The sequence below is a fragment of the Glycomyces tritici genome, from assembly GCF_030403505.1.
Genome location: NZ_JAUEMJ010000007.1, coordinates 173,015 through 287,609, shown reverse-complemented (window position 1 = coordinate 287,609; position 114,595 = coordinate 173,015). Strand labels below are relative to the sequence as shown.

99 protein-coding genes (2 of these 99 cut by a window edge) are annotated in these 114,595 nt (G+C 71.0%); 45 read left to right on the top strand and 54 right to left on the bottom strand.

The window, feature by feature from the left end; all coding sequences use genetic code 11:
- Positions 1–625 carry the 5' portion of a phytoene desaturase family protein gene (locus QWI33_RS21655; protein ID WP_289958462.1) on the bottom strand. 950 nt of this gene lie to the left of the window's left edge, so 625 of the gene's 1,575 nt are visible here — the first part of the coding sequence; the start codon lies at positions 623–625; the stop codon falls past the left edge of the window.
- A 164-nt stretch (positions 626–789) separates the two neighbouring features.
- On the opposite strand from QWI33_RS21655, the gene QWI33_RS21650 reads away from it, so the two are divergent.
- The 7 genes from QWI33_RS21650 to QWI33_RS21620 all read left to right on the top strand — a co-directional run bounded on the left by QWI33_RS21650 (position 790) and on the right by QWI33_RS21620 (position 8,549).
- Positions 790–1,809 (top strand): LacI family DNA-binding transcriptional regulator, encoded by a 1,020-nt coding sequence (locus tag QWI33_RS21650; RefSeq protein ID WP_289958461.1) that lies wholly within the window; start codon positions 790–792, stop codon positions 1,807–1,809.
- Between the two features lie 43 nt (positions 1,810–1,852).
- A complete protein-coding gene (locus tag QWI33_RS21645) occupies positions 1,853–3,130 on the top strand; it encodes an extracellular solute-binding protein (protein ID WP_289958460.1) in 1,278 nt (425 codons plus the stop codon).
- A 3-nt stretch (positions 3,131–3,133) separates the two neighbouring features.
- Positions 3,134–4,087 (top strand): carbohydrate ABC transporter permease, encoded by a 954-nt coding sequence (locus QWI33_RS21640; protein WP_289958459.1) that lies wholly within the window; start codon positions 3,134–3,136, stop codon positions 4,085–4,087.
- Complete coding sequence (locus tag QWI33_RS21635) at positions 4,087–4,971, top strand: carbohydrate ABC transporter permease (protein WP_289958458.1); 885 nt, start codon at positions 4,087–4,089, stop codon at positions 4,969–4,971. Before QWI33_RS21640 ends, QWI33_RS21635 begins: the two co-directional genes overlap by 1 nt.
- A 27-nt stretch (positions 4,972–4,998) precedes the next feature.
- Positions 4,999–5,955, top strand: a complete 957-nt coding sequence (locus tag QWI33_RS21630; RefSeq protein ID WP_289958457.1) for a glycoside hydrolase family protein — start codon at positions 4,999–5,001, stop codon at positions 5,953–5,955.
- Complete coding sequence (locus QWI33_RS21625; protein WP_289958456.1) at positions 5,952–6,866, top strand: carbohydrate kinase family protein; 915 nt, start codon at positions 5,952–5,954, stop codon at positions 6,864–6,866. Before QWI33_RS21630 ends, QWI33_RS21625 begins: the two co-directional genes overlap by 4 nt.
- Before the next feature lie 153 nt (positions 6,867–7,019).
- Positions 7,020–8,549 carry a glycoside hydrolase family 32 protein gene (locus QWI33_RS21620; RefSeq protein WP_289958455.1) on the top strand — a complete coding sequence of 510 codons (1,530 nt, stop codon included), beginning with the start codon at positions 7,020–7,022 and terminating at the stop codon, positions 8,547–8,549.
- Positions 8,550–8,657: 108 nt separating this feature from the next.
- Here QWI33_RS21620 and QWI33_RS21615 read toward each other — a convergent pair whose 3' ends face one another.
- The 7 genes from QWI33_RS21615 to QWI33_RS21585 form a co-directional block, all read right to left on the bottom strand.
- Complete coding sequence (locus tag QWI33_RS21615; RefSeq protein WP_289958454.1) at positions 8,658–9,239, bottom strand: suppressor of fused domain protein; 582 nt, start codon at positions 9,237–9,239, stop codon at positions 8,658–8,660.
- Positions 9,240–9,306: 67 nt separating this feature from the next.
- A complete protein-coding gene (locus QWI33_RS21610; RefSeq protein ID WP_289958453.1) occupies positions 9,307–9,831 on the bottom strand; it encodes a GH-E family nuclease in 525 nt (174 codons plus the stop codon).
- Complete coding sequence (locus tag QWI33_RS21605; RefSeq protein WP_353895509.1) at positions 9,818–10,312, bottom strand: WXG100-like domain-containing protein; 495 nt, start codon at positions 10,310–10,312, stop codon at positions 9,818–9,820. The genes QWI33_RS21610 and QWI33_RS21605 overlap by 14 nt, the downstream gene beginning before the upstream one ends.
- Before the next feature lie 18 nt (positions 10,313–10,330).
- A complete protein-coding gene (locus QWI33_RS21600) occupies positions 10,331–10,672 on the bottom strand; it encodes a type VII secretion target (RefSeq protein WP_289958451.1) in 342 nt (113 codons plus the stop codon).
- Between the two features lie 254 nt (positions 10,673–10,926).
- Positions 10,927–11,337, bottom strand: a complete 411-nt coding sequence (locus QWI33_RS21595; RefSeq protein WP_289958450.1) for an SHOCT-like domain-containing protein — start codon at positions 11,335–11,337, stop codon at positions 10,927–10,929.
- A 13-nt stretch (positions 11,338–11,350) separates the two neighbouring features.
- Positions 11,351–11,611: a hypothetical protein gene (locus QWI33_RS21590; RefSeq protein WP_289958449.1), complete on the bottom strand. Its 261-nt coding sequence runs from the start codon at positions 11,609–11,611 to the stop codon at positions 11,351–11,353.
- Positions 11,608–11,985 carry a DUF2089 domain-containing protein gene (locus tag QWI33_RS21585; protein ID WP_289958448.1) on the bottom strand — a complete coding sequence of 126 codons (378 nt, stop codon included), beginning with the start codon at positions 11,983–11,985 and terminating at the stop codon, positions 11,608–11,610. The genes QWI33_RS21590 and QWI33_RS21585 overlap by 4 nt, the downstream gene beginning before the upstream one ends.
- 221 nt (positions 11,986–12,206) lie before the next feature.
- Between QWI33_RS21585 and QWI33_RS21580 the strand changes: the two genes are divergently transcribed.
- Positions 12,207–12,908 carry a GDSL-type esterase/lipase family protein gene (locus QWI33_RS21580; protein ID WP_289958447.1) on the top strand — a complete coding sequence of 234 codons (702 nt, stop codon included), beginning with the start codon at positions 12,207–12,209 and terminating at the stop codon, positions 12,906–12,908.
- 139 nt (positions 12,909–13,047) lie between these two features.
- Here QWI33_RS21580 and QWI33_RS21575 read toward each other — a convergent pair whose 3' ends face one another.
- Both QWI33_RS21575 and QWI33_RS21570 read right to left on the bottom strand, forming a co-directional pair.
- On the bottom strand, positions 13,048–13,875 hold the full coding sequence (locus QWI33_RS21575) for a phosphotransferase (RefSeq protein ID WP_289958446.1): 828 nt from the start codon (positions 13,873–13,875) through the stop codon (positions 13,048–13,050).
- A gap of 161 nt (positions 13,876–14,036) precedes the next feature.
- The gene (locus tag QWI33_RS21570; protein ID WP_289958445.1) at positions 14,037–14,600 is read right to left on the bottom strand and encodes a M15 family metallopeptidase; all 564 of its coding nucleotides are present in this window, start codon (positions 14,598–14,600) and stop codon (positions 14,037–14,039) included.
- 117 nt (positions 14,601–14,717) lie between these two features.
- Between QWI33_RS21570 and QWI33_RS21565 the strand changes: the two genes are divergently transcribed.
- Together QWI33_RS21565 and QWI33_RS21560 are read left to right on the top strand one after the other, a co-directional pair.
- Entirely contained in the window at positions 14,718–15,392 is a 675-nt protein-coding gene (locus tag QWI33_RS21565; protein WP_289958444.1) for a response regulator transcription factor, read from the top strand.
- Positions 15,385–16,506: a sensor histidine kinase gene (locus QWI33_RS21560; protein WP_289958443.1), complete on the top strand. Its 1,122-nt coding sequence runs from the start codon at positions 15,385–15,387 to the stop codon at positions 16,504–16,506. Before QWI33_RS21565 ends, QWI33_RS21560 begins: the two co-directional genes overlap by 8 nt.
- Here QWI33_RS21560 and vanX read toward each other — a convergent pair.
- From vanX to QWI33_RS21545, 3 genes are read right to left on the bottom strand one after another with little or no spacing between them, the layout of a single operon-like run.
- Positions 16,503–17,111: a D-Ala-D-Ala dipeptidase VanX gene (gene vanX, locus QWI33_RS21555; RefSeq protein WP_289958442.1), complete on the bottom strand. Its 609-nt coding sequence runs from the start codon at positions 17,109–17,111 to the stop codon at positions 16,503–16,505. The two genes, QWI33_RS21560 and vanX, sit on opposite strands and share 4 nt — an antisense overlap.
- Entirely contained in the window at positions 17,101–18,156 is a 1,056-nt protein-coding gene (gene vanA, locus QWI33_RS21550) for a D-alanine--(R)-lactate ligase (protein ID WP_289958441.1), read from the bottom strand. The genes vanX and vanA overlap by 11 nt, the downstream gene beginning before the upstream one ends.
- Positions 18,149–19,126: a D-isomer specific 2-hydroxyacid dehydrogenase family protein gene (locus QWI33_RS21545; RefSeq protein ID WP_289958440.1), complete on the bottom strand. Its 978-nt coding sequence runs from the start codon at positions 19,124–19,126 to the stop codon at positions 18,149–18,151. Before QWI33_RS21545 ends, vanA begins: the two co-directional genes overlap by 8 nt.
- 210 nt (positions 19,127–19,336) lie before the next feature.
- Here QWI33_RS21545 and QWI33_RS21540 point away from each other — a divergent pair, with 210 nt between their 5' ends.
- The gene (locus QWI33_RS21540) at positions 19,337–20,692 is read left to right on the top strand and encodes a UDP-N-acetylmuramoyl-tripeptide--D-alanyl-D-alanine ligase (RefSeq protein WP_289958439.1); all 1,356 of its coding nucleotides are present in this window, start codon (positions 19,337–19,339) and stop codon (positions 20,690–20,692) included.
- On the opposite strand, the gene QWI33_RS21535 is transcribed toward QWI33_RS21540, so the two are convergent.
- Together QWI33_RS21535 and QWI33_RS21530 are read right to left on the bottom strand one after the other, a co-directional pair.
- Entirely contained in the window at positions 20,573–21,490 is a 918-nt protein-coding gene (locus QWI33_RS21535) for a hypothetical protein (RefSeq protein WP_289958438.1), read from the bottom strand. The two genes, QWI33_RS21540 and QWI33_RS21535, sit on opposite strands and share 120 nt — an antisense overlap.
- Before the next feature lie 72 nt (positions 21,491–21,562).
- A complete protein-coding gene (locus QWI33_RS21530) occupies positions 21,563–22,495 on the bottom strand; it encodes an aldo/keto reductase (protein WP_289958437.1) in 933 nt (310 codons plus the stop codon).
- A gap of 126 nt (positions 22,496–22,621) precedes the next feature.
- On the opposite strand from QWI33_RS21530, the gene QWI33_RS21525 reads away from it, so the two are divergent.
- The gene (locus QWI33_RS21525; protein WP_289958436.1) at positions 22,622–23,506 is read left to right on the top strand and encodes a LysR family transcriptional regulator; all 885 of its coding nucleotides are present in this window, start codon (positions 22,622–22,624) and stop codon (positions 23,504–23,506) included.
- A gap of 16 nt (positions 23,507–23,522) precedes the next feature.
- On the opposite strand, the gene QWI33_RS21520 is transcribed toward QWI33_RS21525, so the two are convergent.
- The 4 genes from QWI33_RS21520 to QWI33_RS21505 form a co-directional block, all read right to left on the bottom strand.
- On the bottom strand, positions 23,523–24,212 hold the full coding sequence (locus QWI33_RS21520; protein ID WP_289958435.1) for a YesL family protein: 690 nt from the start codon (positions 24,210–24,212) through the stop codon (positions 23,523–23,525).
- Between the two features lie 25 nt (positions 24,213–24,237).
- Positions 24,238–25,161: a carbohydrate ABC transporter permease gene (locus QWI33_RS21515; protein WP_289958434.1), complete on the bottom strand. Its 924-nt coding sequence runs from the start codon at positions 25,159–25,161 to the stop codon at positions 24,238–24,240.
- Positions 25,158–26,177 (bottom strand): ABC transporter permease, encoded by a 1,020-nt coding sequence (locus QWI33_RS21510; protein ID WP_289958433.1) that lies wholly within the window; start codon positions 26,175–26,177, stop codon positions 25,158–25,160. Before QWI33_RS21510 ends, QWI33_RS21515 begins: the two co-directional genes overlap by 4 nt.
- A gap of 89 nt (positions 26,178–26,266) precedes the next feature.
- Complete coding sequence (locus QWI33_RS21505) at positions 26,267–27,949, bottom strand: ABC transporter substrate-binding protein (protein WP_289958432.1); 1,683 nt, start codon at positions 27,947–27,949, stop codon at positions 26,267–26,269.
- Positions 27,950–28,554: 605 nt separating this feature from the next.
- Here QWI33_RS21505 and QWI33_RS21500 point away from each other — a divergent pair.
- Positions 28,555–29,658 (top strand): PQQ-dependent sugar dehydrogenase, encoded by a 1,104-nt coding sequence (locus QWI33_RS21500; RefSeq protein WP_289958431.1) that lies wholly within the window; start codon positions 28,555–28,557, stop codon positions 29,656–29,658.
- A gap of 3 nt (positions 29,659–29,661) precedes the next feature.
- Here the strand turns inward: QWI33_RS21500 and QWI33_RS21495 are convergent, their stop codons facing one another.
- From QWI33_RS21495 to QWI33_RS21485, 3 genes are all read right to left on the bottom strand, one after another.
- Positions 29,662–30,084: a hypothetical protein gene (locus tag QWI33_RS21495; RefSeq protein ID WP_289958430.1), complete on the bottom strand. Its 423-nt coding sequence runs from the start codon at positions 30,082–30,084 to the stop codon at positions 29,662–29,664.
- A 153-nt stretch (positions 30,085–30,237) separates the two neighbouring features.
- Positions 30,238–30,993, bottom strand: coding sequence for an SDR family oxidoreductase (locus tag QWI33_RS21490; protein WP_289958708.1), 756 nt, complete (start codon positions 30,991–30,993; stop codon positions 30,238–30,240).
- Between the two features lie 2 nt (positions 30,994–30,995).
- A complete protein-coding gene (locus QWI33_RS21485; protein WP_289958429.1) occupies positions 30,996–32,033 on the bottom strand; it encodes a zinc-dependent alcohol dehydrogenase in 1,038 nt (345 codons plus the stop codon).
- 112 nt (positions 32,034–32,145) lie between these two features.
- On the opposite strand from QWI33_RS21485, the gene QWI33_RS21480 reads away from it, so the two are divergent.
- Both QWI33_RS21480 and QWI33_RS21475 read left to right on the top strand, forming a co-directional pair.
- Positions 32,146–33,156: a LacI family DNA-binding transcriptional regulator gene (locus QWI33_RS21480; RefSeq protein ID WP_289958428.1), complete on the top strand. Its 1,011-nt coding sequence runs from the start codon at positions 32,146–32,148 to the stop codon at positions 33,154–33,156.
- Positions 33,157–33,309: 153 nt separating this feature from the next.
- Complete coding sequence (locus tag QWI33_RS21475) at positions 33,310–34,629, top strand: L-fuconate dehydratase (RefSeq protein WP_289958427.1); 1,320 nt, start codon at positions 33,310–33,312, stop codon at positions 34,627–34,629.
- 60 nt (positions 34,630–34,689) lie between these two features.
- Here QWI33_RS21475 and QWI33_RS21470 read toward each other — a convergent pair whose 3' ends face one another.
- From QWI33_RS21470 to QWI33_RS21445, 6 genes are all read right to left on the bottom strand, one after another.
- Entirely contained in the window at positions 34,690–36,954 is a 2,265-nt protein-coding gene (locus QWI33_RS21470) for a glycoside hydrolase family 127 protein (RefSeq protein ID WP_289958426.1), read from the bottom strand.
- A 96-nt stretch (positions 36,955–37,050) separates the two neighbouring features.
- Positions 37,051–38,058, bottom strand: coding sequence for a LacI family DNA-binding transcriptional regulator (locus QWI33_RS21465; RefSeq protein ID WP_289958425.1), 1,008 nt, complete (start codon positions 38,056–38,058; stop codon positions 37,051–37,053).
- 30 nt (positions 38,059–38,088) lie between these two features.
- Positions 38,089–39,081, bottom strand: a complete 993-nt coding sequence (locus tag QWI33_RS21460; protein ID WP_289958424.1) for a glycoside hydrolase family 43 protein — start codon at positions 39,079–39,081, stop codon at positions 38,089–38,091.
- A 96-nt stretch (positions 39,082–39,177) separates the two neighbouring features.
- On the bottom strand, positions 39,178–40,830 hold the full coding sequence (locus tag QWI33_RS21455; RefSeq protein WP_289958423.1) for a type 2 periplasmic-binding domain-containing protein: 1,653 nt from the start codon (positions 40,828–40,830) through the stop codon (positions 39,178–39,180).
- Between the two features lie 118 nt (positions 40,831–40,948).
- Positions 40,949–41,908: a carbohydrate ABC transporter permease gene (locus QWI33_RS21450; protein ID WP_289958422.1), complete on the bottom strand. Its 960-nt coding sequence runs from the start codon at positions 41,906–41,908 to the stop codon at positions 40,949–40,951.
- Between the two features lie 14 nt (positions 41,909–41,922).
- On the bottom strand, positions 41,923–42,816 hold the full coding sequence (locus QWI33_RS21445; protein ID WP_353895507.1) for an ABC transporter permease: 894 nt from the start codon (positions 42,814–42,816) through the stop codon (positions 41,923–41,925).
- Between the two features lie 529 nt (positions 42,817–43,345).
- Here QWI33_RS21445 and QWI33_RS21440 point away from each other — a divergent pair.
- Positions 43,346–44,746, top strand: coding sequence for a glycoside hydrolase family 43 protein (locus QWI33_RS21440; RefSeq protein WP_289958420.1), 1,401 nt, complete (start codon positions 43,346–43,348; stop codon positions 44,744–44,746).
- A gap of 76 nt (positions 44,747–44,822) precedes the next feature.
- Here the strand turns inward: QWI33_RS21440 and QWI33_RS21435 are convergent, their stop codons facing one another.
- Positions 44,823–46,136, bottom strand: coding sequence for an RICIN domain-containing protein (locus QWI33_RS21435; protein ID WP_289958419.1), 1,314 nt, complete (start codon positions 46,134–46,136; stop codon positions 44,823–44,825).
- Between the two features lie 261 nt (positions 46,137–46,397).
- Entirely contained in the window at positions 46,398–47,168 is a 771-nt protein-coding gene (locus QWI33_RS21430) for a FadR/GntR family transcriptional regulator (protein WP_289958418.1), read from the bottom strand.
- Positions 47,169–47,307: 139 nt separating this feature from the next.
- Between QWI33_RS21430 and QWI33_RS21425 the strand changes: the two genes are divergently transcribed.
- The 6 genes from QWI33_RS21425 to QWI33_RS21400 all read left to right on the top strand — a co-directional run bounded on the left by QWI33_RS21425 (position 47,308) and on the right by QWI33_RS21400 (position 54,669).
- On the top strand, positions 47,308–48,576 hold the full coding sequence (locus tag QWI33_RS21425) for an ABC transporter substrate-binding protein (RefSeq protein WP_289958417.1): 1,269 nt from the start codon (positions 47,308–47,310) through the stop codon (positions 48,574–48,576).
- Positions 48,577–48,578: 2 nt separating this feature from the next.
- Positions 48,579–49,535 carry a carbohydrate ABC transporter permease gene (locus QWI33_RS21420; RefSeq protein ID WP_435367593.1) on the top strand — a complete coding sequence of 319 codons (957 nt, stop codon included), beginning with the start codon at positions 48,579–48,581 and terminating at the stop codon, positions 49,533–49,535.
- Positions 49,535–50,362, top strand: a complete 828-nt coding sequence (locus QWI33_RS21415; protein ID WP_289958415.1) for a carbohydrate ABC transporter permease — start codon at positions 49,535–49,537, stop codon at positions 50,360–50,362. Before QWI33_RS21420 ends, QWI33_RS21415 begins: the two co-directional genes overlap by 1 nt.
- Position 50,363: 1 nt before the next feature.
- On the top strand, positions 50,364–51,602 hold the full coding sequence (locus tag QWI33_RS21410) for a mandelate racemase/muconate lactonizing enzyme family protein (protein WP_289958414.1): 1,239 nt from the start codon (positions 50,364–50,366) through the stop codon (positions 51,600–51,602).
- Between the two features lie 37 nt (positions 51,603–51,639).
- Complete coding sequence (locus QWI33_RS21405) at positions 51,640–54,042, top strand: RICIN domain-containing protein (protein ID WP_289958413.1); 2,403 nt, start codon at positions 51,640–51,642, stop codon at positions 54,040–54,042.
- 192 nt (positions 54,043–54,234) lie between these two features.
- Positions 54,235–54,669, top strand: a complete 435-nt coding sequence (locus QWI33_RS21400; RefSeq protein WP_289958412.1) for an RbsD/FucU family protein — start codon at positions 54,235–54,237, stop codon at positions 54,667–54,669.
- Between the two features lie 63 nt (positions 54,670–54,732).
- Here QWI33_RS21400 and QWI33_RS21395 read toward each other — a convergent pair whose 3' ends face one another.
- Positions 54,733–56,280: a hypothetical protein gene (locus tag QWI33_RS21395; RefSeq protein ID WP_289958411.1), complete on the bottom strand. Its 1,548-nt coding sequence runs from the start codon at positions 56,278–56,280 to the stop codon at positions 54,733–54,735.
- Between the two features lie 190 nt (positions 56,281–56,470).
- Between QWI33_RS21395 and QWI33_RS21390 the strand changes: the two genes are divergently transcribed.
- The gene (locus tag QWI33_RS21390) at positions 56,471–57,154 is read left to right on the top strand and encodes an EF-hand domain-containing protein (protein ID WP_289958410.1); all 684 of its coding nucleotides are present in this window, start codon (positions 56,471–56,473) and stop codon (positions 57,152–57,154) included.
- 41 nt (positions 57,155–57,195) lie between these two features.
- On the opposite strand, the gene QWI33_RS21385 is transcribed toward QWI33_RS21390, so the two are convergent.
- Genes QWI33_RS21385 through QWI33_RS21350 form a run of 8 tightly spaced genes read right to left on the bottom strand, consistent with a single transcriptional unit; the run spans position 57,196 to position 65,910 of the window.
- Positions 57,196–58,206 (bottom strand): glycosyltransferase family 2 protein, encoded by a 1,011-nt coding sequence (locus tag QWI33_RS21385; RefSeq protein WP_289958409.1) that lies wholly within the window; start codon positions 58,204–58,206, stop codon positions 57,196–57,198.
- Entirely contained in the window at positions 58,200–59,618 is a 1,419-nt protein-coding gene (locus QWI33_RS21380; protein ID WP_289958408.1) for a cytochrome P450, read from the bottom strand. Before QWI33_RS21380 ends, QWI33_RS21385 begins: the two co-directional genes overlap by 7 nt.
- Positions 59,615–60,709, bottom strand: a complete 1,095-nt coding sequence (locus QWI33_RS21375) for a hypothetical protein (protein ID WP_289958407.1) — start codon at positions 60,707–60,709, stop codon at positions 59,615–59,617. Before QWI33_RS21375 ends, QWI33_RS21380 begins: the two co-directional genes overlap by 4 nt.
- A complete protein-coding gene (locus tag QWI33_RS21370; RefSeq protein ID WP_289958406.1) occupies positions 60,699–61,931 on the bottom strand; it encodes a glycosyltransferase in 1,233 nt (410 codons plus the stop codon). Before QWI33_RS21370 ends, QWI33_RS21375 begins: the two co-directional genes overlap by 11 nt.
- Positions 61,928–63,163, bottom strand: coding sequence for an MFS transporter (locus QWI33_RS21365; protein ID WP_289958405.1), 1,236 nt, complete (start codon positions 63,161–63,163; stop codon positions 61,928–61,930). Before QWI33_RS21365 ends, QWI33_RS21370 begins: the two co-directional genes overlap by 4 nt.
- A 4-nt stretch (positions 63,164–63,167) precedes the next feature.
- A complete protein-coding gene (locus QWI33_RS21360) occupies positions 63,168–63,791 on the bottom strand; it encodes a flavodoxin family protein (RefSeq protein WP_289958404.1) in 624 nt (207 codons plus the stop codon).
- Positions 63,788–64,384, bottom strand: coding sequence for an anthranilate synthase component II (locus tag QWI33_RS21355; protein ID WP_289958403.1), 597 nt, complete (start codon positions 64,382–64,384; stop codon positions 63,788–63,790). The genes QWI33_RS21360 and QWI33_RS21355 overlap by 4 nt, the downstream gene beginning before the upstream one ends.
- Positions 64,381–65,910, bottom strand: a complete 1,530-nt coding sequence (locus QWI33_RS21350) for an anthranilate synthase component I family protein (RefSeq protein WP_289958402.1) — start codon at positions 65,908–65,910, stop codon at positions 64,381–64,383. Before QWI33_RS21350 ends, QWI33_RS21355 begins: the two co-directional genes overlap by 4 nt.
- A gap of 675 nt (positions 65,911–66,585) precedes the next feature.
- Between QWI33_RS21350 and QWI33_RS21345 the strand changes: the two genes are divergently transcribed.
- The 6 genes from QWI33_RS21345 to QWI33_RS21320 are packed head-to-tail and all read left to right on the top strand — an operon-like array spanning position 66,586 to position 74,698.
- Positions 66,586–67,821: an ATP-grasp domain-containing protein gene (locus QWI33_RS21345; RefSeq protein ID WP_289958401.1), complete on the top strand. Its 1,236-nt coding sequence runs from the start codon at positions 66,586–66,588 to the stop codon at positions 67,819–67,821.
- Positions 67,818–69,527, top strand: a complete 1,710-nt coding sequence (locus tag QWI33_RS21340; protein WP_289958400.1) for a carbamoyltransferase N-terminal domain-containing protein — start codon at positions 67,818–67,820, stop codon at positions 69,525–69,527. Before QWI33_RS21345 ends, QWI33_RS21340 begins: the two co-directional genes overlap by 4 nt.
- 33 nt (positions 69,528–69,560) lie before the next feature.
- The gene (locus tag QWI33_RS21335; protein ID WP_289958399.1) at positions 69,561–71,300 is read left to right on the top strand and encodes a carbamoyltransferase family protein; all 1,740 of its coding nucleotides are present in this window, start codon (positions 69,561–69,563) and stop codon (positions 71,298–71,300) included.
- 2 nt (positions 71,301–71,302) lie between these two features.
- Positions 71,303–72,250, top strand: a complete 948-nt coding sequence (locus QWI33_RS21330; RefSeq protein ID WP_289958398.1) for a diiron oxygenase — start codon at positions 71,303–71,305, stop codon at positions 72,248–72,250.
- Between the two features lie 19 nt (positions 72,251–72,269).
- Positions 72,270–73,493: an ATP-grasp domain-containing protein gene (locus QWI33_RS21325; protein WP_289958397.1), complete on the top strand. Its 1,224-nt coding sequence runs from the start codon at positions 72,270–72,272 to the stop codon at positions 73,491–73,493.
- A complete protein-coding gene (locus QWI33_RS21320) occupies positions 73,490–74,698 on the top strand; it encodes an MFS transporter (RefSeq protein ID WP_289958396.1) in 1,209 nt (402 codons plus the stop codon). Before QWI33_RS21325 ends, QWI33_RS21320 begins: the two co-directional genes overlap by 4 nt.
- A 91-nt stretch (positions 74,699–74,789) precedes the next feature.
- Here QWI33_RS21320 and QWI33_RS21315 read toward each other — a convergent pair whose 3' ends face one another.
- The 3 genes from QWI33_RS21315 to QWI33_RS21305 form a co-directional block, all read right to left on the bottom strand.
- Positions 74,790–76,115: an ABC transporter substrate-binding protein gene (locus tag QWI33_RS21315; RefSeq protein ID WP_289958395.1), complete on the bottom strand. Its 1,326-nt coding sequence runs from the start codon at positions 76,113–76,115 to the stop codon at positions 74,790–74,792.
- 88 nt (positions 76,116–76,203) lie between these two features.
- Positions 76,204–77,115 (bottom strand): carbohydrate ABC transporter permease, encoded by a 912-nt coding sequence (locus QWI33_RS21310; RefSeq protein ID WP_289958394.1) that lies wholly within the window; start codon positions 77,113–77,115, stop codon positions 76,204–76,206.
- Positions 77,115–78,002 carry a carbohydrate ABC transporter permease gene (locus QWI33_RS21305; RefSeq protein ID WP_289958393.1) on the bottom strand — a complete coding sequence of 296 codons (888 nt, stop codon included), beginning with the start codon at positions 78,000–78,002 and terminating at the stop codon, positions 77,115–77,117. The genes QWI33_RS21310 and QWI33_RS21305 overlap by 1 nt, the downstream gene beginning before the upstream one ends.
- Positions 78,003–78,186: 184 nt before the next feature.
- On the opposite strand from QWI33_RS21305, the gene QWI33_RS21300 reads away from it, so the two are divergent.
- Positions 78,187–79,260: a LacI family DNA-binding transcriptional regulator gene (locus QWI33_RS21300; RefSeq protein WP_289958392.1), complete on the top strand. Its 1,074-nt coding sequence runs from the start codon at positions 78,187–78,189 to the stop codon at positions 79,258–79,260.
- Here QWI33_RS21300 and QWI33_RS21295 read toward each other — a convergent pair whose 3' ends face one another.
- A complete protein-coding gene (locus QWI33_RS21295; protein ID WP_353895505.1) occupies positions 79,261–81,492 on the bottom strand; it encodes an RICIN domain-containing protein in 2,232 nt (743 codons plus the stop codon). It lies immediately after the preceding gene.
- A 158-nt stretch (positions 81,493–81,650) separates the two neighbouring features.
- Positions 81,651–82,499, bottom strand: a complete 849-nt coding sequence (locus QWI33_RS21290; protein WP_289958390.1) for a deoxyribonuclease IV — start codon at positions 82,497–82,499, stop codon at positions 81,651–81,653.
- A gap of 100 nt (positions 82,500–82,599) precedes the next feature.
- Here QWI33_RS21290 and QWI33_RS21285 point away from each other — a divergent pair, with 100 nt between their 5' ends.
- The gene (locus QWI33_RS21285) at positions 82,600–82,872 is read left to right on the top strand and encodes a glutaredoxin family protein (RefSeq protein ID WP_289958389.1); all 273 of its coding nucleotides are present in this window, start codon (positions 82,600–82,602) and stop codon (positions 82,870–82,872) included.
- 94 nt (positions 82,873–82,966) lie between these two features.
- On the top strand, positions 82,967–87,559 hold the full coding sequence (locus QWI33_RS21280) for an ATP-dependent helicase (RefSeq protein WP_289958388.1): 4,593 nt from the start codon (positions 82,967–82,969) through the stop codon (positions 87,557–87,559).
- Between the two features lie 213 nt (positions 87,560–87,772).
- Here QWI33_RS21280 and QWI33_RS21275 read toward each other — a convergent pair whose 3' ends face one another.
- Both QWI33_RS21275 and QWI33_RS21270 read right to left on the bottom strand, forming a co-directional pair.
- A complete protein-coding gene (locus QWI33_RS21275; protein WP_289958387.1) occupies positions 87,773–89,047 on the bottom strand; it encodes a cellulase-like family protein in 1,275 nt (424 codons plus the stop codon).
- A gap of 312 nt (positions 89,048–89,359) precedes the next feature.
- The gene (locus QWI33_RS21270) at positions 89,360–92,836 is read right to left on the bottom strand and encodes a DUF5107 domain-containing protein (protein WP_289958386.1); all 3,477 of its coding nucleotides are present in this window, start codon (positions 92,834–92,836) and stop codon (positions 89,360–89,362) included.
- A 55-nt stretch (positions 92,837–92,891) separates the two neighbouring features.
- Here QWI33_RS21270 and QWI33_RS21265 point away from each other — a divergent pair, with 55 nt between their 5' ends.
- Entirely contained in the window at positions 92,892–93,794 is a 903-nt protein-coding gene (locus tag QWI33_RS21265; RefSeq protein WP_289958385.1) for an AraC family transcriptional regulator, read from the top strand.
- 9 nt (positions 93,795–93,803) lie between these two features.
- Here the strand turns inward: QWI33_RS21265 and QWI33_RS21260 are convergent, their stop codons facing one another.
- Positions 93,804–94,199, bottom strand: a complete 396-nt coding sequence (locus QWI33_RS21260) for a hypothetical protein (RefSeq protein WP_289958384.1) — start codon at positions 94,197–94,199, stop codon at positions 93,804–93,806.
- An 11-nt stretch (positions 94,200–94,210) separates the two neighbouring features.
- The gene (ku, locus tag QWI33_RS21255; RefSeq protein WP_289958383.1) at positions 94,211–95,101 is read right to left on the bottom strand and encodes a non-homologous end joining protein Ku; all 891 of its coding nucleotides are present in this window, start codon (positions 95,099–95,101) and stop codon (positions 94,211–94,213) included.
- A 176-nt stretch (positions 95,102–95,277) separates the two neighbouring features.
- Between ku and QWI33_RS21250 the strand changes: the two genes are divergently transcribed.
- The 5 genes from QWI33_RS21250 (at position 95,278) to QWI33_RS21230 (ending at position 99,905) form a co-directional block, all read left to right on the top strand.
- Positions 95,278–95,850: a DNA polymerase ligase N-terminal domain-containing protein gene (locus tag QWI33_RS21250; protein ID WP_289958382.1), complete on the top strand. Its 573-nt coding sequence runs from the start codon at positions 95,278–95,280 to the stop codon at positions 95,848–95,850.
- Entirely contained in the window at positions 95,847–96,788 is a 942-nt protein-coding gene (ligD, locus tag QWI33_RS21245; RefSeq protein ID WP_289958381.1) for a non-homologous end-joining DNA ligase, read from the top strand. The genes QWI33_RS21250 and ligD (QWI33_RS21245) overlap by 4 nt, the downstream gene beginning before the upstream one ends.
- Entirely contained in the window at positions 96,788–97,711 is a 924-nt protein-coding gene (gene ligD, locus QWI33_RS21240) for a non-homologous end-joining DNA ligase (RefSeq protein WP_289958380.1), read from the top strand. Before ligD (QWI33_RS21245) ends, ligD (QWI33_RS21240) begins: the two co-directional genes overlap by 1 nt.
- A 147-nt stretch (positions 97,712–97,858) precedes the next feature.
- The gene (locus QWI33_RS21235; protein ID WP_289958379.1) at positions 97,859–98,374 is read left to right on the top strand and encodes a SigE family RNA polymerase sigma factor; all 516 of its coding nucleotides are present in this window, start codon (positions 97,859–97,861) and stop codon (positions 98,372–98,374) included.
- Between the two features lie 16 nt (positions 98,375–98,390).
- Positions 98,391–99,905, top strand: a complete 1,515-nt coding sequence (locus tag QWI33_RS21230; protein ID WP_289958378.1) for a hypothetical protein — start codon at positions 98,391–98,393, stop codon at positions 99,903–99,905.
- Between the two features lie 117 nt (positions 99,906–100,022).
- Here the strand turns inward: QWI33_RS21230 and QWI33_RS21225 are convergent, their stop codons facing one another.
- A complete protein-coding gene (locus QWI33_RS21225; RefSeq protein ID WP_289958377.1) occupies positions 100,023–101,654 on the bottom strand; it encodes a GH39 family glycosyl hydrolase in 1,632 nt (543 codons plus the stop codon).
- 187 nt (positions 101,655–101,841) lie between these two features.
- Between QWI33_RS21225 and QWI33_RS21220 the strand changes: the two genes are divergently transcribed.
- The gene (locus QWI33_RS21220; protein ID WP_289958376.1) at positions 101,842–102,885 is read left to right on the top strand and encodes a LacI family DNA-binding transcriptional regulator; all 1,044 of its coding nucleotides are present in this window, start codon (positions 101,842–101,844) and stop codon (positions 102,883–102,885) included.
- A gap of 64 nt (positions 102,886–102,949) precedes the next feature.
- Here QWI33_RS21220 and QWI33_RS21215 read toward each other — a convergent pair whose 3' ends face one another.
- Positions 102,950–104,371 carry an endo-1,4-beta-xylanase gene (locus QWI33_RS21215; RefSeq protein ID WP_289958375.1) on the bottom strand — a complete coding sequence of 474 codons (1,422 nt, stop codon included), beginning with the start codon at positions 104,369–104,371 and terminating at the stop codon, positions 102,950–102,952.
- Positions 104,372–104,690: 319 nt separating this feature from the next.
- On the opposite strand from QWI33_RS21215, the gene QWI33_RS21210 reads away from it, so the two are divergent.
- The 3 genes from QWI33_RS21210 to QWI33_RS21200 all read left to right on the top strand — a co-directional run bounded on the left by QWI33_RS21210 (position 104,691) and on the right by QWI33_RS21200 (position 107,828).
- Positions 104,691–106,181 (top strand): non-reducing end alpha-L-arabinofuranosidase family hydrolase, encoded by a 1,491-nt coding sequence (locus QWI33_RS21210; protein WP_289958374.1) that lies wholly within the window; start codon positions 104,691–104,693, stop codon positions 106,179–106,181.
- Between the two features lie 217 nt (positions 106,182–106,398).
- Positions 106,399–106,815, top strand: coding sequence for a hypothetical protein (locus QWI33_RS21205; RefSeq protein WP_289958373.1), 417 nt, complete (start codon positions 106,399–106,401; stop codon positions 106,813–106,815).
- Between the two features lie 161 nt (positions 106,816–106,976).
- The gene (locus QWI33_RS21200) at positions 106,977–107,828 is read left to right on the top strand and encodes an SDR family oxidoreductase (protein WP_289958372.1); all 852 of its coding nucleotides are present in this window, start codon (positions 106,977–106,979) and stop codon (positions 107,826–107,828) included.
- Positions 107,829–107,884: 56 nt separating this feature from the next.
- Here QWI33_RS21200 and QWI33_RS21195 read toward each other — a convergent pair whose 3' ends face one another.
- Complete coding sequence (locus tag QWI33_RS21195) at positions 107,885–109,117, bottom strand: alginate lyase family protein (RefSeq protein WP_289958371.1); 1,233 nt, start codon at positions 109,115–109,117, stop codon at positions 107,885–107,887.
- Between the two features lie 234 nt (positions 109,118–109,351).
- Positions 109,352–109,993, bottom strand: coding sequence for a class I SAM-dependent DNA methyltransferase (locus tag QWI33_RS21190; RefSeq protein ID WP_289958370.1), 642 nt, complete (start codon positions 109,991–109,993; stop codon positions 109,352–109,354).
- A 183-nt stretch (positions 109,994–110,176) separates the two neighbouring features.
- On the opposite strand from QWI33_RS21190, the gene QWI33_RS21185 reads away from it, so the two are divergent.
- Entirely contained in the window at positions 110,177–111,154 is a 978-nt protein-coding gene (locus tag QWI33_RS21185; protein ID WP_289958369.1) for an aldo/keto reductase, read from the top strand.
- A gap of 48 nt (positions 111,155–111,202) precedes the next feature.
- On the opposite strand, the gene QWI33_RS21180 is transcribed toward QWI33_RS21185, so the two are convergent.
- Complete coding sequence (locus QWI33_RS21180; RefSeq protein WP_289958368.1) at positions 111,203–111,565, bottom strand: Imm51 family immunity protein; 363 nt, start codon at positions 111,563–111,565, stop codon at positions 111,203–111,205.
- Between the two features lie 98 nt (positions 111,566–111,663).
- Here QWI33_RS21180 and QWI33_RS21175 point away from each other — a divergent pair, with 98 nt between their 5' ends.
- Both QWI33_RS21175 and QWI33_RS21170 read left to right on the top strand, forming a co-directional pair.
- Positions 111,664–112,083 carry a hypothetical protein gene (locus tag QWI33_RS21175; RefSeq protein WP_289958367.1) on the top strand — a complete coding sequence of 140 codons (420 nt, stop codon included), beginning with the start codon at positions 111,664–111,666 and terminating at the stop codon, positions 112,081–112,083.
- Between the two features lie 258 nt (positions 112,084–112,341).
- The gene (locus QWI33_RS21170; protein WP_353895501.1) at positions 112,342–113,739 is read left to right on the top strand and encodes an FAD-binding oxidoreductase; all 1,398 of its coding nucleotides are present in this window, start codon (positions 112,342–112,344) and stop codon (positions 113,737–113,739) included.
- A 183-nt stretch (positions 113,740–113,922) separates the two neighbouring features.
- Here QWI33_RS21170 and QWI33_RS21165 read toward each other — a convergent pair whose 3' ends face one another.
- Positions 113,923–114,595, bottom strand: the final stretch of a protein-coding gene (locus QWI33_RS21165) for an MATE family efflux transporter (RefSeq protein WP_289958365.1). 701 nt of this gene lie beyond the right edge of the window; only the last 673 of its 1,374 coding nucleotides appear in the window; its start codon lies off the right edge, out of view — the gene reads right to left on this strand; the stop codon is at positions 113,923–113,925.

Sequence of the window (114,595 nt, the reverse complement as noted above, 5' to 3'; positions counted from 1 at the left end):
GCAGGTCCTCGGCCCAGGCGGAGGTGAAGGTGCCGATGAGGCCGTCGGTGAGCACGACACCGCGCACGAGGTCGTCGGTGAACGTCTGCTCGATCGTCTCGCCGAGGGGCCGCCGGAAGAACATGTCCCAGATCCGGTCGTCGCCCACCCGCCGGCGCAGTTCGTCCTCTGTGGGCAGTGGTTCGGTGAGGGTGGGGAAGACCCGGGCCGCCACGTGCGCGGCCTTGCCGTAGAACTCCTGCCAGGCCTCGAATTCGCGTTCGGAGCCGGTGAGCCTCGCGAAGGACTCCCTGGTCCGGGCCGAGTCGCGAGTGACGAGGAGCCCGGTGGAGCGGCCGTCGCGCTCGGTCGGCGTGTAGGAGGAGACGCCGCGCTTGCGCACGGTGAACCGCAGGCCGAGGTCGTCGACGATCATGCGCGGCAGGAGGCTCACCAGGTACGAGTACCGGGAGAGGCGGGCGTCGACGCCGGGGAACGCGGGTGCCGAGATGGCGGCGCCTCCGGTGCGGCCCAGGCGTTCCAGGACGAGGACGCGTCGTCCCGCACGGGCCAGGTAGGCGGCGGAGACGAGGCCGTTGTGGCCGCCGCCGACGATCACGGCGTCGTAGGACTGGTGCTGAGCCATGCCCATTCCTAACACGGGCCCGGCGCGTCGTGACCGAACCGTGACATCAGCGTGGCCGGGTTGTTTCCGAACGGTCGTAGATTCTCCGTTAATCGATTAACGAACTCATGCGGATGAGTTGCGGCACGTTAGTTAATCGATTAACCGATGAAGGGAAGTCAACGGTGACCAAGCAGCCCCGATTGGCCGATGTCGCACGGGCGGCCGGCGTCTCCACGGCCACGGCCTCCATGGCGCTCAACGACACCGGGGGCCGGCGCATCGGCCCCGAGACCCGCGAGCGGGTCCGGGCCGCCGCCGCCGAGCTGGGGTACCGGCCGAACACGGTGGCGCGGGGGCTGCGGACGCGGCGGACCCAGATGATCGGGTTCGTCGGCGACGACGTGGCGACCACGCCGTTCGCGGGCCAGATGATCCGCGGCGCCCACGACGCGGCCCGCGAGGCCGGGTTCCTGCTGCTCATGGTCGACACCTCGGGGGACCCCGCCGAGACCGAGGAGGCGATCGGCGCGCTCCAGGAGCGCCAGATCGACGGCATCCTCCTCGCCACCATGTACCACCAGGTGGTGGCGGTGCCGGACGCGATGGGCTCCACCCCTTGCGTACTGCTCGACGCCCGCACCGCCGACGGCTCGGCCTCCTCGGTCGTGCCCGACGAGCGCGGCGGCACCCTCGGGGTGCTCGCCGAGCTCACCGGCGCGGGGCACGTCAGGATCGGGCACGTCACCACCCGCGAGCAGGTCCAGGCCCGAGCCGTCCGGCTCGAGACCTGGCGCGAGCGGGTCGCCGAGTGCGGCGTCGACCCCGAGCCGCTGCTGGTGGAGGTCGAGCACGCCACCACCCAGCTCGGCTACGAAGGCGCGCTCGTACTGCTCGCCCGGCCCGACCGGCCCACCGCCGTCTTCTGCTTCAACGACCGGATGGCCATGGGCGTCTACCGCGCCGCCGCCGAACTCGGCCTCGCCATCCCCGCAGACCTGTCGGTCGTCTCCTACGACGACCAGGAGCTCATCGCACCGGCACTGCATCCCGGGCTCACCTCGGCCGCCCTCCCCCACTACGACATGGGGCGCTGGGCGGTCGTGGAGCTGCTGCGCCGCCTCGACGACCCCGAGGCCGCGCCCGTCCAGCACCGCATGCCCTGCCCGGTGGCCCGGCGGCAGTCCGTCGCCAAGCCGCGCTAGCCCTTCTCAGCCCTTCCGCCCGAATCACATTGGAGTGAGCACCATGCAACGACGCCACCTCATGAAACTCGCCGCCGCGTCCGGCGGCGCCGCCCTCGCCGGCCCCGCCCTGGCCGCCTGCACCGCCTCCGGCTCCGCCTCCGACGGCGAGCTGCTCCTCTGGAGCCACAACGCCGGCAGCCCGCTCGAAGTCGCGGTCACCGAGGACATCATCAAGGCCTTCAACGGGTCCCACGACAACCTCAAGGCCACCCTCGAACCGTTCCCGCAGGACGTCTACAACGACTCCGTGAACGCCGCCGCACTCTCCGGCGACCTTCCCGACCTGCTCACTGTGGACGGACCGAACGTCCCCAACTGGGCGTGGGCCGGGCACCTCCAGCCAATCGAAGTGCCCGAGGCGATCACCGCGAAGTTCCTGCCCTCGACCCTCGGGGTCTTCCAGGACCAGCTGTACGCCGTGGGCCACTGGGAGGCCGCCTGCTCGGTCTTCGCCCGCCAGTCGGTGCTGGAGACCGCGGGCGTCCGCATCCCCACGATCGAATCCCCCTGGAGCCGCGAGGAGTTCGACGACGCGCTCCTGGCCGTCACCGGCACGGCCGGCTACGAGTACGCGATCGACTTCTCCACCGCCGACACCGGCGAGTGGTACCCCTACGCATTCTCCCCGTTCCTGCAGAGCTTCGGCGGCGACCTCATCGACCGCGGGACCTACCTGAAGTCCGACGGCGTCCTCAACGGACCGGAGGCGCTGGCCTGGGGCGAGTGGTTCCAGGGCCTGTTCACCGCGGGGCTCTCCAACCCGGAGTCCCCCGGCGGTGCCGAGGACTTCATGCAGGGCAAGGCCGCCATGGCCTTCCACGGCAACTGGGGCGCTCTGCCCGCCATCGACCTCTACGACGACATGCTGTTCCTGCCCCCGCCCGACTTCGGCAACGGCCCCAAGATCGGCGGCGGCTCCTGGCAGTGGGCCGTCACCGCCACCGCGGACAAGGCCGGGGCGAACTCCTGGCTCGAGACCGCGCTCTCGGACGAGTACGTCGCCGAGTACGCCAACCAGACCGGCCTCATCCCCGCCACCGACGCCGCCGCCGAGCTCACCGAGCACTACGGCACCGACGGGAAGCTGCGCATGATGGTCGAGTACTCCAAGGCCTACGCGACGCTGCGCCCGGAGACCCCCGCGTACACCGTGATCGCCTCCGTGTTCACCCAGTACGCCGGGGACGTCATCCACGGCGGCGACGTCAAGACCGCCCTGGACGCGGCCGTCGCCGAGATCGACGCCGACATCGACGCGAACTCCGGGTACGGGTTCTAAGCGATGGCGACCGCAACCGCCGAGAGGGCCGCCGCTCCGGCGGCGGCCCCGCCCGGGCCGCCGCGCCGCCGCCGCCGCACCCACTCCCGCACCGAGCAGCGCGCGGGCACCGCCTTCGCGGTCCCCGGAGTCGTGCTCCTCCTCGTGTTCGTCATCGGACCGGCCGTCGTGTCGCTGGTCCTGGCGTTCACCAACGCCAGGCTCATCTCCCCGACCCCGCCCGAGTTCATCGGCCTCGAGAACTTCCGCCGGGCCTTCGCCGACGACGCCACGTTCCACCGCTCGCTGCTGAACACCCTGCTGTTCGCGTGCATCGTCGTCCCGCTCCAAGGCGGGCTCGGGCTCGTCCTCGCGCTCCTGGTCAACCAGAAGCTCGCCGGGCGGAACTTCTTCCGCACCGTGTTCTTCCTGCCCGTGATCACCTCCATGGTGGTCGTCAGCCTCCTGTGGCGCTTCCTCTACCAGGAGGACGGGCTCGTCAACTCGGCCCTGTCGATGCTCACCGGCGGCGCGTGGGCCGGGCAGGCCTGGCTCGCCGACCCCTCGACCGCCATGGGCGCCATCGTGGTCATGAGCGTCTGGCAGGGCGTCGGATTCCACATGATCATCTGGCTCGCGGGCCTCCAGACCATCCCCGAGGAGGTCTACGAGGCCGGCGCACTCGACGGCACCACGCCGTGGCAGCGGTTCCGGCACCTCACCCTGCCGCTCCTCAAGCCCACCTTCGTGTTCGTGCTCATCACCATCACGATCGCCGCGATGAGCCTGTTCGTGCAGGTCAACATCATGACCGGCGGCGGACCCGTCGGATCGACCAGCACCATCGTGCTCCAGATCGTCCAGAAGGGATTCCAGCAGCAGCAGATGGGCTACGGCGCCGCGCTCTCGCTCGTCTTCTTCTGCATCGTGCTCACCCTGGCGCTCGTCCAGCGCCGCCTGACGAGGGACAAGGACTGATGAACGCCGCCACCGCCCGCCGCGGGTGGACCTACCTGCCGATGACCGTGCTCGCGGCCTTCTTCCTCTTCCCCATCGTGTTCATGCTCGCCGCGAGCCTCAAGAGCGACCACCAGATCTTCGCGGACATGAACTCGCTCAAGGCGTTCCTGCCCGTCGGGGACCTCTCCTTCGCGAACTACGCGGCCGTGTTCGACCGGGTCCCGTTCTGGCGCTTCCTCGGGAACACCCTGTTCGTCACCTTCATGGTCACCGCCCTCGGCCTCGTCGTGAACTCCATGTGCGGCTACGCGCTCGCCCGGATGCGCTGGAAGGGCCGCGGCCTGGTCTTCGGACTCATCATCGCCACGCTCATCCTGCCGTTCGACACCACCATCGTGCCGATGGTGTACCTCGTGGCGAACCTGCCGTGGGTGGGCTTCGACGGCCTCACCCCGGTGCTGGAGTTCGGCTGGCTCAACACCTACCGGGTGCAGATCGTGCCGTTCATCGTGAACGCCTTCTCGATCTTCCTGTTCGCCCAGTACTTCAAGAGCCTCCCCAAAGGACTCGAAGAGGCCGCCGCGATCGACGGCGCCGGCTGGCTGCGCACGTACTGGCGCATCATCGTGCCCCTCTCCAAGCCCGTGTTCGCCACCGTCGCGATCCTCACCGTGGTCACCTCCCCCGCCACCTGGAACGCGTACCTCTGGCCCCTCATGACCGTGCAGAGCGAGGAGCTGCGCCCCGTCATGGTCGGCGTCCAGTACTTCTTCCAGCTCGACACCGCCTGGGGCGAAGTGATGGCCTACATCACCATGATCACCGTCCCGATGGTGATCGTGTTCCTCGTCTTCCAGCGCTCGTTCATCCAGTCCATCGCCTCAGCGGGCATGAAGGACTGAACTCCCCACCCACTAGTAAGGACACTCATGCTCAAGCTCGCCGACCACTGGGTCTGGGACTCCTGGTACGCGACCGACGATGACGGCCGCCACCACGTGTTCTTCCTGCGCGCCTCCCGGGCGCTCCAGGAGGAGGGCCGCCGCCACCACCGCGCCTCCATCGGGCACGCCGTCTCCGCCGATCTGCTGGACTGGACGCTCCTGCCCGACGCGCTGGTCTTCGCCGACGCCCCGGCCTGGGACGACCAGGCCACCTGGACCGGCTCCATCGTGCGGGAGGACTCGGGGCGGTGGCGCATGTTCTACACCGGCGTCTCCCGGGCCGAGGGCGGGAACGTGCAGCGGATCGGCTCGGCCGTCTCCGACGACCTCCTCGTCTGGCACCGCGAACCGGGCCCGCAGGTCGAAGCCGACCCGCGCCATTACGAGCGGTTCTCCCCCGCGTCGGACTGGTTCGACGAGGCCTGCCGCGACCCGTGGGTGTTCCGCGCCGAGGACGGCTGGCACATGCTGTTCACCGCCAGAGCCGAAGGGCCCGAACCGACCCGCGAACGCGGCGTCGTCGGCCACGCCCGCTCGGCGGACCTGGAGACCTGGGAGGTGCTGGCGCCCCTGAGCCGCCCCGACGCGCTCGGCTTCGGCCAGATCGAGGTCACCCAGCTGCACCGGGTGGACGGCCAGTGGCTGCTGCTGTTCTGCTGCGGCAAGGCCGAAGCGGGCGACGCGCGCCGGGAACTGGGCGAGACCGGGGACAACTACGTCGTCCCCGTCGACGACCCGACCGGAGGGCTCGACGGCGTCGCCTTCGACATCGCCAAGGCCCGCCCGTTCGCGCACGAGAGCCTGTACGCCGCGAGACTCCACGACGTGGACGGGCAGACGGTTATCATCGGCTTCCGCAACATCGAGGACGGCGAGTTCGTCGGCGAGCTCACCGACCCGATTCCGGTGCGATGGGACGGCGAAAGGCTGGTACGCGCGTGATCGGAGTCATCGGCGAGGCCCTCATCGACCTGAAGGTCGACCAGGAGGACGCCCGCCATCCGGTCGCCCACCCCGGCGGCAGCCCGATGAACGTGGCCGTGGCCCTGGGGCGCCTGGGCGCCGAGGTCGCCTTCCTCGGGCGGCTCTCCGGCGACGCCTTCGGGAAGCTGCTGCGCACGCACCTCGCCGAGTCCGATGTGCACCTGCAATGGATCGTGGACGCACCGGAGCCGACGAGTCTGGCCATCGTCTCGGTCGATCCGGGCGGGTCGGCGAGCTACGCGTTCCATGTCGAGGGCACCGCCGACTGGCAATGGGCCCCGACCGAACTGCCCCCGAACCCGGGCCTGGACGCGGTGCACGCCGGATCGCTCGCGCTCGCCGTCGACCCCGGCGGGCCGGTGATCGCGCGGTGGCTCGAGGAGCTGAGCGCGCGCACCACGATCAGCCTGGACCCGAACGTGCGCCCGGCGCTCCTCGGCGACCGCGAGGCCTACCGGGCGCGCCTGGAGCGCTGGCTCGGGTTCGCGGCGATCGTGAAGGTCTCCGACGAAGACCTGGCATGGATCTGGCCCGGGACCGACCCCGCCGATCACGCCGACGCCTGGATCGCCGAGGGCCGCAAGCTGGTCGTGATCACACGCGGCGGCGAGGGCTCACTCGTGCGGACCGGCGGCGCCTCGTTCGCCGTGCCCGCCGCGCCGGTCGACATGGTCGACACGGTCGGCGCGGGCGACTCGTTCAGCGGCGCGCTGCTGGACTGGCTGGGCCGCAACGGGCGCCTGCGCCCTGACGACCTCGCCCGCCTCACCGCATCCGAGGCACGCGAGGCGGTCGAATTCGCCGCGAAGGTCGCCGCCATCACCTGCTCCCGAGCGGGCGCGAACCCGCCGTACCGATCGGAAATGTGACCTCGAACCATTCGGAATGGCCGATTCACATAGGCGGATCGGCCATTCCGAATTAACCGATATTAACCTCTAATATCGATAGATTTAACTTCGCTTAACTATTTACGCTGTGGACGTCAAGTCCGATTGCAAAAGCACGAGTCTGGAGCGACGATGCTGCGAGCCTCAAGAAGGAACCTCCTGCGCGCCGCCGCCCTCGGCGGCACGGTGAGCCTGATGGGAAGCCCCTCCTGGGCGCAAGACGCGACCTATCGGCCCGTCTACCACTTCTCCGTCCCCGACCACTGGAAGAACGATCCCCAGCGGCCGATCCATGTGGACGGCAAGACGTACTACTACTACCTCTACAACAAGGACTACCCGAATCTCGGCACGGGCACCTCATGGCGGATCGCCGCCTCAGACGACAATGTCGCCTTCACCGACCTCGGCACCGCCATTCCGAAGGAGACGAACCCGAACGGCTCGATCTGGTCCGGCTGCCTCGTCGTCGACGAGGCCGACACCGCCGGGTTCGGCGCGGGGGCGATCATCGCCCTCGCCACCCAGGAGGACCGCTTCGCCCCGGCCCCCCACCGCCAGGCGCAGTTCCTCTTCTACTCCACCGACGGCGGCCGGACCTTCGGCCGCCATGAGCCCGCCGTGCTGCCGAACCCCGGCGTCGTCGACTTCCGCGACCCGAAGGTCGTCTGGGACGCCCAGCGCTCGCAGTGGGTGATGGCCCTCGCCGAGAACGACAAGATCGGGTTCTACCGCTCCGCCGACCTCAAGAGCTGGGCGTACACCGAGGGCTTCATCAAGCAGGGCATCGGCGTGCTCGAATGCCCCGACCTGTTCCGGCTCGAATCCGCCACCGGTCCCGCCCGCTGGGTGCTCGGCGCCAGCGCCAACGCCAAGGGCTCCGGCGGGCCCGCGACCTACGCGTACTGGACGGGCGAGTGGAACGGCACGACGTTCGTCCCGGACCACCCGGACCCGAAATGGCTGGACCACGGCTGGGACTGGTACGGCGCGGTCACCTGGGAGCGGCGCACCGGCGGCCAGGTCGACCCGAGGGTCCGGTACGCCATCGGGTGGATGAACCACTGGGACTACCCGAACAACACCCCCTCGTGGGACGCCGACGGCTTCAACGGCACGGACTCGATCGTCCGCGAGATCTCGCTGAAGTGGACGGGCACTGCATGCGCATTGGTCTCGACGCCGGTTCGCACGCTCGCGGACCGCGCGTCGCGCGTCGTGGAGTTCGGCGATGTGGCGGTGGAGGGCGTCTCGGCGCTCGACTACCGGGGGCGCGCCTACGAGGTCAGGGCCCGCGTCACCTGGGAGCAGCTGAACAACGTCGGCCTGCAACTGCGCCTGTCCTCGGACGGCGCGCGGCACGCCGATGCCGGGGTCTACCTCGCCGGCGGCTACGCGTACCTCAACCGGGCCTTCACCGGGAACCCGGACCCCACGGGTCGGTGGATGGAGAGCCGGACCCCGTTCGACACCGCCCGCAAGGAGGTGCACCTGCGGATCCTCGTGGACAACCTGTCCGTGGAGGTCTTCGTGGACGATGGCCGGTACGTGCACTCGAGTCTGGTGTACGCCCGGCCGGAGGACGACCGCCTGGCCCTGTTCACCGATGGGGGCCGAGCCGTCTTCCGCGGTCTCACCGTCACCGAGTTCCACCAGATCTGAGCACTGTCGAGCTGAGCGCACTTGAAGCGAGCGGCACCGGGGCCGGGCGCGTGATGCGCCCGGCCCCGGTGGCCGTGGATTCGGGGTCCCCTGCCCTGGTCGGGCGGGTCAGACGACGGAGGCGCGCGCCAGGTCGGTCGGTTCGGCGCCGCGGGCCATCATGAGGTCGGTCATCTCGTCGACGCTGGTGCGCATGGCGAGTTCGAGTTCGGCGTTCGAGATCGGCACGGCCTGGAGGAACGCGACCTGGCGGCCCGCCGCGTCGAACGACTGCAGCCGGTCGCCCCACAGGAACGGGCTCATGAAGAGCAGGTGCTTCATCTCCAGGTCCGGGTAGTACCCCTCCACGATGCCGCCGAGGATGCGGTCGGGGTAGACGAACTCGCCGTCGAGGACCTGGAACGCGGCGGAGGCGAGGATGTTCGGGAAGAGGTCGAAGCCGTCGTCCGCGGCGCCGCAGATCTCGACGCCGAAGGGCATCTGCGTGTCGCCGTCCATGAGCGGGGCGGCCGAGAGGCCGAGCGTCGAGTAGGAGGCGATGCCGGGACCCGGCGAGCCGCCGTACTCGGCGACGTCCACGAACGCCGACTCGTCCTCGGTCCAGAACCGGGCGACCCGGTCGAACTCGCCGCCGTCGAAGGCGTCAGCCACCTTGAATCCGACGCGCTGGTCGGCTTCGGAAATCGCCATGTCAGTTCCTTACTGGGAGACAGACTCACTCGGGGACCGGTCGAACCGTACCTTGGCTTCGCGCCCGCTAGGGGGGCGGCGTGCCGTACCGGTTCTTCAGGAGCTTCGCCCACTCGTCGCCCTTGCCCTCGCCCGCGTGGCTCTGGTTGGAGCTGGGCAGTTCGGGGATGACGTGGTCGGGGGTGTTGTAGTCCTTGACGAACTGGCTGCGGGGGTAGATGTTCGTCCCGTACTTCTCCGCTGCGGCCTTGTGCTTGCGGAACTCCCAGTCGGGGGCGTGGCCGCCGTCCCAGCGGTCCTTCTTGTCCATGACCTTGCCGGTGAGCGGGTCGCGGACCTTGCCGTCGGCGCTGGACTTCTCGGCGTTCTCCCAGATCTTGTCCTTGGTGGACTTGTTGAACTTGGGGCGCTGGTAGGGGTCGTTGGCGACGGGCTGGCGCGGCGGGCGCTTGCGCTTCTTGGGCGGCGCGGGCGCCGCCGGGCCTTTGGCGGTCTTGAAGGTGCTGGTGCTGTTGAGCACGCCCGAGAGGAGCTTTCCGCGGGTGGAGGTGGTCTTGCGCGGGGAGGCGCTGCGCGATCTACCGGTTCCCACTGAGCACCGCCTCGGTGGCCATGCCCACGAGCATGTCGATGATCTTGCCGGTGATGGTCTTGAAGATCGGGATCTGCAGCAGCGAGGCGCCGAACGTGATCGCAGCGGTGGCGATCGCGTAGGTGATCTGGACCATGAGGATCACCAGCTGCACGATCACCTGGACCTTCAGGGCGAGGGTCAGGCCCGCTGCCGCCGTGAGGCCGATGCCGATGATGTTCAGCGGGTCGGCGGTGTCGCCGATGTTCCGGTTGGAGGACTCCTCGTCGTCCCACTCCGCGCCGAAGGCGTCGATGTCCTTGCCGGAGTTGGCGTCCAGGACCGTACGCGCGGCCGCGTTCAGCTCCTCGACGGAGCCGGAGATGGTCCCGGCCATCCCGGTCCAGGTGCCGGCCAGCTCGAAGAGCTTCTCCTCGTCGGACTCCGGCCAGCTGTAGCCGAGCATCCCCAGGATCGATACGAGTTCCGACGGCAGTTGCATACCCACGGGCGCGTCTCCTTACTGGACCGGTTGCTGCGGCACGAGCCCGGCGAAGAGCGCGTCGAGCTCCGCGGCGGCGTCGTCGTCGGCGGCCTGGTAGTCGTCGGCGAAGCCGCGCAGGCACTCCGCGTAGTCCGCGAGGCCCTCGATGTTCGTCTCGAAGCACTCTCGGGCCGCTTCGAGGCAGGCGGTGTGGGCCTCGCCGAGGATCGAGCCGATGTCGTCGCCGCCGAACGCGTCGAAGAGGGCCTCGGCCTCGGTGCGGAACTGCTCGTACCGGGCCTGGACGGAGGCCTTGGCCTGGTCCAGCTGCTCGGCGCCCTTCCGCAGCGATTCGGGGTCGATGTCGATGGACTGCATGTCGGTTCCCGCCTTCCGGACCGGCCTCGCGCTGAGGAGGTGAGCTGCAGCCACCCTACAAGACCAGGTTTACGGCGGTTCGCGCAAGTCGCGCGGTCGGGGGCGAGACCATATGGGGCAGAGGCGGAGCGGGAGCTGTCCAACCTGGTCGGTGGGGTCAGGCCCAGCCGGCCCGGCGCAGGCGCCTGCGCCGGGTGGCGGCCCGCCAGCGCGCCCTCGTCACCTTGGCCGCCACTCGGAACCGCCACATCGGACTACTCGCTGAAGACGCGGACCTGGGCATCGGAGCTGTCGATGTCCACGATCACCTCGTCGAGGTGGTTCACGAGCTCTTCGAGCTGCTCGGGCTTGAGCTGGGTCAGGTCGAAGGGCACGCCGGCCTTGGCCATCTCGGTGTTGGCCTTCTCGAGCGCCTGGGGCGGGACGAGGGCCGTGAGCCGCACCCCGGCGCGCAGGAGGGCCAGCGGCACGCGGATGTTGACGCGGCCGGGCTCGCCGTTGTCGACGTATTCGACGGCGAGCCGGAGGTACTTCGCCTTGGGTCGGCCGGCGGCGCTCGGAGCGGGCTCGCCCGCTTCGAGGGCGACCAGCAGCCGTTCGGCGTCGGTCGCGGTGATGGTGCCTTCGGCCAGCATGTCCAGGATGGCTTTGCGCTGTTCGTTCATTGCGGGGCCTCTCTTAGCGGATGGTGACGAGGAAGGCGTTGCGGCCCTGCTCGATGTCGAAGCGGGAGCCGGGGAGCGCGGCGATGACGCGCCAGACGCCGGCGAAGGTCTGCCGTACTCGCATGTGGAAGATCAGGCAGGCGAGGACGCCGCCCAGGACCGCCAGCAGGAGGATCGGCGAAAGCAGGATCACCAGGAGGAGCACGGGTACCCAGAGCCGTATGGTGCGGTGGCCGGGGCGGGTGACCCGGACGGTGACGAGCTGCGGCATCATGCTGTTCCTTCCAGTTCGGACAGTGCCTGGTCGGCGGTGATCTCGCCGCGGCGCAGCCGTTCGATGACGTCGGCGCGGGAGGGCGCCGGGTCGGTCTCGACGAAGTCGAGGGCCTGTGTGATCCGGTTGAGCCGCGCCTTGATGGTGGGGTAGCTGACGCCGAAGGTCCGCTCCATCTCCTTGATGGAGCCGTGGCACCGCACGAACGCGGTGACGAAGACCTGGTCCTCGGCGCTGAGCTGCGCGAGCTGCGGGAGTTCGAACGCGCCCTCGACGGCGACGCCGGTCTCGTCGAGGCGCACCCGCTCGACGGTGAACGACTGCCCGCGGGTCAGGTTGGTGAGCTCCTGCCAGTCCAATGCTTCATCTGCCATACCTTAATTTTTACTCGCATAGATCTTAACTTTCAAGAGTCAAAGATTGATTTTCTTAATTTCTGCGGCGATCGGGCGGCGAGGCGGGCTCATTCGGGCCGAAACCGCGCCCTCCCCGGGGCTCGCGCTCGCGGCACTGGTGTCGCTACGATGCCGTTGGCCCGGCGCAACCGCTTTCCTCCAGGTCTGGGCGCGCGCCACCGCATCGTGAAAGGCAGATCATGATCCACCTCGCAGGCGACTCGACCGTCGCTCCGACCGACGACGGCGCCTCCTCCGGGCACGCCGAACTGCCGCTCCTGGGCTGGGGCGACGAGCTCGCCGCGTTCCTCACCGAGCCGGTGAGCAACCGCGCCTTCGGCGGCGCCACGACCGCGACCTTCCGGGAGCGCGGCAACTGGAAGCTGATCACGGACGAGCTCCAGGCGGGCGACACCGTGGTCTTCGGCTTCGGCCACAACGACCAGAAGGAGCCCGAGACCCTCGCCGCGGAAGGCGGCTACCGCGAGCGCCTCACCGCGTTCATCGAGGAGGTCCGCAGCGCCGGCGCGAAGCCGGTCCTCACCACCAGCGTCGAACGGCGGATGTTCACTCCCGAAGGGGCGCTGCGGTACTCGCACGGCCCGTACCCGGCGGAGGTCCGCCGCCTCGGGCACGAACTGGACGTGCCGGTCATCGACCTCAACGCCTTCACGCGCTGGCTCTACACGTGGCTCGGCGCGGAGGCCTCGGCCGCGCTCTTCGTGCACGGCGCCGCCGCCGAGCGCGGCATCGAGGTGAGCGCCGACCTCAAGAAGGACAACACGCACTACACGACCGCCGGCGCCGCCGCGGTGGCGCGGTTCGTGGCCGAAGCGCTCCGCGCCCTCGACGGCGAAGGCACCGACGCCGTGCCGGCCGGGCTGGAGATGGTCCGCAAGTAGTCGCGGTACGCGACGCGGCAGGATATCGCGGGGCGCGGCCACGGACCGGCAGGCCCGGCCCGGACCGGGCGGAGCAGGCGATGGCCGTGCCGCCGGTCGGCGGCCGCCCCGCAGGCCGGTCGCGCCCGTCGGCGAATCCTCAGCGGTCGAGGGCCGAACGTATGCGGCCCATCCACTCTTCGGCGAGGCGGCGGCCGTCCGGGAGCCGGTCGTCGCGGTCCCAGCGCCAGGTGGTGACCATGGCGAGCATCAGGATGCGGCACTGGCGCACCAGTTCCCGGTCGACGCCCGGGTAGTGGTCGGCCACCTCGTCGGGCGCGTGCGCGAGGTCGAATTCGACGGGCCCGCGGCAGCACGTCTCGAAGTCGATGAACAGCGGCCCTTGCGCGGTGGCGAGCAGGTTGCCCGGGTGCGGCTCGCCGTGCAGCAGCTGGTCCTCGCCGCGCCCGGCGATCGCGCCCCGCAGGTCGCGCAAGGTGTCGGCCAGGATCTTCCGGTCCGGTTCGGCGAGTTCGGGACTGACCTCCCGGTCGGCGAGGATCTGCTGCGCCTCTTCGACCCGGTCGGTGAAGTGCGGCGCGGGCAGGTCGATCGACCGCATGCCTGCGTGCAGCCGCGCGAGGGCGTCGGCGTACTCGGCCGGAGGCATCTCGCGGGCCGAGACGGGGGCGTAGTAGGTCCACAATGTGATGTCGAAGCCGTCGCGCGCGTGGGCGCGCGGCTCCACGCGCGGATCGAGCGCGGCCACGGGGGAACCGGACTCGGCGAGCCGCCGGGCGATGCCGATCTCGAACTGCGCGCTCTGATGCGCCGCGGGGACGACCCGGGCGAGCACGTCGCAGGGCAGGAGCCGCAGTGTGAGAATGTTCGAGTCGTTCAGGACGACCGCGTCGTCGGCCCGCAGGCCGAGGGATGCGGCGGTCGACTTCGCCGCCTTCACCGCCCGCGCGGCGCTCGGAACCTCCATCGTCTTCAGGTTCCTCTCCCCAGCTCGGCCCGCGCACCTTGAACGCGTCCGAAGCGCTGCCCGCATTGCCGTGCACGGGCCTGCCGACATCGTACGGGCGCAGCGGCTTCCGCTCGAACGCGTTTTTTCCGCAGACGTTCGCAGTGGTCCGGAGGCACTGGTCAGCGCCGGTTGCGGGGGTCGACGGAGGGGTTGTCGTACATGGGCGGCGGGCCGTGCACGACCGCTTCGGGGCGCAGTTCGTAGTGCCAGGGCTCGTTCCGGTAGATCTGGCACAGGCCGTAGGCGGCGCCGTGCCGGGCCAGCCACGCCGCGGCGGCGGGCGGGCCGATGTCGACCGCGTGCCCGGCGACGTGGGCCGAGGTCTCCGGTGTGGACACCCAGCGGGAGGCGGCCTCCTCGGAGCCGTACTGGGCGACCGCTTCGCGGCGCAGGTGCCGCTGGTACTCCGGCGAGCGCCAGCCGCTGTTGACGTAGCAGACGAGGCCGTCGCGGGCCGCGTCCGCCGCGGCCCGGCGCACGGCGGCCAGGAGCGCCGGGTCGAGGTTGGCCACGCCCGCGACCGCGTCGTCGAAGACCGTGGTCCGGTACGGGACGGCGCCGTCGGCCACGCCGAGCGCGCCGCGGTCGCGGATGCGGAGGAGCCGGTAGCCGAGCGCCTTGGCGATCGCCGCGAGGACGGCGACGCCGTGGGCGGCCAGCCCCCGGCGGAGCCGGCGGGTCATGGTTCGTGCGGAAAGGCTGTAGGACATGCTCTCCAGTACAGGAGGGGCGGTGTTGTCGGCACGTTAGCGGTTTTCGATATGCCCGCGATAGGTCCGGGCCCGTAGCATCGTGGAACTATGCGCGTGCTGATCGTCGAGGACGAACCCTATCTGGCAGAGGCCATCCGCGACGGACTGCGGCTGGAGGCCATCGCCGCTGACATCGCGGGCGACGGCGACGCCGCCCTGGAGATGCTGAGCGTCAACGCCTACGACATCGCGGTCCTGGACCGCGACATCCCCGGCCCCTCCGGCGACGAGGTCGCCGCGAGCATCGTCGACTCCGGCACCGGCATGCCGATCCTGATGCTCACCGCCGCGGACCGGCTCGACGACAAGGCCTCCGGGTTCGAGCTCGGGGCGGACGACTACCTCACGAAGCCGTTCGCGCTCAAGGAGCTGGTGCTGCGCCTCAGGGCGCTCGACCGCAGGCGGGCCCACCACCGCCCGCCCGTGCGCGAGATCGCGGGCCTGCGCCTGGACCCGTTCCGCCGCGAGGTCTTCCGCGACGGGAAGTACGTCGCGCTCACCCGCAAGCAGTTCGCGGTGCTCGAAGTGCTCGTCGCGGCCGAGGGCGGGGTGGTGAGCGCCGAGGACCTGCTGGAGCGGGCGTGGGACGAGAACGCCGACCCGTTCACGAACGCCGTGCGCATCACGGTCTCCGCGCTGCGCAAGCGCCTGGGCGAGCCGTGGGTGATCGCGACGGTGCCCGGCGTCGGCTACCGCATCGAGACGGGCGCGGACCGTGGATAGGCGGCCCGGCTCGAGCGTCCGCCTCAAACTGACGATCAGCTACGTCGCGCTCCTGCTGCTCGCCGGGGCGCTGCTGCTGGCCGTCATCTGGCTGTTCCTGCTGCGCTACGTGCCCCGCGAGGCGATCACCCTCGGCGAGCCCTGCGCACCGGGCACCGGGGGCCGGTGCCCGCCGACCTTCTTCATCCCGGGCCGCCTGGACCTCTGGCGCGCGTTCGCCCCGAAGGCGGCGCTGATGATGGGCCTCCTGCTCGTGTTCGGCCTCGTCGGCGGCTGGTTCCTCGCCGGCCGGATGCTCGCCCCGCTCAACCAGATCGCGGGCGCCACCCGCATCGCCGCGAAAGGCGCACTCGGGCACCGCATCCGGATGCCCGGCCGCAGCGACGAGTTCCGCGAGCTCGCGGACGCCTTCGACTCGATGCTCGAGCAGATCGAGGCGAACGTGGGCGAGCACCAGCGGTTCGCCGCCAACGCCTCCCATGAACTGCGCACGCCCCTGGCCACCATGCAGACGCTCCTCGATGTGGCGCAGCGCGACCCGGCCGGATGCACGCCGGAACTCGTCGACCGCCTGCACTTCGTGAACGCCAGGGCCATCGACCTCACCGAGGCGCTGCTCATGCTCAGCCGCACCGGTCAGCGCGCCTTCGCCCGCGAGCCCGTCGACCTGTCGCTCACCGCGGAGGAGGCCGCCGAGACGCTCCTGCCCCTCGCGGAGCGGCGCGGCGTGGACGTCCAGGTCTCCGGTGATCTCGCGTCGGCCGCGGGCTCGCCCGCGCTGCTGCTCCAGATGGTCGTGAACCTGCTGCACAACGCGATCGTCCACAATCTCGACGAGGGCGGGGCCGTGTGGGTCACGACCGCCGCCCAGGTGGACGCGGCGGTGCTCACGGTCGAGAACACCGGCGCGGAGATCAAGCCGCACCTGGTCGCGACGCTCACCGAGCCCTTCCAGCGCGGCACGCGCCGCGTCCACGCCGACCATGCGGGGGTCGGCCTCGGCCTGGCGATCGTCGAGAACATCGTCAAGGCCCACGAAGGGCGGCTCACCCTGTCCGCCCGCCCCGAGGGCGGCCTCCGAGTGGAAGTCCGGCTGCCCGCCGCCGCGACCTAGGCGACGGGGAAGTCGAAGTACGTGTCCGGGTACGGCTCGTTCTTGAGCGTGTAGTGCCACCACTCCCACTGGTACGGCAGGAAACCGCAATCCTCCATGATGGATCGCAGGAGTGCGCGGTTGGCGGTCTCGACGCGGGTGATGCCTGACGCGCCGTGGTGCGAGACCGGGTCCATCAGGTCGTGGTGGCCGCCCATGGGGACCGGTTCGCCGGTGTCGGGTCGGCAGAGCGTCAGGTCGACGGTGCTGCCGCGGCTGTGGCCCGACTTGGGGGCGACGTACTGCTTCGCGACCATCTCGGACCGCTCGATGTTCGGGTAGTGCCCCGCTTTCGTGCGGCCGTCCTCCGGCTGCGCCGCCCACCGCAGGAAGTGGTCGACGGCGCGCTGTGGCCGGTAGGCGTCCCAGACGAGCAGGCCGAGGCCGATCGACGCCGCCTTCCCCTGCGCCTCGGTGAGGGCCGCGCACAGCGCCCGCGTGCCGACGACGCGGTCCGTCAGGTAGCCGTCGACCGGTGCGCCGATGAAGTTCTCGGCGGTCGCGTAGGTCGCGTCCCAGCGGATGCCGGGCACCGCGTCGTCCACGTAGGCGAAGTCATCGCGCAACGGCCGTCCCCTCCATCGCCAGTGCGACCATCCGGTCGATCACCTCGGCGAGCGGCAGCCCCGAGGCCGCCATCATTCTCGGATAGCGGCTGTACGAGGTCAAGCCGGGCATGGTGTTCACCTCGTTGAGGACGACCGTCCCGTCCGCTTTCAGGAACAGGTCGACCCGCGCGAGCCCCCGGCAGCCCAGGGCGCGGTAGATCGCCTTGGCCGTCTCCTGGACGAGCGCGCGCGACTCGGCGGGGATGTCGGCGGGGACGATGAACTGCGCGTTCTCCGAGCCGGTCTCGGGCGCGTCCTCCTGGTGGATCCTGAAGAAGCCGTGGGAGAGCGCGACGCGGTCGACCTCGCCGGCGAACAGCTCGGCGCCGTTGCCGAGGACGGCGCAGCCGATCTCGCTCGCGTCGACGGCCTCCTCGATGAGGACCTTCGCGTCGTACCGCCTGGCGGTGTCCATCGCGTCCTCTAGGTCGGCCTCGCGGGTCACCTTGGTGACGCCGAAGGAGGAGCCGGATCGGGCCGGTTTGACGAAGACGGGGTACGGCAGGGCCGCGGCGTCGATCTTCTCGACGTCGCTCTTGTCGTCGGTGTCGACGGTCCAGAAGGCGGGCACGGCGATGCCGGCCTCGCGGACGACGAGGTAGGCGAGGGTCTTGTCCATGCACAGCGCGGAGCTCTGGACGTCGCAGCCCGCGTACGGGATGCCGGCGAGTTCGAGCAGGCCCTGGATCGCTCCGTCCTCGCCGAGCCTGCCGTGGAGCACGGGCACCACCGCGTCGAGCCGGATCGTCTCGTACCGGTCGCCGTCGAGGACGAGCAGTCCGGGCGCGGTGCGGTCGGGCGAGAGCACGGCCGGGCGGCCGTCCTCCCAACCGGGGCCGGGGTCGTCGCAGAGCCGCCACGCGCCGCTCTCGGTGATCCCGATGTAGTACGGCTCGAACCTGGCGAGGTCGAGGCTCCCGGCGACCTCGCGTGCGGATTTGACGGACACGGGGTGCTCCTCGGAGCAGCCGCCGAAGACGATGCCGATCTTCAACTCAGCCATGCTGTTTCCTCTTCTCGAATCGCAGGCAGTTCACAATGGAGTTCTCGACCGTGTCGCGGAGCGCGCGGTCGGTGTAGTAGGCGGTGTGCGGGCTGATGAGCGCATTGGGCAGTTGCTGGAGGCGCAGCAGCGGCTTGCTCTCGACCGGCGAGTCCCGGTGCGCGGTGTAGAAGACGCCCTCCTCGCCTTCGACCACGTCCAGGGCCGCGCCGCCCAGCCTGCCGCTCTCCAGGGCCGAGACCAGGGCCTCGGTGTCGATGAGTGCGCCGCGCCCGGTGTTGACGACATAGGCGTCCCGGCGCATCAGCGCGATGCGCCGGCGGTCGAGGAGGTGGTGGGTGCCCGGGTTGAGCGGGGTGTGGAGGGTGACGACGTCGCTGCGGCGCAGCAGCTCGTCGAGCGGCACGTACTCGGCGGCGGCCTTGGCGGTGTTGTCGTGGGCCAGGATGCGGCAGCCGAAGCCGCGCAGCCGGTCCACGACCGCCGCGCCGATGCGGCCCGTGCCGACCACGCCCACGGTGAGGTCCCGCAGGTCCCTCCCGCGCGACTCGTGGAGCCGGTAGTCGTGGACCTCGGCGCGCAGGACGGTGGACTTGGCGTGCCGTACCGCCATGAGCATGAGCATGAGCGTGTAGTCGGCGACGCTGTCGCTGGAGTACGCGACGTTCCCGACCTCGATGCCCAGGCTCTGCGCGTACTGCACGCTGATGTGGTTGAAGCCGATGCTGCGGGTGGAGATGTAGGCGACGCCGGCGCGGCCGAGCGCGCGCAGCGCGGCGCTGGTGACGCGGGTCTTGTGCCCGATGCTGATGCACCGGTCGCCCGCCGCGAGGTCGGCGTTGGCCTCGGACACCGGTTCGCCGGTGATCGTCGGCGCGACGCCGAAGCGCGGCGCCAGCGCGCGGAACAGCGCGGCCTCGTCCTCGTCGGCGCCGTAGACCGTGATGCCGGCCGGTTCTCTCTTGAGCATGCGCACAGTCAACGGGGCGAAGCGTTGTCGGAGCGTATGGCGTTTTCGATATGCCGACGATAGGCCGGGCGTATCGCGGGCGTATCGAAAAGCGCATACGCCCGTGCAACGGCGGACCGCCTTGACTGTCCCCATGAAACCTGCGCGCATGAAACCTCTGCGGATGACACCTGTGCCGATGCATGGAACCGAACGCAGCGGAGCGCGGTCATGATCGCGCTCCGCCTCAGTGCGATCGCCGCGATCACCGGCGGGACCGTCGCCGGTGAGGACGTGACGGTGACCGCCCCGGCCGTGCTCGACGGCCGCCTCGCCGAACCCGGCGGGCTCTTCGTCGCGTTCGACGGCGAGCACGTGGACGGCCACGACTTCGCCGGTCAGGCCGGCGAGGCCGGTGCGGTCGCGGTGCTCGGCTCGCGGCCCACGGCGCTGCCCACGGTCGTCGTCGCGGACGCGCAGGCGGCCCTGCAGGCGCTCGCCGCGCACGTCGTGGCGCGGCTGCGCAGCAGGCTGGTCGTCGTCGGCGTCACCGGCTCCCAGGGCAAGACCAGCACCAAGGACCTGGTCGGGGCCGTCTTGTCGGGCGCCGCGCCCACGGTCGCCACGGTCGGCTCGATGAACAACGAGCTCGGCGTGCCGATCACCATGCTCCGAGTGGACGCCGACACCCGCTGCCTCGCTCTGGAGATGGGCGCCCGCCGCGTCGGCGACATCGGCGCGCTCGCAGCGCTGGCGCCGCCGGACATCGGCGTCGTCCTCAACGTCGGCCAGGCGCATCTGAGCTACTTCGGAACGCGCGGCGCCATCGCGAAGGCCAAAGGCGAACTCGTGCAAGGCCTTGCGCCCGGCGGGACCGCCGTCCTCAACGCCGACGATCCGGCCGTGGCCGCGATGCGGGCGCTCACCGACGGCCCGGTCCTCACGTTCGGCCGGGCCGGGCACGCCGACGTGCGGGTCCTCGACCTGACGCTGGACCGGCGCGGCCGGCCCACGTTCACGCTCCAGACCGCCGACGCCGCAACGCGTCTCACGCTGCCGTTCGTCGGCGCCCACCAGGCGTGCAACGCGGCGGCCGCCGCGGCCGCGGGCCTCGCCGCCGGGATTGCGCTGGAGGCGTCCGCGAAGGCGCTGGCCGGCGCCGCGCTCTCCAAGTGGCGCATGGAACTGCGCGACCTCCCCGGCGGGGTCGTGCTGCTCGACGACTCCTACAACGCCAACCCGGACTCGGCCCGCGCCGCCCTGGACGCCCTCGCGGCGATCGAGGGGTCGCGCCGCATCGCCGTCCTCGGCGACATGGCCGAACTCGGCGACGCGAGCGAGAGCGAGCACCGCGCGATCGGACGGTACGCCGCGGCACGGGCCGACATCGTGATCGCGGTCGGCGCGACCGCGCGACTGATCGCCGAAGGCGCGGGCGCACGCGCTGTCGCTTTGCGCGACAACGGATCAGCGGTTGGCCGTCTCCGCGGACTCCTCGCCCCCGGCGACGTCGTCCTGGTCAAGGCCTCCCGCGAAGCCCGCCTCGACGAGGTGGTCGAGGCCGTAGCCGCCGAGGAGTCCGAGTGAGACCCGCAGAGGGGCCTGGGCCGCGTTGACCGCCTCGCGGATCTGGGCGGCGAGGGCCATGCGGCCGTCGTCGAAGAGGGCGGTGCGCATGAACGTGAAGGCGCGCAGGCGGCCGTACCGGTCCACGGTGGCGCGGCAGAGCCGGCCGGTGGAGTACGCCTCGCGCCGATAGGCGTCGCCCCTGCCCTTGCCCGATCCGATCTCGGGGAAGTCGTCGTACTGGCCGAGCTCCTTCGCGCGGCGCCAGCGCTGCTTCTCGGCCGCCACCCAGGCGCGGACGAGGCACATGCCGAGCGTCCGGCCGCCGATGCGCTCGACCCCGCGGAGGAGTTCGAGTTCGCGCAGCGTCCCGTCGAGGTTGATCGTCACCTTCACGGCGTGGTGCGGGTCGGTGCCGGTGAACTCGGCGGTCGGCTCCACGATCTCGTCGGCCCGGTCCAGGAAGGCCGGGTGGAGCTTGGCGATCTCGCGGATGACGAGGTGCTGCGCGGTGAGCACCTGGCGCACGCTCATGCCGCCGCTGGAGGTTCCTTCTGCAGTGGAGCGAACGACGCGTCTGACGCCGCCCGCGTACTGCGGGTGTCGGTCGCCGACGCGCTCGACCAGTTCGAGCACCTGCTCCCGGGACGGGTGCCTGCCGAAGTGGTGCGCGAGCGCGGTCTCGAACACGCGGCGCACCAGGGCGTGGTAGGCGAACCGCTCCTTCTCCGGCAGGTCGCGGTAGGCGATGCGGGCCTCGCGGCCGCCGGTGCGGATGTACGTTACGAGCGCCCTCGGGCCGGGCACTGGTGCGGTCATTGGCGTCCTTGTCCTGGGCGGGTCACCGAAACCCGCCCAGTCTACAAACCGGCCACAATTCCTAAATGGATGCTACGGGACGGTGTACCCGGCCGCGCGCACGAGTTCGTACCATTCGGGGCGGGTCAGCGGAATGTCCGAGCCCAGGGCCGAGGCGGCCACGCGCTCGGGGTTGGTGGTCCCGATGACGACCTGCATCTGCGCCGGGTGGCGGGTGATCCAGGCGACGGCGATCGCGATCGGCGGCACGTCGTACTTCGCGGCGAGCCGGTCGATCACGGCGTTCAGCTCCGGGTAGCGCTCCGAGCCGATGAACGGGCCGTCGAAGAAGCCGGCCTGGAACGGCGACCACGCCTGGATCGTGATGCCGTGCAGGCGGCAGTAGTCGACGATGCCGTCGTCGCGCGCCACCGACTGGTCGAGGCCCTGCATGTTCGCGGCCACGCCCTGGGCGATCAAGGGCGCGTGGGTGATCGAGAGCTGCACCTGGTTCGCCACGAGCGGCTGGTTCACGTACTTGCGCAGCAGGTCCATCTGGCGGGCCGTGTGGTTCGAGACGCCGAACGCGCGGACCTTCCCGGCGGCGGCGAGGTCGTCGAACGCGCGGGCGACCTCCTCGGGCTCCACGAGGGCGTCCGGGCGGTGCAGCAGCAGGATGTCGAGGTAGTCGGTGTCCAGCGCGGCCAGCGACTCGTCGACGGACTCGACGATGTGCTCGTACGAGAAGTCGAAGTACGGGCCGGGGTGCATGATGCCGGTCTTGGTCTGGATGACCAGGCGCTCGCGCTCGGCCGGGGTCAGCTTCATGGCCTCGGCGAAGCGGCGCTCGCAGCCGTGGCGGCCGCTGCCGTAGAGGTCGGCGTGGTCCAGGAAGGTGATCCCCGCGTCGATCGCGGTGCTCAGGAGGGTGCGCACCTCCTCGTCGGTCTTGTCCTGGATGCGCATCAGCCCGAGCACCACGTTCGGTGCGGTGATGTCGGTGCCTGGCATGGTGAAGGTCTTCATCGGTCTCTCCTCGCCGGAGCTGGAACGCGGCGCCCGAGGCGGGCCCGCCCCGCTCATGCTAGGGACCGGTAATCTAGAAGTCCAACAACTGTTGATCATGGGATTGAGAAGCGCGGGGCATCGTTCATGGAACTGCGGCAGATGGAGTACCTGGTCGCGCTAGCGGATGAGAGGCACTTCACTCGCGCCGCCGAGCTGACGGGCATCTCGCAGTCGGGCCTGTCGGCCGCGATCCGGGGGCTCGAGGAGGAGCTGGGCACGAGCCTGTTCATCCGGACCACCCGGCGGGTCGAGCCGACCGAGGCCGGGTTCGCGCTGCTGCCGTACGCGAGGGCGATGCTGGAGCAGGCGGCGGGCGCGCGCGACGCGGTCGTCAAGGCCAGCCGCGACCTCGCCGGGTCGCTGCGGATCGGCGCGGAGCAGTGCCTCGGGCTGGTCGACATCGCGGCCCTGCTCGACCGCTTCCACCGGCGCCACCCGCGGGTGGAGACGCACTTCGTGCAGTCCGGTTCGCACGACCTGCTGGGACTGCTGCGGGCCGGTGAGCTCGACGTCGCGTTCGTCGCGACGGAGCGGCACCTGAGCGGCCTGCCGCGCCTGGAGATCGGCCGGGAGCCGCTGCTGGCGCTGCTGCCGCCGGACCATCCGCTCGCGACCCGCGCCTCCGTGCGCTGGGAGGCGCTGGCGGAGGAGGCGTTCATCGACTTCGGGCCGGCGTGGGGGGTGCGGACGCTGAACGACGAGGCGTTCGCCGCGCGGGGCGTGCACCGGCGCGTGCGCTGCTCGGTCAACGACGTCCACACACTGCTGGACCTGGTGTGCAGGGGGCTGGGCATCGCGGTGGTGCCGCGGCATGTGGCCGCGAAGCCGCAGGCGAGCGGGTTGCGGGCCCTGCCGATCGCGGCGGAGGACGCTCCCGAATGGACGGTCTCGGCGGTGTCGTCGGGGCGGGACCGCGCGGACTCCCCCGCCGCGCACCTCCTCGAACTGGTCAAGGAGCCGCGCGGCTAGGGGTCGTCTCAGAGGGTCAGTCGTGCGCGGTGAAGCGCCTGGTGATGTCGGCGACGACCGGTCGCACCACGAGCCACATCAGGGCCGCGAAGGCCCAGCCGAGCACGAGCAGCAGTCCTTCGGAGCTCACGACCACCGCGGCGGTGGCCACGATGAGCAGCGAGAGGAAGCCGAGGGAGGACTTCCAGGAGAGGAAGAACTCCGCCGCCGCCACCCGCAGCACGTCGCGGAAGCGGAACGAGAAGAACGAGGTCACCACGAGCAGGTGCCCCGCCCACACGGCGAGCATCACCAGGAGCACGATGCACACCGGCCGCAGGATGCCGCCGCCGGCGACCTGCCCGGCGAACAGCACGTTCACCGAGAGCACCGTGGCGAGGGCGAGCACCGGCGCCCACCAGGCAAGCGTGTCCCGCAGGTTCATCTTGAGGCCGCGGAAGAGCGGCTTCGCGGGGCTGAGGTCCGGCTCGTCCGCCCACGCCCGCTGCGCGTAGAGCGCCGCCGAGAACGCGGGCGCCAGCGGCAGGAGCGCGGCGACGAACCAGATGACATTGCCGGGGGCAGGGGCGAGCAGCACCCACATCAGCAGCGTCGGCACCCCCGCGACCGCGAGGAACACCCCGAGGACGAGGAAGCGGTAGACCGCGGCGGTGAACCGGGAGAGCACTCCCGGTCCGATCTCGTCCGCCTGCTGCTGCGTGCTCATGCTGCCGCCCCTTCCCTTGCGCTCACTAGCCCTTGACCGATCCAAGCATGACGCCCGACACGAAGTACCGCTGGACGAAGGGGTAGATGGTCAGGATCGGGATGACGGTGAGGATCATCGTCACCGCCTGGATGTTCGCCGAGACCTGCGCGGTCGTGCTGCCCGCGGCCGCCGCCCCTTCGGACGCCGTGGTCGAAGCGCCCGCGATGAGGTTGCGCAGGTACAGCGTGATGGGGAACAGCTCGCTCTTGTCGAGGTACAGGAACGCGGCGAACCAGTCGTTCCAGAACGCGACCGAGTAGAACAGCACCATCGTGGCGATCACGGCCTTCGACAACGGCAGCACGATCCGGCCGAAGATGCCGTACCAGCCGAGCCCGTCGATCTGCGCGGCCTCCTCGAGCTCCTTCGGCAGGTTCTCGAAGAACGCCTTCATCACCAGCAGGTTGAACACCGAGATCGCGCCCGGGAGCACCAGCGCCCACATGGTGTTCTTCATGCCCAGCGCCGAGATCAGCACGTAGTTCGGCACAAGGCCGCCGTTGAAGAACATCGTGAACACCGCAATGCCGATGAGGACCTTGCGGCCCTTCAGGTGCGGCTTCGACAGCACGAACGCGTAGGTCGTGGTCAGGACCATCGCGATGATGGTGCCGACCACCGTGTACAGCACCGTGTTGCCGTAGTTGCGCCAGAAGATGCCGTCCGACATCACGATCGCATAGGTGTCCACATTGAAGTCGACAGGCAGGAAGTTCACCTGGCCGGCCTTGATCGCCCCGGAGGAGCTGAACGACTGCGCGAGCACCGTGATGAACGGGTACAGCATCCCCAGGCACAGCAGGATGAGGAAGGTCGCGTTGAACGCGCCGAAGACGCGCTCGCCCCTCGTCCGATGCGTCGTCCGCGGTTTCACCGACGCGAGGTCGGGCGTGCGAATATCGGTCACCACAGGCTCGTTCCCGTCGTCCGCCGCGAGATCAGGTTCGCGGAAAGCACCATCACGAGACCGATCAGCGCCTGGAACAGGCCGATGGCGGTCGCGTAACTGAGGTTGTTCGACACCAGGCCGACCCGGTAGAGGTAGGTCGAGATGACGTCGGCCGTCTCGTACGTCAGCGGGTTGTAGAGCAGGAAGACCTTCTCGAAGCCCACGTTGAGGAACATGCCGATGTTGAGGATCAGCAACGTGACCATCGTCGGCCGGATGCCCGGCAGCGTGACGTGCCAGGTCTGCCGCCACCGGCCCGCGCCGTCGATCTTCGCCGCCTCGTACAGGGAGTCGTCGATCGAGGTGAGCGCCGCCAGATAGAGGATCGTGCCCCAGCCGATGGTCTGCCACACTTCGGAGCCCACGTAGATGAAGCGGAACCACTCGGCGCGCTGCAGGAACGGGATCTCCTCGGCGCCGAAGGCGCGGACGATCTGGTTCGCCGTGCCCTCCAGCGACAGGATCTGCATGACCATGCCGACGATGATGACGATCGACAGGAAGTGCGGCAGATACGAGATCGACTGCACGAGCTTCTTGAAGTACTGCTGCCGCACCTCGTTCAGCAGGAGCGCCAGCACGATCGGGAGCGGGAAGCAGACCACCATGGTGAGAGCGCCCAGGATCACCGTGTTCGTGAAGACGTGCCAGAACGACGGGTCGTTGATGAACATCTCGATGTAGCGCACGCCGACCCATTCGTCGCCGAAGATGCTGCCGCCGGGGCGGAACCTCCGGAACGCGATGACGTTGCCGAGCATGGGGCCGTACTTGAAGATCACGAAGAAGATCAGCGGCACGATCGCCATGGTGTAGAGCTGCCAGTCGCGCTTGAACGCGGTCTTCCAGCTCAGCTTGCGCTTGCGGGGTCGCGCCTTCGGCTTCGCCGCAGGCGGGCGCGGCGGCGCCGGGGGCGCCGCGGCGCCCCCGCGGGCCTCGGCCCGCGGGGACTGCTCGTCTTGAGTGAGGGACATAGGCACTCCCTCCCGTCCGCACCGGGGTAGAGCGGCTGGTCTGCGAGCTCGGCGAAGCCGTGCTCACCGGCCGCACCCCGGCAGGCGGACTAGGAGTTCTCCTCCTCGAAGCGCTGGCGGGCGGTGTTGATGAGGTCGACGTAGGTCTGGAGACCGGCGGCCTCGAGCTCGCCGACGTAGGCGTCCCATTCGGCGATGTCGCGGTCGCCCAGGATGAACTGCAGCGTGGCGGTGTCCACGGTGTCCTTCAGCGGGGTGGCCTGGAGCGAGGCCTGCTCCAGCTCCATCTCGTCGAGCGGGGCCGGCGGGTTCGGGTCGCGAGGCGTGCGGGTGGAGAGCACGGAGTCGATGTACTCCACGAAGGTCGGGGAGTTGTAGGACTCCTTGAGCGCCCGGGACTCGGTCGAGTCGGCGAACACCGCGTTCGACCAGCCGAGGTCCTTCTGGATGTCGGTCGGCGCACCGGGGTTGATGCCGTAGGCGTCGAGGCGGAACTCGGGCTTGAGGGTGATCTTGCCGGAGGCGTCCTTGGTGTAGGTCTGGTCGAGCACGCCCCAGCGGAGCAGCTCGCGGGCCTCCTGGTTGTAGTACAACCAGTCGAGGAACTGCAGAATCGCGACGAAGTTCTCGGAGTCGGCGATCTCCGCGTTCAGCATGAAGCCGTTCCAGAAGTTGCGCGGCTCGCAGATCTGGCCGGCAGGACCGCCGGGAGGGGCGATCTGCAGGATCTCGTAGTTGCCCTCGCCCACGGTCTCGTTGAGGGCCGTCGCGAACTCGATGGCGGTGCCGGCCGAGCCGGAGGCCGCGAACACGAGGTTGGCCGCGACCTTCTCGGTGACGCTGCCGCCGCCGGTGCCGTCGTTCGCCGCGGTCATCGAGTCGGTGTCGAGCAGGCCGTCCTCGACGAGGCCGCGGAAGAACTCGACCATCTGCTTGTAGCCCTCGGTCGCGGCGGTGTACACCAGGTTGCCGGAGCCGTCGTCGATCATGCCGCTGCCGAAGCCCCAGCCGGCCTGCGCGCCGAACGCGTGCGCGGCGTAGTTGAGCATCGAGGCGCCCTCGAAGCCGTCCGCGAGCGGCTTGGAGTCGGGGTACTCGGCCTTGATCTTGACCAGGGCCTCGCGCATCTCGTCCCAGGTCTGGGGGATGCCGCCGGCGACGGTCTCGAAGACGTCCTTGCGGATGACGAGGGTGAACACGGGCACCGACACCTCCTGGAGGCCCGGCAGCATGTAGTACTTGCCGTCGGCCTGCTTGAGGTTGTCGATCATGTCCGCGAGGTCCCACTCCTCCACGTACTTCTGGAAGTTGGGCATGTGCTCGACGTAGTCGCTCATGGGCAGGATCGCGCCCGAGGAGACGAACGAGTTCTCCTCACCGGTGTAGACCAGCGGGATCACCGTGGGGGCGTCACCGGCGCTGATCAGGAGACTGCGCTTCTCGGTCGCGTCGCTGAACGGGATGTTCGTGACGTCGATCGTGACCTTGGTGCGCTTCTCGATCTCCTTGAAGAACTCCCACTTGTCGGTGATGGGAAGGTCGGGCCAATCCGTCCAGAGCACCGAGAGGTTGAAGGGCTCCGTAGCCGTGAACTGGGTGTCAGCGGCGAAATTCTCCATCGCGCCCTTGGACTGCGCCTCGACGTCGATCTCGTCGCTGCCGCCGTCGTCACTGCACGCCGCGAGCGCGGCCATGCTCGACGCGGCCAGCGAGAATCCGATGACTCCGCGGCGGGTGGCTCCGATGGGCGAACGCCCGAACACACCTGACATGACTCTCCTCCTTGAGATGGACCAAACAGTCCGCCCCTCCGTCCACTCCGGCGGGCAAGATTTCACTGCCGTAACGATCGAAACTTTCGGGGCTATTTCCGATAACTTCCAGAGCTTAGTGAGAACAAGCAGTGATGTCAATGAATCTCTTTTCGTGACCCATGCAACACGGTGTGTAACCAACGGGGAGGCTCGAGCAATGCGGAGGAACGGCTACAAACCGAGCGATCGGACGGACTTTTCCCAGGCAGGAATGGACACGGCGGCGATCCTCCCCCGCTTTTCCGGAACGCCCGCGTTTCGCGCCCGATCGTCGTTTCAGGGTCGAATGCGCCGCTGCCCGGCAAGCCTTCTCCATCGTCGAACACGCGTCGACGGGACCCCGAAACGACCGGAACTTTCAAAGGTCAGACGATTCCGCGGGCGTGCCGCCGCGCCCGCAGAGCCGCCGAGGCCGAGCGACCGGTCCCCGGCCCGGCGGCCATACGGGCCCTGCGGGGCCCGGGGAACCACCGCGCGGCCTGTCGGAACCGTTCGCGCGCACCTAGAGTGGAGACCTCCGAGACGACCGCGCCCGCACGGGCGACGAGAGCAAAGGACGGGCCATGGCCTCCAGACGTCAGACGCTGCGGTACGCGGGAGTCGCGCTCGCCGGGATACCGCTGGCCGCCTGCACGGCGGCACCGGACGAGGAGCCGGATCCGGACACGGGCTCGGCTTCGGCCAACGAGCCGGCGCCGACCACCGCCGCGACCGCGCTCGGTGCACCGGAGGTCGTCGCGAGCGGGCTTGAGGCGCCCTGGTCGATCGCGTTCCACGAGGGCACGCCGCTCGTCAGCGAGCGCGACAGCGGCCGCGTCCTGGAACTGGACGCCCAAGGCGCGACCCGCGAGGTCGCCGTCGTCGACGGCGTGGCCGGGGGCGGCGAGGGCGGGCTGCTCGGGCTCGCGGTGCGCGAGGGGTTCCTGTACGCGTACTTCACCGCCTCGGACGGGAACCGGATCGAGCGGTTCGCGCTCGAAGGCACCGCAGGCGCGCTGGCCCTCGGTGCACCGCAAGAGATACTGTCCGGCATCCCCTCGGCGGGCAACCACAACGGCGGGCGCATCGCGTTCGGACCCGACGGGATGCTCTACGCCACCGCCGGAGACGCCGGGGACCCCGGCAACGCCCAGGACCGCGAATCGCTGGCGGGCAAGATCCTGCGCATGACCCCTGACGGCGCCGTCCCGGACGACAACCCGTTCCCCGGCTCGCTCGTCTACACGTGGGGCCACCGCAACCCCCAGGGCATCGCGTGGGACGAGGACGGCACCATGTGGGCCGCCGAGTTCGGGCAGGACACCTGGGACGAGCTCAACACGATCGAGGCCGGCGCGAACTACGGCTGGCCCGAGGTCGAGGGCATCGCCGGCAACGGGGAGTACGCCGACCCAGTCCAGCAGTGGAGCCCGGACGACGCCAGCCCCTCGGGCATGGCGATCGCGGGCGGCACCGCCTACATCGCGAACCTCCGCGGACGGCGCCTGCGCGCCGTCCCCCTCGACGACCCCGGCACGTCGGTCGAACACTATGTAGAGGAGTACGGCCGCCTCCGGGACGTCGTGACCGCCCCCGACGGGGCGCTGTGGGTCCTGACCAACAACACGGACGGCCGCGGCGACCCCGGCCCCGACGACGACCGCATCCTGCGCATCGCCTTCGAGTAGCGCTCATCCCCCGGGGCAGGTGCGGTCCGAGCCGCTGATCGGGACGCAGTGGTCCGTGCCGGGGTCCTCGACCTCGACCGACGGCGGCACGAAGAGGTGCCGCACCCGCTCCTGGGACACGTTCGCGCACAAGAGGACGAGCGCGATCAGGATGTAGACCAAGGCGGTCCGGGGCCGCTCGACGACGACCGCGAACACGGCGATGAGGACGGGGCCGCCCGCGAACGCGATGATGCGCAGCCGCTCGCGGTTGTCGAGCGCGGCCTGCCGCTCGGGCGACACGGGATCGCCCGAGAAGTCGATGTCGAAACCCCACAGGAACAATGCCAGGCTCACGCCGAGCCACCCGACGGTGGCCGCGGTGATCGCCAGATTCAACCCGGCGTCGACACGTCGGGGCTTCGGTTTCCTTGCGCTGCTTTCCATACGGAGAGTCTCGCGCCCGTGTCAAACCCGTGATCGGGCGAATCGGGCGCGGATTGTCGGGTCCCCACAACGCGGCGGGGCGATTCGGGCGCCGTGCCGGAGTATTTCCTCGGTATCCGCTAAACGGCCGCCGCGAGGCGGCCGTCCGCGTCGCTAGCGGCCGAGCCAGCCGCCGTCCACTGGGATGACCGCGCCCGAGACGTAGTCGGAGGCGGCGCTGGCGAGGAACACCGTCACGCCCGCGAGGTCGCCCGGCCTGCCCCAGCGCCCGGCGGGGATGCGTTCGAGGATCGCCTTCGAGCGGTCCGGATCGTCTTGCAGCGCTTGGGTGTTGTCCGTGGCGATGTAGCCGGGGGCGATCGCGTTCACGGTGACGCCGCGGGCCGACCACTCGTTGGCCAGCGCGCGGGTGAGGCCGGCGATGCCGGATTTGGCCGCCGCGTAGCCGGGCACGTTGATGCCGCCCTGGAAGCTCAGCAGCGAGGCGGTGAAGACGACCTTTCCCCTACCGCGTTCGAGCATGGTGCGGCCGACGGCGCGGGTGAGCGCGAACTGGCTGGTGAGGTTGACCTGGAGGACCTCGTCCCAGTACGCGTCGGGGTGCTCGGCGGCGGGGGCGCGGCGGATCGTGCCGGCGTTGTTGACGAGGACGTCGACCGGTTCGGCGGCGAGGGTGTCGGCGAGTTCGGCGACCTGCTCGGGGTCGTTGAAGTCGGCGCGGATCGCGCGGAAGGTGCGGCCGAGCTCCTTGACCCGCGCTTCGATGGCGGAGCCTTCGGGTTCGATGGTGGCGCTGACGCCGATGACGTCCGCTCCGGCGGCGGCGAGGGCCTCGGCCATGGCGAAGCCGATGCCGCGCTTGGCGCCGGTGACGACGGCGAGGCGGCCGGTGAGGTCGAAGAGGGTCATGGTCACTCACTGTCCTTGGAGGCGCTGTCGGCTTGGACGTCGATGAGGATCTTCATGGCCTCGCCGCCGGTGAGGGCGTCGAAGGCGGCCTGGATGTCGCGCAGGGGGACGGTCTTGGTGATGAGGGCGTCGGCGGGGATCGCGCCGGTGTCCAGGAGCGCGACGGCGGTGTCGAAGTCGTCGCGCTGGTAGACGCGGGCGCCGAGGAGGCGCAGTTCGCGCCAGAAGACGCGCTGGAGGTTCACCGGGCGGGGTTCGGGGTGGATCGCGACGACGACGAGGGTGCCGCGCACTTTGGCGTAGTCGACGGCGCCGAGGACGGCGGCGGCCGCGCCGGAGACCTCGAAGACGACGTCGGCGCCCGCGCCGCCGGTCCACTCCTCGACCCAGGCCACGGTGTCGTCGCGGGGGTCGAGGACGGTGTGGCCGAGGTCGGCGATGGCCTTGCGGCGCTTCGGATCGAGTTCGATCACGACGACGTCGCCGCCGAAGGAGCGGGCGACGGCGGCGATGAGGACGCCGATGGGGCCGCCGCCGATGACGACGGCCTTCTGGCCGGCCTCGAGTTCGGAGCGGCGCACGTCGTGGACGGCGACGGCGGTGGGCTCGACGAGGGCCGCGTGCTGGAGCGAGAGGGTCGCGGGGAGGCGCACGAGCAGGCCGGCGTCGACGTTCCAGCTGGCCTGGAGGGCGCCGGGCGAGTCGATGCCGACGAAGTCGAGGTTCTGGCAGATGTGCGAGTTCCCGGCGAGGCAGGCGGGGCAGGTGCCGTCCCAGGCGAGGGGCATGACGGTGACGGGGTCGCCGGCGGCCCAGCCTTCGACGCCCTCGCCGAGGGCGGCGATGGTGCCGCTCATCTCGTGGCCGATGACGGCCGGGACGTCGACGCGGGCGTCCATGTGGCCGCTGAGGATGTGCAGGTCGGTGCCGCAGATGCCGTTGTAGGCGACGTTGATCTGGACTTGGCCCGGGCCCGGCGGAGCCGGTTCGGCGTCCACCACGGTCATGGTCCGGTTTCCTGCGTAGTGTGCGGCGGGCACGGCTGCCTCCTCGGGGGACGGGGTGCGGGTCGGTCGCCGATGAGGATCGCACACATCCCGCGAATGCGCAATCGTTTGCTCAGCCGCGGCGGGGATAGGCGATACTGGAGCCGTGGCGAAACTCAGCGATGTGGCGGCCCGGGCGGGCGTCTCGGTGTCGGCGGTCTCCAGGGTGCTCTCGGGCGACCCGACGGCCCGGGTCAGCGAGGCGACCCGGGAGCGGGTGCGCAAGGCGGCCGGGGAGGTCGGGTACCACCCGAACTTCGCGGGCCGCGCGCTCAAACTCGCGCGCACCGATGTCATCGCGCTCATCGTCCCCGACGTCACGAACTCGCTGTTCGCCGATCTGACCCGCGGCGTGGAGGACGAGGCGGTCGCGCGCGGCTGCGTCATGCTGCTGGCCCGCAGCGAGGACATGCACCCGGGCGGCGCCATGTTCGACCGGCTCGTGGGCGAGGGCCGGGTGGACGGCATCGTGCTCCAGCCGCGCGACGGCACCGACCCCGAGGAGCTGGCGCAGTCCGTGGGCGAGCGCGCGCCGCTGGTCACGATCCACCAGCGGCTCCCCGGGGCGAGCTCGGTGGTCGTGCCGGACGCGCTCGCGGCGCGCCGGGCCACCGAGCACCTGATCGCGCTGGGGCACCGCCGGATCGGCTTCGCCGGAGGGCTCGCCGGTTCGCCGACCGCGCAGCGCCGCGCGGCGGGGTACGCCGAGGCGCTGGAGGCGGCCGGGATCGCGCGGGACCCGGGCCTGGTCACCTGGCGCGGGTACCGGGAGCCGGACGGGCGGGCCTCCACCGCGGAGCTGCTCGCACTCCCGCAGCGGCCCACGGCGATCGTGGCCGCGAACGTCAACGCCGCGGTCGGGGTGCTCGCCCAGGCGCGGGCGCAGGGACTGGGCGTGCCCGCGGAGCTCTCGGTGGTCGCGGTCCACGACGCGTGGACGGCCGGGCACACGTGGCCGCCGCTCACCTGCGTGCAGCTGCCGCTCTACGAGCTCGGGCGCACCGCGGCCGCCGCCCTCGCGCGGGTCGTCGACGGCGGCCCCGTCGAGCACCTGTCCGTGGAGGACCCCGAGCCGGTGCTCATCACCCGCGAGTCGACCGCGCCGCCGCGCGCCTGACGCTCCTCCCCCTTGCGCCGGGCGGCGACCCCGGATAAGGTCAACGCCTGATCAATCGTTTGCGCAAACGGCGCGGGCCCGCCCCCCTCCGGCACGGCCGCGCCGCGCACCGCCCCGCCGCAGACCACCCGACCAGCACCTGAGGACCACCGCATGACCACCATCGAGGCCGTCGAGGCTCACGATGTCCGCTTCCCCACCTCGCAGACCCTCGACGGCTCGGACGCGATGAACAAGGACGGCGACTACTCCGCCGCCTACGTCATCGTCCGGACCGACGACCCCGATCTCACCGGGTACGGCTTCACCTTCACCATCGGACGCGGCAACGACATCGTCACCGCCGCCGCCCTCCACTGGGCCGTCAGGCTCATCGGCCGCGACCTGGAGACCGTGGTGAACGACCCCGGCGCGCTCTACCGCGAACTCCAGTCCGACTCGCAGTACCGCTGGCTCGGACCGGAGAAGGGCGTCGTCCACATCGCACTCGCCGCGGTCATGAACGCCGTATGGGACCTCACCGCCCGCGCCGCGGGCAAGCCGCTGTGGCGCCTGCTCGCCGACATGACCCCCGAGCAGCTCGTGGACGCCGCCGACCTGCGCTACCTCTCGGACGCCCTCACCCGCGAAGAGGCCCTGGAGCTCCTGCGCGACCAGTACGACACGCGCGGCCGGCGCATCGCCGAGCTCGAGGCCCGCGGCGGCTACCCGTGCTACACCACCAGCGCCGGCTGGCTCGGCTACAGCGACGACAAGCTGCGCCGGCTCCTCCAGGAGGCCGTCGACCAGGGCTACCGCCACGTCAAGCTCAAGGTCGGGGCCGACCTCGAGGAGGACCGCCGCCGCCTGCGGATCGCCCGCGAGGTCATCGGCTGGGACGCCAAGCTCATGATCGACGCCAACCAGGTGTGGGACGTGCCGGAGGCCATCGACTGGGTCAAGGCGCTGGCCGAGTTCGAGCCGCACTGGATCGAGGAGCCGACGAGCCCTGACGACGTGCTCGGGCACGCGGCCGTGCGCCGCGCGGTGGCGCCGATCGGCGTCGCGACCGGCGAGCACGGCATGAACCGGGTCCTGTTCAAGCAGATGCTGCAGGCCGAGGCGCTCGACTACCTGCAGCTCGACTCGGCGCGGCTGGCCAGCGTCAACGAGATCATCGCCGTGTACCTGATGGCCGCCAAGTTCGGCGTGCCGGTGTGCCCGCACGCGGGCGGCGTGGGCCTGTGCGAGCTGGTGCAGCACCTGTCGATCTTCGACTACGTGGCCGTCTCGGGCACGTTGGAGGACAGGGTGACCGAGTACGTGGACCACCTCCATGAGCACTTCACCGACCCGTGCCTGGTCGAGAACGGCAACTACCTGCTGCCGTCCCGGCCCGGTTACTCGGCCGAGATGTACACCGCCTCGATCGAGGAGTTCAGCTACCCCGACGGCGGCTACTGGTCGGGCCGGGACGAGGCCGCAGTGCGCTAGGAGAGGACTCAGGCCCGTCCGGTTCGACCGGACGGGCCTTCTGTCGTCAGTGGACTCGGGTCAGCGCAGCAGCCGCACCATGGTCACGCCCGGCGTCGAACCGCCTTCCGGGGCGGTGAACTCGAGTTCGCGGACCGCAGCGCCGGGCCCGGACTCCGCAGGCAGGGCGTAGTCGACCTCGAAGGCACCGTGCTCGCCCTCCCAGGACTCGGCGGCGACCAGCTCGCCGTCCAGTGTCACCGTGACGCCGGTGGCACCGCCCGCGTGGCGGTATCCGACGCGGAGGGTGCGGCCGGTGCGGCCGGGGTCGTTGAGCCCCACGGACATCCGGGCGGCGGTGGCGCGGGCGCGGCGGCCCTGCGCGTCCACGGCGACCTCGGTAGCCTCGCCGCGGAAGCCGTGGTCGCTCTCGGGCTGCTGCTCGCCGAACGCGACTTTGTCCACCGTCATGGCGTCGAGCGTGAGCGACTCGCTGTCGGCCGCGAGCAGTTCGGCGCGGCGCTCGGCCGTCCGGTCGGCGGCGGCCACGGGCCAGTAGACGGTGTAGCGGGTGTCGTGGACCTCGTGGAACGGCACCAGCTCGATCGAGCCCGCCGGATCGGCGAAGGCCAGCCGGTAGCGCAGGGGCGCTTCGCGGGTGAGCACGTCTTCGGCGGGCGCGTCCGCGATGACCGGGAGGTCGGCGAAGCCGAGCAGCGGGCCGTGCGCGACGTGCCCCATGCGGCTGTCGTCGGCCTCGAGCCCGTCGAGGTGGTGGGCGCCGTCGCGGGAGGCCAGCAGGACGGGCCCGGCGAAGTACGCCTGCCACGGCGAGCCGTCGGGCAGCCGCTCGGCGCGCAGGCGCAGCGGCAGGCGGAACGCCACCGTGTCGCCCGGCAGCCATTCCCGTTCCAGGACGACGGCACCGGGGACTGCGGCGGCCTCGACCGGGTCGCCGTTGACCGTGAGCCCTTCGAGGCCGTCGCTCCAGTCGGGGACGCGCAGCCGCAGCGCGAACGCGCGCGGCGCCTCGAGGTCGAGCGTGAGTCCGATGTGCTCGTCCGCCGGGAACGCGGTCTCCAGGCGGAACCGGCCGCCGAACTCGGGCGCGTCCAGTTCGGCCGGGAGGTACAGGTTGACCGCCAGGGCGCCCTCGTGCTCGCCGAAGACGAACTCGCCGTACTTGGCCTGGGCCTCGATGCCGGTGCCCACGCAGCACCACATGCCGAGGTCGGGCTGCGAGTAGACCCGGTAGTGGCGCGGGCGCATCGGGGTGAAGTACACGAAGCCGCCGCGCTCGGGGTGCTGGGAGGCCAGCTGGTGGTTGTAGACCGCGCGCTCGGTGAAGTCCAGAAGGGACGGTTCGAAGGCGGACTCGGCCAGGTGCTTGGCGAGCTTCAGCATGTTGTAGGTGTTGCAGGTCTCCGGGCCCTCGCGGTCCTCGATCATGGGCGTGAAGTCGCCGAGGGCGTGGAAGTGCTCGCGGACGCTGTTGCCGCCGATGGCCACCGTGCGGTGCCCGACGACCTCGCGCCAGAAGTACCGGGCCGCCTCCAGCAGGTCCTCGTCGCCGCGGACGGCGGCAGCCGCCGCGTACCCGACGGCCTTGGGGATCTGGGTGTTGGCGTGCAGGCCGGTGAGGCCATCGCGGCGCTCCAGGAGCGGGTCGAGGATCGCGCGGTGGGAGAAGCGCCGGGCCATGTCGGCGTAGTCGCCCCGGCCGGTGATCGCCGCCAGGTCGGCGAAGGCCTCGTTCATGCCGCCGAACTCGGTGTCGAGCATGGCTTCGAACGCCTCGTCGTCGAGGGTCGCCGCGACCCCGAGCCACCAGTCCGCCAGCCGCACGACCACGTCGAGCGCCTGCTTGCTGCCGAGCAGGCGGTGCGCGTCGATGAGGCCGGCGAAGGTCTTGTGCAGGTTGTACCAGGGCACCCAGTGCCCGCCGGTCCAGCCGATCGCGGTCGCCGCCGCGGCGCCGCCCCCGCGCAGGGTCTCGAACAGGGCCGCACCGCCCGGGACGCCGCCCACGTAGCCGGTGCCGAGGGCGTCCTGGGCCCGCGCCAGCTCGGCGACCATGTACTCGAGCCGCCGCTGCGGTTCGGCCTCGCCGGTCGCGGCGGCGAGCAGGGCCAGCGCGGAGAGGCAGTGGCCGCCGATGTGGCCGTCCAGGCCGCTGTCCTCCCAGTTGCCGTAGGAGGCCGCGCGTGGCTCCAGGCCCGCTTCGCGCAGGAACGGCGCGAGGAGCCGGTCCGGTTCCAGGGCGAGCACGTACTCGAGGTCGGTGCTCACGGCGCGTGCGAAGGGGCCCTCCAGCAGGGTGACCTGGCTGAGGGAGAAGGTCTTCATCGATGGCTCCTGAATTAGCGAGGTAGGTAGGGCGCCGGTCCCGAGAAATTTACCGGTAAAGATCCAGTCGGCGCAAGCCCTGGTGGCACCCGGGTCTCAGGCCGACTCGCGCCAGAGGATCGACGAGCCGGCCCTCCGGTGGATCGGGTCGAGCCGGGCGAAGTCGGCTTTGGCGACCAGTTCCGCGATGTCCATGGTGTGCGAGGCCAGCGCGCGCACGTCGAGGGCGATCGAGGTCAGCCTCGGGTGGACCGCCTCGCCGAGGGCCAGCCCGTCGATGCCGACGATGCGCACCCGGTCGGGGACGCTGACGCCGTGCGACTGCGCGTGCTGCACCGCGCCCAGCGCCATGAGGTCGTTGAACATCAGGACGGTGTCGACGTCCGGGTGCCGCTCCAGCAGCTCGCCGAAGGCCCGGCTCCCTTCGGGGATGCTCTCGTCCCCGATCGTGACGCCGGCGAGCTGGTCGCCCACGGCGCGCTCGTACCAGCGCCGCTTCGGCGAGGGCCCGTAGACGCCGGGGACCCCGTGGGCGCCGTGGGCCTGGAGCGAGGACGCCGAGTCGACCATGCCGAACCGCCGGGCCCCGCGCGCGCGGAGCTCGGCGACGACCGCATTGATGCCGGACTCGATGTCGAGCGCGACCGAGTGGACGCCGGGCAGGAGGCTCTCGGCCTCCAGGCGCACCACGGGCAGTCCGCCGGCGATCTCGTCCAGCTCGGCCCCGGTGCCGCCGAAGTGGAGGGCCACGACGTCCGCCTGGGAGGCGAGCATGCCGAGCACGGCCTCCGTGTCGTCCTGCGCGGCCGCCATCATCAGCTGCCAGCCGCGCTCGGCGGCGGCGGTGAGCATCTCGGCGGCGATGCTCGTGTAGTACGGGTTGTCGAAGGAGGCCACCACCAGGCCCAGCGCGTGCTGCTTGCGCCGGGTGACCAGGTTGCGGGCGAAGCGGCTCGGCCGGTAGCCGAGGCGCTCGACGGCTTCGAGGACCCGGACGCGGGTCGCCTCCTTGATGTCGTCCCTGTCGTTCATCGCCCGCGTCACGGTCTGGCGCGACACGCCGGCCTCGGCCGCCACATCGTGGATCGTCACCCGCTTGGCCACGGTTCCCCTCCTCCTTCGACCTGCTCGGTCTCACCCCCAGTTGGACTGGAGCCGTTCGTACTCCGCCGCGGTCACGGGCAGGACCACACCATGGCACGGGTCCGCGGGCAGCCGGAAGTCGGTCGAGGGGGTCCACTCGCCGCCGGCGAGGTCGTCGGTCTCGAACGGCACGTAGCGGCGGTCGGCCTTGAACTCGTCGATCCAGAGGTACCACTTGTCCTCGGTGTTCGACTTGTACACGAGCGGCCCTTCGCCCTGGCTGACCGGGCCGAGGCCGATGCCCTCCGCGAGGGGCGTCCATGCGGCGGCCGTGAGGCTCGGGGAAGTCTCGGAGAAGATCGTCTTGCCGTGGGGCACACCGTGGGTGCGGCTGCGCTCGTCTTTGAGGAAGCGGTGGTACAGGCCGTCGTGCTCGATGACGGTGGTGTCGATCGTGTGCCAGCCGCGGTCGATCCACACCTTCGGTGCGGAGAACTCGCGGAAGTCGCGGGTGGTCGCGCACATGATCCGGTTGTGGGTCTCGCCCACGTGGTCGGGGCCGTCGTAGAGCTTGGACGACCAGTGGACGAGGTAGGCCTCCTGCTCGGGGTCCCACACCGCTTCGGGCGCCCAGGTGTTGCCCGCCTCCGGCGGCGACACTTCGACGAGCCGCCCTTCGCCCCAGTCGACGAGGTCGCGCGATTCCCAGACCATGATGGATCGGCTGCCCCAGCGCTGGTGGTGGTCCCAGTCGAGGCTCTTGTAGAGGCAGAGGTCGGTGGCGACCAGGTAGAACCGGTCGCCTTCCGGGGCGCGGACGATGTGCGGGTCGCGGACCCCGCCGTCCCCCAGGGTGGAGCGCAGGACCGGCTCGCCGCCGTTGAGGTCGTCGAAGTGCAGCGGGTCGTTGCCCTCGCTCAGGGCGAAGTAGATCTGCTCGCCGTCGGCGTCCTCGCGTTTGAAGTGCGCGTAGAGGTAGCCGGCGTACGGCGCGGCGTCGTTCGAGGCGGCGTCGTTCGAAGCAGAGCCGGGTGCGGTGGACATGGGTCTCCTGTCGATGGATTGCTGCAGGTGTTCGCGGCGGTGGGCCGCCCCCGGTCTCGACCCCTGGGGCGGCCCACCTGGTGGGGAGGGAAAGGCCTACTTCGAGGCGTCCCATGCCTCTTGGTAGATCTGGACGTACCGCTCGGCGCCGAGGTCGGTGAGGTTCTGCTGGAACTCGGCCCAGTCCTCGTCGCTCTCGATGTCGCGGACGCCGCTCACGAACTCCGCGGCCGCCTGGACCACGAAGCTCTCCACATTGGTCTGGATCGTGGCGAGCTCCTTCGCGGTCTCGCCGGTCACCGCCGCCTCCCAGTAGGGGAACAGCTCGTCGGACTCGTGGCCGGCGTAGAGCTCCGTGGCTTCGAACAGGCGGCGCTCGTAGCCTTCGGGCGTGTCGACGTCGGTCGCGGTGACCTGGGAGTTGCGGAACTCCGCGTCGGTGAAGAACTGCGCGATCGGGCCCCAGGAGTTGTTCAGCCCCTCGCCCTCGGGCAGTGCGAGGACCTTGAAGTTCGGTTCGAGGGTCTCGTCCAGGGCCACGTCGCCCGCCTCGGGCCCGACCCAGTTGACGCCCTCGACGCCGAACTCGCCCTGCACGTGGCCGTCGTAGGAGACCATGAAGTCGACGATCTGCATGAGCTTCTTCTGCTTCGCCTCGCTGGAGCGGTTCGTGATGACGAACGTCGCGCCGGGCGCGGCTCCGGCGGCGCCGCCGGTGTAGGTGGCGTCGCTCCCGTTCGGCCCGGTCAGCGGCGCGACCGCGTCGTACTGCGTGTAGCGCCCGTCCTCGTGGTCGTCGGAGACGAACCACGGGTGCATCATGGCGGCCGATCCGACGATCACGCCCTCGGCGCTGTTGCCCTTCGCCATGATCGCCTCGCCGTTCTGCGTGAAGGCGGCCTCGTCGATCAGGCCGTCCGCGTACAGGGACGCCGCATAGGAGATGCCGTCGCGCCATTCGTCGCGGGTGGGCTGCATGGCGACCTCGCCGCCGACGACGCCGAGCGTGGCCGGGATGGTGCCCTCCGCACCCATCTCCGGGGTGTAGATGAACGGGTTCATCAGGTACGAGAGGAGGGAGCCGCCGCCGGTCGCGGAGAGCGGGATCTCGTCCGCCGCGCCGTTCCCGTTGGGGTCCTGGGTCTTGAAGGCCTCCAGGACCGCGCGCAGCTCCTCAGGCGTGGTGGGCTGCTCCAGGCCGAGCGTGTCGAGCCAGTCGGAGTTCATCCACAGCTTCGAGGGGTAGGAGCAGTGGAAGCAGTCGTTCCAGGCCGGGATGCCCCAGATCTTGCCGTCCGGGGAGGTCGCCAGCTCCTTGAAGCCGGGCTCCTTCTCGAAGGCGGCGACCAGGTTCGGGGTGTCCTCGCCGATGAGGTCGTCGAGCGGCATGAGCACGCCCTGGCCGCCGAGCTTCACCAGCTCGTCGCTGGAGAACTGGTCGATCCACGGGATGAGCATGTACGCGTCGGGGTAGTCGCCGCTGGCGAGGGAGATCTGCCGCTTCTCCCCTGCCGCGGTGCCGTCCCAGGTGGTGGTCTCGAACTGGAGGTCGACGTCGAACTTCGCTTCGAGCAACTTCGTGAACGCGTTCTCGTCCAGGTTCTGCTCTTGGGCGGCGTCCTGGGGGGCGAAGATCGTGATCACGTCGTCCGGAGTGGTCTCCGGTTCCGAGGAGCACGCGGCGAACGCGGTGGCCGATACGGCCAGTGCCGCTCCGGCCGCTGCCGCTCGGACGAATCTGCTGGTCATCGTTGACTGCCTTTCGATTGAGGAGTTGACGGGAATGGAGGGGACTCGCCGGCGAGCCGGTCACGGCGAAGATCGGGAGGCGGGTCAGCCGGCCACGGCGAAGTTTGCGAGCCGTGAATTAGCCCTTCACGGAGCCGAGCATCACGCCCTTGGTGAAGTGCCTGGCCACGAACGGGTAGACGAGGAGCACGGGCACGGTGGAGATGACGATGAGGGAGAACTTCATGAGGTCGGCCATCTGCTGGGCCGCGAGTTGATCGGCGATGTTCGTCCCGGCGCTGTTGTTGACGATCAGGATGTTCCGCAGCACGAGCTGGAGCGGGTACAGCTCTTCGCTTCTGAGGTAGATGAGGGCGCTGAAGTACGAGTTCCACTGGCCGATGCCGTACATGAGGGCGATGACCGCGAGCAGCGGTTTCGACAGCGGCAGCACGACCGACCACAGGAACCGCAGATCGCTGGCCCCGTCGAGCTGCGCCGCCTCGTAGAGCTCGCCGGGGATCGAGGAGCGGAAGAAGGTCATCGCGATGAGCACCTGCCAGGCGCCGACCGCTGCGGGGAGGATGATCGCCCACCGGGTGTCGAGCAGGCCGAGGGCCCGCACCACCATGTAGGTCGGGATCAGGCCGCCGGAGAACAGCATGGTGAACAGGACGCCGCCGATGAGGACCTTGCGGCCCACCAGTTCCGAGCGTGAGAGCGGGTAGGCGATCATCACCGTGAGGGCGACGCTGATGACCGTCCCGACGATCGCGTAGAACAGCGAGTTCCCGAAGCCGGTGAGGACGGCCTTGTTGCCGAGCACCGCTTCGTACCCGACGAGCGTGAAGTCGATCGGCCACAGGAACACCCGCCCGCCGGACACCGCCGCGGGGCTGGAGAACGAGCTGGCGAGGATGTTGACCAAGGGGATCAGGACGATGAGCAGGAAGGTCGTCAGCAGGATGTAGACGCCGACCATGAAGATCCGGTCCACCGGGGTGTCCTGGACCGGGGTGGGGCGGCGGCGCTTGGACTTGCGCGCCTTGGACTCCGGCTCGGTGCCGAGGGCCGCGCCGGTCGCGGTCTCAAGGGTCATTGCAGGGGCTCCCTTCACCACAGTCCGTTGCCGGTCACGCGCTTGGACACGGTGTTGACAACCAGGAGCAGGATGAGATTGATGACGGAGTTGAACAGCCCGACCGCCGTCGCGAGGCTGAAGTCGGCGTTGAGCAGGCCGATCTTGTAGGTGTAGGTCGCGATGATCTCCGAGGTCGAGAGGTTCAGGGGGTTCTGCAGCAGGAACGCCTTCTCGAAGCCGATCGCCATCACCGAGCCGACGCTCAGGACCATCACCACGACCACGGTGGGCGCGATGCCGGGCAGGTCGACGTGCCAGATCTTGCGCAGGCGGCTGGCCCCGTCGAGCCGGGCGGCCTCGTACAGGCTCGGGTCGATGCCCGCGAGCGCGGCCATGTAGATGATCGCGGAGTACCCGGCGGTCTGCCAGATGTCGCTCCAGACATAGACGCTGCGGAACGCGTCGGGCTGGGCGAGGAGGTTCGAGTCCATGCCGAAGAACCCGAGGAAGTCGGCCATGAACCCGATCCGGGGCGAGAAGATCAGGATGAGCATCGACACCACGATCACCGTCGAGATGAAGTGCGGTGCGTACGTGACCATCTGGACGGTGCGCTTGAAGAACCTGGCCCGGACCTCGTTGAGCGCCAAGGCGAGGATGATCGGGACCGGGAACCCCGCGAGGAACCCGTAGAGGCTCAGCATGAGCGTGTTGCGGATCAGGTCCCACGCAACGGGGTTGGCGAAGAACCGCTCGAAGTGGTCGAGCCCTGCCCAGGGGCTGCCCCAGATGCCCTGGACCACGTTGTAGTCCTTGAACGCGATCACGTTGTTGGCCATCGGGATGTATTGGAAGATCACGAAGTACGCCACGGGGAGCACCAGCAGCAGGTAGAGCTGCCAGTGGCGCTTGACGCGGTCCTTCACCGACTTCCGGCGCGGCTTCGGGACGGTCCGCGCCGCTCCCGCACGGCTCGCGACGCTGCCGACTCCGCCTTCGACTCCACCTTGGACCACGGCGCTCACCGCATCGCCGCCTTCGCTCCGCGCGCCTGCCGGGGGCGCTCTCCATTCGTCACTCGCACGCTCGCTCCTTTGCGACCTGGACTTCGTGAACGTTCACGATAGATACGAGGAATCAGATCCGTCAATACATCGAACGCCGAAAGATCTGATCTCTTCTATGGGAGCGATCTTCAATCTCGCCTTGTGTCCGGATTTGGGCGGTGCCTTCTGAATTGACGCGGTCATTGATCAGATCTCTCCGCCCGCATGATGAGACTCCCAGGTCGCGGGCACACGCAACCTCGAGTCAGATATCGACCTATTTACATATCTAGACACTATGGATACCCTGACCTGTAGCCCTTGTTTTCGACACATCAGTCGAAAGTTTCGAGGGCGTCCGAGATTCCTGCGTGACACCTGTGGCGCGCGAGCGCCGGAGAGGTTTCCCATGAAGACCCCGAATGCCACCCGGCGCCGGCCGGCCGCGATCGCAGCGGCCGTCGTCGCCGTGGTCGTCGCGGCCCTGCTGAGCACCGCCGCCGATCCGTCGCCCTCCCCCGCGCGGGCCGACAATCCGATCGTCCAGACCATCTACACCGCCGACCCCGCGCCCCTGGTCCACAACGGCCGCGTCTACCTCTACACCGGCCACGACGAGGACGGCTCGACCTGGTTCACCATGAAGGAGTGGCGGGTCTGGTCCTCCGACGACATGGTCAACTGGACCGACCACGGCTCGCCGCTCAACCTCGACACGTTCTCCTGGGCGCGCCAGGACGCGTGGGCCGGCCAGGCCGTGGAGCGCAACGGCAAGTTCTACTGGTACGTGCCGGTCATCAACGACGCCACCGGCAGGCCCGCCATCGGGGTGGCCGTGGCGGACAGCCCCACCGGGCCGTTCCGGGACGCCCTCGGGCGCCCGCTGGTCCAGAACGGCGAGATCGACCCCACGGTCTTCATCGACACCGACGGCCAGGCCTACCTGTACTGGGGCAACCCGAACCTCTGGTACGTGAAGCTCAACGCCGACATGATCTCCTACTCGGGCTCCCCCACGAAGATCCCGCTCACCACCCAGGGCTTCGGCACCCGCCCGGGGAGCACGGACCGGCCGACGCTGTACGAGGAGGGGCCGTGGGTCTACAAGCGAGGATCGCTGTACTACAACGTGTACGCGGCGCAGTGCTGCTCCGAGCACATCGCCTACTCGACCGCGCCGGGTCCGACCGGGCCGTGGACCTACCGGGGCACGGTGATGCCCACGCAGGGCTCGAGCTTCACCAACCACCCCGGGATCATCGACTTCAAGGGCTCGTCGTACTTCTTCTACCACAACGGCGCGCTGCCGGGCGGCGGCGGTTTCACCAGGTCGGTGGCCGTGGAGAAGTTCACGTACAACCCTGACGGGACGATTCCCCAGATCAACATGACCACGGCCGGGGCGCCGCAGGTGGGGACCCTCAATCCCTATGTGCGCCAGGAGGCCGAGACGATCGCCTGGGCCACGGGGGTCGAGACCGAGCGCTCGAGCGCGGGCGGCATGAACGTCGGCTGGATCGAGAACGGGGACTCGATCAAGGTCAAGGGCGCGGCCTTCGGGACCGGAGCGCGGCAGTTCACCGCGCGGGTGGCCTCGGCGACCGGCGGCGGCACGATCGAGCTGCGGGTCGACGGACCGAACGGCCCGGTCGTGGGCAGGTGCACCGTGTCGGGCACCGGCGGGTGGCAGAACTGGGCGGACGTCTCGTGCCCGGTCAGCGGCGCGACCGGCACCCGTGACCTGTACCTGAAGTTCACCGGCGGCAGCGGATACCTGTTCAATGTGGATCACTGGCGCTTCACCGTCTAAGGCGCGGCAGAACGGGCCTCCCGCGAGGGAGGCCCGTTCACTCATGCGCGGCGCTGAGAGTACGCCGTCGGTGGTGCTAGACGAAGGTCCACTTCTGGCCGTTCGAGCCGTTGCAGCTCGCCAGGACCACGCCGGTGCCGTTGGCGGTGCCGTTGTTCGCGGTCGCCAGGCACAGGCCCGACGCGACGCCGGTGACGGTGCCGTCGGCGTTCACGTTCCACTGCTGGTTCGTCCCGCTGTGGCAGTCCCAGATGATGACCCGGGTGCCGGGGGCCGTGCCCGCGCCTTCAGCGTCGAGGCACTTGTTGCCGTAGACGTTCAGCTGCTTGGCCGAGGTCCGCGTCCACTGCTGGTTCGCACCGGTGTGGCAGTCCCACAGCTGCGTCAGGGCGCCGTTCGAGGTCGACTGGGCCGCAACGTCGAGGCAGCGGTTCGCCGCGTTGTTGCGCACCTGGTCGGTCTCCGTGGGGGTGCTGGTGCCGAACTGGCTGATGAAGTTCCAGACCTCGTTCTTCACCCAGCTGCGGGCGCCGCTCTCGCAGCCCGTGCAGCCGTCCACCGGGCCCTGCTGGTGCCCGCCGTCGAAGGCGGCCCAGCGGACCGGCTCGCCTGCGCGGCAGGAGTAGTTGGAGGTGATGTGGGTGCCGCTGCCCGAGGCGGGCTCGCGCGGGCTCATCGCCGCGCAGCCGTTGTTGGCCACGAACCGGTCGCGCATCGACCGGGCGTTGGGCATGGAGTCGGTGACACCCTGGATGCCGAAGTACGCCACGGAACCCGTGCCGCCGCTGCAGCCGCTGACCGGGCCCGGGACGGCGATGGCGATGACCGCGCGGAACACGTCCGGCCGCGCGCAGGCGAGGGCGTAGCTGATCGCCCCGCCGTAGCTGAAGCCGAGGGAGAACCGCTGCGACTCGTCGACGCAGAGGTCGGCCTCGATGCGGCGGATCATGTCGTCGAAGAAGGTGATGTCGCGGCCATTGGGGTTGGCCCAGGCGTTGTCGAGGCCCTGCGGGGCGACGAAGATCGCCGAGCCGCCCGAGAGCGCGTCGAGCCCGTAGTGGGCGTAGACGGCGCCGTCCGAGCCGCCTCCGGCGACCTGCTGGGCGGTGCCGCCCCACCAGTGGTTGCCGAAGATCAGCTTGTGCGGCTTGTTGCGGTCGTAGTTGGCGGGGACCTTCAGGATGAAGCTGCGGTTCTGGCCGCTGCTCTGGATGGTGTGGGTGCCGCTGTTGAGGGTGGGGGCCTTGCCGCAGCCGGTGCTGGCCGCCGCGGAGACGTCGGCGGCGCCGACGGCCTGGGGCGCTTCGGCGGCCTGCGCCGACGCACCTCCGGCCGTTGCCACGACGATCGCGGCCGCGAGGCACGCGAGAGCGGTTCTGAATCTCGACATAGGACGGAACTCCTTGTGGTCAGGCTCGTTGAGACCTGCGGGGCGGCATCGCATGAGAGGTCCGCTGCTGCGGAGGGTGCGGCCGAGCGCCAGCTGGAATCGCTCCCAGTCGACGCAGGGAATCAGGCCGTGCAGTGCCTTGAATATCGACGATAGTCTATATAAATTGGATCTATGCGGTCAATACCCGGGAGGTTCCAGAAGTTTAGGGTCCAATGTCCTTGCCGCGGAGTGCGATACATCCGATCACTCCGCGGTGGTTCAGCGCGCCAGGCGGTCGGGGTCGCCCTGCGCGCTGCGGCGGACCAGCCAGGCCTCCGTGATGTGGGCGTACATCGCCTCGGCGGCGCCTTCGGGGTCGCGGGCGGTGATGCGCTCGCAGATGCGGCGGTGGCCGCGGTTCGAGGCCTCGCAGAGGGAGCGCTCGGTCCGTCCCATGTAGCTCGAGGTGTTGATGACCTGGCTCTCCAGGGAGCGCACGACGGCGCGCGCGATGCGGTTGCCCGAGGCGCGCATGACCGTGTCATGGAAGGCGCGGTCGTGCTCGTGGTAGGACTCCGGGTCGTCCACCAGCTCGTCCATGCGGTCGACGAGGTCGCGCATGCGGTCGAGGGCGCCCTGGTCCGCGGCGCGGGCGGCCACGTTCGCCATGTCGGACTCGAGGAGGCGCCGGGTGACGACGAGGTCGTCGAGGATGCCGAGGGTCGCGTCGTCGTCGATGGTCGCGGCGAGCACGAGTTCGTCGAGCAGGTTCCAGGAGGTCGAGGGCAGCACGGCGGTGCCCGAGCCCTGGCGGATCTGCACCAGGCCCTTCTCCTGGAGGACCTTCACGGCCTCGCGGACCACGGTGCGGCTCACGGAGAACGTGGCGCAGAGGGCGTGCTCGGCGGGGAGCGCGGACCCGGGCGGGTAGTCGCCGCGCACGACGCGGCGGACCAGCTCCTCGGTCACGGCCTTCGCCAGGTTCGCGGGCCGGCGCGACCAGGCGGGGGGCGCGGGCTCCTGCGCGGCGGGCCGCTGCAATGCCGTCATTCGGTCCTCCGTCCGGCGCTTTCGGGATCGCCGCCAGTATACGGCATGACTCCATTGACGTAAGACGTCATACAAGTTACGTTTACTGGCGACCCTGTGAGCCGGACCCCTCCGGCGCCCCTACAGAGAGTGACCTGCAATGAAGCGACGAGCACTGTGGTCGACCGCCCTGGTAGCGCCCCTCGCGCTCTACGGATGCGGCAGCGCGGCCGGACCGGACTCCTCCGAAGGCGGCGACAGCGGCACCCTCGTGGTCTGGGACTGGAAGTCCGGCGACGAGACCGCCAAGTCCTACATCGAGGAGGCGAAGGCCGACTTCGCCCGGAAGCACCCGGACGTCGAGGTCGAGTTCGTGGCCCAGCCGTTCGACCAGTACTACAACCTGCTGGGCACCGCGATCCAGTCCGGCGAAGGCCCTGACGTGATGCTCTTCAACGGCGGCGGCCAGCTGCGCGACCGCACCGATGCACTGCTGCCCCTTGAGGAGTACCTCGCCGACGACATGGACCGCCTGGCCGGCTGGGAGGCCTTCTCCGCAGACGGGCACGTCTACGCCGCGCCCGTGACCCTGCAGGGCCACCCGATCTACTACAACAAGGCGCTGTACGCCGAAGCCGGGCTCGACCCCGAGGCGCCCGCCGCCACCTGGGAGGAGTTCCTCGCGAACTGCGAGCAGCTCACGGAGGCCACCGGCGCTGACTGCTTCGCCATGGGCAACAAGGAGGGCTTCGGCATCCAGTTCTTCCTCTCGGGCCTCGGCTCGGGCGTGCTCACCCCCGACGAGTACGACGCGTGGATCGAGGGCGACCGCGACTGGACCTCACCGGGCGTGAAGCGGATCTTCGAGCTGTGGGCCGAGACCGACCAGGCCGGGCTCAACAACGACGGCGTGAACTCCACCGCGATGTTCAACGACGAGTTCGCGATCTTCGACGCCGGGGACGCCGCCCACGTCATCGGCCTCATGTCCGATGTGGGCCACTGGAAGGACTTCAGCGAGTTCCTCGGCGCCGAGAACGTCGGCGTCATGCCCGCACCGCTGGTCAATCCCGACGCCGCGCCGAACATGCCGTACGACGGCGGCATCGGGTACGGCGTCGCGGAGTGGACCGCGGACCCCGAGCTGGCGGCCGACCTGGTCCGCTCGCTCTCCTCCACCATGGCGCTCGAGGCGTTCTACGCCGACGCCGGGGCGATCGCCGCCGACACCACGATCGACGCCTCCAGCGCCGGTCCCGCCACGGCCGCCATCGTCGACGAGCTCCCCACGGGCAAGCCCGCACTGCACGTGGCCCTCTCCGCCGAGACCCTCGAACTGATGGGGCGGCTCTCGCAGCAGCTCCTCAGCGGATCGGTCACTGTGGACGACGCGCTCGCCCAGCTCGCCGAGAGCGACCAGGCGGCCTAGGCATGCCCCAGCTCGCCTCGCCGGTCCGGACCAGCGTCCGGACCGGCACCCCGACACCGCGGCGCCGCGTGAGATCCGGGCGCGGCGCCGCGGGCACGTCCCGGTCGGAGCGGCTCGCGCCCTACCTGCTCATCGCGCCCGCAGCGCTCATCATCGGCGTGTTCCGGCTCTACCCGCTGGCCCTCGGCGTGAACTTCTCGTTCACCGGGGACGGCGACCGCAACGGGCAGGCCGTCGGACTGGACAACTACACCGCGCTCTTCGACGACCCGCTGTTCCTGGCGTCCATGAAGAACGTGGGCCTGCTGGTCCTGCTCCTTCCCGTGGCCGTCCTGATCCCAGGGCTCCTCGCCACCTTCATCTACCTGCGGGTGCCCGGGCACCGGGTGTACCGGGGCGTCTACTTCTTCCCCGCGGTGCTCTCCCCGGTGATCATCGGCGCGATCTTCAACCTGCTGCTCGCCTTCGACGGCCCCGCCAACGCGCTGCTGGGCGCCCTGGGCCTGGGACCCGTCGACTGGCTCGGCGACCCGGACATCGCCATGTTCGCCGTCGTTGGCGTGCACATCTGGGCCACCTTCGGCATGGCGCTCGTGGTGTTCCTCGCCGGGTTCGCGACCTTGGACGCGTCGTTGATCGACGCGGCCCGCGTCGACGGCGCCTCCCTGCCGCGCGTGGTGCGGCACGTGATCGTCCCCGGTCTCTCGCGGACCATCCAGTTCGTCGTCGTCACCACCATGATCGGCATGCTCACCTCGATGTTCGGCCTGCTCTACGTCATGACCGGCGGCGGCCCCGAGGGCTCGACCTACCTGCCCGAGTACTACATCTGGTTCCAGCAGGGCCAGATGGGACGCCCGGCCATGGCCTCGGCCGCGTCCACAGTGCTCTTCGGCGTAATGCTCGTCGTCGGACTGGCCCAGATCGCCGTCCTGCGCCGAGCCGGGAGGGAGGACTGATGACACCGCTCCGCGCGGGCCGCTGGCTCGCCGCCGTCCCCATGGCCGCCTTGGCGATCGCCACCGTCTACCCGCTGGTGTTCACGGCCAACGTCGCCATGAAGACCCGGCACGAGTACGTGCTCGACCGCTTCGCCCCGGCCACGGGGCTGCGCTGGGACGCGTTCGCCACCGCCTGGGCCAGCGCCGACATGGGCCGCTACCTCGCCAACTCGCTCCTGGTCGTCACCGGCGCGGTCGCGCTCCTCCTGCTCTTCGGGTCCATGGCCGGATTCGCCTTGAGCCAGTTGCGATTCCGCGGCTCGCGGCTCCTCTTCCTCGCCATCCTCTCGGCGCTGTTCATCCCGTTCCAGGTCATCATGGTCCCGCTCGCCCGCACCATGGGACAGGTCGGTCTCATCGACACCTACCCCGGGCTGATCCTGGCCTACACCGCGCAGTTCCTGCCGTTCACGGTGTTCCTGATGACCAGCTACTACAGCGGCATCCCGCCCGAGATCATCGACGCCGCCCGCATCGACGGCAACTCCGTGTACGGGGTCTACGGCCGGATCATGCTGCCGCTGGGGCGGCCCGCGCTCCTCTCGGTGGGCATCCTCAACGCCCTGTTCTGCTGGAACGACGTGCTCATCGCGCTGCTCCTGATGCCCTCGGCCGAGCACCGCACGCTCATGGTCGGGGTCACCTCGCTGCGCGGCCAGTACTCGGCGGACATCCCCACGTTCGCCGGGGGCGTGCTCATCGCGGCCGTGCCGGTGCTCGCGCTCTACCTCTGCTTCCAGCGCCAGATCACCGCCGGCGTCACCGCCGGCGCCACGAAAGGATGACATGCGGATCACCGGTTACCGCACGCTGACGACGATCCAGGAGTGGGCGCGGCCCGTCGGCGACGCCAACGGCGTCTTCGCCGACGGCGTCACGACCATCCCGCTCGTCATGGTGGACACCGACGACGGCCTCACCGGCGTCGGGATCGGCTCGCATGTGGAGATCGCGACGGTCTTCGCCGCGATCGAGGGCGAGGACCCGCGGAGCGTCACCGCGCTGTACGACCGGATGCTGCGGCACACCTTCAAGGCCGGGCACGGCGGCGCCGTGTTCGCCACCATCGGCGCGCTCGACACGGCCCTGTGGGACCTCAAGGCCCAGGCCGCCGAGGAGCCGCTCTGGCGCTTCCTCGGCGGACGCGACCGGGTCGTGCCCGCCTACGCGTCCGGGCTCGACATCGGCCTCGACGACGAGGACCTGGCCGCGGCCTACCGCGTGTACGCCGAGCGCGGCCTGCGGGCGGCGAAGCTCAAAGGCGGCCTCGACGTCGAGGACGACCGGCGCCGACTCGCCCTGGTGCGGGAGGTCCTGGCCGACGCGGGCGCCGAACGGCCGGGCCTCATGCTCGACGCGAACGAGATGTGGTCGCGCAAGCAGGCCGTGCGCCACGTCGGCGAGCTCGAACGCACCATCGACCTCGCGTGGATCGAGGAACCGGTGCGGCGCTGGGACGCCGAGGGCCTCGCGGCCGTGCACCGAGGCGTGCGCGCCGCCGTGGCCACCGGCGAGAACCTCACCGGGCTGGAGCAGTTCCGGCCGCTCCTCAAAGCGGGCGGGGTCGACATCGTCCAGACCTCCGCGGTCGGCGGCGTCACGCACTTCCTGCGCACCGCCGCGCTGGCGCACGCGTTCGACCTGCCGGTGAGCCCGATCGGGAACGTGCCCGTCGGCCTGCTGCACGCCGCCACCGCGGTGCCGAACCACCTGGTCAGCGAGTTGCAGGACCTGCGCCCGCCCGTCGGCGTCACCGCCGACCTCGACATCGAGGACGGCGCGTTCGTCCTCGGCGACACTCCCGGCCTGGGCGTCCGCGTCCATGAGGGAGCCGTATCCGGACTCGGCCCGAGACCGCGCCACGCGGATCCCGCCGGTCCGGGCGTCCGGCCCGAGCGCGCCGGACTCCACCTGCTCGCGACCGCGCAGCAGGACGACACGACCGACCGATCCCCTACTCGCCGCGGGCAGGAGGACCCCGAGGCATCAGCCGCCGAGCTGCGAGTACCCGTCACCGACCTCTAGGACCACCGCCTCGCCAACGATGGAAAGGCAACACGCCATGCGGCACTCACCCCCGAAGCGACTCGCCCTTGCGGCGGCTCTGCTTCTCGCCGTCGCCGGAGCCCTCGCGGGCCTCGGCGCTTCCCCGGCACAAGCGCAGACCGCCTACGACTTCTACGTCTCCCCCACCGGCAGCGACACCGCCGCGGGCACCTCGAGCCAACCGCTCAAGACCCTGACCGAGGCCCAGAGGCGGGCCCGCCAGGCCGCCGGAGCGGGTGACGGCGACGTGTCGGTCAACCTCCTCAACGGCACCTACCGGCTCTCGAGCCCGCTGCGGTTCAACGCCGGCGACTCGGGCAGGAACGGCCACACCGTGACCTGGCGGGCCGCCGACGGCGCGAGCCCCGTGGTCACCGGCGCGCAAGCGGTCACCGGCTGGACCCTCGACGACGCCGCGACCGGGATCTACCGGGCCGACGTGGGCACCGGCTTCGACACCCGGCAGCTCTACGTGGACGGCGTCCTCGCCCAGCGGGCGCGCACCAGCATCGCGCCCTCGGACATGACGCTGAACGCCAGCGGGTTCACCCTGAACAACGGCAACTTCGACTACCTGGCGTCGCTGCCCGACAAGCAGCGCATCGAGCTCCAGGCCCTGCTCTCCTTCACCAACCGGTTCGCGCCCGTGCAGGGCATCAGCGGCCGGACCGTGACGATGCAGCAGCCCGCGTGGAACAACAACACCTACGGGTACGACGCGATCCAGAACCCGTTCCGCACGCCGAAGTTCTACCTGCTCAACTCCAAGCGCTTCCTCGACCAGGGCGGCGAGTGGTACCTCGACACGGCCGCCGGGCGGCTCTACTACAAGCCGCTGTCGGGCCAGAACATGGCGAACGCCAAGGTCGAGCTCCCGCGCCTGGAGACGCTCGTCGAAGTGGGCGGGACCTACGACCAGCCGGTGCGCGCGCTCGAGTTCGCCGGGCTCACCTTCACCGGCACCAGCTGGCTCGACGCCGGCTCGAACAACGGGTACGCGAACCAGCAGACCGGCACGTTCATCACCGGCGTCCAGCCCAACCGGCCCGCCGACGCGTTCACCTCGTGCCGCTCCGGCTGCAAGGGCTTCGAGGCCGCGCGCAACAGCTGGGCCCAGGTGCCCGCCGCGGTGCAGGTCTCGGCCGCCGACGGCATCACCTTCACCGGCAACACCTTCCGCAACCTCGGCTCCGTCGACCTCGGCATCGGCAACGACGCCAACGCGCACAGCACCGGAGTCGGCCTCGGCGCCAAGAACATCGAGGTCACCGGCAACACCTTCACCGCGGGCGCCGGCGGCGGCATCGTGGTCGGCGGGGTCCGCCCCGACGCCCACCACCCCGGCGACTCCCGGATGATCAACAGCGACATCATGATCAGCGACAACAGCATCCACGACACCGCGGTCGAGTACCTCGACCAGGTCGCGATCCTCGGCACCTACGCCACCCGCCTCACCATCGCCCACAACTACGTGTCCGACATGCCCTACAGCGGCATCAACGTCGGCTTCGGCTGGGGCGCCAACGATCCGGGCGGCAGCCCCGAGTACCTCAACCGGGGGCTCTACGACTTCCAGCCGATCTACCAGACGCCCACGACCTCCCAGTACGTGAACGTCACCGGCAACCACGTCCGCAACGTCGTGGAGACGCTGTTCGACGCCGGGTGCATCTACTCGCTGTCGGCACACCCGAACAGCGCCATCAGCGGGAACTTCTGCGAGAACAGCGGCCAGCTCGGCATGTACTTCGACGAGGGCTCGCGGTACTTCAGCTTGTCCGGCAACGTCTTCCGCAACACGTACGGGCAATGGGCGCACGCCAACAACCAGAGCGGCAACCTCACCGGCAACATGTCCGTCACCGGGAACTACACCACGAACTCGAGCATCACCGGGCTCGTGGACGGCCAGCGCGGCAACACCGTCAGGAACAACACCACGTTCAACGCCGGCTCGCCCCCGGCCGCGGCCTCGCAGATCATGGCGGCCGCCGGTCCGCGCGACGGCGGGAACCCCGGCGGGTCGGGCGCGCTGCGCTCGGCCAGCGCGAACCGGTGCCTGGACGTGCCGAACCAGTCCACGACCAACGGCACGCAGCTGCAGATCTACGACTGCTGGAGCGGCGCGAACCAGCAGTGGACCTTCACGGCCGCAGGCGAGTTCACGGTGTACGCGGACGGGAACCGGCGGTGCCTGGACGCGAGCGGCGGCGGCACGGCCAACGGCACGGCGGCCATCATCTGGTCGTGCCACGGCGGCACGAACCAGAAGTGGAACCGCAACGCGGACGGCTCGATCACCAACGCCGGGTCGGGGCTGTGCCTCGACGTCTCCGGCGCGGCGACCGCGAACGGCTCCAAAGTGGTGCTGTGGACCTGCAACGGCGGCGCGAACCAGCGCTGGACGCTCGGCTGACCACGGCTCGACCGGACACTGATGGCGCGGCCCTCGCGGGCCGCGCCATCGGCGTCGCGATCGAATGCCGATCGCTGTATCAGCGGTGTCCCGCGGCATTGCCGGGGCAATGATCGCTTCGATCGCTCGTATGGATCAGATGTACCTTGGTCAGGGTCGCGGCTCGGCCCGACCGGCTCCGGAAAGGCGAACATGCTCAGATACCCGCTCATCCACCCGCCGCTCCTGGCGGCGCTGGCCGCGGCCGGCCACGGCTCGCGGATCCTCATCGCGGACGGGCACTTCCCGTGCTCGACGCATGCCAATCCGGCGGCGGCGATGATCCACCTCAACCTCCGGGCGAACCTGCTCACCGGGGACCAGGTGCTCGAGACGCTGCTGGACGCGGTGGCGGTCGAGCACGCGGTCGTGATGGCGTCCGACGGGCCGTCCGTGCCCGCCCACGAGGGCTACCGGACGATGCTCGGTGACGTGGTGCCGTTCGAGGCGGTCGAGCGGTTCGCGTTCTACGACCTCGCGAAGGGCGCCGACACCGCCGTGGTCGTCGCCACGGGCGACCAGCGCCAGTACTCGAACCTGCTGCTCACGGTCGGCGTGGTCGGCGTGACGCCCCGAAAGGCCTCCTGAACCCGACGGAAGCGAGGAACGCGGTCGGCCTCGGCCTCGATCATCCACTATGGATGATCCGGTTCAATCCATGAGCGGGGCGAACATGTCGCGGAAGTCCTCGTCGGTGTACTCCGAGGCCATGGACAGGCTGGTGTCGGAGATCTGGACGAAGATGGTGGCGTAGGTGCCGTCGAGGGTGTCCGGGCACGGGTCGCCGATCTCGCGGGCGTACTCCTCGACGAGCTCGCCGGTCTGGAGCGCGTAGGCCTTGATGGTGAAGCGGTGCGCGAAGAAGTAGGCGTAGAAGGTGTCTCCGGAGGGCCTGCGGTACCGGCAGGCCTCCTGGAACTCCCCGGCCTCGGCGTCCGCGCAGACGACCAGTGCGGTCTCGGCGGCGGTCGTCGCGAGCCAGGAGTCGGGGAAGCCGCGCCCTTCCGAGCCCCAGGAGCCGGCCAGCTGCATCGGGTGGGGGCCGGTGCCGCCGGGGTCGGGGGCGCCGCGGTAGGCGACCGGGTCGGCGCAGTACGTGCCTGACGCGAGGACGCCGTCCGCGGCCTCGCCGGCCCGTTCGTGGTCGGGGTAGGCGGTGAGGAACTCGCGGAAGAGCACGGCGCCGTCGCCGCCACCGGCCTCGGCGGTCTCCTTGGCGCAGTCGAGCATCCGCAGCGGCACCTGGTCCACGGCGGCGGCGACCGGCGCGGTGAGCTCCTCCGCTTCCCATGACTGCGCGGCGAGCCAGTCGTCCACGGCGTGGCCGGTGCACGGCGGGGCCTCGGCGAGGCCGGCCATGAACCCCTCCACTGTGGATGCTACGGCCGCGGACTGGCCGGGGTGCTCGTCGAGCGTGGTCGAGAGCTGCGCGAAGGCCTCCTCGAGGACGGTGGGGTTCGGGTGGGAGTCGAGGAGCGCCGCTTCGAGCATGAACTGGGCGCGCTTGGGGCCGGCGCCGTCCCAGAGCGCGCCGGGGTGGCCGAGGTAGGTCTCCATGGTGGCGGCGGCCTCGGTGGGGGCCTCCCGGGACGACTCCAGGGCGGCCAGGAGGAGTGCGCAGGCCTCCCGCTCCTCCTCGCCGCGCAGGACGGCCGGTCCGAAGGCGACGCGGTGGACCGCGTCGAAGCGGTCGAGTGCGGCCGTGGCCTCCTCGCAGTCGCCCGCGGTGTGGGCGGTCTCCGCGTCGTCGGCGATCCGCCACGCGTCGACGCGGAACCAGACCGCGGTGAGCAGGACGAGCGCGGCGGCGGTGACGGCGAAGACCTTGGAGCGCCGGCCCGGATCGGGCTTCGCGGAGCCGAGCAGGGCGGCCGAGTCCGTGAGGTCGACGAGCCGGTCGGGGCGCGAGCGGCGGGTGAGCCACCAGGCGTGGAGGATCATCACCAGGCCCCAGGCGGGCAGCAGGAGCCTCCAGAGCGGGTTCTCGGTCTGGACGGCGGCGGACCACAGCAGGAACCCGGTCCCGCAGAGCGCGAGGACGGCCAGGACCGGGCGGCGCATGAGCATGTAGCCGAGGCCGAGCATGGTGGCGTTCCCGGCGACCGCGGCCACCGGGTCGGTCGCGCGGCGAGGCGGCGCGGGACGCGGCGGCGGCGCCGCGGACTGCGGCGGGAACTGCGGGGCGGGCTCGGGGTACATGGCGCTCCTCGGGGCGTCGGGACCGCCCCAGTGCAGCACCGATCGCTCGGGACCGGTCCCGGCATGCGAGCCGGATCGGCGGTTTCAGTCCCCGGGCCGCGCCCGCCGTGGCACGATCCGACCTGGATAGCGAACCGGACATTCCCGGCCGGGGGTCCGGTCACCGAACACCAGAGGAAACGGGAGATCCATGAAGAAGCAGCGCACCAGGGCACTGGCAGTCGGGGCCGTCGCGACCGCGGTCGCCGCCGGGGCGGCGATCGCCATCGCCGTCAGGTCCCAGCGGCCCGCGAACGTCGGCAGAATCCGCCTGAACAAGTTCGACCGCTGGTTCGACACGCTCGACATCGACGGGAACGGCTACATCACCGAGGCGAACCTGAACGAGGCCGCCGCCCGCGTCCTCGGCGCGCGCGGCATCCCCGTCGACAGCCCGATGGGCCTGGAGCTGCGCGAGGCCACCGAGCGGCTGTGGAGCGAGTTCATCGCCCCGAAGGCCGACGGCGCCGAGGGCCGGGTCGGCCGCCGGGAGCTGCGCGCCGCGCTGGCCGAGCACATGATCGCCGACCAGTTCGCCGCCGCCGCGAAGCTCGCCTCGATCGCGGACGCGTACTTCGCGATCGCCGACGAGGACGGCGACGGCCTCATCGGCTCCGGCGAGTTCGTGCAGCTGCTGCGCAACTGGCACGGCGTGGACTACCAGGAGAGCCACCGCGTGTTCGAGTACCTGGACGCCGACCACGACAACCGGATCTCGCCCGACGAGTGGCGGAGCGCGATCTTCAGCTTCTTCCTCGGCAGCGAGCGCAACCACCCGGCGAACAACCTGCTGGGCAAGGTCGGCAGCCCGATACTGGCACCGGCCCAGTTCTGAGGTACGGCTTCAGGCCCCGGGGGACGCGGTCCCCCGGGGCCTTACCGGTCCCCGTAGAGCGATTCGAGCTCGCGTCGCAGGACCGGGTCCTCCTCGCCTTCGACCAGCTTCAGGAGCCGGTCGGCCTCGGCCAGGGTCATGGCGTGCTCCCAGCGCCGCCGGAACAGGTAGGCGTCGAGCGCGCGGTGCCGCCGGCAGAAGTGGTCGAGGTTGCGCATCAGCTGGGCGCGCATGACCCGCTGCGCCACCATCGGGTTCGGATCGGCCAGCGGGTGGACCTGGTGGTGGTTCACGGCCTCGGTGCGCACCGAGAACCGGATGCCGAGGCGGTGCAGCCGGTAGCTCAGGTCGGTGTCCTCCAGGCCCCAGCCGGTGAAGGACTCGTCGAAGCCGCCGGCCTTCGCGACCGCCTCGCGCGAGACGCCCAGGTTCGCCGTCGTCGCCAGCGCCCATCCGAACCGGAAGCCGTCGAGGCTGGTCCCGTACTCCTCGACGACCGCGTGGTAGTTGTCGGGCTCGTCGCCCAGTTCGACGCGGGCCAGGGCCGCTTCGGGGTCGGCGGCGAGGTCGCCGGGTTCGAGGAGGCGGATCGGTTCGCGCAGCCGCTCGGCGCCGCCGACGCGGTCGGCGAGCCGCAGGAGGTCGTCCTCGCCGACGGGGAGGACGCCGGGCCGCCACCAGGTGAGGGCGCGGCGCTTCCAGCCGATGGCGGCGTGCGAGTCGTCGCCGGCGGCGGCGACGTGGGCGGCGACGAAGCCGGGGGCGGCCATGCGGTCGTCGTCCATGAAGACGACGAGGTCGCCTTGGGCGCGTTCGAGGGCGGCGTTGCGGGCGGCGGCGCGGCCCCGGTTCTCCTGCACCACGAGGGTGAGGTCGAGCCGGTCGCGGAGCGGGTCGACGATGTCGGCGACGCCGCCGGCGGTCCCGTCGTCGCACACGACCACCTCGAACCGCCGGTAGGTCTGCGCCAGCAGGGATTCGAGGGTGAGCGCGAGGTAGTCGCGCTTGTCGCAGGTCGCCATCACCAGGCTGACCTGGGGGTGTTCTACCATCCGAGCCTCCATCGGGTCTCGCCGTCGAGGTCCACCATGTCGTGCAGGTCGCCCGTGACCGCGGTGGGCGGCGGGGCCGGGTCGGCGCGGGGGCGCGCGATCACGGGTACGGGTCCCTTGGGCGCCATCATGAGTCCGACCTGGCGCGAGACGTCGGCGCCGGGGGCCGGGTCGAGCCGGTAGCGGCCGAGGACGGTGGCGAGCACAGTCTTCATCTCCAGGTCGGCGAACGCGGCGCCGATGCAGGCGTGCGGGCCGGCCCCGTACGGCAGGTACTGGTACAGGCTGGGCCGCAGGGTCTCCCACCGGGCGGGGTGGAAGCGGAGCGGCTCCGCGAAGACCTCGGGGTCGCGGTGGGTGGCGAACTTGCTGGTGACGACCTGGCACCAGGCCGGGATCTCGTGGCCGCCGATCTCGGTGGGCTCCACGGCGATCCGGGAGGTGTTGGGTCCGGGCGGCAGGAGCCGCAGGACCTCCTTGAGCACGTGGTCCAGGCCCGCGGGGAACTCGAGCGCGACCGCCCGCCCCTCGGGCCGTTCCGGAAGGGCCGCGAGGAGCCTGTCGAGTTCGGCCGGGTGCTGCGAGAGCAGCAGGAGCGTCCAGGCCAGGGTGTTCGAGGAGGTCTCGTGCCCGGCGACGAGGAGGGTCGTGAGCTGCCCGACGAGCTGGTCGTCGCCGAAGGCGCCGCCGTCCTCGCCGCGGGCGTCCATGAGGGACTGGAGCAGGTCGGGGGCGGCGCCTTCGGGGCGGGCGCCGGCGCGGCGGGTCTCGATGATCTCGGCGAGCGCGCCGTCGAGCCTGCGGATCACGGTGAGCAGCCGCCGGTACGGGGTGCCGGGGAGGTCGAACGGGAAGTACCGGATGGAGGAGGCGAAGTAGCGCAGCGCCAGCATGTCCTGGACCATGCGTCCGATGTGGTCGGCCTGCGCGGCGATGTCGACGCCGAAGAAGCACAGGCACGCGATCCGAAGCGTCAGGCGGCGCATCCGGTCGGTCAGGTCGAACGGCTCGCCGGGCATCCACGAGTCGACCTCTTCGGCGGCGAGGCGGGCGATCAGCTCGCCGTGCGCCAGAGCTGCCTGCGGTCTGAACGAGGGCGTGGCGACGCGGCGGGCCCGGCGGTGCTCGGGGCCGTTCATGTTGAGCAGCCCGATGCCGCGCCTGGCGTCCCGGATGCCCTGCGGGATGGCGTACTCGAGCACGGTGTGGAAGGTGTCGCCGCGGGTGAGGACGGTCCGGTTGTGCTCGGGCCCGAACGCGAAGACCTGGCGCCGGTCCCCGTGCACGAGCCCGCTGACGGGGCCGTACTCGTGGTGGAGGCGGGCGGTGTAGCCGACCGGGTCGACGGCGTACTCGTGGGCGTTGCGCCGCCGCCCGAGCCACCGGTGGGGCGCGGGCCCGGGCACGGTCATCGGGTCTCCTCGTACCAGGCCGGTTGCGGCCGTTCGATGTCGGCGGCGGCGCCGCGTTCGAACGCGGCGGCGGCGAGGCGGCCGGCGCTGCCGCGCAGGGCGTCGACGGTGTCCAGCGGCAGGTAGCGGCGGAACAGGCCGGGGAACGCGGTGGCGAACGCGGCCTCGGCGAACGGGCCGGGCGGGGTTGCGAGCGGTTCGGGCTGGACGAGGCCGAGTGCGAAGTGGACGGTCCAGTACTCGAAGAGGGTCAGTTCGCTCGCCGCCTGCGTCAGCGGCGCGCCGACTTCGGCGAGGTCCGCGCGGAACCGCTCGGCCAGGTCGGTCTTGCGGAAGCCCTCGGGGAGGCGCGTGTCGCCGAACTCCCCGAGCCACGTGTACGCCTCGGGCGACTCGCCGCAGTAGAACCACTCGGCGTGGACCCGCATCCAGGAGGCGTACGGGAGCCGCGTGAGGCCGGTCCCGGCGGCGGGCGTGCCGAAGTCCGGGTCGGCGCCGGCGGGCGCGGTGCAGACGGCGAGCCGCGGACCCTGGAACCCGTTGGCGGTCAGGCTCAACCGGTCGTCGTGCTCGAGCAGGTTCGGCACGGTGACGAGGTTCTCGACGCCGTTCCCGCGCAGGTAGGCGACGAGCGCGAGGTCGTCGGCGCCGCCGGCGTCCTCGGTGGCCGCGAAGGCGAGGGCGGTGTCGCGCGGCATGACGAGGCCCTGCGAGGGCGTGTACATGTCGACCGCGCGGGCCCAGCCCCAGCCGCGGCGGGCCGCGACGCGCGCGAGGGTCGCACTGCGCGAACCCCATTCGCAGAACAGGCTGATCGCGGCGTCCGGGCGGGCGCCGACCGCCCGGCGCACCAGCGCGGTGAAGCCGTCGCAGGGGACGACGTCGTCCTGGAGCACCAGGTGGTGCGTGGCGTCCTCCCCCACTGCGCCCCAGGCGCGCAGGGCGTTGCCGAGGTTGCCCCGGCCGGGTTCGGTGTCGTCCACGAGGACGGCCGGGTTGAGGTCCGGCAGCGATTCGGCGAGCTTGCGCGCGCGGTCCTCGCGGGCCGGGTGGGTCATGATCGCGGTGGAGAGAGCGATGTCAGCGCGCACCGGCGGCCCCGTTCGCCACGCCCGCACGGCTGTGGGCGCGGTACAGTGCCACCGCGCGCTCGACGGTCTCGAGCATCGCGCCCGCGCCGTCGGCGGAGCGCAGCACGGCGGCGAACGCGTCGTGCGGCCCCCGGTCGGCGGCGAGCGCCGCGCGGATCGCGTCGGTGACGGCGTCGGCGGGGTCGTCGTCGGCGACGACCGTCCCGAGGCCGAGCGCGGCCACGCGGGCGGCGTTGCCGCGCTGCTCGGCGGAGTGCGGCGTGAACACCAGCGGCGTCGCGCACAGCAGTCCCTCGATCATCGAGGAGTGTCCACCATGGACGACCGCGGCGGCGCTGCGCGCCATGAGGTCGACCGCGTCGTGCCGGAACGCCGCGATCTCGGTCTCGGCGCCCCCCGCCGCGGCCCGCACCTGGTCGGCGAGCGCGTCGCTGTCGGGGCCTTCCACGCCGAGGGTGACCGCGAGGCGCACCCCGAGGCCGCTCGCGGCGGCCACGACCCGCAGCAGGTCCTTGTCCCCCGCGCCCGAACCGCCGAGCGTGATGTTCAGGACCGGTTCGCGCATCGAAGCGACCGGCGGCGCCAGCAGCTCCTGCGGCACGAGCGGTCCGATGTGGCGGATCTCCGCGGTCAGCTCGGCCATGAGCCCGGCGGTCTCGGCCGGGACGCCGGAGAGCGGGTCCAGCAGCGGCAGGTCCGGCACGAGCACCGCGTCCCCAAGGGGCACACGGTGCTCGGGCTCGACGCCGATCGCCTCCAGGGTCGCCAGGATCTCCGGGAGCACCGCGTGCATCGGGTGCTTGAACAGCCGCAGGTTGTGGCAGGTGAAGCTCGGCAGCCCCCGCATCGAGGCCGCCACGGACGCGGTGTTGCGCATGTCGCTGACCACGGCGTCCGGCCCGAACTCGTCGATGGCGCGCAGCTCGTCGCGCAGGGAGGCCTGCACGTAGATGGGGCTGGCGAGCCGCGTGCGGGCGAACGCGCGCAGGCTCGCGACATCGCTCATGCCGCGCCAGGCCGGGGCGGGCCCGATCTCGTCGATGCCGATCCATGCCAGCCCGGCGTGCTCGATGAGGTGCCGGACCTCCTCGTGGGCGGCGACGGCCACGATGTGCCCGGCGTCGGCGAAGCGCCTGGCGGCCGTGCGCATGCGCGTCACGTGGCCGAGGCTGGAGCGGCTGAAGGCCACGAAGAGCACCCTCAGTGGACGGGATGAGGTCATGTCTCTGCTTTCTCAAGAAGTGCGTTGTCCATGGTGAGCGCGCTGGGGGCGCGCAGAGCGGCGACGAGGCTCGCGAACGCGAACACGCCCAGGGCGGCCAGTGCCCACCGTGGACCGATGAGTTCGGTGAGGCCGCCGCACAGCAGCGTACCGAGCGGCACCGAGCCCCAGACGATCATGCGGCCCACCGCGTTCACCCGGCCCTGGAGCCGCTGCGGCGTCACCGTCTGGCGCACCGAGATGCCCACCACCAGGAAGCAGGTGTGGACGGTGTTCCAGCACAGGAGCAGCACGGCGGCCAGCTGCCAGGACGGCGCGGCGGCGTACGCGAGCAGCAGGACCAGGTCGAGGCCGGTCATCCAGCGGGCCGCCGGGATCGGCGGCACGCCCTTGAAGCGCCGGGCCGCGATCGCGCCCACCAGCGCGCCCACCCCTGACGCGGCGACGATCCACGCCACCCGGTAGTCGTCGCTGGGCAGGCCGAGCGCGCGGGAGGCGAAGACGACCAGCATCCCGTAGACGGCCCCGGCGCTCACCCCGACGCCCACGTTCACCGTGGTGTAGGCCCGCAGCAGCGGGTGTGCGGCCAGGTACTTGACGCCGGCCCAGACCGCGCCGGGCTCGGGCCGGGCGGAGCCGGCCGTGTCCGGGCGCGGCCGGATCGCGGCGATGAGCACCGCCGAGAGCAGGTAGCAGCCCGCGAGGACGGCGAACGTGGGGCCGAGCCGGAGCGCGTCGAGCAGGAAGTAGCCGACCGGGGCGGCGACGGCCGTGAGCACCGTGGTGGTCATCCACAGGTAGCTGTTGGCGCGGAAGACCCCGTCGGCCCCGGCGAGCGCCGGGAGGAGCGCCGCGCTGGCCACGTCGAACCAGACGTATGCGGTCGCGGAGGCGAACCCGATGGCGCACAGGAGGACCGGGCCCGCGCCGATCGTGGCGGCCAGGAGCGGCACGCACAGCAGCACGGCGGCGTTGGCCACTTCCATCCAGGCCATGACCCGCACCGGCGAGGAGCGGTCGACGGCGGCCCCGGCGAAGAGTCCGAAGAGGAGGAACGGGAGCACGTTCGCCGCGGAGGCCAGCGCGGTCAGCACGGCCGAGCCGCTCGCCTGGTAGACGTAGAGCGGCAGCAGGACCCACGAGGTCGCGTAGGCGACGGTGGAGGCGAACTTGCTGCCGATGAGGAGGCCCAGGCCGCAGGGGAGGGCCTGCGGGGCCTGCGTCGTGGTCACTCGGTCAGCTCGTCCTTCCGACGCGTCGTTCGACCTCGGCCGGGCGCGGCAGCCGCGTCCCGGACTCGGCGAGGGCGGTGCCGATGTCGATGATCCGGTCGACGGTGCGGTGCAGCGCCTCCATGCCCTCGGTGTCGGAGAGGACGCCCTGCTCGCCTCCGGAGTGGATGGTCACGGGGAAGCCGCTGCCGACGATGATGAAGCGGTTGAGCAGCAGGTTGTGCAGGAGCTGGGCGTGCACGTCGAGGTGGCCGTAGCGGCGGCCGATGACGACGGCGGCGCCGATGGTGTTGGTGAGGGGCCGCTCGAAGCGCAGGTGCCCGACCCCGGCGCGTTCGACGAAGGTCTGCATGAGCGAGGAGAGGCCGAAGCCGTGCACGGGCGCGGCGAGGAAGACGGCGTCCGCCTCGACCATGGCGGCGACGATCGCGCCCACGTCGTCGTCCACGGGGCAGGGGTCGGGGCGGGAGTTGCAGCGGCCGCAGTCGCAGCGGACGACGCGCTGCTCGGCGAGGTCGACTTCGCGGGTCTCGCAGCCGCGGGCGCGGGCGCGCTCCACGATGGCCTGGACGGCGAGCCAGGTGGAGCCGCGGGAGCGCTCGGAGCCGTTGATCGTCAGGATCTTCATGCGCGGGCCTCTGCGGGCTGCGCGCGGACGGCGGCGGCGAACCCGGCGAAGAGACCCATGCCGGATTCGGTGAGGATCGACTCGGGGTGGAACTGGACGCCTTCGATGAGGTGGCCGCGGTGCCGCACGCCCATGACGTAGCCGTCGTCGGCGGCGCGGGCGGTCACTTCGAGCTCGTCGGGGAGGGTGTCCTCGACGATGATCAGCGAGTGGTACCTGGTGGCGCTGAAGCGTTGCGGCGCATCGGTGAAGACGCCGCGGCCGTCGTGCTCGACGGTGCTGGTCTTGCCGTGCATGAGGTGGCGGGCCGGCCGCACCTGGGCGCCGAAGGCGACGCCGATGGCCTGGTGGCCGAGGCAGACGCCGAGGACGGGTTTGACGCCGGCGAGGGCGCGGACCATCTCGACGTGGCCGGAGTCCTCGGGGGTGCCGGGTCCGGGGCCGAGGAGGACGAAGTCGGCGTCGTGGGCGAGGGCCCCGGCGGGCGCGATGTCGCCGGAGCGGATCACGTCCGTGTCGATGTCGAGGACGCGCAGGTACTGGTAGATGATGTGCGCGAAGCTGTCGTACGCGTCGATGAGCAGTGCCTTCATCGGGTGTCGCCCTCCGGTGCGGAGTCGGTCGCCGCGTCGTGGCCGACGACGGCGTGGATCGATGAGCCGAGTTTCGCGAGGGTCTCGCGCCATTCGCCCTGGGGTGAGGAGTCGGCGACGACCCCGGCGGAGGCCCGGGCCGTGTAGGCGTCGCCGGTGGCGACGATGGTGCGGATGCTCAGGGCGAGGTTGGTGAACCCGCCGAAGCCGATGACGCCGAACGCGCCGGCGTACATGCCGCGGCGGCTGGTCTCGGTGGTCTCGATGATCTCCATGGCGCGCAGTTTCGGGGCGCCGGTCATGGTCCCGGCCGGGAAGGTCGCGCGGATGACGTCGTAGGCGTCGAAGCCGGCGGCGAGGTCGGCCGTGACCGTGGAGACCAGGTGCAGCACATGGGAGTAGGCCTCGACGTTCATGAGGTCGTCGACCTCGACGGAGCCTGGGTCGGCGACGCGGCCGAGGTCGTTGCGGCACAGGTCGACGAGCATGATGTGCTCGGCGATCTCCTTCTCGTCGCCGCGCAGGCGCGCGGCGCGGGCCTCGTCCTCGGCGGCGGTGGCGCCGCGGCGGGCCGTCCCGGCGATGGGGCGCATGGTGAGGTGGTCGGCCTCGATGCGGACGTGGAGTTCGGGGCTGGCGCTCAGGAGCGTGAGGTCGTCGAAGGGCACGAAGCCCATGTACGGCGAGGGGTTGTTGGCCCGCATCCGCAGGTAGACGTCGAGGTCGGAGCGTTTGCCGCGCATGCGGACCTCGTGGCCGATCTGGACCTGGTAGATGTCGCCGGCGCGGATGCGCTCCAGGGAGCGCTCGACGCGTTCGCCGTAGGCCTCGGGGGTGATGGTGAGTTCCGGTTCGACGTCGCTCAGGGGCGGTTCGGGGACCGCGCTCGCCTGCGCGATCTCGGCTGCCAGCGCGGTTTCGATGTGGCGGTGCACGTCGGCCGGGTCGGGCTCGTTCCATTCGGGGCAGTGGGCGACGTAGAGCTGGGCCTCGGCGCGGACCAGGTCGATCTCGATGACGGAGCGGTAGATCCGGAACACCGCGTCGGGGACCCGGTCGTCGGCCTCGATCAGGCGCGGCAGGGTCTCGATGTAGGTCACGGCGTCGTAGCTGAGCAGGGCGACGAACCCGAAGCCGAAGCCCTGGTCGTCGAGGCCGTGGACGTCGAGGCCGCGTTCGAGGTGGCGCAGGGCCTCCCACAGGGCGGTGCGCTCGTGGAGGCGGAAGAACCGCTCGTCCTCGGGCCGCGCGCCGCCGAATCCGGCCATGCGCCGCAGCGCCCAGTCGAGCCAGGGCTCCCGGCCGTCGAACTCGAGGACCCCGTCGCGGACGACGACGTCGAGCAGCGGGGTCGCGCCGATCATGGCGCGGGTCTTGTCGGCGGCGGGGCCGGCGAGCGATTCGAAGAGGAAGACGTTCCGCTCGCCTTCGGCCGCGCGCAGTCGAATGAACGACGTGAAGGGGTCTTCGGCCTTGGAGGTGAAGCGCCGCAATTCGATCTTGGGTCGGTCAGCAGCTGCGCTCATCAATGGGGCCCTTTCGCCGGCTGGGGGATCGGGTCAGATTAGCATCGGCCGCCCAATACCGTTGCGCAACGCTCCCACACCATTGGGCCGACTGGGATGAACTGCATCCATTGAGGCCCCTGGTGCGAAAGTCTTCGAACATGCGGCGACTCCCCACGGTGACGATTGCGGTGCTCAGCGGCGGCGAAATCCACGGTGATCCGGCGTTTGTGACTGTGGTCATAGATCCGGCGTTCGGGACACTCCGCACGCATCGCACGGTGGGTTCCGCCGACGGTGCGACACCTCTGGTCACAATGGAACCATCACGCCTCAGTGTTGCCAGCTCATGCACTCCCACCACTGTGGAAGCGCATTCCAGGACGTGCTTGACACGGGCCCCCGCGTCTCATACGATCGTCACCGGCCCGACACGTCGTGTCACCGCCTGGAACCCGATACCCCTATAGCCGACCCGCTCGCATGCGGGGCCGGACCCCTTCCCCGCGTTCTTCTCGCCATCACAGTAGGGAGACGACTGTGCCTGGAAAAAAGGTGCTCTTCGTCTATTCGCGCGGCGGCGCGCCACTCGAGTACGCCTTTCCGAAAATTGCGTCCAAGGCCGAATTGCACGTACTCGCACTCAAGCCGCCGCCGACTCATACCGAACCACTGTGGAGTCCGCATTGCGCTTCGGTGACCCCCCGCTGGGAGATCGAGCGCACTGGTGACGACCTGGTCGGCCTCATCGTCGACGAGGCCCGGCGGATCGGCGCGGACGCGGTCCTGACGCTCTCGGAGTACGCGGTCATCGCCGTCGCCGAAGCGGCCGAGCGCCTCGGTCTGCGCGGCGCCGGCCCCAATGCCGTCAACTCCCGCGACAAGCGCCGGATGCGGCAGGTGTGGGAGGACGCCGGAGTCCCGGTGCCGCGGTTCCGGCCCGTAGACTCCGCCGCGGACCTCCGCGACGCCTTCCGCGAACTCGACGCCCCGATGCTGCTCAAGCACGCCTGGGGCGCCGGGGCCATCGGCCAGATCGTGCTCGAGACCGAGGCGGACGTCGAACCCGCTTGGGCGCAGGCGAACGAGGCCATGATCCGGGCGCGCGAGCGCGGCTACACCGAGATGCAGGTCGCCGGGGCCGACGCGGACTTCCTCGTGGAGGAGGTCATCCAGTCCGGCACCGAGTCCTGGTGGGACCCCGAAAGCGGCTACGGCGACTACCTGAGCGTCGAGGGCGTGGTCGCCGGCGGGGTCTACCACCCGGTCTGCATCACCTCGCGCATTCCCACGATCCCGCCGTTCACCGAGCTGAGCAACCTCGCGCCGTGCGCGCTTCCCGAAGCGGCCCAACGGGAGATCGAACGCGTCGCCCGCGCCGCGGTGGACGCCCTCGAACTCGACTACTGCGGGACCCACACCGAGCTCAAGCTCTGCCCCGACGGACGGTTGTCGGTCCTGGAGTCGGCCGCGCGGCTCGGCGGCGTCATGGTCGCGGCCGAGATCGAGCACTGCTTCGGCGTCGACATCGTCGGGATGCTCACCGACGCGCTCCTGGGCGAGCCGATCGACCCGCCCGCGCGGATGCTCCTCGACACCGACGCCACGGGCGCGGCCGGATCGCTGTCGCTCATCGCCACCGACTCGGCGGGGCGGCCGTGGACCGACCACTCCGTCTGGGACGAATCCCTCGTGGACTGGACGGGCGTCGTCGACCCGGCCACGACGGTCACCGCCGTCCCCGGCCTCTGCATCCCGGCCGGGACCCCCATGCCCGCCTACGACCTCAGCACCGGCGCACTCGGCTACGGCGGCATCTTCATGCTCCGGGCCGCCTCGGCCGACACCCTCGTCGCGGACGCCTACCACGTCCTCGACAACCTGGAATCCCTGCTCGCCAAGGGCCACGAATCGAGAAGGGCTGACGCATGATCGTCTGCGGCCTCAAACTCACGCACGACGGCGCCGTCGCGCTCATCGACGGCGACCGGCTGGTCTTCAGCGTCGAGATGGAGAAGCTCGGCAACGGCGCCCGGCACGGCCAGGTGGCCGACCTCGCCGTCGTCACCGAGCTCCTCGCCGACTTCGGCTACCGGCCCGACCAGGTCGACCGGTGGGTCGTCGACGGCTGGGACGGCGCCAAGTACGGGCAGGTGAGCCTCGAGTCGGACGGCGAGCCCGTCCTGCTCCAGCTCGCCCCCTACCGCGAGACCGAGGCCGTGCCGAACCTGTTCGAGCCCGGATTCGACGGGACCCTGCCGATCGCGGGCAGGGCGCGGCCCTACACGAGCCATGTCCACGTCGCCGGCCACGTGGCGAGCGCCTACGGCCTCAGCCCCTTCGGGCAGCGGCGCGAGAGCGCGCTGGTCCTGGTGTGGGACGGCGGCAGCTTCCCGCGGCTCTACCACGTCGACCCGGACGGGACGGTCGAGAACGGCGGCGCGCTGTTCCCGCTCACCGGGCACACGTACGCCGTCGCCGCGCACCACTTCGGACCGTTCCACTGGGACGAGCGCCCCGCCTCGGTCAACGAGGACCTCTCGGTGGCCGGCAAGCTCATGGCGTACATCGCGCTCGGATCGCCCAAAGAGGACGTCATCGCCGTGCTGCGGGAGAAGTACGAGGAGAACTTCCTCGGCGCCGAGCCCCTGGCGGTCGGCTACCGCCATGCGGTGGGCGGCTTCGGCTCCACCTCCGAACCGGTGCTCGACTACCTGCACCACTACTTCCGCGAGGTCAAGCGGATCGTGCGCGGCGCCGGCCTCAGCGCCGCCTCCGACGCGGACGTGCTCGCCAGCGTCCACGTGTTCCTCGAACGGCTCCTCTCCGAGGGGCTGCGGGCCAAGGTGCGCGAGTGGCGGGGCGAGGGCCCCTGGAACCTCTGCTTCGTCGGCGGCTGCGCCCTGAACATCAAGTGGAACTCCCGGCTCCGCGCGCTCGATGAGTTCACGGACGTGTGGGTGCCGCCGTTCCCCAACGACTCCGGATCGGCGATCGGCGCGGCGGCCCTGGGCCGTGCGAACCCGGCCGCACCGGTCGACTGGCATGTGAAGCTCGGCCCCGCGCTCAAGCCCACCCCCGAAGTCCCCGCAGGCTGGAGCACCGCCGCGGTGGACGAGGAGGAGCTGGGCCGGATCCTCCACCGCACCGGCGAGCCGTGCGTGGTCCTCGACGGCCGCGCCGAACTCGGGCCGCGCGCGCTCGGCAGCCGGTCGATCATCGCCCCGGCCACCTCGCCGAAGATGAAGGACCGCCTCAACGAGGTCAAGGACCGCGAACCGTACCGGCCCGTGGCGCCGATCTGCCTGGAAGAGGCCGCCCCCGGCGTCTTCACCCCCGGCAGCCCGGACCCGTACATGCTCTTCGACCACGAGGTCCGCCCCGAGTGGCGGGCCCGCATCCCCGCGATCGTCCACCTCGACGGGACGGCCCGGCTCCAGACCGTCGGACGCGGCGACGGCGCCGTGCGGCGCCTCCTCGAGTCCTACTTCGCGGTCAGCGGCATCCCCGTGCTGTGCAACACCAGCGCGAACCTCAAGGGCAGCGGGTTCTTCCCCGACGTCGCCTCCGCCCTCGCCTGGGGCCGCGTCGACCTCGTCTGGAGCGAAGGCACCCTCTACCGCCGCAACAGCGGCTGACCCACACCCCAGCACCGGAAGGAGCGCGCACCGATGACCTACATCCTCGGCGTCAACCTCAGCCACGACCGCTCGGCCGCCATCGTCAAGGACGGCGAGGTCCTCGCCGCGATCGAGGAGGAGCGGCTCGACCGCATCAAGCACTCCGAAGGGTTCCTGATCCAGGGCCACTTCGAGCGCCTCACGAAACTCATCCCGATCAAGTCCATCGCCTACTGCCTCGACGCCGCCGGGATCGGCATCGACGAGGTCGACCTCATCGTCGGCAACCGGCCGCTCGGCGACCGCACGGTCCCGCGCATCCTGCGCGACCTGCCGCTCAAGGACAAGAGCAAGGTGCGGGCCTTCCCGTTCCCCTCGCACCACCTGGCGCACGCCGCCACCGCGTTCTACACCTCGCCGTTCGAGCGGGCGGCCGTGCTCATCGTCGACCAGGCCGGCAGCCGCTCAGGCGAAGGCATGGTCGAGAAGCACACCCTGTTCACCGGCAGCGGCGTCGAACTCACCCGCGTGGCCGAGACGGCGTACCCGGTCGACTACAGCGACATGAGCATCGGGCTGTTCTACGACTTCTTCACCGCCAAGCTCGGGTTCACCACCCGGTACGGGACGCCCGACTTCGGAGTCTTCGAGTGCGGCGGCTACCCCGAGGCCGGCAAGACGATGGGCCTGGCGCCCTACGGCGAGCCCCGGCCCGACTGGGGCCGGTGGCTCACCTTCGACGGCTTCGACATCACCGTCTCCCAGGCGGGTCTCGAGCAGATCTGGAAGGACATCGTCGCCTCAGACGGCGCCGAGTTCGAGTCGCTCACCGAGCGGCGCTGGGACTGCCGGTTCGCCAAGGACGTGGCGCGCAAGGTCCAGGACGAGCTCGAGGAGGCCATGCTGCACCTCGCCGGGGAGGCGCACCGCCGCACCGGCGAGACCAGGCTCTGCCTCGGCGGCGGCGTCATGCTCAACTCGGTCGCCAACCACCGCGTCCTCGCCGAGGGCCCCTTCAAGGAGGTGTTCATCCCGGCCCCGGCCGGCGACTCCGGCGTCGCCATCGGCGCGGCCCTGTACGGCTGGCACCAGATCCTCGAAGGCGGGACCGAGCGGCGCGGGCAGATGACCACCGCCGCCTACGGGCAGCGCTATTCGCAGGAGCGCGTCCTCGAAGCGCTGCAGGCGTACGAAGGCACGCTGGAGTGGCGGCAGGCCCCGATCAGCGAGGTGGCCGACCTGCTGGCCGAGCACCGCATCGTGGCGTGGGTGAACGGCGGCTCCGAGATGGGCCCGCGCGCGCTCGGGCACCGGTCGATCCTCGCCGACCCGCGGCACCCGCGCGTGCGCGACTACCTGAACGACACCGTGAAGCACCGGGAGCCGTTCCGGCCCTACGCGCCCTCGGTGCTCGCCGAGGCCGTCGAGGACTGGTTCGACTTCCGCGGTTCGAGCCCGTTCATGCTGCTGGTCCCCTCGGTCCGCGAGGACCGCCGCGACGGGCTGCCCGCGATCACCCATGTGGACGGCACCGCCCGCGTCCAGACCGTCGACGCCGCAGTGGACCCCGAGTACCACGAGCTGATCGCGCACTTCGCCGAGCGCACCGGTGTGCCGATCGTCCTCAACACCTCGTTCAACGACAACGGCGAGCCGATCGTCGAGACCCCCGAGGACGCGCTGCGGACCTTCGCCCGCACCGAGATCGACCACCTCTACATCGAGGGGTACCTGGTGGGCAAGCCCGGGCGCGAGCTGCCCGCCGACCACCCCGCGCGGACCCGGGAGTAGCCGTGTTCACAGGCGACGCCCCGATGCCGCGGATCGAGGCCTTCCGCAACTGGTACGAACGCGCCGGCGTCCGGGCCGAGCACCGCAAGATGATCGACGCCGAGGACGACATCCACAAGGCGTTCTTCCCCGAGCACCTGGTGCCGCACCTGGACCACCCGCTCCTCGATCAGGACGACCCCGTGCTGCGCCGGTACCTGACGGCGCAGCACGCGTACCAGTGGCTGCGGTTCACGATGCATTTCGAGGTCGCGGTGGTCGTGCGCGCCTCGCAGAAGATCGCGGACGGCTCCAGCGGACTGCACCTGCACGAGACGACCCGCATGGACGCGTACAAGATCGTCGTCGACGAGGGGTACCACTCGCTGTACAGCCTCGACGTCCAGCACCAGCTCGTGAACCGCTCCGGGATCCCGGCGCTGGACTACGACTTCGGGCCGTTCATCGCCGGGCTCGACGCCGTGGGCGAGGAGTTCCCGCAGCACCGCAAGCTCGTGGAACTGCTCCAGGTCGTGGTGTTCGAGACGCTCGTGACCTCGATCCTCTCCGACATCCCGCCGGACGAGAGCGTCGTGACCATCATGCGCGAGACCGTGCGCGAGCACGCGATCGACGAAGGCCGCCACCACGCCTTCTTCAGCGCTTTCTTCAAGCACCTGTGGAGCCGGCTCGAACCGCCGCTGCGGCAGCGGGTCGCGCACTACCTGCCGCCGCTCGTCCTCCGGTCGCTGCGCCCGGCCACCGACCCCGCGCGGGACGCGCTCTTGTCCACCGGGCTCAGCGAGACGCAGGTGAAGGACGTCATCGCCGACTCCTTCTCGAGCGAGCGGGTGCTGGCCGGCATCCGGCACTCGGCGGCGAAGACCCTGCGGCTGTTCGAGGAAGTGGGCGTCCTCGACCAGCCCGGCGCTCGGGACGCGTTCACCGAGCAAGGCCTGATCCTGCCCTGACCAGAATGGAGCGACGCCGATGGACCTGCTGCTGATCATGGGGACCGGGCACGAGCTGTTCCGCGAGTACCTCCTGGCCTCCGCCGCCGCGGACGGGCCCCCCTTGTGGGCGCTCGACCCCGCCGAGCCGACCTGGCAGGCGAAGTACCTCGCCGGGCACACCGTCTGCGACGTGTTCGACCCCGAAGCGGCCCGCGACGCCGTGCGGCGGGTCGCCGCCGAGCACAACGTCCTCGGCGTGTTCTGCTGGCACGAGGCCGCCGTCCAGGCCGCCTCCGAAGCCGCCGCCGAACTCGGCCTGCCCGGCCCCGACCCCGAAGCGGTGCGGGCCGTCCGCGACAAGTCCGCCACCCGCCGGGCCCTCACCGAAGCGGGGCTGCCGCAACCGGCCTTCCACGTCCTCGCCCCGGGTGAAGGCGGGGCTCAGGCGGCCGCCGCGATCGGATTCCCTCTGGTGGTCAAGCCCATCGCACTCGGCGCGAGCCAAGGCGTGATCAAAGTGGACCGGGCCGAGGACCTGGCCGCGGCCGTCGCGGCGGCGAGGCGGACCCGGCAGGCGGGCATGCGCAACGACGGGACGCTGCTCCTGGAGCAGTACCTCACCGGGCCCGAGATCAGCGTGGACGCCGCCGTCATCGACGGCGAGTACCTGCCGTACGCGCTGGCGCGCAAGCAGATCGGACCCGAACCGTACTTCGAGGAGATGGGGCACACCGTCGACCCGCACGACCCGCTGCTGGCCGACGCGGCACTCACCGGCATGCTCGCCGCCGCCCACGAAGCGGTCGGCTGGCGCCACGGCAGCACCCACACCGAGGTCAAACTGACCCCCTCAGGCCCCGTCCTGGTGGAGATCAACGGCCGGCTCGGCGGCGACCTCATCCCCTATCTCGGCATGCTGGCCAACGGGATCGACTCCGGCGTCGCGGGCACCCGGCTCGCCCTCGGCGCACGGCCCGACCTCACCCACCGCCAGGACCGCCACGCCGCCATCCGGTTCCTCGTGCCGCCCTGCAGCGCGGTCGTCGATAAGATCGCGCTCCCGCCCGCGCGCGCCGGCGAACTCGAGACGGTCCAGGTCGCGGCCCCCGGGGACGAGCTCCTCATGCCGCCGGACGGGTACATCGCCCGCTACGGCTGCCTGATCGCCATGGGCGGCAGTGCGAACGAGTGCCAGGAGATCCTCGACCGCGCCGAAGCCGAGACGATCTTCGAGTGCACGCCGCTGCGGGGAGCCGCATGAGCGGGACCCGCGCCCCCGAGGAGGCCGACGACGGCGTCTGGTCCACCCTGCGGGACCTGCCGCCGTCGGTCATCACCCTCCTCGTCGGCATCGCGCTGAGTCGCACCGGCACCTTCATCGCGGTCTTCCTCACGCTCTACCTCACCGATCTCGGCCACTCCCCCGCCGGCGCGGGGCTCGCGCTCACGGTGTTCGGCGTCGGCTCGATAGTCGGGAGCTTCGCCTCGGGCACGGTCACGGCCTGGTGGGGCGCCCGGCAGGTCATCGTCGGGTCGATGCTCCTCTCCGGACTGGCGGTGCTCGGGGTCGCGTTCGCCGACGACTACCGGCTGCTCGTCGCGCTCGCGTTCGCGGCGGGCCTGTTCGGGCAGATGTACCGGCCCGCGGCCGCGGCGATGATGGCCGCGCTGACGCCGCCGCAGCGGCTCGTGATGGTCTCGGCCGCGGCGCGGCTGGGGCTGAACGTCGGCGCGGCGGCCGGGCCGATGCTCGGGGTGTGGCTGCTGACGCATTCGTTCGCGCTGATGTTCGTGGTGAACGCGTTGACGCACATCGCGTTCGGGCTCATCGCGCTGCTCCTGCTCCCGAACGCGCGCGACGGTGAGGAGTCGCCCGACGAAGCGCGGGCGGTGAGCTACCGGGACGTCTTCAAGGACTCGAAGTACGTGCTGGTGATCGTCGCGATGTTCCTGACCGGGTTCATCGAGTCGCAGTACCAGGCGGTGCTGCCGCTGCAGATCCTGAGCGAGGGCCATCCGGCGTGGCTGTACGGGACGATCGTGACCTTGAACGGCGCCATCGTGATCCTGTTCGAGCTGCCGGTGACCCGGTACGCGCAGCGGCTGCCGATGCGGACGACGATCGCGTTCGGCAGCCTCTTCATCGGCGCGGGCCTGGCGCTGTTCGGGGTTCCGGCGGGGATCTGGGTGTGCTTCGCGGGGGTCCTGGTGTGGACGTTCGGCGAGATCATCTCCGCGCCCTCGGTGGTGGCGTACCCGGCGCTCGCGGCCCCCACGGACCGGCACCGCAGCCGCTACATCGGGGCGATCACCACGGCCCAGATCGGCGGCTACGCGCTGGGGCCGGCCGTGGGCACCTACCTGTTCCAGATCGAGCAGTCGTTCGTGTGGATCATGTGCGCCGCAGTGGGTCTCGTGGCGTTCCTCGCGATGTGGAGGGGCGTGCGCGAGCCCGAGGCGGCCTGAAGCCTCACTGGTGCGGCTGGAAGGCTGCGCGGTCGCGGCCGAGACGGATCGCCGCGGCCGCGCAGCGGTCGTACAGGTGCCCGTGCGAGGGTCAGTCCACCTGGAAGCCCTGGGTCTCGCCGTACTCCTGCAGCGACTCCTGCCAGGCCTCGAGCCCGGCGTTGAGGTCGCCCTGCTCGGTGTAGGCGGCGCCGACGGTGTCGGGGAAGACGCTGTTGGCGTAGACCTGGAACGGCAGGTACTGGAAGCCGGTGGCGACGTTCTCGGAGGCGGCGACGCAGACCTCGTTGATCCGCTGGCCGCCGAAGTAGTCGGGGGCGGTGCCGGTGAACTCGGGTGAGGCGAGTTCGGCGGTGGTGGAGGGGAAGCCGCCGTTCTCGAGGAACACGGCGATGCTCTCCGGGGAGCTGTTGAGCCAGCGCAGGAAGGCCGCGGCGAGGGCCGGGTTCGCGGACTGCTTGAGCACGGACTGGGCGCTGCCGCCGTTCTCGGCCGTGACGGGGGTGCCGTCGTAGCTGGGGACGGGGGCGACGCGCCAGTTCCCGGCGCCTTCGGGGACCGAGCCTTCGAGGATGCCGGGCATCCAGGAGCCGCTGATGAGGCTGGCGACGGTGCCGTTGGAGAGTGCCTTCCACCAGTCGTCGCTCCAGGTGGGGATGGGGGCGAGGAGTCCGGGCTGGAGCATCCGGTTCCACAGGTCGGCCCAGCGGCGGGTGCCCTCGTCCTGGAGGTCGATGCCGATGTTCGTGCCGTCGACGGTGTAGGGGCGGCCGCCGGCCTGCCAGATGAGGGGCTGGGCGAAGCCGGGGTCGCCGGCGTCGTTGGTGAGGAAGCGGTTCGGGTCGGCGGCGTGGAGGGTTTCGGCGGCGGCGACGTACTCGTCCCAGGTGGCGGGGACGGTGAGGCCGAACTGGTCGAAGACGGCCTGGTTGTAGAGCAGGACCATGGGTCCGGAGTCCTGGGGCAGGCCGTAGACGCCGCCGAGGTTGACGGCGGCCCAGGTCGAGGCGGTGTACTGGGGTTCGAGGTCGGCGAGGCCGTACTGGGCGAGGTCCACGAGGGCGTCGGAGAGCACGAACTGCTGCAGCGCGTAGTACTCGATCTGGGCGACGTCGGGTGCGCCGGAGCCGGCGGCGACGGCGTTCTGGAGGGCGGTGTACTCGTCGGTGGCGGTGCCGGCGTTGACGACTTCGACCTCGACGTTCGGGTACTGGGCGGTGAAGGCGGCGGCCTGGGCTTCGCCGGAGGGCGTCCAGGTCCAGTAGGTGAGCTTGCCGCCCGCTTCGAGGGCGGCGTCGAGGTCTTCGGGCTTCCCGGCGGCGGCCGGTGCGGCGTCGTCGCCGCAGGCGGCGAGGGCGCCGGTGGCGAGTGCGGCGGGGACGGTGCCGATGACGGTGCGGCGCTTGATGTGCGACATGGTGAGGGTTCCTTCACTTCGTGGTGCGGGGGTGCGGAGACTCCCGGGACGGGGCTGGGCTGGATTGGGCGGGGCCGGAGGGGTCCGGTCAGCCCTTGACGCTTCCGGCGCTGAGGCCGGACTGCCAGAAGCGCTGCAGGAGGATGAAGACCGCGACGATCGGGACGATCGTGAGGAGCGATCCGGTCAGGACGAGGTTGAAGATCGGTTCGGCGGCGACGCCGGAGGCCTGCTCGCTCCACTGGTTGAGCCCCACGGTGAGCGGGTACCAGTTCGGGTCGCTGAGCATGATGAGCGGCAGGAAGTAGTTGTTCCAGGTGGCGACGACCGCGAAGAGCGCGACGGTGACGATGCCGGGGGCGAGGAGCTTCGCCGAGATGGTGAAGAAGATGCGCATCTCGCCGGCGCCGTCGATGCGCGCGGCCTCCAGGAGCTCCTTCGGGACCGATTCGAGGGTGTAGACCCAGATCAGGTAGAGCCCGAAGGGGCTGATCAGCGAGGGGACGATGATCGCCCAGGGGGTGTTGGTGAGTCCGAGCTCGCTGAACAGGAGGAACGTGGGGACGGCGAGGGCGGTGCCGGGCACGGCGATCGCGCCGAGGATGACGGCGAAGTAGGCCTTGCGGCCGGGGAAGGCGTACTTGGCGAGGCCGTACCCGGCGAGGGTGGCGAGGAGCGTCGCACCGCCGGCGCCGGCGACGACGTACAGCAGGGTGTTGCCGAGCCAGCGCAGGAAGATGCCGTCGTCGTAGGTGAAGGTGCGCATGATGTTGTCCCACAGGGCGAAGGAGTCGCCGAAGGCGAGTCCGAAGCCGCTGAAGAGGTCGGCCTGGGTCTTCGAGGCGTTGATGAAGAGCCAGGCGAGCGGCACGAGGGCGTAGGCCAGGAACAGTCCCATGAGGAGGGTGAGGACGAGGGACTTGCGCGGTGAGGCGACCGAGTGGCGCGGCCGGCGGGCCCGGTGGTGGATCGTGCGGTGGTGTCGGGTGGCGAGGGACATCAGCGGTCCTCCCTGCGGGTGCCGCGCAACTGGACCGCGTAGGCGATCGCGGCGGTGATGACGCCCATGACGATCGCGATCGTGGCGGAGTAGTTGTACTGCTGGCCCGCGAAGCTGAGGTTGTAGGCGTACATGTTGGGCGTGAAGTAGGAGTTGACGACGTTGTTGGCCAAGGGCTTGAGGACGTTCGGCTCGTTGAAGAGCTGGAAGCTGCCGATGATCGAGAAGATCGTGGCGATGACGACGGCGCCGCGCACGGCGGGCAGCTTGATCGCCTTGAGGACCTGGACGCCGCGGGCGCCGTCGATCTCGGCGGCCTCGTACAGCTCGAACGGGACCGTCTTCAGGGCGGAGTAGAAGATGAGCATGTTGTAGCCGACGTACTCCCAGGTGACGATGTTGCCGAGGGAGGCGAGCATCCAGGAGGAGGAGAACGGCCGCAGGTCGGTGCCGAGGAGCTCGTTGAGGTCGGCGGTGAGGCCGAAGTGGTCGCCGTAGATGAAGCCCCACATGAGGACCGCGACGACGGCCGGAACCGCGTAGGGCAGGAAGATCACCAGCCGGAAGAGGCCGGTGGCGTAGAGCCGGGCGCCGTCGATCGCGAGGGCCGCGATGAGCGCGAGGGCGAGCATGACCGGCACCTGGACGACCAGGAACAGCAGGACGCGCAGGAAGCCGTCCCAGAACTGGGGGTCGGTCAGCGCGGTGGCGTAGTTCTCCAGGCCCACGAACGCGTTGCCGCCCACGAGCCGGTTCTGGAAGAGGCTCAGCCACAGTGCGTACGCGAGCGGGGCGATGAACACGAATACGAAGACCGCGGCGAACGGTCCGGTGAACTGCCAGCCGCGCCAGTCGCGGCGGCGTCGTCGGAGGGTGTGAGGGGGCATCGCGTTGTCGCTCCGTTGCTGTTTCGGGTGAGGCAGGTGTGTACGCTAACGCAGAATGTTTTCGAAAACAAGACGTGTTTACCAAGATGTTTTCGATAAACTCGATCGTCCGGGCCAGACTGGGCGGCACCGCGCCCGGCGCGGCACAATCAGGTGCACGGGCACCGGACTTCGGAGGTAGTGGATGGCAGTGGACGCGGTCGGCGAGACGACGCCCTCCCCGGGGACCCCCGGCGAGGCGTCCGCGGAGGCGGCCTCGAAACCCGCCACGATCTACGACGTGGCCCGCGCCGCCGGCGTCTCGCACCAGACGGTGAGCCGCTTCCTCAAGGGCTACCAGGGCATCCGGCCGCAGACGCGGGAGAAGGTGGCCAAGGCGCTGGACGAGCTGCGCTACCGCCCGAACCTGACCGCCCGCTCGCTCAAGAGCGGGCGCCCCCACCGCCTCGCCGCCCTCACCCATGAGATCGAGCAGGTCGGCCCCAGCCGGATCATCCAGGGCGCCAGCGCCGCGGCCCGGCAGGCGGGGTACCTCCTCGACATCATCACCTTCGACATGACCGACGCGGACGCGGTCGACGAGGCCGTCCGCCTCGCCGCGAGCCAGGACGTGGCCGGCATCCTCGCGCTGGCCTCCACCGACGCGATGACCGAGGTCTTCGAGCGCACCGACTTCCGGGTCCCGGCGCACATCGCCGCCGAGGAGGACGACGAGGTCACCGGGCACCGCACCGAGTTGAGCGACATCGGGTTCCCGTCATTGATCGCCTACCTGGCCGGGCTCGGCCATGAGCGGTTCCTCCACATCGCCGGGCCGTCCGCGTACTCCGCCGCGCGCAACCGCGCCCGCGCGTACGAGCGCGCGCTCGGCGACCGGGGCCTGGCGTCGGCGGGGACGATCCACGGGGACTGGTCGGCCAAGTCCGGGTACGACGCGGTGATGAGCCGCGGGGCCGGCCTGGGCGCGACGGCGATCGTGGCCGCGAACGACCAGACGGCGCTGGGTGCCATGCTCGCCCTGCGCGAGCTGGGCCTGCGCATCCCCGAGGACGTCAGTGTCACCGGCGTGGACGACATCCCCGAGGCGGCGTACTTCGCCCCGCCGCTGACGACCCTGCGCGTGGACTTCGCCGCGCAGGGCCGTTCAGCGGTGCAGGAGCTGCTCAGCCGGATCGATCAGGCGCCGCCGCCGCGGGTGCCGTCGCTGCAGACCGAACTCGTGATCCGGGCCTCGACGACGTGGGCGCCGGGGCGCTGATCAGGCTGCGGCCCAGGTGAACTGCTGGTTCTGACCGCCGTTGCAGGCGTACTGCTGCAGGCGGGCGCCGTCGGCGGTCGAACTGCTCGGCACGTCCAGGCACTTGCCGCTGTGGCGGGCGACGAGCCGGATGTTGCCGCCTCCGGCGTCGACGACCTCCCACTGCTGGTTGCGGCCGCCGTTGCAGGTCCACTGGACGACTCTGGCGGCGTCGGCGGTCGAGGCGGCGTTCACGTCGAGGCACTTGCCCGAGTGGACCGCCGTGACCTGGTGGTAGCCGTTGCCGAGGCTCTGGAACCGCCAGGACTGGTTCGCTCCGCCGTTGCAGGCGTACTGGGCGGCCTCGGCGCCGTTCACAGTGGAGGCGCCGAACACGTCGGCGCACTTGCCTGAATGGCGCGCCGCGAGGGTCACCGCACCGGCGGTGCCGGCGGTGAGGCGCCACTCCTGCGATCCGTTGCCCGTCAAGGGCTGCAAGGTGGCCGCGGCGCCCTCGGCCCCGCCGGTCAGGTAGAGGCTCGGGTTCGCTGTGGACTGGAACCGGTGGTAGCCGTCGCTGGTGGCGACGAGGTTCCAGGTGCCCGTGGCGGTGTCGTCGACCCACTGGCCGATCCGCTGGCCGGCCGTGGCGCTGCCGGTCCAGATGCCGGCGGCGCGGCCGCCCGACTTGTTCAGCAGGGTCACCGAGTCGCCCCCCTTGGTCGCGAGGTGCCAGTACTGGGTGTCGGGCTCCGGGGTCGCGCCGGCGTCCTCGAGGACCACGTCCGGGACGTCCCCGTTGCCGAGGTTCGCGTCCGTGGTGTTGCCGCCGGTGCCCAGGACCTGGCCGGTCTGGCGGTTCACCAGCTGGTGGTACGCGCCGTCCGAGCCGCCGAGGTCCACTTCGCCGAAGCGGATGACCGCGGCGCTGGTCGGGCCGCCCCACGTGCCCTGCAGGATCACGACGCGGCCGGTGCCCTCCACGTACTGGAGGGTCCGGCTGTACCCGGCGCCGATGTCGGTCTGGTGCTCGGTCCAGGTGCCGGTGCTCGAGCCGGTCTCGTTCACCCAGACGCTGCCGCTGCCCGAGGCGTTGTAGACGATGCGGCCGTCCGGGAGTCCGATGAGGACCGGGCTGCCGCCGGTCGCGAGGGCGCGTGAGCCGCTCGCGACCGGGAGGCCGCCGATCGCCGCGCCCGCCTCGCCGCCCACGGTCCTGAAGTCGAGCGGGCTGCTCGCGACCTTGTAGCGGACGTTCGCGCCGCCGCCCCAGTACTCGTAGGTGATGAGCCACTTGCCGTCCGAGGTGGGCGCGACGGTGGTCATGCCCGGACGGCCGCCGCCGATCACGGTCTTGCCGCCGCCCATGCCCTGCGTGAGGCCTTGCACGTCGACCACGGGGCTGGACCAGGCGGCGCTGGTGCCGTTCCAGGTCTTGTGCACCAGGATCTGCCCGTGCGAGTCGGGCGCGGTGGCGTTGGCCGGGTCGAGGATCGGGACGCCGGCGGCGGTGACGCCGATGTAGTCGTTCTCGTCGGAGTAGTACGCCACCAGCTGTCCGTTGTAGACCATCAGGAACGGCTCCCAGACGGGGTCGACCTGACGGTAGGTGTTGGCGGCGGCGACGTTGACGCCCGTGGCCCCGGCGCTGCCGCCCTGCCAGCCGCCGGTGGCGATGATGTTGACGACCCGCCAGGTCGCGCCCTCGTCATTGCTGGCGTACAGGGCGAGGGCCATGTCGGAGCGGTCGCCGTCGTTGGTGGGCACCCAGTTCGGGTCGGCCGCTTTGCGTTCGAGGTAGTAGTGGTCGTCGCCGGTGACGACGCTGGCGAGCAGCAGCGTTCCGGCGGCGAGGTCGCCGACCCGCTGCGGGAGGGTGTAGAGGTACGGGCTGCCCCAGTGGCTGATGTACCGGTCGTACGCCGGGTCGGCGGAGAGGTAGGCGGGGGCGGGCACCTCGGTGAGGTGGCTCCAGCCGGTGCCGAGGTCGTCGCTCTTGTAGACGGGCAGGGTCTCGCCGTCCGCGCTGCCGGAGGGGGCGACGACGGCGTTCTCGAAGGCCGCGACGAGGCGGCCGCTCGGCAGTTGGGCGGACTTGGGGTAGACCGCGCAGTTCCCCAGGCCCTTCAGGCAGTCCCGGTCGCCGAGGTCGTAGAGGACCCCGCCCGTCGGGTTGTAGGCCTGGGCCGGGGCCGACGGTGCGAGCACCAGCGCCGCCGCCGCGCAGAGCGCGGCCAGCGCCCTCCACCACATGGATCTCTTCGGCTTCATCGCCACTCCTCAAGGGGCATGCTGCGGTGGGGCGGGTTCTGCGCCGGTGCCCGCACCCGTGTTCGTGGCTCAACCTAACAGAAATGTTGTCGAAAACATAGACCGTCGTCGACACGTTCTCGACCGGTGCGGTCGTCGTGTCAGGACGTGCCGGAGGCGGCCTCTCGGACGAGGCGCTTGGCATGGGCCACGTCGCGGGCCTGGGTCGCGGTCTCCACGATCAGCGGGATGCCCGCCAGCGCCGGGCTCGCCGCCACCGCCCGGAGCCCGTCGTCGCCGAGCAGGCCCTCGCCCAGCGCCTCGTGCCGGTCGCGGCGCGAGTCCCGCGGGTCCTTGCTGTCGTTGAAGTGCACCAGGCCGACCCGGCCCGGACCGGCGGCCGCGCTCAGCGCCGCAAGGGACGCCTCGAAGGCGTCCCGGTCCGCCAAGTCCTCCCCGGCGGCGTGCATATGGCAGGTGTCCAGGCACAGGCCGACTTCGGCGATGCCCACGGCCTGCAGGTACTCCCCCGCGCTCACCAATGTGGACGCCATCGAGTTGGCGCCCCCGGCGGTGGGCTCGACGAGGAGCCTGACCGAGGACGGGGCGTCGTCGAGGACGGCGCGGAACGCGGGCGCGAGGCGCTTCAGTGCGGCGGGCCGGTCGCCGTCGATCGACGACCCGGCGTGGACGACGACCCCGGCGGCGCCGATCCGCTCGGCGGAGGCCATCGCGACGCGCAGGTTCTCGACCGAGCGCTGCACGGTCTCGGCCACTGGCGAGGCGAGGTTCAGCAGGTAGGCGGCGTGGACGTAGACGGGCCAGCCGCGCGCGGCGCACTGCTCGCGGAAGTCGTCGGCCACCGCCCGGTCGAGGCGGGGCGGTGCCCAACCTCGCGGTGAGCCGATGAACACCTGCAGCGCTTCGACCTCGAACTCGATCGCGTTGGCGATGCCGCGCCGGACCAGGCCGCCCGCGACGGGCACGTGCGCGCCCACCGGGTGGCCCACTGCACTCTTGACCGCCCCCACCTGGCGCCTCCCGTTCACTCGCTACCGCCTGCGCTCGCAAAGGTCTACGGTAACGGAGGCCGAAAGAAGGGGTACCGACATGGCGAACGCCGAAGGCAGCACTGCGATCCGCGTGTACGGCGCCGAGTGGTGCGGGGACTGCCGCCGCACGAAGCGCCAGTTCAGCGAACTCGCCGTCGACGTCGACTACGTCGACCTGGAGGCCGACCCGGCCGCCGCCGGCGAGGCGCAGCGCATCTCGGGCCGGACGAACATCCCGGTCGTGGTCTACCCGGACGGGACGCACCAGGTCGAGCCGAGCAACGCCGAGGTCGAGGCGAAACTCCGCGAACTCGCGATCCTCGACGCGTAACGGATCCGCCGCCCGGGCGTGAGAACGCCCGGGCGGCGGGACGGATCGCCGAACCGGCCCGGCCGTGTCGGCGGTCCAGGGCACGATTGTCGGTATGGCCTCACCTCGCACGTCCGCGCTCGACCGGTTCTCGCCCGCGACCGCCGCATGGTTCACGGGCGCGTTCGAGGCGCCGACGCCCGCGCAGGAGAGCGCCTGGCGGGCGCTCGCCGAGGAGAAGGACGTCCTGGTCGTAGCCCCCACCGGCTCGGGCAAGACCCTCGCGGCGTTCCTCTCCTCGCTCGACGCCCTCGCCTCCGCGCCGCCGCCCGAGGACCCGAAGCTGCGCTGCCGGGTCCTCTACATCTCGCCGCTCAAGGCCCTCGGGGTCGACGTCGAACGCAACCTCGCCGTCCCGCTCGAAGGCATCCGCGCCGAAGCGGCCCGGCTCGGGCTCCCCGAACCCGAGATCCGCGTCGGCGTGCGGTCGGGCGACACGCCGCCCGCCGAGCGGCGCTCGCTCGCGGTCCGGCCGCCGGACATCCTCATCACGACCCCCGAGTCGCTGTTCCTGATGCTCACCTCGAAGGCGCGGGAGGCGCTGGCCGGCATCGACACGGTCATCCTCGACGAGGTGCACGCCGTCGCGGGCACGAAGCGCGGCGCGCACCTGGCGCTCTCGCTCGAGCGCCTCGACGAGCTGCTGGCCCGGCCCGCCCGCCGGATCGGCCTCTCCGCGACCGTGCGGCCGGTCGAGGAGGTGGCCCGGTTCGTGTCCCCGCAGCGGCGCACCGCGATCGTGCAGCCCCCTTCGGCGAAGGTGTTCGACCTCTCGGTGGTCGTCCCGGTCGAGGACATGGGCGACCTGGCGGAGGCGCCGACCGCGACGAGCTCCCCGTCCGGGTCCGCCCGTGCGGCCCGGTCGATCTGGCCGCACGTGGAGGAGCGCATCACCGATCTGGTCGAGCAGCACCGGTCGACGATCGTGTTCACGAACGCCCGCCGCGTGGCCGAGCGGCTCTCGGGCCGGCTCAACGAGATCGAGTACGAGCGGCGCACCGGCGAGCGCCTGCCGGAGGACCACGGCCCGGCCGAGCTGATGGGCGGCGCCTCCGCGACCCCGGGCGCACCGCCGATCCTGGCCCGCACCCACCACGGCTCGATCTCGAAGGAGCAGCGCAAGCTGGTCGAGGAGGACCTCAAGGCCGGCCGGCTGCGCGCCGTCGTGGCCACCTCCAGTCTCGAGCTCGGCATCGACATGGGCGCGGTCGACCTCGTCGTCCAGGTCGAGGCCCCGCCGTCGGTCGCGTCCGGGCTGCAGCGCGTCGGCCGCGCCGGGCACCAGGTCGGGGCGGTCTCGCGCGGCGTGTTCTTCCCCAAGACCCGCGGCGACCTCGTGCAGTCCGCGGTGGTCGTCGAGCGCATGCGGGAGGGGGCGATCGAGGCGCTCAAGATCCCCGCGAACCCGCTCGACGTGCTCGCCCAGCAGATCGTGGCGATGTGCGCGATGGACGACTGGGCCGCCGCGGACCTGCTCGCGGTGGTGCGCCGCGCCGCCCCGTTCGCCTCGCTCCCCCAGTCCGCCTTCGACGCCACATTGGACATGCTGGCGGGCCGGTACCCCTCGGACGCGTTCGCGGAGCTGCGCCCGCGCCTGGTCTGGGACCGCGCGACCGGGAACCTCACCGCCCGCCCAGGGGCGCAGCGCCTCGCCGTCACCTCCGGCGGCACCATCCCCGACCGGGGGCTCTTCGGCGTCTTCCTGGCGGGCACCGACCCCAAGCGCGGCGGCGGCCGGGTCGGCGAACTCGACGAGGAGATGGTCTACGAGTCGCGGGTCGGCGACGTGTTCTCGCTCGGCACCTCCTCCTGGCGCATCGAGGAGGTCACCCGCGACCGCGTCGTCGTCTCGCCCGCGCCCGGCGTGCCCGGCCGCCTCCCGTTCTGGATCGGCGACACCCTCGGCAGGCCCCTCGAACTCGGCCGCGCCCTCGGCGCGTTCACCCGCGAGATCGCCGCACTCCCGAAGGACCGCGCCCGCAAGCGGCTCAACGCGGCGGGCCTGGACGACTTCGCCGCCCGCAACGCCCTCGCCTACCTCGCAGAGCAGGCCGAGGCCACCCGCCACGTGCCCGACGACCGCACGATCGTCGTCGAGCGGTTCCGCGACGAGCTCGGCGACTGGCGCATCGTCGTCCACTCCCCCTTCGGCGCCCAGGTCCACGCCCCCTGGGCGCTCGCCCTCGGCGCGAGACTGCGCGGACGGCACGGCGTCGACCCGCAGCTCATGCACCACGACGACGGGATCGTCCTGCGCCTGCCCGACACCGAGGACTTCGGCTTCGACCCCGCCGACCTCGTCTTCGACAAGGGCGAGATCACCGGCATCGTCACCGAGGCCGCCGGCGGCTCCGCCCTGTTCGCCTCCCGCTTCCGCGAGGCCGCCGCCCGCGCCCTGCTCCTGCCTCACCGCCAGCCCGGCAAGCGGCAGCCGCTGTGGCAGCAGCGACTGCGCTCCTCGCAGCTGCTCGAGGTCGCCGCGCAATACCCGTCGTTCCCGATCATCCTCGAAGCGGTCCGCGAAGTCCTCCAGGACGTGTACGACGTGCCCGGCCTCGCCGAGCTGATGGGCGACATCGAGGCCCGCCGCGTGCGCCTCATCGAGGTCGCGACCCCCGAGGCCTCCCCGTACGCCCGCTCGCTCCTCTTCGGATACGCCGCGCAGTTCATGTACCAGGGCGACACCCCGCTGGCCGAGCGCCGCGCCGCCGCACTCTCCCTGGACTCCCGGCTGCTCGGCGAACTGCTGGGCCAGGCCGAGCTGCGCGAACTGCTCGACCCTGACGCATTGGCGCAGTTGGAGTCCGAGCTGCAGTGGCTGACCGGGGACCGCCGCGCGAGGGACGCCGAGAGCGTCGCCGACCTGCTGCGCCTCCTCGGCCCGCTCCAGGAAGCCGAACTAGCCGAACGCGGCGCCCCACCCGAATGGGCCGCGGAACTGGAGGCGGCCGGCCGGGCCTTCAAGGTGCGCATCGCCGGCCGGGACCACTGGGCCGCCATCGAAGACGCGGGCCGCCTGCGCGACGCCCTCGGCTCCGCACTGCCCGCCGACGTCCCGGCCGCCTTCCTCGAACCCGTCGCCGACCCGCTCGGCGACCTCCTCGCCCGCTACGCCCGCACCCACGGCCCCTTCACCTCCGGCGACGCCGCCGCCCGCTTCGGCCTCGGCGTCGCCGTCACCGACGGCGCCCTCCAGCGCCTCACCGCCGACGGCCGCCTCACCGGAGGCGAGTTCCGGCCCGGCGGCGAGGGCCGCGAATGGTGCGACGCCGGCGTGCTGCGGCGCCTTCGCCGCCGCTCCCTTGCGGCCCTTCGCAAAGAACTCGAACCCGTGGCACCGGCCGCACTCGCCGGCTTCCTGCCCGAATGGCAGCACCTCGGCGGCGACCTCCGCGGCGTGGACGGCCTCGCCCGCGCCGTCGAACAGCTCCAAGGCGTCCCGGTCCCCGCCTCCGCACTGGAGAAACTGGTCCTGCCCTCACGCGTCGGCGACTACACCCCGGTGCTCCTCGACGAACTCACCGCGTCCGGCGAGGTCCTATGGGCCGGAGCGGGCAGCCTCTCGGGCAAGGACGGCTGGATCGCGCTCTACCCGGCCGAGACCGCGCCGCTGCTCCTCCCGGAGGCGGCACCGTTCGAAGCCGGGCCGCTCCACAACGCACTCCTCGACGCCCTCGCGGGCGGCTTCGGACTGTTCTTCCGCCAGCTCGCCGAGCAGGTCCGCGCCGCCCACCCCGAGGCCTCCGAATCCCAACTCGCCGAAGCACTCTGGGACCTCGTCTGGGCCGGACGCCTCACCAACGACACGCTCGCGCCACTGCGCGCCTACCTCGGATCGGGCAGCTCCCCCGGCGCCACCGCCCACCGCGCCAAGCGCTCGGCCCCGCGCGGGCGCTACTCCCCCGGCGTCGGCTCGGGCTGGCGCGAGCTGCGCGCCGGGACCGGCATCGCCGTCATGCCCACAGTGGCCGGACGCTGGTCGCTGCTGCCCGCACCCGCGAGCGACGCCACGGTCCGCGCCCACGCGCTGGCCACGACGCTCCTGGACCGGCACGGAGTGGTCACCCGCGGCGCGGTCGCGGCCGAGGACATCGAGGGCGGCTTCGCGAAGGTCTACCGGGTGCTCTCGGTCTTCGAGGAGTCGGGGAAGGCCCGACGCGGCTACGTGGTCGAAGGCCTCGGCGCAGCGCAGTTCGCCGCGGACGGCGCCGTCGACCGCTTGCGCGCCATGGCGACCCGCCGCGAGCGCTCGGCAGGGTTCGACGCGGTGGTCCTGGCCGCGGCCGATCCCGCCAGCGCGTACGGTGCGGCCCTGCCATGGCCCGAACCGCCCGCGGGCGCGGCCCACAAGCCCGGCCGCAAGGCGGGCTCGCTCGTCGTCCTGGTCGACGGCGCGCTCGTGCTCTACCTCGAGCGCGGCGGCAAGACGCTGCTCGCCTGGCCCGCAGAGGCATCGGCCGAGGGGGACCACGACGCCCGCCTGCGGGCCGCCGTCGAGGCCTTGGCGGAAGCGGCGCGCGGGGGCGCCACCGGTCCGCTGTCGATCGAACGCGTCAACGACGACCCGGCGCTGTCGGCGCCGCTCGGACCGCTGCTGGAGGCGGCGGGCTTCCGGCCCACGCACAAGGCGTTCCGTCTGCGGCCCTGATCCTCGGTCGGATCTTGGTTCCGGCGCGGCCCCGCCTCGGGCTCGCACCCCGCCTCGCTGTACCGACCGTGGGGCAGGGCTCCTCAGGTCCGCGGCGCCGCCACCTACGAGCGCGGGGCCGATCGGCGGGCAGGGCCGCACCCGGCTCGCAACGGGCGGACCGGCCCTGGCGGCGTCATGCAGGCCGAGGAACCGCGCCTCGACACCTCGCCGTCACTTCACCGGTGCCAGCAGCGCGGCGTTGCATTCGCGCTGCAGCGCCTCGTCACTCCACATGGGATGCTGCGGTGCGGCGTTGGAGCACACGATCGAGCCCCACGCGCCGACCCGCACCGAGTGGGCGATGGCGTCGCGGCAGATCTGGGCGCCGACCGGTCCTTCCTCGAAGCGGCCGTCGCGGGGCGTGTAGCCGACCCAGCCCTCGCCGAAGAGCAGCGGGACGCCGAGGCGGGCGGCGTGGTCGGCCGCGGCGTCGATCCAGTCGCGCAGACGGTTCGCCATCGCGACCCGGTGCGCGCCATACCGGTCGTAGAGCCACCGGTCGAACCGCTCGGGGTCGCACCAGTCGTGGACGTAGATCTCGGCGGGCTGCATGATCGAGGCCTTGAGCTTCCACGCGTGCGCCTGCGGCAGCCGCCACTCGGCGAGCGGCGGGGCGCCGGGGCGGAGCAGTTCGGCGTCGGCGCGCTCCTGCGGGAACCGCGCGGGGTCGCGGCGGAGGCCGAACTCCTCCACGAGATCGTCCAGCACGCCGTAGACGTACGGGTGGAAGGCGAGCGCGGTCGCGTTGCGGGGCAGGCCCCGCAGGGACCCGATCGGGACGCCCCCGTAGTTGGGGGCGCAGAGCACCTCGGGGTGGCGGGCCTGGAAGGCGGCGATGCCGGCTTCGAGTCGGCCCTGGAGCTCGACGACGGCGTCTTCGACGCCGGGCAGGCCGGCCGTGAGGTGTCCGATCTGGACTTCGTTGTGCGGTTCGACGCACGCGAGGACATGGGCGAGGCCGTGTTCGGCGAGCAGGTCGACGAGGTCGGCCTGGGCCTCGGCGAGAACGGTGAGCCGGTCCTCGGGCTCGATCGCGTGCAGCGCTTCGTACCAGGCGGGGTCGTCGGCGAAGGCCGGGCTCTGCTGGTACTCCCAGGACGAGGAGATGACCTTCACCCCGTGGCGGTCGGCGGCGCGGAAGAGGGCGAGGAGGTGGGCCTCGGCGTCGATCACGGTGGTCTCGCGGACGTCGTACCAGCGGACGCGGGAGCCGTAGCCGCCCGGTTCGCCCCCGAGCGGTTCGAGGCGCAGCGCCGTCGTGTCGAGGCCGGACCTGAAGAGCAGGAACGGCATCGCGCAGATGCGCACTGCGTTGTAGCCGAGGTCGACGGCGCGGGCGAGCGCGGCGTCGAGGTCCTCGAACGGCTCGCCGGGTCCGGTGCGCACGTACCAGGAGAAGTCCCAGAGGGTGATCGCGAGGCGTTCGGGAAGATGAGCGGGTGTCACGGTTGCGGCTCCTTGCGGTTGGATGGTGCGGTCAGCGTGCGGTGTTCACGCGGCGGCGTTCGGGCTTCGCACGCAGGCAAGACCCCTGGTCCGGTCGCTGCATGTTGGCTCTGAACTGCGAAAACGCCGCAATGTCGGACCCTCGTGAAAGTGTGGTCCTTTTCGGTTGGTCGGAGGCGGATGCGGGTGGGAAGGGGCATGCCCTACGCACCGCAGCGGCCTCGCGCGCGAGCGTGCGCCTGCGGCAGGCGGACCGCCGCACAGCACCACCGGCAAAGGAAGCGATCGACTCGCGGGGTCCGGCTCGGTCGTTCATGCCGTTCCTTCACTCAGGCCAGCGCGCGGCGCTTCGGCTGCGACGGCTCGCGCCGCGGCGTTGAGCGGTTCCTGCTGCAGCGCCTCCCGGGCGAGCATCGCAGCCCTGTCGGGTTCGCCGTCGAGCATTGCCAGTTGCGCGCGCAGCACCAGTACCCGGACCTCATGGGCGGCTTGGAGGTCGGTGGTGAACAGCAGCATTGAGGGCAGTGAGGTCGCGAAGTAGTCGATGGTCGCGGTCGCGCCGGCCTGCTCGTCGATGTACCGGGCGAGGCCGTCCCGGAGCGCCTGGGCCGCTTCGGATTCACCGAGGCGACGCAGTGCGGTGACCGCGGCGGCGGAGTGCTCGGAGTGGGCCTGCACGCGCATGGTCTGGAAGTCGCCCTGCTGGGAGGCGGCACGTTCCCAGGCGCTTCGGGCGCCGGCGTGGTCGCCGGTCGCGGCCAGGGCGTCGCCGAGCAGGAGGTGGAGGTCCGCCGTGTTCGCGAGCGGGTGCCGGGCCTCGCCGAGGTTCGCGGGCGGCGTCAGCGCGGCCATGGCGTGAGCGACCGCCGATTCGGCTCCTGCCGCGGCGTCTGCCTTCTCAGTTTCCGTCTTCGTCGCGTCGGCCCCGCCGACTGCCATCCGGACGGCCGTGCGCTTCGCCTCCGCCCCCGCCAGGGCTTGGCGCGCGAGTGCCGCCTGCGCGTCCTCCCAGGCCGCGAGCACCCGCCCTTCGCCGCCCTCCCACGGCTGGAAGGCGCGGCCCGCGAGCACGTCGAGTGCGTCGCCGGGACGGCCTGCCGCCGTGAGGAGTTCGGCGAACTGGACCGCGAGGTCGTCGCGCTGGTCGACGAGGTCGCGGCGGTCGGCAAGGGCCGCAAGGCGTTGCGCGGGGTCGACGCCGCGGCGGGCGTCGAGCTGGTCGGCCTCGTAGCGCAGCCGGGCGTCGTCGGGCGCGGCCTCGCGGGCGAGGGCGTACCAGTGGGCGGCGCGCTCGGGGTCGCCTTCGACGTTGTGGGCGGCGACGCCGAGGTTGCGCAGCACCACCGGGTCGTTCGCCTCGGCGGCGGTCTCCCATGCGGCGATCGCTTCGCGGTGGCGGCCCGCCGCGTACAGGCGGTGGCCCGCGAGCGCGGCGAGCACCGGGTCGTCCGGGCGGCGCGTGCGCAGCCGTGCGAGGGCGTCGTCCTCCGTGCGGGTGGGGAAGCACCAGGTGCGGTCGAGTTCGCGGACCCGTTGCAGCGCAAGGTCGGCTGCGGCCTCGTCGCCGCGTTCAAGGGCGAGGTCGGCGCGGTGGAGCCAGGCGAGGGGTGCGACGTTGACCTGGCCGGGGGCCGGCGTGAGGGCCGCAGCGGTCGCGAACGCGGCGATCGCGGGGTCGTCCTCACCGATGAGGCGGTATTCGAGGGCGACGTCGAGCGCGATCGTCGGGTCGTTCGTCGGCGCCGCCTCGACACCAAGTGCCGCGGCGAGGTCGCGGGCCCAGGCGTCGAGCGGGTTGTCGCGCAAGGTCTCCTGGACGATCTCGGCCGCGTCGGCGCGGTCGCCGCGCCGCAGTACCGCGACGGCGAGGAGGTTGCGGGCCTGCGTGTGGCGGGGGCTGCGGGCGACGACCGCGCGGAGGCCGGCCTCGGCGTCGCGGCCGGCGGCGAGGTCGAGCCGGGCGGCGGCGACCGCGGCGGCATCGGCCCATGCGCCGTCCCAGAGGGCTTTCCCCAGGGCCGCTTGGGCTTCGGCGGCGCGGCCTTGGCGGGCGAGCACGATGCCGAGCCGGTAGTGGGCCTCGCCGTCGCGCGGGTTCGGGTTCCGCGCGGTCAAGCGGTCGACCGCGGCGCGCAAGTGCGTCTCGGCCTCCGCGAGCCGCCCGGCGCGGGCGAGGCGCGCGGCCAGCGCGGTGTTGCTGCGGGCGTCGCCGGGGTCGCGGCGCAGGGCCTCGCGCCAGTAGGGCTCGGGCGAGCGGGTCGCGTGCCGGTACTGGTCGAGGTGGAGGCCGGTGAGGTACAGCTCGTCGGTTGACGGGATCGCTTCGGGCGCAGGCGGTTCGGTCGCCGGTGCGACTGCGGTCGGTGCGGCGGGCTCCGGGTTCGGCCGCCATGACACGAGTGTGCGGCCGCCGTGCTCGACGACGAGTTCGCAGTCGGCCGGGTCGAGCGCTGCGGGTCGGTCTCCGGTCCCGCCATCGATGTCGAATGCGGCGACGTGCGGGGCGCCGGGCGCGAGGTCGCCTTCCGCGGCGTAGACGGTTCGGTCGCCGGCGCGGAGGCGGATTTTCGCGCCGGGGCGCGAGGAGGTGGCCGCGGCGGCGATCCGCACGCGGGTGCCGTCGATGTCGAGACGGACGGCGGCGTCCAATGTCGCTTGGTGGACGGGTCCGGTGTCCTGGATCGGGTACCAGTACTGGGAGAAGGTCTTGGTCTCGCCGGGTGCGAGGAACGCGAAGTCGGGCTGGTTGTCGGTGAAGACCCCGGCCATGAGCTCCACATAGGGCCCGTTGTCGTCGGTGAGGTGGGCGTCCCAGGCCCAGCCGAAGGGCGCGTCGCCCCAGGTCCACTGCTTCTTGCCGGGCGCGGTGCGGTGGTCGGCCCAGTGGACGAAGCCGGCGCCGGCGGCGTGGTCGTAGCCGCCGAAGAAGTCGTCTTCGCCGCCCAGGCACATGTACGAGGTCGGCACCGGGATGTTGCGGTACCAGTCGAGGCGGTCGCCGTCCGGCCGCTCGGCGGTGCGGCGGGCCGGGTAGTCGATACCGTAGTACTCGCCTTGCGCCGCAGGGAATGTGGAGGTCGCGCGCTTGGCGTGGTCGGCGACGACGCGGACTTCCGCGGGGAAGAACGACTGGTAGTCCTCCCCTGCTTTGGCGGCCGCGTTGGCCCACCACAGGAAGGTCTGGACCTCGTCGCTGCGGTTCACGAGGCGGCCGCGCAGCTCGATGAGGGCGCTCGCGGGGCGGAGCCTGATGCCGTGCATGCCCTGCATGCGCGCGAAGGGGTCGTGGTCGGAGCACCACACGGTCGCCGATCCGTCCGCTTCGGACTCGATGCGGCTCTCGACGGGCAGGTGGGTGGCGGGCCGATGGTGCTGGGGCCAGTTGAACTCGACGCCGCCGGAGACCCACGGCCCGGCGAGGCCGACGAGCGCCGGTTTGATCACGTCGTTGCGGTAGAAGAAGTCGTGGCCGCGCGTCTTGTCGAATCCGATGTGGATTCTTCCGCCGAGTTCGGGGAGGATCATCAGCCGCACGTACTCGTTCTCGAGGTGGATCGCGTCCCAGTCGCGCGGGGCCTTCTCGCGGGCGACGGCGTCGATGAACGGCAGCGGGTAGACCGCGCCCGATGAGCCCTGGTAGACGCGCTGGTCGAGGTAGGCCGGGTACCGGTCGGGTGCGGCGGGGGCGTAGGAGTCGATCGCGACCGGCTCGCGCCAGGCCTTCACCGGCCGGTCCGCGAGCTTGTCCGGGGCGTGGGGCAGGACGATCCTCGACGCTTCGATGGGCATGGCTCGACCTTATGAGGGCTTGACATGGCTGTCGATGGTCATTTCAATGATGGGCATGGACGAATCGCTGATCGCCGCTGATGAGGAGGGGATCCCCGAGGGCTTCGCGGGGCAGCGGATGCTCGTGGTCCCCCGCGCCGCCGTCGACCGGGCGCTGCGCCACCCGCTCACCGGGAAGCTGCTGGTGACGGACGCGGGACACTTCCCGCACGCCGCGCGCCACGGCCGCTCGCGCCCGCAGGGCGCCGCCGAGCACGTCCTGCTGGTCTGCACCGGCGGGTCCGGCTGGTGCCGCACCGGCGGCACCCGGTTCCCGGTCTCGCGCGGCGGCGTGGTGCTCCTGCCCGCCGACCGCCCGCACGCCTACGGTGCGGCCGAACAGGATCCGTGGACGCTGTGGTGGCTGCACTTCACGGGCGCGGACGCCGCGGACCTCGTCCGGACCGCGCACGAGGCGGCGGGCGGACCGGTGACGCACCTCCGCGATCCGGCCCCGGTGGCGAGCCTGGTCTCGCAGGTCATCGACGCGCTCGACACCGGTCCGACCCTCGCCGCGCTCGTCCGGGGCAGCGGCGCGGCCTGGCACGCCCTCGCCCATGTGGTCGCCACCGGCCGCCGGGCCCCCGGGCCGCAGCCCAGCCCTCTGGAGCGGGCGGTGGCGCATCTGCGGGCGACCGCCCCGCAGCGCACTTCGGTGGCCGCGCTCGCCTCGATGGTCGGCCTGAGCCCGTCGCACCTCAGCGCCCGCTTCCGCGAGCACCTGGGCGTCTCACCGCTGCAGTACCAGGTGCAGCTGCGGATGGCCCGGGCCCGCGAGCTGCTCGACGGCACCGACCTCCCCGTCACCGCCGTCGCCCGCGAGACCGGCTTCGACGACCCCATGTACTTCTCGCGCCAGTTCCACCACCACCACGCCATGACCCCGACCGCCTACCGCGATCGCCCCCAGGGCACTTGACGGCCGTGCTTACGCGACGTAGCGCCGGGCCTGGAGGGCGAGGTGCTGCCGGTAGGCGCGCAGGAGTTCGCGGTAGCGGCCGGGCTCGAGGGTCTCGCCGGGGCGGGTGAGGGCGAGTTGGGCGATGTAGGAGACGAGGATGTCGCCGGGGTAGCTGTAGCCGTCGGTGTCGCAGTCCTGGAGCCAGGCCAGGAGGGGTTCGAGGGCGGTGCGGGCCGCCATGGTGACGTGCTCGGCGTGCTCCCGCAGCGCCGAGGGGCCCTCGTGGCTGGGCCAGCGGTCGGTCTCGGCGGCGATCGCGTCGGCGACCGCCTGCGTCAGCTCCCGCTTGAACTTGGAGTCGACCACCCACTCCGGCAGCGGGTACCGGTCCTGCAGGGCTGCGGTCGCGGGAGCCGGTGCCATGGGGTCACCGCTCAAGCGCTCTTCTGCTTGCGCGCGGCCTTCTTGGCGGTCTGCTCGGCCGTCTGCTTGCGCGCGGTGGCCTTCTTCGCGGCCTTCTTGACGGTCTTCTTCGCCGCCTTCTTCGCGGGCCGGCGCCCGCCCTCCTTCGCCTCGACGCTCTTCTGCAGCGCGTCCATCAGGTTGATGACCTTCGCCTTCGGCGCCTCCTTCTTCGACTTGGCCGGGGTCTTGCGCCCGCGCGCCTTGGCGTCGACGAGGGCCCGCAGCGCCTCCTGGTACTCGTCCTCGTACTCCTCGGGGTCGAAGTCGCCGGTCATGGTGTCGATGAGGGTCGCGGCCATCTCCAGCTCCTGCTTGCGGGCCTCGCCTTCGAGGCCGGCGACCTCGGGGCGGCGGATCTCGTCGGGCCAGAGCATGGTGTGGAGGACCAGCACGTCGTCGCGGGGCCGCAGCGCGGCGAGGCTCTCGCGGCGGCGCAGCGCGACCTTGACGATCGCGACCTTGCCCGAGTCGAGCAGCGCCTCGCGCAGGAGCACGTACGGTTTGGCCGCGGCCTTGCCCGGGTCGGCGTAGTAGGACCGCTCGTAGTGGATCGGGTCGATCTGCTCGCCGCTCACGAACTGGACGACCTCGATCGTCTTCGACGAGCTCACCGGCAGGTCCTCGAGCTCGTCGTCGTCGAGGAGCACGGTCTCGCCGCTCTCGTGGTCCACGCCTTTGACGATGTCCTCGGCCGGGACGACCTCGTCGTCCAGCTCGCAGACCTTCTGGTAGCGAATCCGGCCGCCGTCGGACGCGTGGTACTGGTGCATCGAGACGTCGTGGCTCGATGTCGCCGACCGCAGGCTGACTGGGATGCTCACCAGCCCGAACGCGATCACTCCGGTCCAGATCGCAGGCATGACCACAGCATGGCACCTAGAGTGATCATGTGATCGCTATATGTGATCTTTCTTCGTTCCGTCGCACGAGCCGGCCCGCGCCGGGTCGTGTTTCAGCAGTTCAGGAGGGGTGATCAGGCGTGGGTCGGACGGACGCGGCGGTTTTGCCGGAACGCCGGCCGGGTATCTCAGCCGGCATGGCACGGGGGGATCGGCTGGACGAGTACCGGGCGAAGCGCGACCTGGCGAAGTCCGGCGAGCCCGCGGGCGGGCGCCGCGAAGGGGGCGGCGACCGGTTCGTGATCCAGCGCCACGAGGCCTCGCGCCTCCACTACGACCTCCGCCTCCAAGTCGGGGACGTGCTCGTCTCCTGGGCCGTGCCGAAGGGCCCCTCCCTCGACCCGCGCGACAAGCGGCTCGCCGTCCAGACCGAGGACCACCCGCTCGACTACGCCGAGTTCGAGGGCCGCATCCCCGCGGGCGAGTACGGCGCGGGCACCATGATCGTCTGGGACGCCGGCACCTACCGCAACGCCACCGCCAAGCGCGGCAAGCCGATCGCGATGGCCGACGCCGTCGAGCACGGCCACGTCTCCGTCTGGCTCGAGGGCGAGAAGATCCGCGGCGGCTTCGCACTGTCCCGAATGGGCGAAGGCCGGAACTGGATCCTGATCAAGAAGGACGACGAGGGCGCCGACCGCCGCCGCAAGCCCGCCAAGACCCAGCTCGCGTCCGTGCTGACCGGCCGCACCAACCGGGACCTGGCATGACCGGCTTCCAGGAGCTCATGACGGCGAGCCTCACCGAGCGCCGGTTCTCCAGCGGGGACTGGCTGTACGAGCGCAAGCTCGACGGCATGCGCGCCCTCGCCACCCGCGACGGCGGCCGACCCGAACTCTGGTCGCGCAACGGGAACCGCCTCGACGAGCGCTTCCCCGAACTCGTCGACGCCCTCGAAGCGCTCGGCGGCCCCCGGTTCGCGGCCGACGGCGAGATCGTCGCCTTCGACGGCCGGATGACCAGCTTCGCCCGCCTCCAGCCGCGCATCCACCTCACCGGCGCCGCCCGCATCGCCGCCACCGGCGTCGAGGTCTACTACTACCTGTTCGACCTCCTCTCCTTCGACGGCGAGGACCTGAGACGGGAGCCGCTGCGCGACCGCAAGCGCCTCCTGCGCGCGGCCTTCGACTATCGCGACCCGCTGCGCTACTCGGTCCACCGCAACACCGACGGCGAGGCGTTCTTCAAGCAGGCCTGCGAGCGCGGCTGGGAAGGGCTCATCGCCAAGCGCGCGAACTCGCGGTACCACGCGGGCCGGTCGAAGGACTGGCTCAAGTTCAAATGCGTGCGCGACCAGGAGTTCGTGGTCGGCGGCTTCACCGATCCGCAGGGCTCGCGCGCCGGGTTCGGGGCGCTCCTCGTCGGCTACTACGCCGAACCCGGGACGCTGCGGTACGCGGGCAAGGTCGGCACCGGGTACGACGAGCGCACCCTGCGCGCGCTGCGAAAGCGCATGGACGCCTTGGCACAGGACGAGAAGCCGTTCGCCGACCCCGTGCATGAGAAGGGCGCGCACTGGATCCGCCCCGAGCCGGTGGTGCAGGTGGGGTTCAGCGAGTGGACCCCCGACGGGATGCTGCGCCACCCCCGCTACCGCGGCGAGCGCGTCGACAAGCCCGCCCGCGAGGTAGTGAGGGAGACGCGCTGATGGCACCGGTACTCCACGTCGCCGACCGCGACATCAACGTCTCCAGCCTCGACAAGGAGCTGTTCCCGGACGACCATGTGAGCAAGGGCGACATGCTCCTCCACTACGGCACCGTCGCCGAGGCGATGGTCCCCCACCTGGCCGGACGCCCGCTGACCCTGCGCCGCTACCCGCACGGGATCGGGACCGAGGGGTTCTTCCAGAAGCACCCGGCGGGCCTGCCCGAGTGGATGCACGTGGTCGAGATCGCGCACAAGCGCTCCGAGGGGTCCGACCCCTATGTGGTCTGCGACGAGGCCGCGACCCTGCTGTACCTCGCGAACCTCACCGCCATCGAGTTCCACATCTGGACCGCGACGACCCCCGACATCGAGCGCCCCGACCGGCTCGTGATCGACATCGACCCGCCCGCGGGCGTCACGGTCGCCGAGCTCCGCTCGGTCGCGCGGCGCGCCAGGGACCTCTGCACCGAGATCGGCCTGACACCGTTCCTGCAGGCCACGGGCGGGCGCGGCTACCACGTGGTCACGCCGCTCGACCGCTCCGCCGATTTCGGGTTCGTGCGCGCGCTCGCGGGCGGCATCACCGACCGCCTCGCCGCCGCCGACCCGGAGCGGCTGACCACCGCCTTCCGCAAGAACCAGCGCGGCGACCGGATCTTCCTGGACGCCAACCGCAACGGCTACGGCCAGACCTTCGTCGCGCCCTACTCGCTGCGGGCCCGCCCCGGCGCCGCGGTCGCGACCCCGCTCGACTGGAGCGAACTCGGACGCTCCACTCCGGACGGATACACCACCGCCTCGATCGGCAGGCGCCTCGCCCGCAAGACCGACCCGTGGGCGGACATGGACGACCACGCCGCCGTCCCGGCCGAGGCCCGGGAGCGCCTGGACGCCCTCGACGGCGGCGCGAAGGCGGCCTAGGACAGACCCCGGGGCCGTCCGGAGAAATAATCGGGGCGGATCGACAACGAGACCCCCGCCGGCGGAGTACTGACATCGCCGGGCTTCGCTCCATCCACCTGCAACGGGCGGGGCCGGGCTCCCTACCCGTCATCCGAAAGAGGCCCAGTGAAGAACAGGGAACGGCACGAGGCCGAGTTCGAGGCCTTCGCGCTCGCACAACGCGACGGCCTCCAGCGGTACGCGTACTACCTGTGCGGGGACTGGCACGAGGCCGACGACATCGTGCAGAAGGCGCTGACGAAGCTGTTCACCGCCTGGCACCGCGTCGAGCCCGGCGGCGCCGCCGCCTACACGCGCCGCATCGTGACCAATGTGTTCTTCTCGCAGCGCCGCCTGTCGTGGGTGCGCCGCGAGCGGACCGCGGAAACGGTGCCGGTGCAGGCCGTCGACCGCCCCCAGGAGGAGGTCGACCTGCGGCTCACCATCACCAGATCGCTCCACCTCCTCACGCCGCGGGAGCGGGCCACGCTCGTCCTGCGGTACTGGGAGCAGTTGTCGGTCGCGGAGACCGCCGAGGCCATGGGCTGCTCCGCGGGGACCGTCAAGAGCCAGTCCTCAAGGGGGCTGGCCAAGCTGCGCCGCCTGCTGTCCGAGACCGCCGCCCTCACGCCGACCAGATGAAAGGAATCGTTGCCCAGTGAACCCGCAGGACGACGTCGCAACCGTGTTCGCCGAGGCGAGGCCCGACGACCCGCCGCCAGGCACCCCCCTGGACATCAAACGGGTGATGCGGGACGGCCGCCGAGCGCGCCGGCGGAACCGCGCCGCCGTCGCCGGTGCGGCCGCGGCCGGCGTCTGCGCGGTCGCCGCCGTGCTCGCCCTGTCGATCACCGGGCTGCCGGGCCCCGGTCCCGAAACCGAAGAGCGGCAGGATGTCGCGGCGGACCAGGGCTTCGGGTTCGATCCGGCGCACGCCGGATACCCCGGCGACCAGAGCGGTGAATGGGCTGTGCCCCAACCAGAACTGCAGGAGGCCGCGACCGAGGTGTTCGGCGCCCTCGCGGTCGACGGGGGCTTCCTGGACGCGGCGCGGCTCGACGAGGAGCCGTCTTCGGACGCGACGGTGGAATCCCTGATGGAGGAGTTCGGCATCGGCTACTACGAGGCGCGGTCCGAACTGGGCTTCCACAACCTGCCGCTCCAGTTCGAGCCCTGGACCTCCACGGGCAACGGCGGCCAGGTCCGCCTGCGCGGCTACATCGCCAGGGACGGCGACGAGGAGGCCATGCGCCCCGCCTTCACCGTCACCGCGCTGCAGCCGGGCGGGTGGACCGCCGAGCCCGGCCCCACGGGCGACGTCGGGTTCCCGCAGCACCTCATCAGCGACGAGGCCTCCTGGACCGGTGACGCCCCCGAGTTCACCACTGAGGACCTGGGCGACGGCCGCACGCTCATGGTCGCCGACCACGGCTGCGCACTGGAGGCCGCGGTCGTCTACCCCAACGGGTCGGCGCTGCGGTCCGAGTGGGACCTCGACTGCGAGGGCCAGGGCCGCGACCTCACCGTGGAGGAGCTGCGCGCGGCGATGCTCGCGATGCCCGAGATCGACTACGACACCAGCGAACTCCAGCCGGTGGAGGACCTGCTCGAATTCCCGCCGGGCTGGGAGTACGACGAGGCGTGGGTGACCACGGCCGCCGCGGACGCGCAGGCCAGCCTCGAAGCCGCCACCGACGCGATCGACACGATCCACCCCGGCGTCGAGCTCCTCTCCCAGCAGCCGAACCAGCTCCATTCCGGCGACACCGCGCAGCGCACCTACCTCGCCAGCTACGCCCTGCCGATGGACGACGACACGGGCACCCCCGTGGACGCCTCCGTGCGGTACTACCTGCCCGGCGGCTGGCTGCCGGGGCTCCGGCCCGAGGGGTCGGGCGCCGAGGCGTACCTGCTCGACTGCGGCGGGCCGGGCGACGACAAGGACGACGTCTGCACGGAGACCGAAGTGGACGGACGGCTGGTCGCCACCCGCGTCTTCGGCATCGGCGACAGCGTCTCGACCTGGGTGGTCGTGTACGACCCGGCCGGCTGGGCGGTCTCCTACGAGACGATGGTCGACGGCGAGGTCGACGGGTACGCCTACGACGACCTGGTAGCCCTCGCCGCCTCGCTGCCCGCGCCGGTCTACGACCCGCAGGAGTACGCGCGCTAGCGGACCCGCCTCGGTCGCGTCTGCGGCCGAGGCGGCGACTGCGCTGTGAAGCCGCGTCCTCTCCGCACCAGCCTCATCGGCAGGCCGGACGAGCGCACGCCCGCACCGCCCGAGCGGTCAGTCCGCCTGCCGCAGGGACATCACGGCCCAGGGGGCGAGGTCGACGTCGAGCTCGAGGACGCCGGACTCGGGGACGGTGAGGGTGTCCCGCAGGAGCGCGTCGGCGACCGCGGCCAGGTGCCGGGTCTCGTTGCGGGACAAGTTGACCGGACTGCCCATCGCGAACCAGGCCTCGGCGGGGTTCCCGTGGTCCCAGTCGACGGCCTCGACGAGGAACGTCGTCCCCGGTTCGAGCCCGGCGATCGAGTGGCGGATCCTCCTGCTCGGCCCCTGCCCGGCGAGGTGGCGCGTCTCCTCGTAGGAGTTCGCCGAGCCGATCGACCTCGTCCCCATGTCTTCGGGGTAGTTGAAGAACACGGCCGACACCGCCGAGGTGCGGCCGTCGCGGGTCACGACGCCGTGCGGTGTCGAGAGGAGCAGCCGGTCGCCGAGGCGGTTGAGCATGGTGAAGGCGTGGAAGGTCGGCTTGTGGATGCCGTGCTCGTTGACCAGGCCGAAGCCGCCGTGGAAGGGGCCGATGCCGGCGCCGCCCTCCTCGAAGACGTCGGTGAAGGCCCAGTAGGAGATCGACTCGGCGAGCGTCGCGCACTGCAGGAGCGAGCGGGTGATCGAGGCCGCCGCGAACACGGTGTCGTGCATGCGGTCGCGCGAAGACGGGGAGGTCGACCACTCCGTGATGTGGACTTCCGCGTCGGGGAACGCGCTGTCGGCGATGAGCCCGCGCAGGAGGGCGAGGTCGTCGCGGGTGGCGTCGATGTAGCGCGAGAGGGGCACGCCCACGCCGTTCGCGTCGAACGCGTAGTCGGTCGGGTAGGTGTGGGTCGAGATGAAGTCGATCGGGACCTGCCGCTGCTCGCACCAGGTCATGAACTCCTCGATCCACACCGGGCGCCACTCGAGCGCGTCCACGTCGTCCGCGGCGGCGGTCGCGTGCTCCTTGGAGCGGTCCTGGGTCTCGCCCTTGTACCGGTCGTCGGGCACGAAGACGCTGGTGGAGGGCCCGCCGACCAGCAGGCCGGGGTCGATCTCCTTGATCGCCACCGCGGTCGCCTCGTACAGCTCGAAGTACTGCGTCCGCGTCCCGGTCCAGAAGTGGGGCACGAGGTTCGGCTCGTTCCACACCTCGAACCGCCACTGGCGGACCTCGTCGATCCCGTACCGGTCGATCCAGTGCTCCACGGTCCGGGTCACCAGTTCGACCCAGCGGGTCATGTCCTTGGGCGGGCTGCAGTGCGCGCGCCACCAGAACAGCGTCTCGGTCTGGGTCGCGAGCGCGCGGGGCATGAAGCCGAGTTCCACGAAGGGACGGGCGCCGCTCTCGAGGATGAAGTCGAAGACCTTGTCCACGTAGCTGAACGTGTATGCCGGTTCGTCCAGAGGGGAGTCGGGGCCGAAGCCGCCGCCGTAGCTCTCGCGGTAGACGAACATGTCGTCGTGGAAGACGCCGTGGAAGCGGAGGTACTTGAAGCCGAGGGTGTCGACGGCTTCGGCGAACTGCCGCTGCCAGTCCGCGCGGAGGCCCTCGTTGGCCCTTCCGGCGCCGACGCACTCGCTCCAGACGTGCGGCAGGGCGGTCTCGTCGCACGGCCGGCCGTCGATGGAGATGGGGGGTGTGGGGTCGCTTGTCATGGTGCCACTTCGTTCGGAGCGCAGATCACTCATCGAAACTATTTCGAAAAGTATTCGGTCGCCGACGACGCTACCTTTTACGGCGACGCCCGTCAATGCGCATCCGAGCTGGCGGTTCATCGCAGTGTGCGGCATGCCGGCAGGACTGCTAAGATCGAAATGTTTTCGACCATCGAAAGGATTCCCGGTGAGCCGGCAGCCCCGAACCGAGAAGATCACCCTCGCGGACGTCGCCCTGCGGGCCGGAGTCTCGCCGGCGACCGTCTCGAAAGTCCTCAATAGACGCAGCGACGTGTCGGCGAGCACGCGCGAGCATGTCATGGAGGTGGTCGCCGAGCTCGGCTACCAGCCGACGACCCTGCGGCACGACCGGCCGCGGAAACCGGCGCTCGTGGTCGTGCTCGACTTCGTCGCCTCGCCTTACGCGGGCACCGTGCTGCAGGAGATCCTCACCGCCGCCACCGAGGCGTCGACCGATCTGCTCCTGAGGCTGCCGCCGTACCCCTCGGCCGGGGCGAGCGCCCAGGCCGCTCGCGAGTGGATCGCCCAGCAGCAGGCGTCAGGCGCCATCGGCATGATCGAACTCGCGGTCGCCTCGCCCGGCGCGGTGCTCGCCGCCGCGGACGACGCCGGGCTGCCGGTCGTGATGATCGACCCGATCGGCATGGCGGACTCCCGCGTCGTCACCATCGGCGCCACCAACTGGGCCGGCGCGCGCTCCGCGGCCGACCACCTCATCCGCTTCGGCCACCGCAGGATCGCCTGGATCGGCGGCCCGCTGAACTCGGCCCCCTCGGCCGAGCGCTTCCACGGGTACCGGGCCGCCCTCGACGCGGCCGAGCTCGAACCCGAGCAGGTGCTGATCCGCCACGACGCGTTCACGGTCGAGGCGGGATTCAGGCACGGCCGCGAACTCCTGGCACTCGAGGAGCCTCCGACCGCCGTCGTCTCGGGGAACGACGAGATCGCGATCGGCGTCCTCGCCGCGGCGAAGGAACTGGGCGTCGAGGTCCCGGGCCGGCTGTCGGTCACCGGATGCGACGACACCCCGCAGGCCGAGTGGACCGCGCCCGGCCTCACCTCGGTGCACCAGCCGCTCACGGGCATGGGCCGCATGGCCGTGGACACCGTCCTGGCGATGGCGAAGGGCTCCCGGCCCGCGTCCCGCCACCTGCAGCTGGCGACGGGCCTCACGGTCCGCGACTCGACGGGACCGGCCCCGAAGGACTGACCACAGGGGATCGCCGCCCGGGCGGCACTGCCGTGTCCCGGGCGGCGATCCGTGTGGGTATGGCCTATACGGTCCAGCGCTGGTTGGAGCCGCCGGTGCAGGACCAGAGTTGGACCTTGGAACCGTTCGCCGTGGCGGCGGCCGCCACGTCGAGGCAGAGGCCCGAAGCGGCATTGGTGATCGTGCCGTTCGAGTTCACGTTCCAGCGCTGGTTCGCGCCGCCGTGGCAGGACCAGATGATCGCCGCCGTACCGTTCGCAGTGCCGCCGCCGGAGGCGTCCAGGCACTTCTTGGAGCCCCCGGAGTAGACGGAGATCTCGCCGTTCGCGACCGTCCACTGCTGGTTCGCGCCGGTCCAGCAGTCGTAGATCTGCAGCTGGGTGCCGTTCGTCGTCGACTGGTTCGGCACGTCGAGGCATCGGCCCGAGGCCGCGGAGGTGATGTGCTTGCCGCCGCCACCGCCCGGGTTGCCGTTGTTCAGCGCGGCGAGCACGGTGTGGTAGGCCTGCTTCTTCTGGTAGTTGCCGTCGAAGAGCAGCGGGTTGTCGTCGCGCCAGGAGTACTTGTCGGTGATGCCCCAGACGGTGATGCCCTTGCAGCGGGCGACCGCCATGCAGGCGTTGGTGACCGTGCCGTACGTGGCGGCCTGGCCCGAGCCCTGGCCGACGTCGAGCTCGGTGATCTCCACGTCCACGCCGAGGTCGGCGAAGCGCTGGAGGTTGGCCTGGTAGCTGCTCAGGTTCTCGTTGTGGGCGATGTGGGTCTGGAAGCCGACGCAGTCGATCGGGACGCCGCGGGACTTGAAGTCGCGCACCATGTTGTAGATCGCGGTGCTCTTGGCGTTGATGCTGTCGGTGCCGTAGTCGTTGTAGCAGAGCGTGGCGGTCGGGTCGGCCGCGTCCGCGGCGCGGAAGGCCTCCTCGATCCAGCCGTTGCCGAGCTGCCGCTGGAGGTTCGACTGGCGGCGCGAGCCGTCCCACTCGAACGCCTCGTTGACCACGTCCCAGGCGAACACGTCGCCCTCGTAGTGGTTGGCGACGCCGGCGATGTGGTTCAGCATCGCGTTGCGCAGGTTCTGCCCGGTCAGGTTCTGGGCCCATCCGGGCTGCTGCGCGTGCCAGACGAGGGTGTGGCCGCGGACCTTCATGCCGCGGGCCTGCGCCCAGTTGACGAGCTGGTCGCCGCCGGAGAAGTTGAACTGGCCCGGGTTCGGCTCGGTCGCGTCCCACTTCATGGCGTTCTCGGCCACGACCGAGTTGAACTCGGCCCCGAGGGTGTTGGCGTACGCGGACTCGCTCAGGTACTGCGTGGAGACGGCGGCCCCGAAGTAGCGGCCGCTCTCGGCCGCCGAGGCGCCTAGCGTGGTGCCGGCCTGGGCGGTCCCTGGCAACATCACGAGCGCTGTCGTGGCGGCCAGACTCGCGGTCGCGACTGCGGCGATCGTCGACCAGACGCGGCGCCGTCGCCGCGGTGTACTGGTGATCATGGTGTTCCTCTGATGCTCGCGGGGAGGGTCTTCGAAGAGAGCGAAAGTTTCGGTGTGCAGACCGAAACTTACGTCTTCGAACTATAGATATGTTTCGATATCGCGTCAAGTAGGACAGTGCCCCCGTCCGCAGCACCCGCCGCCCGCCGCCGCCCGCCGCGATCCCGGCCTCGCGAATTCACATCGATCTATTTACATGCGGCGAATCGTCTGGCTATCCTGTGTGTACATCTCACGTTTCGGCCGTCGGGCCGAAACTTTCGCAGACCCTGATGTTGTTAGCGATAACCACACAGATGACCTGATCAGAGAGGCAACAATGAGGCATCCGACTCGATGGCGATCGTGGATCGCGCTGCTGGCGACGACGCTGGCCGCGGCCCTCGCCGCAGCGACCTTGAGCGCAGCCCCGGCACAGGCCGCCCCGCTTCCCTCCTCCTTCCAGTGGAGCTCGACCGGCGCCATCGTCGCCCCCCAGCAGACCGCACCCGGACGGACCCTGGTGTCGCTCAAGGACCCGTCCGTGGTCCAGGAGGACGGCAAGTACTACGTCTACGCCACCACCGCCGACACCAACGGCGGCTGGTCCCTGACCTCCTTCGGCGGGTTCACCGACTGGTCCCAGGCCGGGCAGGCGCAGCAGTACCACCTGTCCCAGACCCCGATCGGCGGCGGCTACCGCGCCGCCCCGCAGGTGTTCTACTTCGAGCCCGACAACCAGTGGTACCTGATCTACCAGACCGGCCTGCCGTCCTTCTCCACCCTGTCCCACCCCGGGCAGCCGCAGAGCGCCTCCGCGCCCAAGAACTTCATGAGCAACCACGGCATCGCCGACGCCGGCTCGTCGTACATCCTCGACTACTGGATCGCCTGCGACGAGGTGAACTGCTACCTGTACTTCAACAACGACAAGCAGAAGTTCTACCGCGCCAAGACGACCGTGGCCGAGTTCCCGAACGGCTTCGGCGACGTCGAGCTGTTCATGGAGGCCCCGAACCAGAGCCTCTTCGAGGCCACCAACGTCTACAAGCTCGGCGACTCCGGCCAGTACCTGCTCGTCGTCGAGGGCATCGGCTCCAACGGCGCCCGCTACTTCCGGTCCTGGACCTCCAACCGGCTCGACGCGAACTTCAGCCAGTGGGTCCCGCTGGCCAACACCCAGTCCAACCCGTTCGCCGGCGCCGCCAACGTCTCCTTCCCAGGAGGGGCCTGGACGCAGGACATCAGCCACGGCGAGGCGGTCCGCGTGGACGGCAACCAGACCATGGAGATCGACCCGTGCAACATCGACTACCTCTACCAGGGCAGAAACCCGAACTCCAACGGCATGGAGTACTCGCAGCTGCCTTACCGGCTCGGGCTGCTGAACCACACCAACCCGACCGCCGACTGCGGGAGCGGCAACCCGGGCGGGGGCGACTCGGGCCAGCTCCGGGGCACCGGATCGAACCGGTGCCTGGACGTCCCGAACCAGTCCACCACCAACGGCACCCAAGTGCAGATCTACGACTGCTGGACCGGTGCCAACCAGCAGTGGACCTACGCCAACGGTGAGCTCTCCGTCTACTCCGGCGGCACCAAGAAGTGCCTGGACGCCAACGGCGGCGGCACCACCAACGGCACGACGGCCATAATCTGGTCCTGCCACGGCGGCGCGAACCAGCGCTGGAACATGAACAGCAACGGCACGATCAGCAACGCCGCTTCGGGCCTCTGCCTCGACGTGGCGGCCGCCGCCACGGCCAACGGCTCCAAGGTCCAGCTCTGGACGTGCCACACCGGCACCAACCAACGCTGGACCCTCACCTAGAACCGATGCAGTCCAAGGGCCCCGGGCGTCTGCTCGGGGCCCTTGCCGTGGAGCGGAACCCGCTCCCGGCGGCGAGTCGGGGGTCAGGGACGCGAATACTTGGCTGACCGCGGCATCGCCTGTGCGCGAGCCGGCCGCGCCCGGCCGGAGGACGATCCCTCCCGGTCCCCCGTTCGCACCCGAAAGCCGAAGACCATCACCGCTTCTGGAGGAAGCCATGTCCCACAAGCACTCGCAGGTGAAGGCCCCGCTCAACGACCGGGTCCTGTTCGTCGGCATCCGCGCCGAGTCGTTCAGCGCTGAAGAGCTGGCGCCGTTGGACTTGACGGTGGAGGAGCTGGCCGCGCAGATCGAGCGCGGCTGGGCGGCGGTCGAGGCCCATGGCGTGGTCGGCGAGTTCTTCGGCATCAGCAAGGACCCCGACGAGGCCGAGGCCCAGCTGCGCAAGCGGTTCGCGGAGGACGTCTTCGGCATCGCGCTCATCGGCGGCGGCGTGCGCCTCCTCCCGGACAACACCGTCCTGCTCGAGCGGATCGTGAACGTGCTCATCGATGTGCAGCCGGACATCCGGCTGAGCTTCAACACCAGCCCGCAGAACGCCCTCGACGCGATCCGCCGCTGGACCGACCGCTAGCCCGGGCCGGACGACCCGCCGACGACGGTCGGGCAGGCGCACCTGCGGCCGGCGTCGGTCACGCCGTGGCGTCGCAGGCGCCGACGGATCCTTTACCGGAGCCTCTTGCGCAGCAGGGATACTGGCGGACGGTCGTGAACGCAGAGGAAAGGGGCCAGCGCATGGAAACCATCGCCGTCACCGGTGCCACAGGACAACTGGGATCGCGGGTCGCGCGGATGCTCGCCGAACGCGGGGTGCGGCAGCGACTGGTCGTGCGCGATCCCTCGCGCGCGCCCGAACTGGACGGCGCGGAGGTCAAGGTCGCATCCTTTGAGGACGAACCTGCGCTGCGCGCCGCACTCAGCGGCGTCCAGACCCTGTTCATGGTCTCCGCGCATGAGAGCCGGGACCGGATGCCCGAGCACCGCAGCGCGGTGCGCGCCGCCGTGGCGGCCGGGGTCGAGCGGGTCGTCTACACCTCGTTCATGGGCGCGTCCCCGCAGGCGACGTTCACGTTCGCGCGCGAGCATTCGCTGACCGAGCGGCTCATCGCCGAGTCCGGGCTGCGGCTCACCGCCCTGCGGAACTCGCTGTACGCCGACATGCTGCCGCTGTTCGTCCAGGACGGCGTGATCCGCGGTCCGGCGGGGCAGGGCAGGGTCGCCTGGGTGGCCCGCCATGACGTGGCCCGGCTCGCGGTGGAGGCGCTGCTGGATCCCGCCCACGCCGACCGCGTGTACGACGTCTCCGGGCCGGAGCCGCTCGATCTGCACGAGTCCGCGCGGATCCTCAGCGCGGTGACCGGCCGCGAGATCGCCTACGTCCCCGAGACCGACGAGGAGGCCCGCGCCTCCCGGGCCGGGGCCGAGGACTGGCAGATCGCCGGGTGGGCGGGGTCGTACCAGGCCCTCGCGACCGGCGAGACCTCGGTGACCAGTCACAGCATCGAGCACGTCACCGGTCGGCGCCCCTGGGGGCTCGAGGAGTTCCTGCGCAGCGAGCCGGAATCGTGGCGCCACCTGGCCGCCTGAGCCGCGCGACCGTGGTCGCGGCCGGGCCGTCGCTCGACGGCCCGGCCGCGCCCGGGTCACTTCACGTAGGCGAGAGTGCCGAATCCGAGCGAGTCGAAGCCGCCGGAACCGGTGCCGTAGTCGCCCCCGCCGCCTTCGGGCCGGATCTTGCGGATCATCTCCAGCACGTTGGGCATGGCGCGGCCCTTCCGGCCGTTGTAGTGGGAGTACAGGAGTTCCCACGCCGGCCTCACGTGGCCTCGCGGCCAGGAGCTGATCACGGTGTGCTCGTTGTAGGTGCAGTTGTGGCCGTTGTACCAGACGTACTTGGTGAAGGGCACGTCGTGGCCGTTGTTGTACCGGGCGACGTACTCGGCGGCCTTGGCGAAGACGCTGTCGCGGGCGGAGTAGAGGTCGATGCCCTGGTTCCAGGCCATCTCCATGAACTCGGCCATCAGTCCGATGCCCATGACCGTGTGGGCCTGGTCGCGGCCGGACTCCTGCCACTGGGCGAGGTCGCCGTGGACGTGCGGGACCACGTGCTGGATCGAACCGTTCCCCTTGCCGTTCCAGAAGTACTCGATCGCTTGGTCGACCTTGGCCTTGTCGTCGTTGAAGATGCCGATGGCCAGGATCGCGGCCATGTTGCACAGGTCCCAGTTCGCCCAGTAGTGGCTGTCGCAGGTGCCGTGGCGGCGGACGAGGAAGTCATTGTTCATCGGGTAGAACACGTTGGCGAGCATGTTCTTGAACCGGCCCCGGTCGAAGCCGGGGGCGTCGCGAACGAGCTCGGCGGCGTTGGCGGCCTGGTAGCCGTAGATGCCGGCCGCCAGGGAGGCATCGGTCCAGCCGCCGATCTCCTTGAGCGTTCCCGACCAGGCGTTGAGGATCCGCACCGCGCAGTCGCGGTGGGCGGTGTCGCCGGTGATCCTCCAGCGCAGCCCGTTCTGGTAGGCCGCGTGCATGTCGTTCATGAGCAGCGGGTAGTTCTCGCGGTCGGTGCCGTTGTCGCCGCGGATGATCCGCTCGACCGCCCGGGGCTGCCAGGTCGGGAAGGAGTGGGAGTTGGCGATCAGCTTGTTCCAGCCGGCGATCAGCGGCTGCCGGTTGCCCCGGACGGCGAGGCGCATCCGTTCGAGGTCGTCGTTCTGGTGCAGCAGACCGGGGTGCGAGTAGGTCTGGGCCTGGGCGATGCCGAGGCCGCCGGCTCCGGCGGCGACGAGGCCGCCCGCGACGATCGCCCCGCGGAGGAGGTGCCGCCGCCCGAGGCTCGGGGTGCGGCGGGGTTCGGTCGAGTGTTCGTTGGGCATGGTGCTCCCTTGCGCCATGCGGTGATCGACGCCGGGGAGCGCCACCGCTGTCCGTGGGCGGTCGCCGCGAGGACGCGCCGCCGTAGAGAACGGTATCTCATGACACTCACACATTTCAATATGTGACCCTGAATTATTCGGGCATTAGCCGCGGAGTCTCGGCGATGGGACCTCGTAGCGGCATGCCGCCTGGCAGATATCGGTTTCTGTTCGTGTCCCGATCATCGCAGGGCCTCAAGCGCTTCGGCGCATCAGCAGATGGCCGCGGCGGTACCGTTCTCCGGCCCGCGGCTCCCGCAGCATCCGGCCGATCTCGACGAACCCGGCCTCGGCGGCGAGCCCAGCGAGCTCGTCGATCGGCCACCGGTAGGCCGGCACCACGCTGGTGTCGTACCTCGTGAGCGGATCGCCCTCCGACTCGAAGAACGCGACCAGCAGGCACCCTTCCGGCGCCAGCACTCGGCGGAACTCGGCGAAGTACGACGCCACGTCCTGCGCCGGGGCGTGGATCACCGAGTACCAGGACACGATGCCGCGCAGCGCGCCTTCGGCCAGGTCCAGCGCGTCCATGGAACCCACCTCGAACCGCAGGTCGGGGTGGGCCTTCCGGGCGAGGTCGATCATCACCGGCGACAGGTCGACGCCGAATGCCTCCAGTCCCAGATCGCGCAGGTGGGCGGTCACCCGCCCTGGGCCGCAACCCAACTCGGCCACGAGCCCCGGGCCGCCCGTCTGGACGTACTCGGCGAACGCGGCCAGCACGGCCCGGTCGAGGGGCAGCCCGGCGAACTCGTCCCGCACGATCTCGGCGTACGCGACGGCGACCCGGTCATAGGCTTCCGTTGTGGCACTGAGGTGTTCAGACGATCCAGCCATGGTCGAGCATCCTACGCTCCCCCGCAGGCCTCGCGTCCGGAACGGGAACGGCGCACTCCCCCGGCGGGGCCTTTGCTCCGGCGCCTGGGACGGCAAAGGGCGTCCGAGCTTCGCGAGCCGCCCTCGGAAAGGGCTTTCAGAGCGGCGTTAGGATGAAGGACCCCCGAACCGCCTGGAGGAACCATGGAGTACACCCAGCTGGGCCGCGCCGGCGTCAAGGTCTCGAGGATCGTCCTCGGCACCATGAACTTCGGTCCCGCCACCGACGAGGACGAGGCGCACCGGATCATGGACCGGGCGCTCGAGCTCGGCGTCAACTTCTTCGACACCGCCAACGTCTACGGGCACAAGCCGAACCAGGGCTGGACCGAGGAGATCATCGGCCGCTGGCTCGCCTCCCGGCCCGAAGCCCGCGACCGGATCGTGCTGGCCACCAAGGTCTACGGGGAGATGCAGCAGGACGACCCGAACGCCCGCGGGCTCTCGGCGTACCACATCCGCGCCCAGATCGAGGCGTCGCTGCGGCGCCTCCAGACCGACCGGATCGACCTGTACCAGTTCCACCACGTCGACCGGACGGTCCAGTGGGAGGAGATCTGGCAGGCCGTGGACGTCCTCGTGGCCCAGGGCAAGGTCGTCTACACCGGCTCCTCGAACTTCGCGGGCTGGACGATCGCGCGCGCCAACGAGCAGGCGGCGAAGCGCGGCGGGCTCGGCCTGGTCTCGGAGCAGTCGATCTACAGCCTCGTCAACCGCCACATCGAACTCGAGGTGATCCCGGCGGCCCAGCACTACGGGCTCGGGGTCATCCCGTGGTCGCCGCTCGCGGGCGGACTCCTCGGCGGGGTCCTCGGCAAAGCCGCCGAATCCGGCCGCCGGGCGAGCCCGCACATGGCCGACGCGATCGAGAAGCACCGTGCGGAGCTCGAGCAGTACGAGGCCCTCGCCGCGTCGAAGGGCATCGCCCCGGCGATCCTCGGCCTGGCCTGGATCCTGCACCAGCCGGGCGTGACCGGCCCGATCATCGGCCCACGCACGCTCTCGCAACTCGAGGACGCCGTCGCGGCCCTCGAAGTCGAACTGAGCGACACCGAGCTCAAGACCCTGGACGAGCTCTTCCCCGGCCCCGGAGGCGCGGCGCCCGAGGCCTACGCCTGGTAGGGACACCCGCGAGCGGGGCGTCCGGCACGCCCGCTCGCCGGTGCACCCCTAGTCGAAGAGGTCGTGCTCGGCGGCGATGGCCAGCGCCTCGACCAGTTGCACCGGGCGCTCGAGCAGCGCCTCCAGGGTCGTCGCGACCTCGCCGAGCGCCTCGCGGTCGGTGCCGTAGGCGCAGAACATGCCCGCCTCGCAGTCGAACGAGAAGCGCTCCAGGAGCGAAGTGCGCTCGAGCAGCGCGGCGTGCACGGCCGACTGCCAGTCGTAGCCGGAGCCCTCGAGCCCGTGGGCGGCGAACACCTCCCGCAGGTGGGCGTCGGCGGGGCCGTTGGGGCTGTAGATCACCGAGTCGCTGGTCTCGCCGTCCACGAACGTGACGTTGGGGAAGCGTGAGAATTCGAGTGGTTCGGACATGCCAGTGAGGGTAGCGGTCACCACCGACAACGCCCGTCGCCACTTCGCGCCGGCATCGAGGCGGTGCGTGAACGCGTTGGGGCAGTAGGGTGAGCGCCATGGGTTCATGGGGAGTCAAGGCGCTTGAGAGCGACGAGGGCCTCGAAGTGCTCGCGATGGTGGAGGCGGCGATTCGCGGCCGGGACCGGGTCACGGCCGATGAGCTGGTGGGCGCCGCCCGCGATGAAGGCCTGCTCGGTGACGACCCTGCGGGCGACGAGTACCTCTACGACATGACCGCGCTGGCGCTCGCCGAGATCCTCACCGGGGACACCGCGCAGCTCGCGGACCCGGGCTTCGGGGGGACCGCCTTCGTCGCGACTCCCGAGGGCACCGCCGCGCTGATCGCCTGGGTGTCGCAGTTGCGGGACGGTGATCCGGACCGCGAGTTCCGGGAGCTGCGGATGGACGATCCGCGGCAGGTCGCGCACGTCGCCGCGGTGCTCGGCATGCTGGGCCGGATGCGGGACGCCCGATAGCCCGCGCCGCGCTCCGCGGGATCCGACATTGGCCGCGCAACCTGCACGAACGTCCGCCGACGGGGTCGTGCATTGTGCCTGAATGCGGGACCGGGTCCGTGTACGTGAAGTAGCGTCGATATTGCCAGGCCGGGGCCGAGACCTGATCAGGTCGCATCGTCGAGGAGCGCACGCGTTCCCGCCCTCCCTGAGCCGAGGCGTACGCGGCGCGATCGGACCGCCGCTCGTCATCCGAACTCCCGATGGAGGCACGCGATCATGGGCAGCATCAGTGGAACGAATCTCGACAGGCTGCGAGGAGACTTGCGCGGACCCGTTGTCGCCCCGGGGGATCCGGGCTACGACGAGGCCCGCAGCATCTACAACGCCATGATCGACCGACGCCCGGCGGCCTTCGCGAAGTGCGCGGACGTCGCCGACGTGCGCGCCACGATCGCCTTCGCGCAGGACGTGGGGGTCGAACTCGCCGTTCGCGGGGGCGGTCACAGCGGACCGGGCCTGTGCCTGGTGGACGACGGCCTCACGCTGGACCTCTCGCCGATGAACTGGGTGCGCGTGGACCCCGGTGCGGGCATCGCGCAAGTGGGGGGCGGCGCTGAGTTGGGCGCGCTCGACCATGCCGCCCACACCTTCGGCCTCGGCATCCCCTCCGGGATCATGTCCACGACCGGGGTCGGCGGCCTCACGCTGGGCGGCGGGCACGGCCACCTGACCCGCAAGTACGGCCTGACCATCGACAGCCTGATATCCGCGGACGTCGTCCTCGCCGACGGCACCTTCGCGACCGCGTCGGAGACGGAGCACCCCGACCTGTTCTGGGCGTTGCGGGGCGGCGGCGGGAACTTCGGCGTCGTCACGTCGTTCACCTTCCGGCTGAGCAAGGTCCGCGATGTCGGCGTCGGATTGACCGTCTGGCCGATGGACCGCATCCAGGAGGTGCTCCGGTGGTACCGGGAGTTCCTCCCCGCCGCACCGGAGGACCTCAACGGGTTCTTCGCCCTCCTGTCGGTGCCGCCCGGGCCGCCGTTCCCCGAGCCGATCCACGGGCAGAAGATGTGCGCGGTGGTCTGGTGCTACACCGGGGACCTGGAGGAAGGGCGCCTGGAGGAGGTCCTCGCCGTGGCGAACGACCCGGCGCCCCCGGCCTTCCACTTCACCGCGCCGATGCCGTACCCCGCCCTGCAGGGCATGTTCGACGAGCAGATCCCGAAGGGACTGCAGTGGTACTGGCGCGGCGCCTTCTTCGACGCGATCTCGGATGCGGCGATCGACGTGCACGAGCGGTACGGCAACGCCCTGCCCACCGAGTCGGCGACCATGCACCTCTACCCCGTGGACGGGGCGGCCCACCGGGTGGGTGCGGACGAGACCGCTTGGGCGTACCGGGACGCCGTGTGGTCCGCGGTGATCGCCGGGATCGACCCCGATCCCGCCAACGCCGACCTGATCCGCCAGTGGTGCGTCGACTACTCGACGGACCTGCATCCGCACTCCATGGGCGGTTCCTACGTCAACTTCCTCGGCGCCAAAGAGGGGCCCGAGCGCGTCCGATCGACGTACCGCGGCAACTACGACCGGCTCGCCTCGGTCAAGCGCGACTACGATCCCGAGAACTTCTTCCGCGCCAACCAGAACATCCCGCCGGCGGCCGGCTGAGGACGCGGGCCGCCCCGGTCGGCTCGGCCGATCGTTCATCGCGGAAATCGACCACGAGTTGGGGAATTTCGACCATCGCAATGCCTGATTTGTCCCGGGACTTAGTTTGGTGCCGCCGCGAGTACTACACCGAGGCGTACAAGGCCGTCAGCGGCGAGTAGAGCCCCGGCCGGGCGGACCCGTTCAGGATTGGGACCTCGGCACCGGGCCGACCGGCCGGACCGCCCCGCGGGTCGCGGCGTGGAATTGGGCGAGCATGAGCGCCGCGCATGCGGCGAGTCCGCAGCCGAGCCCGATCCACAGCCCGACCAGGCCCCAGTCGAAGCCGAACGCGAAGAGCGCGGCGGCTGGGAGGCCGATGGCCCAGTAGCCGATGAGGGTGGCGCGGAAGCCGGCTCCGGCCCGGTCGACGCCCCTGAGGAGGCCGACGGCGATGTTCTGCGCGGCGTCGGCGAACTGGGTGACGGCGGCGGCGATGAGGACGGTGGCGGCGAGCGCGATCGTCGCGTCCGTGGCGTCGGCGGCCAGCGCCCGCGCCAACGGGTCGCCGAAGGCGAGATAGGCGACCGCGACGAGGGCGAGCAGTCCGGCCTGCTGGGTCAAAGCCGTTGCCGCCCAGCGTCGGGCGCTGCGCGGGGCGGCGGCGGCAGTGTCGCGGCTGACGAGGACCGAGGCGGCGTGGGAGGTGCCGACGGCGGTCTGGAACACGATGTACGTGATCTGGTTGACCACGTTGTACGCCGCGAGCGCGGTCGCGCCCAGGCCGCCGGCCAGGAGCGCGAGCACCGAGAACAGGCCCGCTTCCGAACCGTACGTGAGCGCGGTCGGCACTCCCAGGCGCAGGATGCGGCGGGCG

Coding starts and splice junctions, on each gene's coding strand:
- QWI33_RS21645 (WP_289958460.1), top strand. CDS start 1,853: ATGCAACGACGCCACCTCATGAAACTCGCCGCCGCGTCCGGCGGCGCC.
- QWI33_RS21640 (WP_289958459.1), top strand. CDS start 3,134: ATGGCGACCGCAACCGCCGAGAGGGCCGCCGCTCCGGCGGCGGCCCCG.
- QWI33_RS21635 (WP_289958458.1), top strand. CDS start 4,087: ATGAACGCCGCCACCGCCCGCCGCGGGTGGACCTACCTGCCGATGACC.
- QWI33_RS21630 (WP_289958457.1), top strand. CDS start 4,999: ATGCTCAAGCTCGCCGACCACTGGGTCTGGGACTCCTGGTACGCGACC.
- QWI33_RS21620 (WP_289958455.1), top strand. CDS start 7,020: ATGCTGCGAGCCTCAAGAAGGAACCTCCTGCGCGCCGCCGCCCTCGGC.
- QWI33_RS21615 (WP_289958454.1), bottom strand. CDS start 9,239: ATGGCGATTTCCGAAGCCGACCAGCGCGTCGGATTCAAGGTGGCTGAC.
- QWI33_RS21605 (WP_353895509.1), bottom strand. CDS start 10,312: ATGCAACTGCCGTCGGAACTCGTATCGATCCTGGGGATGCTCGGCTAC.
- QWI33_RS21600 (WP_289958451.1), bottom strand. CDS start 10,672: ATGCAGTCCATCGACATCGACCCCGAATCGCTGCGGAAGGGCGCCGAG.
- QWI33_RS21595 (WP_289958450.1), bottom strand. CDS start 11,337: ATGAACGAACAGCGCAAAGCCATCCTGGACATGCTGGCCGAAGGCACC.
- QWI33_RS21590 (WP_289958449.1), bottom strand. CDS start 11,611: ATGATGCCGCAGCTCGTCACCGTCCGGGTCACCCGCCCCGGCCACCGC.
- QWI33_RS21585 (WP_289958448.1), bottom strand. CDS start 11,985: ATGGCAGATGAAGCATTGGACTGGCAGGAGCTCACCAACCTGACCCGC.
- QWI33_RS21580 (WP_289958447.1), top strand. CDS start 12,207: ATGATCCACCTCGCAGGCGACTCGACCGTCGCTCCGACCGACGACGGC.
- QWI33_RS21575 (WP_289958446.1), bottom strand. CDS start 13,875: ATGGAGGTTCCGAGCGCCGCGCGGGCGGTGAAGGCGGCGAAGTCGACC.
- QWI33_RS21570 (WP_289958445.1), bottom strand. CDS start 14,600: ATGACCCGCCGGCTCCGCCGGGGGCTGGCCGCCCACGGCGTCGCCGTC.
- QWI33_RS21565 (WP_289958444.1), top strand. CDS start 14,718: ATGCGCGTGCTGATCGTCGAGGACGAACCCTATCTGGCAGAGGCCATC.
- vanA (WP_289958441.1), bottom strand. CDS start 18,156: ATGGCTGAGTTGAAGATCGGCATCGTCTTCGGCGGCTGCTCCGAGGAG.
- QWI33_RS21545 (WP_289958440.1), bottom strand. CDS start 19,126: ATGCTCAAGAGAGAACCGGCCGGCATCACGGTCTACGGCGCCGACGAG.
- QWI33_RS21540 (WP_289958439.1), top strand. CDS start 19,337: ATGATCGCGCTCCGCCTCAGTGCGATCGCCGCGATCACCGGCGGGACC.
- QWI33_RS21535 (WP_289958438.1), bottom strand. CDS start 21,490: ATGACCGCACCAGTGCCCGGCCCGAGGGCGCTCGTAACGTACATCCGC.
- QWI33_RS21530 (WP_289958437.1), bottom strand. CDS start 22,495: ATGAAGACCTTCACCATGCCAGGCACCGACATCACCGCACCGAACGTG.
- QWI33_RS21525 (WP_289958436.1), top strand. CDS start 22,622: ATGGAACTGCGGCAGATGGAGTACCTGGTCGCGCTAGCGGATGAGAGG.
- QWI33_RS21520 (WP_289958435.1), bottom strand. CDS start 24,212: ATGAGCACGCAGCAGCAGGCGGACGAGATCGGACCGGGAGTGCTCTCC.
- QWI33_RS21510 (WP_289958433.1), bottom strand. CDS start 26,177: ATGTCCCTCACTCAAGACGAGCAGTCCCCGCGGGCCGAGGCCCGCGGG.
- QWI33_RS21505 (WP_289958432.1), bottom strand. CDS start 27,949: ATGTCAGGTGTGTTCGGGCGTTCGCCCATCGGAGCCACCCGCCGCGGA.
- QWI33_RS21500 (WP_289958431.1), top strand. CDS start 28,555: ATGGCCTCCAGACGTCAGACGCTGCGGTACGCGGGAGTCGCGCTCGCC.
- QWI33_RS21495 (WP_289958430.1), bottom strand. CDS start 30,084: ATGGAAAGCAGCGCAAGGAAACCGAAGCCCCGACGTGTCGACGCCGGG.
- QWI33_RS21490 (WP_289958708.1), bottom strand. CDS start 30,993: ATGACCCTCTTCGACCTCACCGGCCGCCTCGCCGTCGTCACCGGCGCC.
- QWI33_RS21475 (WP_289958427.1), top strand. CDS start 33,310: ATGACCACCATCGAGGCCGTCGAGGCTCACGATGTCCGCTTCCCCACC.
- QWI33_RS21470 (WP_289958426.1), bottom strand. CDS start 36,954: ATGAAGACCTTCTCCCTCAGCCAGGTCACCCTGCTGGAGGGCCCCTTC.
- QWI33_RS21460 (WP_289958424.1), bottom strand. CDS start 39,081: ATGTCCACCGCACCCGGCTCTGCTTCGAACGACGCCGCCTCGAACGAC.
- QWI33_RS21455 (WP_289958423.1), bottom strand. CDS start 40,830: ATGACCAGCAGATTCGTCCGAGCGGCAGCGGCCGGAGCGGCACTGGCC.
- QWI33_RS21450 (WP_289958422.1), bottom strand. CDS start 41,908: ATGACCCTTGAGACCGCGACCGGCGCGGCCCTCGGCACCGAGCCGGAG.
- QWI33_RS21440 (WP_289958420.1), top strand. CDS start 43,346: ATGAAGACCCCGAATGCCACCCGGCGCCGGCCGGCCGCGATCGCAGCG.
- QWI33_RS21435 (WP_289958419.1), bottom strand. CDS start 46,136: ATGTCGAGATTCAGAACCGCTCTCGCGTGCCTCGCGGCCGCGATCGTC.
- QWI33_RS21430 (WP_289958418.1), bottom strand. CDS start 47,168: ATGACGGCATTGCAGCGGCCCGCCGCGCAGGAGCCCGCGCCCCCCGCC.
- QWI33_RS21425 (WP_289958417.1), top strand. CDS start 47,308: ATGAAGCGACGAGCACTGTGGTCGACCGCCCTGGTAGCGCCCCTCGCG.
- QWI33_RS21420 (WP_435367593.1), top strand. CDS start 48,579: ATGCCCCAGCTCGCCTCGCCGGTCCGGACCAGCGTCCGGACCGGCACC.
- QWI33_RS21415 (WP_289958415.1), top strand. CDS start 49,535: ATGACACCGCTCCGCGCGGGCCGCTGGCTCGCCGCCGTCCCCATGGCC.
- QWI33_RS21410 (WP_289958414.1), top strand. CDS start 50,364: ATGCGGATCACCGGTTACCGCACGCTGACGACGATCCAGGAGTGGGCG.
- QWI33_RS21405 (WP_289958413.1), top strand. CDS start 51,640: ATGCGGCACTCACCCCCGAAGCGACTCGCCCTTGCGGCGGCTCTGCTT.
- QWI33_RS21400 (WP_289958412.1), top strand. CDS start 54,235: ATGCTCAGATACCCGCTCATCCACCCGCCGCTCCTGGCGGCGCTGGCC.
- QWI33_RS21395 (WP_289958411.1), bottom strand. CDS start 56,280: ATGTACCCCGAGCCCGCCCCGCAGTTCCCGCCGCAGTCCGCGGCGCCG.
- QWI33_RS21390 (WP_289958410.1), top strand. CDS start 56,471: ATGAAGAAGCAGCGCACCAGGGCACTGGCAGTCGGGGCCGTCGCGACC.
- QWI33_RS21385 (WP_289958409.1), bottom strand. CDS start 58,206: ATGGTAGAACACCCCCAGGTCAGCCTGGTGATGGCGACCTGCGACAAG.
- QWI33_RS21380 (WP_289958408.1), bottom strand. CDS start 59,618: ATGACCGTGCCCGGGCCCGCGCCCCACCGGTGGCTCGGGCGGCGGCGC.
- QWI33_RS21370 (WP_289958406.1), bottom strand. CDS start 61,931: ATGACCTCATCCCGTCCACTGAGGGTGCTCTTCGTGGCCTTCAGCCGC.
- QWI33_RS21360 (WP_289958404.1), bottom strand. CDS start 63,791: ATGAAGATCCTGACGATCAACGGCTCCGAGCGCTCCCGCGGCTCCACC.
- QWI33_RS21355 (WP_289958403.1), bottom strand. CDS start 64,384: ATGAAGGCACTGCTCATCGACGCGTACGACAGCTTCGCGCACATCATC.
- QWI33_RS21350 (WP_289958402.1), bottom strand. CDS start 65,910: ATGAGCGCAGCTGCTGACCGACCCAAGATCGAATTGCGGCGCTTCACC.
- QWI33_RS21340 (WP_289958400.1), top strand. CDS start 67,818: ATGATCGTCTGCGGCCTCAAACTCACGCACGACGGCGCCGTCGCGCTC.
- QWI33_RS21335 (WP_289958399.1), top strand. CDS start 69,561: ATGACCTACATCCTCGGCGTCAACCTCAGCCACGACCGCTCGGCCGCC.
- QWI33_RS21325 (WP_289958397.1), top strand. CDS start 72,270: ATGGACCTGCTGCTGATCATGGGGACCGGGCACGAGCTGTTCCGCGAG.
- QWI33_RS21320 (WP_289958396.1), top strand. CDS start 73,490: ATGAGCGGGACCCGCGCCCCCGAGGAGGCCGACGACGGCGTCTGGTCC.
- QWI33_RS21315 (WP_289958395.1), bottom strand. CDS start 76,115: ATGTCGCACATCAAGCGCCGCACCGTCATCGGCACCGTCCCCGCCGCA.
- QWI33_RS21310 (WP_289958394.1), bottom strand. CDS start 77,115: ATGTCCCTCGCCACCCGACACCACCGCACGATCCACCACCGGGCCCGC.
- QWI33_RS21305 (WP_289958393.1), bottom strand. CDS start 78,002: ATGCCCCCTCACACCCTCCGACGACGCCGCCGCGACTGGCGCGGCTGG.
- QWI33_RS21300 (WP_289958392.1), top strand. CDS start 78,187: ATGGCAGTGGACGCGGTCGGCGAGACGACGCCCTCCCCGGGGACCCCC.
- QWI33_RS21295 (WP_353895505.1), bottom strand. CDS start 81,492: ATGTGGTGGAGGGCGCTGGCCGCGCTCTGCGCGGCGGCGGCGCTGGTG.
- QWI33_RS21285 (WP_289958389.1), top strand. CDS start 82,600: ATGGCGAACGCCGAAGGCAGCACTGCGATCCGCGTGTACGGCGCCGAG.
- QWI33_RS21280 (WP_289958388.1), top strand. CDS start 82,967: ATGGCCTCACCTCGCACGTCCGCGCTCGACCGGTTCTCGCCCGCGACC.
- QWI33_RS21270 (WP_289958386.1), bottom strand. CDS start 92,836: ATGCCCATCGAAGCGTCGAGGATCGTCCTGCCCCACGCCCCGGACAAG.
- QWI33_RS21265 (WP_289958385.1), top strand. CDS start 92,892: ATGGACGAATCGCTGATCGCCGCTGATGAGGAGGGGATCCCCGAGGGC.
- QWI33_RS21260 (WP_289958384.1), bottom strand. CDS start 94,199: ATGGCACCGGCTCCCGCGACCGCAGCCCTGCAGGACCGGTACCCGCTG.
- ku (WP_289958383.1), bottom strand. CDS start 95,101: ATGCCTGCGATCTGGACCGGAGTGATCGCGTTCGGGCTGGTGAGCATC.
- QWI33_RS21250 (WP_289958382.1), top strand. CDS start 95,278: ATGGCACGGGGGGATCGGCTGGACGAGTACCGGGCGAAGCGCGACCTG.
- ligD (WP_289958381.1), top strand. CDS start 95,847: ATGACCGGCTTCCAGGAGCTCATGACGGCGAGCCTCACCGAGCGCCGG.
- ligD (WP_289958380.1), top strand. CDS start 96,788: ATGGCACCGGTACTCCACGTCGCCGACCGCGACATCAACGTCTCCAGC.
- QWI33_RS21225 (WP_289958377.1), bottom strand. CDS start 101,654: ATGACAAGCGACCCCACACCCCCCATCTCCATCGACGGCCGGCCGTGC.
- QWI33_RS21215 (WP_289958375.1), bottom strand. CDS start 104,371: ATGATCACCAGTACACCGCGGCGACGGCGCCGCGTCTGGTCGACGATC.
- QWI33_RS21210 (WP_289958374.1), top strand. CDS start 104,691: ATGAGGCATCCGACTCGATGGCGATCGTGGATCGCGCTGCTGGCGACG.
- QWI33_RS21205 (WP_289958373.1), top strand. CDS start 106,399: ATGTCCCACAAGCACTCGCAGGTGAAGGCCCCGCTCAACGACCGGGTC.
- QWI33_RS21200 (WP_289958372.1), top strand. CDS start 106,977: ATGGAAACCATCGCCGTCACCGGTGCCACAGGACAACTGGGATCGCGG.
- QWI33_RS21195 (WP_289958371.1), bottom strand. CDS start 109,117: ATGCCCAACGAACACTCGACCGAACCCCGCCGCACCCCGAGCCTCGGG.
- QWI33_RS21190 (WP_289958370.1), bottom strand. CDS start 109,993: ATGGCTGGATCGTCTGAACACCTCAGTGCCACAACGGAAGCCTATGAC.
- QWI33_RS21185 (WP_289958369.1), top strand. CDS start 110,177: ATGGAGTACACCCAGCTGGGCCGCGCCGGCGTCAAGGTCTCGAGGATC.
- QWI33_RS21180 (WP_289958368.1), bottom strand. CDS start 111,565: ATGTCCGAACCACTCGAATTCTCACGCTTCCCCAACGTCACGTTCGTG.
- QWI33_RS21175 (WP_289958367.1), top strand. CDS start 111,664: ATGGGTTCATGGGGAGTCAAGGCGCTTGAGAGCGACGAGGGCCTCGAA.
- QWI33_RS21170 (WP_353895501.1), top strand. CDS start 112,342: ATGGGCAGCATCAGTGGAACGAATCTCGACAGGCTGCGAGGAGACTTG.